Source organism: Halomonas saccharevitans (genome assembly GCF_900116405.1).
Classification (GTDB): domain Bacteria; phylum Pseudomonadota; class Gammaproteobacteria; order Pseudomonadales; family Halomonadaceae; genus Halomonas; species Halomonas saccharevitans.
The window spans coordinates 1-86040 of record NZ_FPAQ01000013.1; the positions used below are offsets into that span (position 1 = coordinate 1).

The 86040-nt window shown below is 67.0% G+C and carries 81 protein-coding genes and 1 tRNA gene; 32 read left to right on the forward strand and 50 right to left on the reverse strand.

Annotation, left to right across the window (positions count from 1 at the left end; translation table 11 throughout):
- Positions 1-454: 454 nt before the first annotated feature.
- Both aspS and BM388_RS07490 read right to left on the reverse strand, forming a co-directional pair.
- On the reverse strand, positions 455-2236 hold the full coding sequence (gene aspS, locus BM388_RS07485) for an aspartate--tRNA ligase (protein ID WP_089848733.1): 1782 nt from the start codon (positions 2234-2236) through the stop codon (positions 455-457).
- A gap of 50 nt (positions 2237-2286) precedes the next feature.
- A complete protein-coding gene (locus BM388_RS07490) occupies positions 2287-2547 on the reverse strand; it encodes an FmdB family zinc ribbon protein (protein WP_089848735.1) in 261 nt (86 codons plus the stop codon).
- A 210-nt stretch (positions 2548-2757) separates the two neighbouring features.
- Between BM388_RS07490 and BM388_RS07495 the strand changes: the two genes are divergently transcribed.
- Genes BM388_RS07495 through BM388_RS07505 form a run of 3 tightly spaced genes read left to right on the forward strand, consistent with a single transcriptional unit; the run spans position 2758 to position 5617 of the window.
- Positions 2758-3693: a D-2-hydroxyacid dehydrogenase gene (locus BM388_RS07495; RefSeq protein ID WP_089848737.1), complete on the forward strand. Its 936-nt coding sequence runs from the start codon at positions 2758-2760 to the stop codon at positions 3691-3693.
- Between the two features lie 19 nt (positions 3694-3712).
- On the forward strand, positions 3713-4621 hold the full coding sequence (locus BM388_RS07500; protein ID WP_089848739.1) for a ribokinase: 909 nt from the start codon (positions 3713-3715) through the stop codon (positions 4619-4621).
- Positions 4622-4675: 54 nt separating this feature from the next.
- On the forward strand, positions 4676-5617 hold the full coding sequence (locus tag BM388_RS07505; protein ID WP_089848741.1) for a nucleoside hydrolase: 942 nt from the start codon (positions 4676-4678) through the stop codon (positions 5615-5617).
- An 85-nt stretch (positions 5618-5702) separates the two neighbouring features.
- On the opposite strand, the gene BM388_RS07510 is transcribed toward BM388_RS07505, so the two are convergent.
- The gene (locus tag BM388_RS07510; protein ID WP_089848743.1) at positions 5703-5975 is read right to left on the reverse strand and encodes an acylphosphatase; all 273 of its coding nucleotides are present in this window, start codon (positions 5973-5975) and stop codon (positions 5703-5705) included.
- Between the two features lie 286 nt (positions 5976-6261).
- On the opposite strand from BM388_RS07510, the gene BM388_RS07515 reads away from it, so the two are divergent.
- Entirely contained in the window at positions 6262-7308 is a 1047-nt protein-coding gene (locus BM388_RS07515) for a Glu/Leu/Phe/Val family dehydrogenase (RefSeq protein ID WP_089848745.1), read from the forward strand.
- A 121-nt stretch (positions 7309-7429) separates the two neighbouring features.
- On the opposite strand, the gene BM388_RS07520 is transcribed toward BM388_RS07515, so the two are convergent.
- Positions 7430-8392, reverse strand: coding sequence for a YihY/virulence factor BrkB family protein (locus BM388_RS07520; protein WP_089848747.1), 963 nt, complete (start codon positions 8390-8392; stop codon positions 7430-7432).
- Between the two features lie 158 nt (positions 8393-8550).
- On the opposite strand from BM388_RS07520, the gene BM388_RS07525 reads away from it, so the two are divergent.
- On the forward strand, positions 8551-9639 hold the full coding sequence (locus tag BM388_RS07525; RefSeq protein ID WP_089848749.1) for a bifunctional nicotinamide-nucleotide adenylyltransferase/Nudix hydroxylase: 1089 nt from the start codon (positions 8551-8553) through the stop codon (positions 9637-9639).
- 134 nt (positions 9640-9773) lie between these two features.
- Here the strand turns inward: BM388_RS07525 and BM388_RS07530 are convergent, their stop codons facing one another.
- The 7 genes from BM388_RS07530 to BM388_RS07560 form a co-directional block, all read right to left on the reverse strand.
- On the reverse strand, positions 9774-10691 hold the full coding sequence (locus BM388_RS07530) for a LysR substrate-binding domain-containing protein (protein WP_089848751.1): 918 nt from the start codon (positions 10689-10691) through the stop codon (positions 9774-9776).
- Positions 10692-10785: 94 nt separating this feature from the next.
- Positions 10786-12228, reverse strand: coding sequence for a cardiolipin synthase (gene cls / locus BM388_RS07535; protein ID WP_089848753.1), 1443 nt, complete (start codon positions 12226-12228; stop codon positions 10786-10788).
- 135 nt (positions 12229-12363) lie between these two features.
- Positions 12364-13869, reverse strand: a complete 1506-nt coding sequence (locus BM388_RS07540) for a fumarate hydratase (RefSeq protein WP_089848755.1) — start codon at positions 13867-13869, stop codon at positions 12364-12366.
- 167 nt (positions 13870-14036) lie between these two features.
- Positions 14037-14867: an endonuclease VIII gene (nei, locus tag BM388_RS07545; RefSeq protein ID WP_089848756.1), complete on the reverse strand. Its 831-nt coding sequence runs from the start codon at positions 14865-14867 to the stop codon at positions 14037-14039.
- Between the two features lie 59 nt (positions 14868-14926).
- Positions 14927-16954 (reverse strand): excinuclease ABC subunit UvrB, encoded by a 2028-nt coding sequence (gene uvrB / locus BM388_RS07550; protein WP_089848758.1) that lies wholly within the window; start codon positions 16952-16954, stop codon positions 14927-14929.
- Positions 16955-17020: 66 nt separating this feature from the next.
- Entirely contained in the window at positions 17021-17458 is a 438-nt protein-coding gene (locus tag BM388_RS07555) for an OsmC family protein (protein WP_089848761.1), read from the reverse strand.
- A gap of 68 nt (positions 17459-17526) precedes the next feature.
- Positions 17527-17724, reverse strand: a complete 198-nt coding sequence (locus tag BM388_RS07560; protein WP_089848763.1) for a hypothetical protein — start codon at positions 17722-17724, stop codon at positions 17527-17529.
- A gap of 151 nt (positions 17725-17875) precedes the next feature.
- On the opposite strand from BM388_RS07560, the gene ygfZ reads away from it, so the two are divergent.
- Positions 17876-18910 (forward strand): CAF17-like 4Fe-4S cluster assembly/insertion protein YgfZ, encoded by a 1035-nt coding sequence (gene ygfZ / locus BM388_RS07565; protein ID WP_089848765.1) that lies wholly within the window; start codon positions 17876-17878, stop codon positions 18908-18910.
- Positions 18911-18947: 37 nt separating this feature from the next.
- Here ygfZ and BM388_RS07570 read toward each other — a convergent pair whose 3' ends face one another.
- Together BM388_RS07570 and BM388_RS07575 are read right to left on the reverse strand one after the other, a co-directional pair.
- Complete coding sequence (locus BM388_RS07570) at positions 18948-19712, reverse strand: TatD family hydrolase (protein WP_089848766.1); 765 nt, start codon at positions 19710-19712, stop codon at positions 18948-18950.
- Positions 19713-19910: 198 nt separating this feature from the next.
- The gene (locus tag BM388_RS07575) at positions 19911-21500 is read right to left on the reverse strand and encodes a peptide chain release factor 3 (protein WP_089848768.1); all 1590 of its coding nucleotides are present in this window, start codon (positions 21498-21500) and stop codon (positions 19911-19913) included.
- A gap of 358 nt (positions 21501-21858) precedes the next feature.
- Between BM388_RS07575 and BM388_RS07580 the strand changes: the two genes are divergently transcribed.
- Entirely contained in the window at positions 21859-23208 is a 1350-nt protein-coding gene (locus BM388_RS07580) for a type II toxin-antitoxin system HipA family toxin (RefSeq protein WP_089848770.1), read from the forward strand.
- Positions 23205-23540: a helix-turn-helix transcriptional regulator gene (locus BM388_RS07585; RefSeq protein ID WP_089848772.1), complete on the forward strand. Its 336-nt coding sequence runs from the start codon at positions 23205-23207 to the stop codon at positions 23538-23540. The genes BM388_RS07580 and BM388_RS07585 overlap by 4 nt, the downstream gene beginning before the upstream one ends.
- Here the strand turns inward: BM388_RS07585 and BM388_RS07590 are convergent.
- On the reverse strand, positions 23518-24078 hold the full coding sequence (locus tag BM388_RS07590; protein WP_139233906.1) for a DUF6647 family protein: 561 nt from the start codon (positions 24076-24078) through the stop codon (positions 23518-23520). The genes BM388_RS07585 and BM388_RS07590 overlap by 23 nt on opposite strands.
- A 230-nt stretch (positions 24079-24308) precedes the next feature.
- On the opposite strand from BM388_RS07590, the gene BM388_RS07595 reads away from it, so the two are divergent.
- Both BM388_RS07595 and BM388_RS07600 read left to right on the forward strand, forming a co-directional pair.
- Entirely contained in the window at positions 24309-24812 is a 504-nt protein-coding gene (locus BM388_RS07595) for a CIA30 family protein (protein WP_089848777.1), read from the forward strand.
- The gene (locus tag BM388_RS07600) at positions 24809-25213 is read left to right on the forward strand and encodes a DCC1-like thiol-disulfide oxidoreductase family protein (RefSeq protein ID WP_089848779.1); all 405 of its coding nucleotides are present in this window, start codon (positions 24809-24811) and stop codon (positions 25211-25213) included. The genes BM388_RS07595 and BM388_RS07600 overlap by 4 nt, the downstream gene beginning before the upstream one ends.
- Before the next feature lie 122 nt (positions 25214-25335).
- On the opposite strand, the gene BM388_RS07605 is transcribed toward BM388_RS07600, so the two are convergent.
- A complete protein-coding gene (locus BM388_RS07605) occupies positions 25336-26001 on the reverse strand; it encodes an SDR family oxidoreductase (RefSeq protein ID WP_089848781.1) in 666 nt (221 codons plus the stop codon).
- Positions 26002-26067: 66 nt separating this feature from the next.
- A complete protein-coding gene (gene dkgB / locus BM388_RS07610) occupies positions 26068-26877 on the reverse strand; it encodes a 2,5-didehydrogluconate reductase DkgB (RefSeq protein ID WP_089848783.1) in 810 nt (269 codons plus the stop codon).
- A gap of 581 nt (positions 26878-27458) precedes the next feature.
- Between dkgB and nhaD the strand changes: the two genes are divergently transcribed.
- Complete coding sequence (gene nhaD / locus BM388_RS07615) at positions 27459-28895, forward strand: sodium:proton antiporter NhaD (protein WP_245781486.1); 1437 nt, start codon at positions 27459-27461, stop codon at positions 28893-28895.
- 164 nt (positions 28896-29059) lie between these two features.
- Here the strand turns inward: nhaD and BM388_RS07620 are convergent, their stop codons facing one another.
- Together BM388_RS07620 and BM388_RS07625 are read right to left on the reverse strand one after the other, a co-directional pair.
- Positions 29060-32194, reverse strand: coding sequence for an efflux RND transporter permease subunit (locus BM388_RS07620; protein ID WP_089848784.1), 3135 nt, complete (start codon positions 32192-32194; stop codon positions 29060-29062).
- Positions 32191-33573: an efflux RND transporter periplasmic adaptor subunit gene (locus tag BM388_RS07625; protein WP_089848786.1), complete on the reverse strand. Its 1383-nt coding sequence runs from the start codon at positions 33571-33573 to the stop codon at positions 32191-32193. Before BM388_RS07625 ends, BM388_RS07620 begins: the two co-directional genes overlap by 4 nt.
- A 173-nt stretch (positions 33574-33746) precedes the next feature.
- Here BM388_RS07625 and BM388_RS07630 point away from each other — a divergent pair, with 173 nt between their 5' ends.
- Both BM388_RS07630 and BM388_RS07635 read left to right on the forward strand, forming a co-directional pair.
- Entirely contained in the window at positions 33747-35027 is a 1281-nt protein-coding gene (locus BM388_RS07630; RefSeq protein ID WP_089848788.1) for an ATP-binding protein, read from the forward strand.
- A gap of 34 nt (positions 35028-35061) precedes the next feature.
- Complete coding sequence (locus BM388_RS07635; RefSeq protein ID WP_089848790.1) at positions 35062-35601, forward strand: response regulator transcription factor; 540 nt, start codon at positions 35062-35064, stop codon at positions 35599-35601.
- A 95-nt stretch (positions 35602-35696) separates the two neighbouring features.
- Here BM388_RS07635 and BM388_RS07640 read toward each other — a convergent pair whose 3' ends face one another.
- Positions 35697-36467: a 3-hydroxybutyrate dehydrogenase gene (locus BM388_RS07640; protein WP_089848792.1), complete on the reverse strand. Its 771-nt coding sequence runs from the start codon at positions 36465-36467 to the stop codon at positions 35697-35699.
- 139 nt (positions 36468-36606) lie between these two features.
- Complete coding sequence (gene hybE, locus BM388_RS07645; RefSeq protein ID WP_089848794.1) at positions 36607-37101, reverse strand: [NiFe]-hydrogenase assembly chaperone HybE; 495 nt, start codon at positions 37099-37101, stop codon at positions 36607-36609.
- A gap of 129 nt (positions 37102-37230) precedes the next feature.
- Here hybE and BM388_RS07650 point away from each other — a divergent pair, with 129 nt between their 5' ends.
- The 3 genes from BM388_RS07650 (at position 37231) to BM388_RS07660 (ending at position 39520) form a co-directional block, all read left to right on the forward strand.
- Entirely contained in the window at positions 37231-38049 is an 819-nt protein-coding gene (locus tag BM388_RS07650) for an inositol monophosphatase family protein (protein WP_089848795.1), read from the forward strand.
- A 238-nt stretch (positions 38050-38287) separates the two neighbouring features.
- Positions 38288-38557 carry a GrxA family glutaredoxin gene (locus BM388_RS07655; protein ID WP_089848798.1) on the forward strand — a complete coding sequence of 90 codons (270 nt, stop codon included), beginning with the start codon at positions 38288-38290 and terminating at the stop codon, positions 38555-38557.
- Between the two features lie 195 nt (positions 38558-38752).
- Entirely contained in the window at positions 38753-39520 is a 768-nt protein-coding gene (locus BM388_RS07660) for a VOC family protein (RefSeq protein WP_089848800.1), read from the forward strand.
- A gap of 194 nt (positions 39521-39714) precedes the next feature.
- Here the strand turns inward: BM388_RS07660 and BM388_RS07665 are convergent, their stop codons facing one another.
- Both BM388_RS07665 and BM388_RS07670 read right to left on the reverse strand, forming a co-directional pair.
- Entirely contained in the window at positions 39715-40377 is a 663-nt protein-coding gene (locus BM388_RS07665) for a CoA transferase subunit B (RefSeq protein WP_089848801.1), read from the reverse strand.
- Positions 40378-40452: 75 nt separating this feature from the next.
- On the reverse strand, positions 40453-41154 hold the full coding sequence (locus BM388_RS07670) for a CoA transferase subunit A (RefSeq protein ID WP_089848804.1): 702 nt from the start codon (positions 41152-41154) through the stop codon (positions 40453-40455).
- A 169-nt stretch (positions 41155-41323) separates the two neighbouring features.
- Between BM388_RS07670 and BM388_RS07675 the strand changes: the two genes are divergently transcribed.
- From BM388_RS07675 to BM388_RS07700, 6 genes are all read left to right on the forward strand, one after another.
- Positions 41324-42229: a LysR family transcriptional regulator gene (locus BM388_RS07675; RefSeq protein ID WP_089848806.1), complete on the forward strand. Its 906-nt coding sequence runs from the start codon at positions 41324-41326 to the stop codon at positions 42227-42229.
- A 72-nt stretch (positions 42230-42301) separates the two neighbouring features.
- Positions 42302-43174, forward strand: a complete 873-nt coding sequence (locus tag BM388_RS07680) for an acetyltransferase (protein ID WP_089848807.1) — start codon at positions 42302-42304, stop codon at positions 43172-43174.
- Complete coding sequence (locus BM388_RS07685; protein WP_089848879.1) at positions 43120-44061, forward strand: M23 family metallopeptidase; 942 nt, start codon at positions 43120-43122, stop codon at positions 44059-44061. Before BM388_RS07680 ends, BM388_RS07685 begins: the two co-directional genes overlap by 55 nt.
- A gap of 128 nt (positions 44062-44189) precedes the next feature.
- Positions 44190-45350: a glycosyltransferase family 4 protein gene (locus BM388_RS07690; RefSeq protein ID WP_089848809.1), complete on the forward strand. Its 1161-nt coding sequence runs from the start codon at positions 44190-44192 to the stop codon at positions 45348-45350.
- Positions 45322-45864, forward strand: a complete 543-nt coding sequence (locus BM388_RS07695) for a phosphatase PAP2 family protein (RefSeq protein WP_089848811.1) — start codon at positions 45322-45324, stop codon at positions 45862-45864. The genes BM388_RS07690 and BM388_RS07695 overlap by 29 nt, the downstream gene beginning before the upstream one ends.
- A 66-nt stretch (positions 45865-45930) precedes the next feature.
- Positions 45931-46560, forward strand: a complete 630-nt coding sequence (locus BM388_RS07700; protein WP_089848812.1) for an alpha-ketoglutarate-dependent dioxygenase AlkB family protein — start codon at positions 45931-45933, stop codon at positions 46558-46560.
- A 133-nt stretch (positions 46561-46693) separates the two neighbouring features.
- Here the strand turns inward: BM388_RS07700 and gcvT are convergent, their stop codons facing one another.
- Positions 46694-47803 carry a glycine cleavage system aminomethyltransferase GcvT gene (gene gcvT, locus BM388_RS07705; RefSeq protein WP_089848814.1) on the reverse strand — a complete coding sequence of 370 codons (1110 nt, stop codon included), beginning with the start codon at positions 47801-47803 and terminating at the stop codon, positions 46694-46696.
- Between the two features lie 76 nt (positions 47804-47879).
- Complete coding sequence (locus BM388_RS07710; RefSeq protein WP_089848816.1) at positions 47880-49286, reverse strand: alanine/glycine:cation symporter family protein; 1407 nt, start codon at positions 49284-49286, stop codon at positions 47880-47882.
- 476 nt (positions 49287-49762) lie between these two features.
- On the opposite strand from BM388_RS07710, the gene gcvH reads away from it, so the two are divergent.
- Positions 49763-50155, forward strand: coding sequence for a glycine cleavage system protein GcvH (gcvH, locus tag BM388_RS07715; protein ID WP_089848818.1), 393 nt, complete (start codon positions 49763-49765; stop codon positions 50153-50155).
- 134 nt (positions 50156-50289) lie between these two features.
- A complete protein-coding gene (gcvP, locus tag BM388_RS07720; protein WP_089848819.1) occupies positions 50290-53184 on the forward strand; it encodes an aminomethyl-transferring glycine dehydrogenase in 2895 nt (964 codons plus the stop codon).
- A 234-nt stretch (positions 53185-53418) separates the two neighbouring features.
- Here the strand turns inward: gcvP and BM388_RS07725 are convergent, their stop codons facing one another.
- The gene (locus tag BM388_RS07725) at positions 53419-54327 is read right to left on the reverse strand and encodes a LysR family transcriptional regulator (RefSeq protein WP_089848821.1); all 909 of its coding nucleotides are present in this window, start codon (positions 54325-54327) and stop codon (positions 53419-53421) included.
- Between the two features lie 141 nt (positions 54328-54468).
- Between BM388_RS07725 and ppnN the strand changes: the two genes are divergently transcribed.
- Positions 54469-55830 carry a nucleotide 5'-monophosphate nucleosidase PpnN gene (gene ppnN / locus BM388_RS07730; protein WP_089848823.1) on the forward strand — a complete coding sequence of 454 codons (1362 nt, stop codon included), beginning with the start codon at positions 54469-54471 and terminating at the stop codon, positions 55828-55830.
- A gap of 148 nt (positions 55831-55978) precedes the next feature.
- On the opposite strand, the gene BM388_RS07735 is transcribed toward ppnN, so the two are convergent.
- A complete protein-coding gene (locus tag BM388_RS07735) occupies positions 55979-56347 on the reverse strand; it encodes a hypothetical protein (protein WP_089848825.1) in 369 nt (122 codons plus the stop codon).
- Position 56348: 1 nt separating this feature from the next.
- Positions 56349-56813, reverse strand: coding sequence for a flavodoxin (locus BM388_RS07740; RefSeq protein WP_089848826.1), 465 nt, complete (start codon positions 56811-56813; stop codon positions 56349-56351).
- Positions 56814-56947: 134 nt separating this feature from the next.
- Between BM388_RS07740 and BM388_RS07745 the strand changes: the two genes are divergently transcribed.
- Complete coding sequence (locus BM388_RS07745) at positions 56948-57157, forward strand: DUF2788 domain-containing protein (RefSeq protein ID WP_089848828.1); 210 nt, start codon at positions 56948-56950, stop codon at positions 57155-57157.
- Between the two features lie 100 nt (positions 57158-57257).
- On the opposite strand, the gene BM388_RS07750 is transcribed toward BM388_RS07745, so the two are convergent.
- The 10 genes from BM388_RS07750 to BM388_RS07795 form a co-directional block, all read right to left on the reverse strand.
- Complete coding sequence (locus tag BM388_RS07750) at positions 57258-58478, reverse strand: RNA-guided endonuclease InsQ/TnpB family protein (protein ID WP_089848831.1); 1221 nt, start codon at positions 58476-58478, stop codon at positions 57258-57260.
- 177 nt (positions 58479-58655) lie between these two features.
- Positions 58656-59042, reverse strand: a complete 387-nt coding sequence (ihfA, locus tag BM388_RS07755) for an integration host factor subunit alpha (RefSeq protein ID WP_483866658.1) — start codon at positions 59040-59042, stop codon at positions 58656-58658.
- Complete coding sequence (gene pheT / locus BM388_RS07760; protein WP_089848832.1) at positions 59039-61417, reverse strand: phenylalanine--tRNA ligase subunit beta; 2379 nt, start codon at positions 61415-61417, stop codon at positions 59039-59041. Before pheT ends, ihfA begins: the two co-directional genes overlap by 4 nt.
- A 34-nt stretch (positions 61418-61451) precedes the next feature.
- On the reverse strand, positions 61452-62471 hold the full coding sequence (pheS, locus tag BM388_RS07765) for a phenylalanine--tRNA ligase subunit alpha (RefSeq protein WP_089848834.1): 1020 nt from the start codon (positions 62469-62471) through the stop codon (positions 61452-61454).
- Between the two features lie 127 nt (positions 62472-62598).
- Complete coding sequence (rplT, locus tag BM388_RS07770) at positions 62599-62952, reverse strand: 50S ribosomal protein L20 (RefSeq protein ID WP_021817421.1); 354 nt, start codon at positions 62950-62952, stop codon at positions 62599-62601.
- A 37-nt stretch (positions 62953-62989) separates the two neighbouring features.
- Complete coding sequence (gene rpmI / locus BM388_RS07775; RefSeq protein WP_089848836.1) at positions 62990-63184, reverse strand: 50S ribosomal protein L35; 195 nt, start codon at positions 63182-63184, stop codon at positions 62990-62992.
- An 87-nt stretch (positions 63185-63271) separates the two neighbouring features.
- Positions 63272-63811, reverse strand: a complete 540-nt coding sequence (gene infC / locus BM388_RS07780; protein ID WP_089848838.1) for a translation initiation factor IF-3 — start codon at positions 63809-63811, stop codon at positions 63272-63274.
- Positions 63812-63844: 33 nt separating this feature from the next.
- Positions 63845-65743 (reverse strand): threonine--tRNA ligase, encoded by a 1899-nt coding sequence (thrS, locus tag BM388_RS07785; RefSeq protein ID WP_089848840.1) that lies wholly within the window; start codon positions 65741-65743, stop codon positions 63845-63847.
- A gap of 228 nt (positions 65744-65971) precedes the next feature.
- Positions 65972-66787, reverse strand: coding sequence for an OmpA family protein (locus BM388_RS07790; RefSeq protein WP_089848842.1), 816 nt, complete (start codon positions 66785-66787; stop codon positions 65972-65974).
- A 283-nt stretch (positions 66788-67070) separates the two neighbouring features.
- Positions 67071-67538: a DUF2489 domain-containing protein gene (locus BM388_RS07795; protein WP_089848844.1), complete on the reverse strand. Its 468-nt coding sequence runs from the start codon at positions 67536-67538 to the stop codon at positions 67071-67073.
- Between the two features lie 185 nt (positions 67539-67723).
- Here BM388_RS07795 and BM388_RS07800 point away from each other — a divergent pair, with 185 nt between their 5' ends.
- On the forward strand, positions 67724-69181 hold the full coding sequence (locus BM388_RS07800; RefSeq protein ID WP_089848846.1) for an SLC13 family permease: 1458 nt from the start codon (positions 67724-67726) through the stop codon (positions 69179-69181).
- 76 nt (positions 69182-69257) lie between these two features.
- On the opposite strand, the gene cyoE is transcribed toward BM388_RS07800, so the two are convergent.
- Genes cyoE through BM388_RS07820 form a run of 4 tightly spaced genes read right to left on the reverse strand, consistent with a single transcriptional unit; the run spans position 69258 to position 72618 of the window.
- Positions 69258-70178 (reverse strand): heme o synthase, encoded by a 921-nt coding sequence (gene cyoE / locus BM388_RS07805; protein WP_245781487.1) that lies wholly within the window; start codon positions 70176-70178, stop codon positions 69258-69260.
- A complete protein-coding gene (locus BM388_RS07810; RefSeq protein WP_089848848.1) occupies positions 70171-71253 on the reverse strand; it encodes a COX15/CtaA family protein in 1083 nt (360 codons plus the stop codon). Before BM388_RS07810 ends, cyoE begins: the two co-directional genes overlap by 8 nt.
- Positions 71240-71869, reverse strand: coding sequence for a hypothetical protein (locus BM388_RS07815; protein WP_245781488.1), 630 nt, complete (start codon positions 71867-71869; stop codon positions 71240-71242). The genes BM388_RS07810 and BM388_RS07815 overlap by 14 nt, the downstream gene beginning before the upstream one ends.
- On the reverse strand, positions 71866-72618 hold the full coding sequence (locus BM388_RS07820; RefSeq protein WP_342714237.1) for an SURF1 family protein: 753 nt from the start codon (positions 72616-72618) through the stop codon (positions 71866-71868). The genes BM388_RS07815 and BM388_RS07820 overlap by 4 nt, the downstream gene beginning before the upstream one ends.
- Here BM388_RS07820 and BM388_RS07825 point away from each other — a divergent pair.
- Positions 72608-72802, forward strand: a complete 195-nt coding sequence (locus BM388_RS07825; RefSeq protein WP_089848852.1) for a DUF2909 family protein — start codon at positions 72608-72610, stop codon at positions 72800-72802. The genes BM388_RS07820 and BM388_RS07825 overlap by 11 nt on opposite strands.
- Positions 72803-72867: 65 nt before the next feature.
- On the opposite strand, the gene BM388_RS07830 is transcribed toward BM388_RS07825, so the two are convergent.
- From BM388_RS07830 to BM388_RS07850, 5 genes are all read right to left on the reverse strand, one after another.
- Positions 72868-73731: a cytochrome c oxidase subunit 3 gene (locus BM388_RS07830; protein WP_089848854.1), complete on the reverse strand. Its 864-nt coding sequence runs from the start codon at positions 73729-73731 to the stop codon at positions 72868-72870.
- A complete protein-coding gene (locus BM388_RS07835; protein WP_089848856.1) occupies positions 73728-74324 on the reverse strand; it encodes a cytochrome c oxidase assembly protein in 597 nt (198 codons plus the stop codon). The genes BM388_RS07830 and BM388_RS07835 overlap by 4 nt, the downstream gene beginning before the upstream one ends.
- A 29-nt stretch (positions 74325-74353) precedes the next feature.
- The gene (ctaD, locus tag BM388_RS07840) at positions 74354-75985 is read right to left on the reverse strand and encodes a cytochrome c oxidase subunit I (protein ID WP_089848858.1); all 1632 of its coding nucleotides are present in this window, start codon (positions 75983-75985) and stop codon (positions 74354-74356) included.
- A gap of 45 nt (positions 75986-76030) precedes the next feature.
- Complete coding sequence (coxB, locus tag BM388_RS07845) at positions 76031-77158, reverse strand: cytochrome c oxidase subunit II (RefSeq protein ID WP_089848860.1); 1128 nt, start codon at positions 77156-77158, stop codon at positions 76031-76033.
- A 117-nt stretch (positions 77159-77275) separates the two neighbouring features.
- Complete coding sequence (locus BM388_RS07850) at positions 77276-77449, reverse strand: DUF2970 domain-containing protein (RefSeq protein WP_089848862.1); 174 nt, start codon at positions 77447-77449, stop codon at positions 77276-77278.
- A 203-nt stretch (positions 77450-77652) separates the two neighbouring features.
- Here BM388_RS07850 and BM388_RS07855 point away from each other — a divergent pair, with 203 nt between their 5' ends.
- Positions 77653-78006, forward strand: coding sequence for a hypothetical protein (locus BM388_RS07855; protein ID WP_089848865.1), 354 nt, complete (start codon positions 77653-77655; stop codon positions 78004-78006).
- Between the two features lie 12 nt (positions 78007-78018).
- Here BM388_RS07855 and BM388_RS07860 read toward each other — a convergent pair whose 3' ends face one another.
- Positions 78019-78750, reverse strand: coding sequence for an LrgB family protein (locus BM388_RS07860; protein ID WP_089848867.1), 732 nt, complete (start codon positions 78748-78750; stop codon positions 78019-78021).
- Positions 78747-79124, reverse strand: a complete 378-nt coding sequence (locus BM388_RS07865; RefSeq protein ID WP_089848869.1) for a CidA/LrgA family protein — start codon at positions 79122-79124, stop codon at positions 78747-78749. Before BM388_RS07865 ends, BM388_RS07860 begins: the two co-directional genes overlap by 4 nt.
- A gap of 207 nt (positions 79125-79331) precedes the next feature.
- Between BM388_RS07865 and BM388_RS07870 the strand changes: the two genes are divergently transcribed.
- A tRNA-Pro gene (locus BM388_RS07870) sits at positions 79332-79408 on the forward strand.
- Positions 79409-80021: 613 nt separating this feature from the next.
- Complete coding sequence (locus BM388_RS07875; RefSeq protein ID WP_089848871.1) at positions 80022-81275, forward strand: methyl-accepting chemotaxis protein; 1254 nt, start codon at positions 80022-80024, stop codon at positions 81273-81275.
- A gap of 13 nt (positions 81276-81288) precedes the next feature.
- On the opposite strand, the gene BM388_RS07880 is transcribed toward BM388_RS07875, so the two are convergent.
- On the reverse strand, positions 81289-83025 hold the full coding sequence (locus BM388_RS07880) for a putative bifunctional diguanylate cyclase/phosphodiesterase (RefSeq protein ID WP_089848873.1): 1737 nt from the start codon (positions 83023-83025) through the stop codon (positions 81289-81291).
- Positions 83015-85639, reverse strand: coding sequence for a GAF domain-containing protein (locus tag BM388_RS07885; RefSeq protein ID WP_089848875.1), 2625 nt, complete (start codon positions 85637-85639; stop codon positions 83015-83017). Before BM388_RS07885 ends, BM388_RS07880 begins: the two co-directional genes overlap by 11 nt.
- 150 nt (positions 85640-85789) lie before the next feature.
- Between BM388_RS07885 and BM388_RS07890 the strand changes: the two genes are divergently transcribed.
- Positions 85790-86040 (forward strand): transposase (locus tag BM388_RS07890; RefSeq protein ID WP_175535057.1); only part of this gene is annotated, 251 nt, incomplete at its 3' end.

Here is an 86040-nt window from a genome sequence, read left to right on the forward strand (position 1 = left end):
CCTGCGAGGCAATGGGCAAGCCACACGGCAGCCGGGCCACGACATGACGGCAGTGTCCCAGTGCCTGCGGGTCAGGGAGCGTCGGGCCGGTAGGAGAACCCCTGGCGGTCCTATGAGGCTCCCGCCCTCCGGGGCAGGGTGACCCTCGAGCGTAGAGCAGGGTAGCTCCGCGACGAAGTGATGACAGGTCGGTACCCAACCCACGAATACCAGAGAGATCCACCGTCGCTGATAGCCCCTCGCTTCCTGACCCGTAGGCATTGAGGACAACCGCATGCACTGAAGAGACAACCGAGCCCTTGACAGGTCAATCCATACCAGGACCTCCTCTTCGCCCTATCCCCGGCGCCTCTCGTATCGGATAAAACCGCGACTCCCTTTTTAAGGTCAGGTATCGATACGCCACCGGCGCCCTGGGGCGCCGGTGGGATGGTGCTGGAGGGGACGACGAGGCTTACTCGCCGGCGCCCTCGGCCTTGGCCTTCTGGCGCAGGCGGATGTTGAGCTCCTTGAGCTGGTCGCCGCTCACCTCGCCCGGCGCCTCGGTCAGCAGACAGGACGCGCTCTGGGTCTTCGGGAAGGCGATCACCTCACGGATGGTCTTGGCGCCGCTCATCAGCATCACCAGGCGATCGAGGCCGAAGGCCAGGCCGCCGTGGGGCGGTGCGCCGTACTGCAGGGCGTCGAGCAGGAAGCCGAACTTCTCGCGGGCCTCCTCCTGATCGATGCCCAGCACCTCGAGCACGGTCTGCTGCATCGCCTGATCGTGGATACGGATCGAGCCGCCGCCGAGCTCGGTGCCGTTGAGCACCATGTCGTAGGCGCGCGAGAGAGCCCCGGCCGGATGGGACTTGAGGGTCTCGACGTCGCAGGACGGCGCGGTGAACGGATGGTGCAGCGCCTGCAGGCGTGCGTTGCCGTCCTCCTCGAACATCGGGAAGTCGACCACCCACAGCGGCGACCACTCGGCGGTGTAGAGGTCCAGGTCCTCGCCGAGGCGAACGCGCAGCGCGCCCAGGGCCTCGTTGACGATGCGCGCCTTGTCCGCGCCGAAGAAGATGATGTCGCCATCCTCGGCGCCGACGCGATCGAGCAGGGTCTCGACCACGCCTTCCATGAACTTGACGATCGGCGACTGCAGGCCCTCGAGGCCCTTGGCACGCTCGTTGACCTTGATCCAGGCCAGGCCGCGGGCGCCGTAGATGCCGACGAACTTGGTGTACTCGTCGATCTCCTTGCGCGACAGCTTGGCGCCACCGCTCACCTTCAGCGCGGCCACGCGGCCGTCATCGGCGTTGGCCGGGCCGGAGAAGACCTTGAAGTCAACGTCCTTCATCAGGTCGTCGACGTCGGTGAGCTCGAGCGGGATGCGCAGGTCCGGCTTGTCGGAGCCGAAGCGACTCATGGCCTCGGCATAGGGCATGCGCGGGAACTCGGGCAGTTCGACCTCGAGCACTTCCTTGAAGAGCTGGCGGACCATCGTCTCGGTGATCCCCATGATGTCCTCCTCTTCGACGAAGGAGGCCTCGATATCGATCTGGGTGAACTCCGGCTGGCGGTCGGCGCGCAGGTCCTCGTCGCGGAAGCACTTGGCGATCTGGTAGTAGCGATCGAACCCGGACACCATCAGCAGCTGCTTGAACAGCTGCGGCGACTGCGGCAGGGCGAAGAAGCTGCCCGGATGGGTACGGCTCGGCACCAGGTAGTCGCGGGCGCCCTCGGGGGTGGCGCGGGTCAGGATCGGGGTCTCGATGTCGAGAAAGCCCTGCCCCTCGAGGAAGGCGCGCACGTTGTGGGAGATGCGCGAGCGCAGGCGCAGCTTGTCGATCATCTCCGGGCGGCGCAGGTCGATGTAGCGATGCTTGAGGCGCACCTCCTCCCCCACCTTGCCATGCTCGTCGAGCTGGAACGGCGGCGTGGCGGCGGTGTTGAGGACCTCGACCTCCTTGGCCAGCACTTCGATCAGCCCGGTGGGCATGTTGGGATTCTGGGTGCCTTCCGGGCGCAGCCGGATCCGGCCCTGGATGCGCAGCACGTACTCGCTGCGGGCGCGGTCGGCATTGGCGAAGGCCTCGGCGGTATCGGGGTCCACCACGACCTGGGCGATGCCGTCGCGATCGCGCATGTCGAGGAAGATGACGCCCCCGTGGTCACGGCGGCGATGAACCCAGCCGCACAGGGTGACCGTCTGGTCCACCAGGGTCTCGTTGAGCTGGCCGCAATAATGGCTGCGCATGTCGTATCCTGTTCCGTTGCGTGAAGTGGTGAAAAGGCAGCGTGGACGGCTCAGGCGAGCGTTCCGTCCTTGCCGGATGTCGCGGCGGTCTTCGCGCCCTCGCTGCCGCCGGCCAGGTTTTTCTTGCTGCCGGTCTTGAAATCGGTCTCATACCAGCCGCCGCCGGCCAGACGGAACCCCGCCGCGGAGATCAGGCGGTTGAGCTCGGCTGCCTCGCAGGACGGGCAGTCCGTCAGCGGCGCGGCGCTGATCTTCTGCAGCTTCTCCAGGCGGTGGCCGCAGGCCTTGCACTCGTATTCGTAGATGGGCATGGTTTGCTCACTCCCGAAATCTGTCATGTCCCATGGGCAAGCGCGTGCCGGGCATTCGCCGGGGCGCGCGGGTGCGGTACGATATAGGGCCGGCCCGCGGATAATCCAAGCCTGCCTCGAAAGCCGGGTATTATAGCCTGCCGCCGCCTGCCAGGCCCAGCCCCGGCATGATTCAACCTCCGATGCGGCCGACTCGACAAGGACCTCCCTATGAAAGCCGTCATTCTCGACGCCGCAAGCCTCGGGCCAGGCATCGACCTGACCCCGATCCGAGCGCATCTCGACGCCCTGGATGTGCATGAATACAGCGCCCGCGAGCAGGTCGTCGAGCGGCTGGCCGGCGCCGAGGTGGCCATCGTCAACAAGGTGGTGCTCGACGGCGACGCCCTGGCGGCGCTGCCCGAGCTAAAGCTGATCTGCGTGCTGGCCACCGGCACCAACAATATCGACATGGCCGCCGCCGAACGCCTGGGCATCGCCGTGCGCAACGTCACCGCCTACGGCACCGCCAGCGTGGCCCAGCACACCCTGATGCTGATGCTCGCCCTGGCCACCCGCCTGCCCCGCTATCAGCGGGACGTGGCCGAGGGCCAGTGGGGCGAGAGCCCCTTCTTCTGCCTGATGGATCACACCACCCTGCAACTGGAGGGCAAGCGGCTGGTGATCGTCGGCCAGGGGGAGCTGGGCTCCAAGGTGGCGCGCCTCGCCCAGGCCTTCGGCATGCACGTCGACTTCGCGGCCCGTCCCGGCAACGAGGCTCACGACAGCCGGCAGAGCCTTGTCGAGCTGGCCCCCGTGGCGGACGCGATCAGCCTGCACTGTCCGCTCACCGAGGCCACCCGTCACCTGGTCGACGCCGACCTGCTGGCGACCCTGAAGCCCGGCGCACTGCTGATCAACTGCGCCCGGGGCGGCATCATCGACGAAGCGGCGGCACTGGCGGCGCTGCGCGACCATCGCCTCGGCGGGCTGGCGGTCGACGTGCTGCCGACGGAGCCGCCCCGCGACGGTCATCCGCTGCTCGACGCCCTGAACGAGCCGCTCAACCTGATCGTCACCCCCCACAATGCCTGGATCACCCCCGAGGCTCGCCAGCGCATCGTGGCCCTGACCGCCGACAACCTGCGCCACTGGCTGGCCGACTGACTGATTGCAAGAGGACGACATGCTGCACAATTTCGGGTCCATCAACCTCGATCACTTCTATCGCGTATCCCATCTGGTGAGACCCGGCGAGACCCTGGCCAGCCGTGACTACCGCGTCGGCCTCGGTGGCAAGGGCGCCAACCAGTCGCTGGCCATGGCCCGCGCCGGCGGCCGAGTCAGCCACTGGGGCCGCCTCAATCACCGCGATGCCTGGGCCCGTTCGCTGCTCGGCGAGGCCGGCGTGGAGGTCGCCGGCATCGCGCTGGTCGACGCGCCCAGCGGCCATGCCGTCATCCAAGTCGACGATCAGGGCGAGAACGCCATCATCCTGTTTCCCGGCGCCAACCACGGCTTCGATGTCGCCGACCTCGAGACGCGCCTCGACGCCACGCGCCCCGGCGACTGGCTGCTGGCCCAGAACGAGACCAACGCCCTGCCCGAGGTGCTGGAACACGCCGCCGAGCGTGGGCTCAAGGTCGCCTTCAACCCCGCGCCCATGGGAGCCGAGGTGCTGTCGCTTCCCCTGTCGGGGTGCACGCTGCTGTTCGTCAACCGCGGCGAGGCCGCCTGGCTCGCCGGCGTCGACGAGGATGCCGCCCCCGAGGCGCTGCTGGAGGGCCTGGCGCGCCGCCTGCCGGACACCGATACCGTGCTGACCCTGGGCGGTGACGGCGCCTGGTTCCAGGGCGGCGGTGAACGCCACTTCCAGCCGGCGCTGCCGGTGGCGCCGCGGGACACCACCGCGGCTGGCGATACCTTCATCGGCTACTACATGACGGCCCTGCAGGAGGGACAGACCGTCACCGACTGCCTGCGGCTTGCCGCCACGGCCGCCGCCCTGGGCGTCCAGGTCGAGGGGGCCACCGAGAGCATTCCCCAGCGCGATGCGGTCGAGCGCGCCCTGAGCGACGGCTGCGTGGCACGCTGATCCGTCCGCCCCGCCGCCAATGCCGCTGATGTCTTAAAGGAAAGGAGCCCCACCGTGACGCATCCGATCATCTTCGATACCGACCCGGGCGTCGACGACGCCCAGGCCATCGCCATCGCCCTGCGCCATCCCGAGATCGAGCTGCTGGGCATGACCACCACCTACGGCAACGTCGATGTGGAGACGGCGACTCACAATGCCCTGCTGCTGGCGGAGCTTGCCGGGCGGGAGATCCCCGTCGCCCAGGGGGCGGCGGGGCCGATGGTCAAGGATCGCCATCCGCCGCCGGCTCACATCCACGGCGCCAACGGCCTGGGCGACATCGCCCTGCCACCGGTCACGGGGCGGGCCGAGGGCGTGAGCGCCGCGCAGTTCATCGTCGACACCGTGATGGCTCGGCCCGGCGAGGTCACGCTGGTCGCCGTCGGTCCGGTGGGCAACCTGGCCGCCGCCCTGCAGCTCGACCCGGACATCATCGACAAGGTGAAGCACGTGGTGATCATGGGGGGCTCGATCCGCGAGGGCGGCAACGTCAGCCCGGTGGCCGAGGCCAACATGTTCAACGACCCGGACGCCGCGGCCCGGGTGCTGACCGCCGGCTGGCCGCTGACGCTGGTCGGCCTGGACGTCACCCACCGCTGCGTGCTGACCGACGCCCACATGAGTCGCATCGAGGCGGGCCAGGGGGAACTCGGCAAGGTGCTGGCGGGAAGCTTCGCCTTCTACCGGGACTTCTACCGCGAGGCGCTGGGCATCGACGGCTGCTGCCCCCACGACAGCTGCGCCCTGGCCTGGCTGCTGCGCCCGGAGCTCTTCACCACGGCGCGTGGCCATCTGACCGTGGCCACCGACGGCGATGCCGAGGGCCAGACCATCTTCGCCCCCGCGGGGCGCGGCTTCATCGAGGCACGCTGGTCGCGCACGCCGCTGGTGGAGGTCTGCCTGGGTGTCGACGGCGCGGCTGTCAGCGACTGGATCGCCGACACCCTGGCCTGAGCGCCGCGCCCCGGCGGCCGCCGGGGCGCCTAGTTCTGCTCCACCGGGCCCGCTCGCCCGTTATGGTCGTGAGGGAATGGCCGGCCTAGCCGGTGCGGAAGTCGTCCGGGACGTGCGTCTCGATCACCTCGAATTCCACGTGGGTGACCCGCGCCCCGTCCGGGCCCTTCCACAGCCACTCGGCGAGGCGCTTGACCGCCTCGCGCTCGCCGCACATCAGCACTTCCACTCGTCCATCCGGCAAGTTGAGCGCATGGCCGGTAATGCCGGCCTTGAGAGCCTGCTCCTGGGTCGCCCGGCGATACCACACCCCCTGCACCTTGCCGGTCACCAGCGCCTTCGCGCAGCACGTGTCCATGGCCGTCTCCTGATGATTGCGATGGGAATTTCCTCCTTTCTACCAGCCCGGCCGTCGTCGCGGCCAGTCCTCTGCGCTCTTCCCCGCATTCCCCCCTCGCCACCCCCCACCGTTACCGTCTCGTAGCCGGCTCGCCCACGCGCCTGACCACTTCCCGTACGAAGGCCGATGCCCTAGGCTTAGCGGTATCCCCGGACGCCTCACGGCCACAAGCCGACCGCGGCCGAGGATCGCCCTACCCGGGCAGACATCACCACAACAATCATCCTCACGAGGGAGACACGTCATGCCGGTCTTCGACCACCCCGAATTCGATCATCACCAGCAGATCGTCTTCGGCAGCGACGAGGCGAGCGGCCTGCGCGCCATCATCGCCATCCACGACACCACCCGCGGCCCCGCCCTGGGCGGACTGCGTATCTTCCCCTACGAAAGCGACGCCGAGGCCCTCACCGATGTGCTGCGACTCTCCCGCGGCATGACCTACAAGTCGGCGCTGGCCGATCTGCCGCTGGGCGGCGGCAAGGCGGTGATCATCGCCGATCCCCGCCGGCACAAGACGCCTGAGCTGCTGCGCGCCATGGGTCGCCTGGTCGACTCCCTGAACGGCGCCTACATCACCGCCGAGGACTCGGGATCCGGCGAGGACGACATGCGCCTGATCGCCGAGGCCACTGAGCATGTGGGTGGCCTGCCCCGCCATGGGCAGGCCTCCGGTGATCCCTCGCCCTTCACGGCCTGGGGCGTGTTCAGTGCGCTGAAAAGCGCCGTGCGTCATCGCCTGGGGCGTGACGACCTGAGCGGCCTGCGCGTCGCCGTGCAGGGCGTCGGTCACGTCGGCGCCCACCTGGCTCGCCACCTGCACGCGGCGGGGGCTCGGCTGGTGCTGACCGACGTCGATACGGCGGCTCTTGCCCATCTCGCCGAGGAGCTCGGCGCCGAGACCGTGGCGCCGGAGGCGATCGCCGATGCCGAGGTCGATGTCTTCGCCCCCTGCGCCCTGGGCGCCGCTCTCTCCGCCGAGGTGGTCGAGCGCTTGCGGGCGACGGTGGTCTGCGGCGCCGCCAACAACCAGCTCGCTACCCCCGAGATGGCAAAGCGCCTGCAGGCCCGCGGGATTCTCTACACCCCGGACTACGTGGCCAACGCCGGCGGAGTGATCGAGATCGCCTGGCAACGGCGCGACGACTATGCGCGCGAGGCCGTCATGGCCCATATCGAGGGCATCGGCACCACCCTCGCCGAGATCTTCGCGCGGGCCGAGCGCGAGGGACAGAGTCCGGCCATCGTCGCCGACGACCTGGCCCGGGAGCGCTTCCGCCCCGCCGACTGAGGCTCGAGGAACGCACCAGGACGGGGCCAGCACGTGGCCTAGCGCAGAAGGCCGGCGATTGCCGGCCTTCTGCTTTTGTCTCCTGTTCGTCCGTCTTGGTGCGCTTTATCGATACTCTTCGTCAGGGCTCTTGACCAGCGCTCGTATCGGCGCCCTCGGGCTCGCCGAGCTCGTGTCGTTCGAGCAGCTCATGGCGCACCAGCACCGCGGAATTGCGCGGCACCACGTTCTGCCCTCGGGCCAGCAGGTGGCACTTGGTGAAGGCGGCTCCGAACAGGAGGATCAGCGAGCTGTAGTAGACCCACAGCAGGATCATTACCACCGAGCCCGCCGCGCCGTAGGTGGAGGCCGTGGCCGTATAGGCCAGGTAGATGGCGATGCCCCAGCGGCCGATGGCGAACAGCGCCGCGGTGACCACGGCGCCGACCAGCACGTCCTGCCAGCGCAGCACCACGTCCGGCAACACCTTGAAGATGGTAGCGAAGAGCGCGGCGATCACCGCCAGCGACACCAGGAACTCGGCGGCGCTGGTCAGCATGCCCACATAGGGCAAGAGGTCGTCCCCCGCCTGGAGCACGGCGCGCACCACTACGCCGAGTACCAGCGAGACCAGCAGAATGAAGCCGATGGCCAGCACCACGGCCAGCGACAGCAGACGATTCTGGATGAACTTGAGCGCGCTGTTGCCGCTGGGGCGAGCGGTGACGCCCCACAGGGTGTTGAGCGAGAACTGCATCTGGGCGAAGACGGTGGTCGCACCGACCAGCAGCGCCCCGACGCCGAGCAGCGTCGGCAGCAGGCCGGATTCCTGAATCCTCGACTGGGCGACCGCCTGCTCGATGGCGGCGGCGGCGTCGTGGCCCATGGTGCTCTGCAGCTGGGCGACGATCTGGCCCTGGGCGGCCTCCTCGCCGAGCACCACGCCGATCACCGTGACCGCGATGATCATCGTGGGGGCCAGGGAAAAGAGCGTGTAGAAGGCCAGCGACCCGGCGTAGCTGAAGGCGTTGCGCTCCAGCCAGAGCCTCACGGCGCCCTGCACCACGTTCCACCAGAACTGCACCGCCTGGCGTATGCTCGTCACGTTTGGCTTTATCACTGCGTTCCTCGTGCCTGTGTCGTTTGTTTCAGCATAACCGAATGGACACCGCCTCGCCGAGGCTCGCGGCGATTGCAGCGATACGCGGGGCTGACCATAATGGCCCCGGCTCACGCCTTCCTCCTCTTCCGCCAGGAGCCTTCATGACCGCACGACCGGACGACAGCGCTACCGAATTCGACTGTCTGGTGTTCATCGGCCGCTTCCAGCCGCCTCACCTGGGACACCTGGCGGTGATTCGAGAGGCGCTGCGCCAGGCGCGTCAGGTCATCGTGCTGGTGGGTTCCGCCTGGCAGGCGCGCTCGCTGCGCAATCCCTGGCGCTACGAGGAGCGGCTGCGCATGCTGCGCAGCGCCTTCGAGGAGGAGGAGAATGCTCGCCTGAAGGTCGTGCCGCTGCTCGACGCCCTCTACAACAACGACGTCTGGGTGCGCGACGTACAGCGCAAGGTGCGCGACATCGCAAGCCCCGAGCACGCGCGACTGCCGCGCATCGGCCTGATCGGCGCCAGTCGCGGCCAGTCCAGCTACTACCTGGCGCTGTTTCCCCAGTGGGAGTCGGTGAGCGTGCCGCTGGTGGAGGGCATCTCGGCGAGCCGCATTCGCGACCGGCTGTTCCGCTCGGCGGCGTCGGCGGAGGACTACCTGAGCACCCACGCGGCCCACGACCTGCCCCCCGGCGTGGTGGCGCGGATCCGCACCTTCCTCGAGGAAGCGACCTACGGCCAGCTGGTCGAGGAGCAGCACCTGCTGGATCAGTATCGCCAGGCCTGGGCCCAGGCCCCCTACCCGCCCATCTTCGTCACCGTCAATGCCGTGGTGGTGCAGTCCGGCCATGTGCTGTTGGTGAGGCGCACCGCCGCCCCGGGCAAGGGGCTCTATGCGCTGCCCGGCGGCTTCATCAGCCCCCATGAGCGGCTGATGGACGCCTGCCTGAGGGAGCTTCGCGAGCGGGTGCGATTGAAGGTGCCGGAGGCGGTACTCAAGGGCTCGCTACGCGGCCAGCGGCTCTTCGACGAGCCCCACCGCAGCTGGCGCGGCCGGACCCTGGCCGAGGCCTTCTACTTCGCGCTGCGCCCCGAGCAGCAGCTGCCCCAACTCAAGCCGGTCAAGGGCGGCGACCATGCCCGCTGGGTGCCGCTGGCCGACCTCGATCCCGAGAGCCTGTTCGAGGATCACTTCTTCATCATCCAGGACTTCCTGGGCCTGCCCGCCGACTTCGGCGGGCCGTGATCACGGCAGTGCAGCAGAACCATGGGGGGCAGACCCCGAAGCCCCGAGCTTCTAAAAAGGCTGGAATTTCCGTGACGAGCGAAGAGTAGGTGGGGACGCCGAGCTATAGAGCGCAGTAGGAAATCCTGCCTTTTTCAGGCCTGCAGGAAATCCCGCGGCAACTTCATCATCTGCCGCCACAGCTTCTCGACGCCTGGCTTGTGCACCAGCGAGCAGCGGTAGAGACGAATCTCCAACGGCACGTCCCACTGTTCGCCACCGGCGCGCACCAGGCGGCCGTCCTTGAGCTCCTGGCGAATGCAGAAGTCGGGAATCCAGGCCATGCCCATGCCCTGCATCACCATGCCCTTCAGGCCCTCGGCCATGGCAGTCTCGTAGACGGTGCGCAGTCGCATGCGCACCGGGTCGTTCTTGAGCAGCATGCGCACGCTGCGCCCGAGAAAGGCGCCCTGGGTATAGGCCAGGTAGGGAATCGATTCCTGGCCTTCGAGGGTGAAGCGCGGCTTGCCCTGCTCGTCGGGCAGGCAGACGGGCAGCATCTTCACCTGGCCGATGGAGAAGGAGGGAAAGACCTCGGCATCCAGCTGCATGCTGGCGTAGGGGTCGTAGTAGGCCAGCATCAGGTCGCAGTTGCCCTCACGCAGCACGTGGATAGCATCGCCCACGTTCATGGCGACCAGCCGTGTCGGCAGCTCACCGAGGCCCTGCTGCAGGCGGGAGATCCACTGCGGATAGAAGCTCAGGGCCAGCGAGTGGGCGGCGACGATGTCCAGCGCCTCATTGGCCATGGCCAGGCCGCGCAGGTGGCCGAGGCTCTCGTTGAGCTGCTCGACGATGTTGCGGGCGGTGACCAGGAACAGCTGCCCTTCCGGGGTGAGGTCCACCGGCGTGGTGGAGCGGTCGACCAGAGTCACGCCCACGGCCTGCTCCAGGGAGCGAATGCGCCGGCTGAAGGCCGGCTGGGTGACGTGGCGCTGACGGGCCGAGCCCGAGAAGCTGCGCGTGCTGGCCAGGGCGACGAAGTCTTCCAGCCATTTGGTCTCGAGGTTCACCAGGACTCCCCAGGATATCGTGATGCCTGCCCCCCGACGGGGAGCGTTTGAAGCCCGCTAATGTACCCCAGCCGGGAGCGCGACCCAAGCCGCATCACTGGATCGGCGAGAGCAGGTAGGCGGCCCGAGAGAGCAGCTTTCGCCACAGCGGGCGACGCGTGAGCTCCTCGAGCGTGACGCGACGGCAGTCGCCGAAGTCGCGCTCGAGCATCTGGCGCACCTCGGCGGCGAAGCGCCGGTCAGGCACCACGGCGGTGATCTCGAAGTTGAGCCGAAACGAGCGGTTGTCGAGATTCACCGTGCCCACGCTGGCGGCGACGTCGTCGATCAGCATGACCTTCTGATGCAGGAAGCCCGGCTGGTAGCGGAAGACCTTGACCCCGGCGCGCAGCATGTCGGGCAGGAAGGAGAAGGCCGAGAGGAAGACCAGCAGGTGGTCGGGCCGCTCGGGCATCATGATCCTCACATCCACCCCGCGCATCGCCGCCAAGCGCAGCGCGTCCTGCACGCCCTGGTCGGGCACGAAGTAGGGGCTCGTCACCCACAGCCGCTCATGGGCGCTGTGGATCGCGTGCTGCACCAGCAGGCTCGCCGTCTCCAGCTGATCCGCCGGCCCCGAGGGCACGATCACCACGCTCTGGCTCTCCGCCAGGCCCTCGTCCTGGCGGTCGCCTGCAAAGGGCACGGGGGTCCAGGTCAGCGAGATCATCTCGCCGGTGGCCCAGTGCCAGTCCTCCCAGAAGGCCTCCTGCAGCCCCAGCACGCTGGGGCCGCTGAGTTTCAGGTGGGTGTCGCGCCAGTGGCCGAGGCGCGGGTTCTCGCCCAGGTACTCCGTACCGACGTTGAAGCCGCCGGTCCAGCCCTCGCGGCCGTCCACCACCAGTACCTTGCGGTGATTGCGGAAGTTGAGCTGGAAGCGATGTTTCAGGCCCCGCGAGGAGCGAAAGGCGCTTACCTCCACGCCGGCCATGCGCAGATCGCGGAGGTAGCGCTCGGGAAGGCTGTGGGAGCCGATCTCGTCAAACAGGAAGCACACCCGCACTCCCCTCTCGGCGGCGCGCTGCAGGCGCTGCTTGAGCTCGAGCCCCAGGGCGTCATCGCGCACGATGAAGAACTGAATGAGGATGTACTCCTCGGCGGCTTCGATGCCGGCAAACAGGCTCTCGAAGGTGGCCTCGCCGTCGACCAGCAGCTCGGCTCGGTTGCCCCGGGTGAGCGGCATCAGGGCGAGCTGCTCCACCGCGCGTATGTCGGCATTGCTGGCAGATGACAGGTAGGGTTCGAAACGATCCCGGTAACGGTGCAGCTGGCGGCGCAGCACGCTGTCGCGCTCGCCCCGGGCCAGCACGTAGCCATAGAATCGCGGGCGGCCGAAGATCCAGTAGGCCGGCACCGCCAGGTAGGGCATGGTTAAAAGCGAGATGATCCAGGCGATGGCGCCCTGAGAAGTGCGCGCCGACATCAGGGCCAGCACCGCCGAGAGTATGCCCAGCACGTATATCAGGAAGATCGCCAGGCCAATCAGCCAGGAGGTCATGGTCGGGTCCCCGTTCCGTGGGACGACGGCGTGGCCGTCCGAAAACACAATGTCCTGTTGCCTACCCGCCCAGCATACCCCTAACGACGACGGCCCCACCAGATGGCGGGGCCGTCGTAAGCGTTCGCGTGAGAATCAGGCGCGCTCGGCGATGATCTCCTTCCACTTCGCCGGGCCGGTCTGGTGCACGGACGTACCGGCGCTGTCGACTGCCACGGTCACCGGCATATCCTCGACCTCGAACTCATAGATCGCTTCCATGCCGAGGTCCTCGAAGCCCACCACACGGGCCTGCTTGATCGCCTGGGCGACCAGGTAGGCGGAGCCGCCCACCGCCATCAGGTAGACCGCCTGGTTGTCGCGGATCGCCTCGATGGCCGCCTCGCCGCGCTCGGCCTTGCCGACCATGCCCAGCAGGCCAGTCTCCTCGAGCATGGTACGGGTGAACTTGTCCATCCGCGTGGAGGTGGTCGGCCCGGCCGGCCCGACCACCTCGTCGCGCACCGGATCCACCGGGCCGACGTAGTAGATGAAGCGGCCCCGCATGTCGACGGGCAGCGGCTCGCCCTTGCCGATCATGTCGACCATGCGCTTGTGGGCGGCGTCGCGGCCGGTGAGCAGCTTGCCGTTGAGCAGCAGTGTGTCGCCAGGCCGCCAGGTCTTGACCTCCTCCGGCGTCACGCTGTCGAGGTCGACGCGTTTGACGTTGTCGCCCGCCTCGCGGGTGATCTCCGGCCAGTCCTCGAGCTTCGGTGTAGGCAGTGCCGCGGGGCCGGAGCCGTCCAGGGTGAAGTGCGCGTGGCGGGTGGCGGCGCAGTTGGGGATGATCGCCACCGGCTTGTTGGCGGCGTGGGTCGGATAGTCCTTGACCTTGATGTCGAGCACCGTGGTCAGCCCGCCCAGCCCCTGGGCGCCGATGCCGCTCCTGTTGACCTTGTCGAACAGCTCCAGGCGCAGCTCCTCGGCGCGGTTTGACGGGCCGCGCGCCTGCAGGTCCTGGATGTCGATGGGATCGAGCAGCGCCTCCTTGGCGATCTCCATGGCCTTCTCGGCGGTGCCGCCGATGCCGATGCCCAGCATGCCGGGCGGACACCAGCCGGCGCCCATCTTGGGCAGCTGCTCCATCACCCAGTCGACCACGCTGTCCGACGGGTTGAGCATGGCGAACTTGGACTTGGCCTCGCTGCCGCCGCCCTTGGCCGCCACGTGTACCTCCACGGTGTCGCCGGGCACCAGCTTGTGGTGGATCACCGCGGGGGTGTTGTCCTTGGTGTTGGCGCGCTTGCCGTCGGGGTCGGCCAGCACCGAGGCGCGCAGCACGTTATCCGGCAGCTGATAGGCGCGACGCACGCCCTCGTTGATCATGTCGTCGAGGCTCATGTCGGCCTCGAAGCGGACGTTCATGCCGACATGCACGAAGACCGTGACGATGCCGGTGTCCTGGCAGATCGGGCGCTTGCCGAAGGCACACATCCGCGAGTTGATCAGGATCTGCGCGATCGCGTCCTTGGCTGCCGGGTTCTCCTCCCGCTCGTAGGCCGCGGCCATGGCGTCGATGAAGTCCTTCGGATGGTAATAGGAGATGTACTGCAGGGCATCGGCGACGCTCTGGATCAGATCGTCCTGGCGAATCACGGTCATGGGCAAGGAGCTCCTTGGCGTTGTCGGCATGCCTACCTGCGCTGTGAGATGGCGCCTCGGTGGGCCTGAACGGCGGGCATTATACCCTACCCTCGAGGCTGTCGACATTCTCGCCAATGGTCGGAGCTGCTGTTTAGTAGCAATGATAGATAACGGTATAAATCTTATTAGCGGGAAGGCTCAGGTTGACAGCTGGGGCAGAAATAGATGCGTCGTGAGCTCACCGAGGTACGTTCGATCGCGGCCCCGCAGGCGTGGCACGCCAACCCCTCGCGCTCGAAGACGGCGAAGCGCCAGCGGCGTCGGGAGGCGCCTCGGGCACGATCGGCAGACGCCCACTCCTCACGATTGGTCACCCCGGCCTCGTCGTAGGCCTGGCGCGTGACCGAGAGGATGCACTGCGCCAGGCGTGCCAGCCTCTCCTCCTCGAGGGCTTGGGGCTTCACGCGATGATGGAGGCCGGCGAAGAACAGGATCTCGGAGCGCAGGTAGTTGCCGATGCCGGCGAACAACCCCTGATCGAGCAGCAGCCCGCCCAGGCCCCGGCGGCGAAAGCGCGGCTCGAGAAGACGCGTCATGGCCTGCTCCACCGTCACCCCGTGGGTCAGGACGTCCGGGCCGAGGCGCGACAGAAACGGGTGCTCGTCGAGCCGCTCGGCATCCCACAGCGAGACGTCCGAGGCGCTGTAGAGGCTGGCCGCCCTGCCCTCGGCGACCAGGCGCACCCGCAGCGAGCGGCCGGTGTCCGGCTCGCGTTCGGCATCATGCAGCTTCCAGACTCCGTAGAGCTGGTTGTGGGAATAGAGCACGCGGCCGTCGTTGAAACGGGTCAGAAGCGCCTTGCCCCAGCTGTCCACGGCGTCTACCTCACGTCCGATCAGTGAGGCGGCCTGCCCCGCCAACTCGGGAAAGGCGAACCAGGCGTCATCGAGACGCCGACCGGCAATCTGGCGATGCACGCGGTCGGCGGCGCGACGGATCTCGGGCCCTTCAGGCATGCGGAAACCTCGATAAGGGTGAGCGAGAGGCGTTGGGGGCCGGGAAAACCTCGAACATATCAGGCGGAACCCAGCATCAGCTGACGCTCCTTGAGCGCGTGCAGGCGATCGCGCAGGCGAGCGGCCTCCTCGAACTCCAGGTTCTGCGCCGCCTCGTGCATGCCGTCCTCGACCCGGGAGACCTCCTTGAGCAGCTCCTGGGGCGACAGCTCGGCGGGATCGTAGACCGCCTCGCGCTCGGCGACCTTGCGTTCGCCGCGGCGCCCCTTGCCTTTCTTGCCGGGAGCCTGGGCGGCCTCCATGATATCGGCGACCGAACGCGTGACGGTGGTCGGGGTGATCCCGTGGGCCTCGTTATGGGCGATCTGCTTGTCGCGACGCCTGTCGGTCTCTTCCATGGCGCGACGCATGGAGTCGGTGACCCGGTCGCCGTAGAGGATCGCCTTGCCGTGGGCGTTACGCGCGGCGCGACCCATGGTCTGAATCAGCGAGCGCTCGTTGCGCAGGAAGCCTTCCTTGTCGGCATCGAGGATCGCCACCAGCGAGACCTCGGGAATATCGAGGCCCTCGCGCAGCAGGTTGATCCCCACCAGCACGTCGAACTTGCCCAGGCGCAGGTCGCGGATGATCTCCACGCGTTCCACGGTGTCGATGTCGGAGTGAAGGTAGCGCACCCGTACGTCGTGCTCGTCCAGGTACTCGGTGAGATCCTCGGCCATGCGCTTGGTCAGCGTGGTCACCAGCACCCGCTCCCCCACCTCGGTACGCGTGCGAATCTCGGAGAGCAGGTCATCGACCTGGGTGGTGGCCGCGCGCACCTCGATCTCCGGGTCGAGCAGTCCGGTCGGCCGCACCACCTGCTCGACCACCTGACCGGCGTGCTCGGCCTCGTAGGGGCCGGGCGTGGCGGAGACGAAGATCGTCTGCGGGCAGATGCGCTCCCACTCCTCGAACTTCATCGGGCGGTTATCGAGCGCCGAGGGCAGGCGGAAGCCGTACTCCACCAGGGTCTCCTTGCGCGAGCGGTCGCCCTTGTACATGCCGCCCACCTGGGGAACGCTGACGTGGGACTCGTCGATGAACAGCAGCGCATCGGCCGGCAGGTAGTCGAAGAAGGTCGGCGGCGGCGCGCCGGGGTCGCGCCCGGAGAGGTAGCGCGAGTAGTTCTCGATGCCGTTGCAGTAACCCAGCTCCAGCATCATCTCGATGTCATAGAGGGTGCGCTGCTCCAGGCGCTGGGCCTCGACCAGCTTGTCCTGCTTGCGCAGCTGGTCGAGGCGCGTGGAAAGCTCGGCCTTGATCTCGTCGATGGCGCCGAGGATGGTCTCCCGCGGCGTCACATAGTGCGACTTGGGATAGATGGTCATGCGCGGCACCTTGCCCCGTACCTCGCCGGTGAGCGGATCGAACAGGCTGATGGTGTCGATCTCGTCGTCGAAGAGCTCGACGCGCACCGCCTCGTCCTCGGCGTCGGCCGGGAAGATGTCGATCACGTCACCGCGCACCCGATAGGTGCCGCGCTTGAAGTCCATGTCGTTGCGGGTGTACTGCAGCTCCGCCAGGCGGCGCAGGAGGGCACGCTGGTCGATCTGCTCGCCACGGGTAACGTGCAGGCGCATCTTCAGGTACTGGTCGGGATCGCCCAGGCCGTAGATCGCCGATACCGAGACCACGATGATCGCATCGCGGCGCTCCAGCAGCGCCTTGGTGGCCGAGAGGCGCATCTGCTCGATGTGGTCGTTGATCGAAGCATCCTTCTCGATGAAGGTGTCCGACGACGGCACGTAGGCCTCGGGCTGGTAATAATCGTAGTAGGAGACGAAGTACTCGACGGCGTTGTCGGGGAAGAACGACTTGAACTCGCCATAGAGCTGCGCGGCCAGGGTCTTGTTGGGCGCCATCACGATGGTCGGGCGCTGCAGACGCTCGACCACGTTGGCCATGCTGAAGGTCTTGCCCGAGCCCGTCACGCCCAACAGCGTCTGGTGGGCCAGCCCCGAGTCGAGCCCACCGATCAGGCCCTCGATGGCCGCGGGTTGGTCGCCGGCCGGCTGGAACTTGGACTGCAGACGAAAGGGCTTGCTCATGGCGGCTCCGATGGCGAGCCGGACGCCCTCACGGCGCCCGGGAAGAAGACGACGCCGGGCGCGGGGTCAGGCGTCGGCGCGGGTAGCGGTGCGCTGGTCGGCGAGGCGGGTCGAGACCTCCACGGTGGAGGTGGTCATCAGCCGGTGGATCGGGCACTTGTCGCTGATCTCCTCGAGCCGCTTCTGTTGCTCGGCGTCCTCGATGCCGTGAAAGGCCATGGCCACGTCCAGGCGATAGGTCCCGTGGCGCTCCTGGCTGTCGTCGCGGTTGACCGTGACGCTCACGCCCGACAGCGGCCACTGCTTGCGGCGCGCGTACATCATGGCCGTGATCGCCTTGCAGGCGCCCAGGGAGAGATCGAAGTAGTCGTGGGGATCCGGGGCGCTGTTCTCGCCGCCGTAGGCCTCGGGCACATCGACGAAGAGGTCCTCGAATCCGTCCAGCTCGACCCGCTGACGATAGATATGGTTACGCTCGCTGACGACTTCAATGGTCTTCTTCATGTCACCTCCAAATCACCTTCCCTGGAACTTCACCTCGAACATAAACGCCTCATCGGGTCGCCGTCCGGTCACTTCACCTCGATGCCGAGCTTGAGGTCCTTGATAACTTTGATCAGCGCCTCGCGGCGGGCCTTGCCCTCGACTTCCGCGCCGTGGCGACCGACCTCGACAGTGTCGACGCCGTCGAGCATCATCAGGGCGGTGGTGATGCGGTTGACCTGGTCGGCGTTCTCGACGCCCTGAAAGCTCAGCGACTGTTGGGCCATGATCGGCTCCTGAGAGGAATGAAAGGGTGCATAAGAGTAGGCATCGAGTCTAGCACGCCACCGAGGTACCGGGCAGCGCTTGCAATGCCGCTCCGTCGCCCGCATCTAGCGCAGCATCAAGCCCGACACCGAATCACGAGGAGCCCCGCAGATGAAGGATTGGATCGCTGCCACCGGCGGCCGGCAGGAGGCCGGTCATCGCGTGACGTTCGAGACGCCCGCGGCACCCCGGGTCGCCCTGGATACGACGGTGATGACGCCGCTCGCCCACCTCGGGGTGCTCGACGTCGAGGGTGCCGATGCCGAGCGTTTCCTGCAGGGCCAGACCAGCGCCCAGTTGTCACTGGCCGACGGCGGCTTCGCGCCGCTGACCTGCTTCTGCACCCCCAAGGGACGCGTGCTGGCCAACGCCCAACTGATGCGCATCGCCCCGGCACATTTCCGCCTGATCATGCATGCGAGCCTGGTACCATCTCTCGCCGAGCACCTGGCGAAGTTCGCCGCCTTCTACAAGGCCGAACTGCGAGTTCGCGACGACCTGGCGCTGCTCGGCCTGATCGGCCGCGAGGCCCCGGCGCTTGCCGAGGTGCGCTTCGATGCCGCAGCACCCCGGCCCTGGCATCAGGCCGGCGACGAGGCAGTCCAGCTGCTGGCCCACCCCGGGCCGCGGCCTCGTCTGCTGGTCTGCCTGCCGGCCGAACGCGTCGAGGAAGACTGGCAGCGGCTCAAGGAGCACGCCACGCCTGTCGACAACGCCGTCTGGCGGCTGCAAGACATCCAGGCCGGGCTCGCCTGGCTCAACGCCGAGCAGCGCGACACCTACCTGCCGCAGATGATCAACTGGGAGGCGCTGGGCGGCATCAGCTTCAAGAAGGGCTGCTATACCGGTCAGGAGGTGGTCGCCCGCGCCCACTTCCGCGGCCAGGTCAAGAAGCGTCTGGTGCGGGCCCAGCTCGACGGCGGCCTGCTGCCGGAGCCCGGCAGCGCCATCGAGGACGCCAACGACAAGCGCCTCGGCGAAGTGCTGGGGGCCGAGCTCGACGCCTACGGCGAGGCCGAGGTGCTGGCGGTGATGAGCACCAAGGAGCCCGCCCTGCCCCTGCGCTGCGCCGGCCAGAAGCTCAAGCTGCTGAAACTGCCCTATGCGGTGGAACGGCTGGATCCGGAGGCGCTGGCGGCTCGCTAGGCCCTCCACCACCGGCCATCCGCGCTGCGAGAGCCGACTAGGACGGCAGGTCGAAGAGCCGTCGGGCGGTGGCGGTACTCGCCGCCGCCACCCGCTCCTCCGACTGGCCGCGAAGCTCGGCCACCGTGCGGCATATCTCGGCGACTCGCGCCGGCTCGTTGCGCTCTCCCTGATAGCCGGCCAGCGGCATATCGGGGCTGTCGGTCTCCAGCACGTAACCGTCGTCCGGCAGCGAGGCCACGGCGCGTTGCACGCGCTTGGCGCGCTCGAAGGTCGTCGCCCCGCCGAGCCCCAGGGTGAAGCCGAGATCGAGGAACTTTTTCGCCTGCTCGGGCGAGCCGGCGAAGGCGTGGATCAGCCCACCCGCCGGCAGGTCGAGCTGACGCAGCCGCTTGGCGACACGGTCGTTGGCCTGCACGCAGTGGATCACCACCGGCAGCGTCCTTTCCTTGGCCAGGCGCAGCTGGGCGTCGAAGAAGCGCCACTGGGCGTCCCAGCTGTCGGCAAAACGCGCATCGATGCCGCACTCCCCGACCGCCACGATCTCCGGATGATCGTCCAACCACTGCGCCAGCGCTTTGAGATCGCCCGGCGCATGCTCGTCCATGAAGTAGGGATGCAGCCCCAGGCAGATGCTGACGTCCTCGCGTTTCCCCAGCGCCAGCACTCGCCCCCAGTGCTCACGGGTCGTCCCTGGCACCACGCAATGCGCGACGCCCACCGCCCTGGCCCGCTCAATCACCAACTCGCGGTCGGCATCGAAATCGGGGAAATCCAGGTGGCAGTGGGCGTCGATCAGCATGAGCAGTCTCTGCGGTTAGGGAAGCCTTGGCAGGCGGCTGATCCGGCGGCAGGCCCCGGGGTGCCGGACCATCGCGGAGGCGCTGTGAACCCGTCCCTGGGCGCTACATTTGCCATCCATGGCAAATGACCTCCGCTTCGTCCTGTCCCCGGCGCCGCCGGCTTGGAAGTATCCTGCTCGGCGCTCGGTGCTTAAAGCTCAGTGCTCCCGCGTCGGCTGGAAGCGAATCTCCGGCCAGCGCTCCTGGGTCATCTGCAGGTTGACCCGAGTCGGGGCGATATAGGTCAGGTAGCCGCCGCCGTCGATGGCCAGGTTGGTGCTGGCCTTGCGCTTGAACTCCTCGAGCTTCTTGGCATCGTCGGAGTAGATCCAGCGCGCGGTGTTGACGTTCACACCCTCGTAGATGCAATCGACCTTGTACTCCTCCTTGAGGCGGTGGGCGACCACGTCGAACTGCAGGGTACCCACGGCGCCGAGGATCAGATCGTTGTTGTCCATCGGCATGAAGACCTGGGTCGCACCCTCCTCGGATAGCTGCTGGAGGCCCTTCTGCAACGCCTTCATCTTCAGCGGATCCTTGAGGCGCACGCGCTTGAACAGCTCTGGCGCAAAGTGCGGGATGCCGGTGAAGCGCATGTCCTCGCCCTGGGTGAAGGTGTCGCCGATCTGGATGGTGCCGTGGTTGTGCAGGCCGATGATGTCACCGGGCCACGCCTCCTCCACCTGAGCGCGATCCGAGGCCATGAAGGTCAGGGCGTCGGCAATCTTGATGTCCTTGCCGATGCGCACGTGGCGCATCTTCATGTTCTTCTCGTACTTGCCCGAGCAGACCCGCAGGAAGGCGATGCGGTCGCGATGGTTGGGGTCCATGTTCGCCTGGATCTTGAAGACGAAGCCGGTGAAGCGCCCGTCGTCGGCCTCCACCACTCGGGTGTCGGTCTCACGCGCCTGGGGCGGCGGCGCATACTCGACGAAGCCGTCGAGCATCTCGCGCACCCCGAAGTTGCCCATGGCAGTACCGAAGTAGACCGGCGTCAGTTCGCCGCGGCGATAGGCCTCGAGATCGAACTCATGCGAGGCCCCGCGTACCAGCTCGACCTCCATGCGCAGCTCCTCGGCCTGCTCCTCGCCGAGCACCTCGTCCACCTCGGGGCTGTCGAGCCCCTCGATGCGCTTGTCCTCGGGGATGCGGTTGCCCTGCCCCTGGGTGTAGAGGTGGATGACGTCGTTGTAGAGGTGGTAGACGCCCCGGAAGTGCCGCCCCATGCCGATCGGCCAGGTCATGGGCGCGCACTGGATGTTGAGCACCTCCTCGACCTCGTCCATCACCTCGACGGGGTCACGGGTGTCGCGGTCCATCTTGTTGACGAAGGTGAGGATCGGCGTGGTGCGCAGGCGACACACCTCCATCAGCTTGATGGTACGCGCCTCGACGCCCTTGGCGCCGTCGATCACCATCAGCGCCGAGTCCACCGCGGTCAGGGTGCGATAGGTGTCCTCGGAGAAGTCCTCGTGGCCCGGCGTGTCGAGCAGGTTGACGATGCGCCCGCCATAGGGGAACTGCATCACCGAGGTGGTCACTGAGATGCCGCGCTCCTGCTCCATCTTCATCCAGTCGGAGGTGGCGTGGCGGTCGTCGCGCTTGCTCTTGACGGAACCGGCCAGCTGGATGGCGTTTCCGAACAGCAGCATCTTCTCGGTGATGGTGGTCTTGCCGGCGTCGGGGTGCGAGATGATCGCGAAGGTGCGGCGCAGCCCGGTTTCATGGGCGAGGGTCGAGTTGGACATTGCGTCTCGTCGCTGATTGATGCACATCCGGCCGGGGGTCGGGTCCGGCCGGCGCGTGTCGGTGTCTATCGGTATCGTGAATGCGACGATTGTACCGTCAGGCTCGGATTCTGTCGCCGGTCGTCGACCAGGCCGCCAGACCACCGGCAACGGAACGGGGTATCAGATCCGGCTCAAGCCGCGGCGACATGAACACAGCAGGCCACCCCGATGGGCGCCCGCACACACAATTCGCACTATATTGCCCAAAATATGACCTGTCGGCCAAAATATGAGTAATTTACTGCGCAAGAAATACCGCCTGCGCTAGACTATGCGCAATACATTGCGCAAACCCATCACCATGCCAGGGCCCACCATGCAGTTGACCCTCCAGATCCATCACCAGGGACAGTGGCACGATGCGGCCGTGCTGGAGCTCCCGCATCCGGAGCGCGGCACGCGTGGCCCGGCCCGGTTGGGCTATCTCCAGGCGCATGCCCTGGCCTGGATGTCCCGCGATGATGAGCACGCCTGCAGCCTGACCCTGCCGGTCGAGCTGATGATGCGCCACCACGGCGAGCGCTGGTTCGGCTTCCTCGAGGACATCATGCCCGCCGGGGCGAGCCGCCGTTACTGGATCGCTCACCTCGGCATCCAGGACCTGACGTCCGGCGAGCAGGACAGCGAGCTGCTGCACCGAGGCACCATCGCGCCGGTCGGCAACCTGCGCATCCGCGAGGCCGTGCCGCCGCGCCCGCCAGGCAGCACGCTGGAGGCACTGCGCTTCCCACTCAGCGATGTCATCGAGCGGCATACCGACTTCCTGGAGTACGCCCAGCAGATGGGCGCCGCCAGCGGCGGGGCCACCGGCGCCGGCGGTGAGGCGCCCAAGCTGCTGGTGCGTCGCACGGCGGGCGACGAGGTCTGGATCGACACCTGGCAGGACGACCCGACGACCCTCGACCCGCACTTCCTGGTCAAGTTTCCCCGCGGCCAGCGCGGGGACGACGACTGCGACATCCTGCGCGCCGAATACCATTACTACCGTGAGCTGGCCGAGCTGGGCATCGATACCGTCTCGCTCCAGGGCCTGCAGCTGAGCGAAGGCGAGCGCTATCCCTCGCTGTGGCTGCCCCGCTTCGATGTCGAGGTACGCGACGGCCGGCTGTGTCGCTTCGGCCTGGAGTCCGTCTATGCGCTGCTCGGCGTGGCCCCGGGCTCCCACCTTCGCCACCCGGCGGTACTGGAGCGGCTGGTCACCCTGCTCGAGCGCCAGCACCGGGTCCGGGAGCTGGGCGAGGCCTTCGACCGAGAAGCGTTCGTGATCGAATGGGTCAAGCGCGACCTGCTCAACGTGGCTTTCGGCAACTCCGACAACCATGGGCGCAATGCGGCCCTGCTCAAGCGCCCGGAAGGCATCTGGCACGCCCCGGTCTACGACTTCGCGCCCATGAAGGCCGACCCGGAGGGCGTGACGCGCACCACCCAGTGGGGCGCTCCGCTGGAACAGGGCGGCGACTTCGACTGGCCCGCCATCGCCCGGGCGCTCGGTGGCCTGGTCGACCCCGATCGCCTGATGGCCGAGCTGGAGGACCTCGGCAGGCGCCTGCAAGGCCTGGCGGAGCGGCTCGCGGCGCGCGGCGTGCCGGAAGGAATCCTGACTCGGCCGGCCGTGGGCCTTGGTCACCTTGATCAACGGCTGAAACGCTGGGGACTGGCACCATGAAAACCGACACCCTGACCCCCGAGGCCCGGGAAGCCGCCCTGCTGGAGCAGCTGCGCCAGTTACTGCGCGGGGAGCTCAGCGAAGGCCAGGTGCTGCGCTACCTGCGCCGCGAGGTGCTGGGCATGTCCCAGGGCGACTACGCACGGCTCGTCGGCATCAGCCGACGCACCCTCTCCGACATCGAACGCGACGCCGGCAACGCTTCCATGGCCAGCATGGACCGCGTCTTTCGCCCCCTGGGCCTGAGGGTCGGCCTGCTGCCTCGTCAGCCCGCCCTGCTGTCACGGCTCGTCGCCGATGACGATGAGGCTAGCGCAGCCCACGCTCGATGATGCGCAGGGTCTTGTCGTCAATGCCCAGCGCCGCCAGGGGGTCCGCCACCCCCGCCTCCTCGAGCCAGCGCAGCTGCAAGCGATAGGCCTCGCCCTCCAGGCGCCCCCGGGGACGTGTAGCGGCATCGTCCCGATCGTGGCGCTGGGCATGATGAACCTGGAAATGATGGACCAGCTCGTGGAGCAGATAGCTCTGGTCGATGAGGTCGTCCAGGTCGAGATCGACGTCCAGGTAGATGATGCCGTCCACGGGGTCGTAGGCTCCCTTGACCAGGATGCCCAGCGGTTCGGGAAAGTCGGGGAAACAGCGTTGCTGCAGGCTCGCCTGGCTCTCGAATTGCACCCCCGGCAGTACCGGTTCGCGGTAGTCCGTGCGCAGCGCCAACCAGGCGCTCTGCTCCCGGACGATCCGTGCCGGCGCCGAAATCGAGGGGGGGCCGGGCGACGTGGACGCCACGGCGGGTGCCGCAGGCAGCGCCAGCAGCAGTATCCGGAGCACGAGCGGTGCGGGCCAGCGGGGCGTGAGCAAAGGCGACATGCCGACCTCGCAATGGTTGGGCAAGCAAGCGCCGGCGACCGGCCGCACGGTATTCCCGAGCCCCGACGGCCGACGCGGCGGCGACACTTCACCAGTCTAGCCGCCGAGCGTGCACACCACCCGGGGTGTCGCGGCGACGGACATGGGCAGCTGGCCAGTGCCCCCCGATAGACGTCATCCTGTCGAGTGATGAAGGATACTCAGGTTCACCGCTACCGCGAGGAGGCTCCATGCCATCAGGGATCGATTTCCGCATCGATTTTCAGGACCCCGACGAGGCAGATCGCTGGCATGCCATCAACGACGGCGTGATGGGCGGGGTCTCTCAGGGTGGAATGCAGACCGCCGCGGGCACCGGCGTCTTCACCGGCCGTCTGTCGCTCGAACACGGCGGCGGCTTCGCCTCGGTGCGCCGGGAACCCGGCGACCCGGCCTTGGGCGACGCTCGCGGGATGCGTCTCCACGTGCGCGGCGACGGCCGCACCTACCAGCTGCGGCTGCGCACCGACCGCCTCTTCGAGGGGGCGGCCTATCGCGCCCGGTTCACCACCACGGGCGAGTGGCAGAGCCTCGATCTTGACTGGGGCGACTTCGAGGCGGTCTTCCGCGGCCGGCGGCTGGAGGATGCCCCGCCACTCGCGCCGCAGGATATTCGCCAGCTCGGCTTCCTGATCGCCGACCGTCGCGAGGGGGAGTTCCGGCTGGAGATCGCCTCCCTCGAGGCGCTGGCATGACGCGACGGGAAACGTCTCGACCCGACATGACGCTGGTCTATGACGGCGAGTGTCCGATGTGTCGCCGGTTCGTGCGCCTGCAGCGGCTGCGTCGCGACGTCGGCGAGCTGGAACTGGTCGATGCACGAGAGCAGAGTGCCGCGCGCCGCGAACTGAGCGCGCTCGGCATCGACCTGGACGAGGGATTCGCGCTGCGCATCGGCGAACAGTGGATCCACGGCAGCGAGGCCCTACATCGCTTGGCGCTGATGAGCACACGCAGCGGCCTCTTCAACCGGCTGATGGCGAGGCTCTTCGCCTCCCCGAGCCGCACCGCTCGGCTCTATCCCTGGCTGCGCGCCTGCCGGGCCGCCCTGCTGCGTCTGCTGAGGCGCGGACCCATCGGCAATCTCCGGCGCTGAGCCTCGATGATCGCCCACGTCATTAGCGCCTCATCGGGGTCGGTCATCAGACGGCTCACCTCAAAAAGCGGCTAACTCGACGTGGACGGACCTCATCGGCACAGGCTTTGCCAGGACAGGCCTTACCAAGGCAGCGTTTCGCCATTGCTGTGCCAGAAGCCGCCGCTGGTCGCGAGCGTCAGCGCCTCGATGCGCGCGGCGATGCCGTCGGCGGCCTCCTCCGGGCTGATCAGGCCACCGAAGTTGACCATGCGGGTCTGCACGTAGCCCGGGTGAAGCTGGGCCACGGCGATGCCGCGGGGCGCCAGGTCCACCGCCAGCGACTTGCCGAAGGCGTTCAGCGCCGCCTTGGAGGCGCGGTAGCCGTAGCGCCCGCCGGAGTCGTTGTTGGCGATCGAGCCCATGCGGCTGGTGATGTTGGCGATCTTGGCGCCCTCGCCAAGCCGCGGCAGCAGGGCCTCGGTGACCCGCAGCGGGGCATAGGCGTTGATCTCCATCTGCGCGCGCATGGCGTCGAAATCGAGCTCGCCCAGCGACTCGTCGTGGAGCAACCCGGCGTTGTTGATCAGAAGATCCAGCGGCTGGTCCGCGAGCGACTCGGCCAGGCGCGCCACCTCCGCCTCGCGGGTCACGTCGATGCCGTCGATGACCCGATGAGCCACCTCGGCGAGCTCGTCGGAGCCCGCGCGACAGGCACCGATCACCTGCCAGCCTGCCCGGTGATAGTGGCGCGCCAGCGCCAGGCCGACGCCGCGATTGGCGCCCGTGATCAGGACGGTGGAAGCCATGTGTTCTCCTCGATGTGCCGTTGGTGCGGTTCATGTCTGTCGTTCGCCCACCGGAGCCGGCCGGGATCAATCCCAGTCGGGGGCGAAGTCGGGATCGGCGATCCGTTCGCCGCGATCCAGGCCGGCAATGGCCGCGAGCTCCTCCTCGCTCAGCGTGAGGTCGAGGGCGGCGAGGTTGCTCGCCAGATGCTCACGCTTTGTGGAGGACGGAATGGTCACCACGCCGTGGGCGCGGGTCCAGGCCAGGGCCACCTGAGCCGGCGTGGCATCGTGAGCCTCGGCGATGCGCGCCAGGGTGGCGTCTTCCATCACCTTGCCCACGGCCAGTGGCATGTAGCCGGTCACCGTCAGGCCGCGGGATTGGCAGTGCGCCACCACATCGCGGTTCTGCAGGAAGGGATGCACCTCGACCTGGTTGGTCAGCAGGGACTCCGGCCCGAGGATCTCCAGCGCCTTGTCGACCTGGGCGATGGTGAAGTTGGAGACGCCGATATGGCGCGCCTGGCCGGCCTCGCGTACCTCGCACAGGGCATTGAGGTAGTCGGCCATGGGCACTTCGTCATCGGGTGACGGCCAGTGGATCAGCAGCAGGTCGACGTAGTCGGTGCCAAGCTTATCCAGGCTCTCGCGCACGCTTTCCTTGAGCGCGCCGGGCTCGAGCCGGTCGTGCCACACCTTGGTCGTCAGGAACAGCGACTCGCGCGGCACCTCGCTCTCGGCGAGGGCGGCGCCCACGTCCTGCTCGTTCTCGTACATCTGGGCGGTATCGATATGCCGATAGCCCAGCGCCAGGGCGTCGTGGATCACCTGCTTGAGGGTGTCGCCCTTCAGGCGAAAGGTGCCGAGGCCGGGATTGGGCAGCGGGGTCGTGCTCATGGGCTCTGCTCCTCGTGTCGAGCGCTGCGTTTCGCGCTGAACCGGTGGCGCAGTGCATGTCGGGCATGCCGCGCCGATCCTGTCTAGGTGCGGGGAGACGCGTCGATTTCAAGGGTCGATCTCAAGGGGCGCTGTCTGACCTACGCCCTGGCCGAGCCAGTGCCGACCAAGCGCGAGACGCTTAGCGCCGCGGCGTGACCGTCGATGGCACCGCCCGTTCTGCCGCTCGCGATGCCCGTAGTGAAGGACGCTCGAGGATCGCTTGAGGTGCCCTCGAGGTGCTCTTGAGATGCTCTTTGGATGCTCTTGAGAATGCCTTAAGAAACTCTTAAGGAAACGCCGCGATACTCCGCCTGCGCGCGTCAGGCCCTTGCCTGCTGTCTGCCGGCATCGCGACTGCCGATGTCCGGGCCCCGAAGGGCCGCCGACGGCGCTGGCGAAGGCCCGTTTCCAGTTGCGAGCAAACGGTTCGCCCCCTATCATTCTCGCTCCAGCCTCCCCGCTCACCCTCCTCCCCGGGAAATTTCACTCCGATGTCGATGCTACCCCGACCGCACCACAGGCCCAGGCACAGCGCCCGGATGCCTGGTCTTCTCGTGCTTGGCCTGATGGCCCTGCTGGCCGCCCCGCTGGCTCAGGCCGCCGCCGGGCCCCTCGCGCTCACGAGCTCTCTCTACGGCTTCAGCGCCGTGACGCTGTTCATCCTCGCCTACGCGCTGGTCATGGCCGAGGAACAGCTGCACATGCGCAAGTCCAAGCCGGTGCTGATCGCCGCCGGCCTGATCTGGACGCTGATTGGCTGGGTCTACGTGCAGGCGGGCCTGCCCGACGCGGCCGAGGAAGCCTTTCGGGAGACCCTGCTGGAATACAGCGAACTGCTGCTCTTCCTGCTGGTGGCGATGACCTACATCAACGCCATGGAGGAGCGCCGCGTGTTCGATGCGCTGCGCTCCTGGATGGTGCGCAAGGGCTTCAGCTACCGTTCGCTGTTCTGGATCACCGGTATCCTGGCCTTCGGCATCTCGGCCATCGCCAATAACCTGACCACGGCGATGCTGATGTGCGCCGTGGTGCTCAAGGTCGCCGAAGGTGACAAACGCTTCATCGGCCTGTGCTGCGTCAATATCGTCATCGCCTCCAACGCCGGCGGCACCTTCAGTCCCTTCGGCGACATCACCACCCTGATGGTCTGGCAGGCCGGGATGGTCGAGTTCAACCAGTTCTTCGCCCTGCTGGTGCCCGCGCTGGTCAACTACCTGCTGCCGGCGCTGATCATGAGCGTCTTCATCAAGAACCGGAAGCCCGACTCCCTGGAAGAGAACGTCTGGCTCAAGCGCGGCGCGCGACGCATCATCGCCCTGTTCCTGTTCACCGTGGCCAACGCCGTGGCCTGCCATACCCTGCTGAACCTGCCACCGGTGCTGGGCATGATGACGGGCCTTGGCCTGCTGCAGTTCTTCGGCTATTACCTGCGACGCAGCCTGCCGATGTCGCTGGAACGCAAGCGCACCCGCTACACCCAGCGCGGCGACTGGAAGAAGCTCGAGCAGCTCGGCAGCGTGGTGCCCTTCGACGTCTTCACGCGGATCGCCCGCTCCGAGTGGGACACCCTGCTGTTCTTCTACGGGGTGGTAATGAGCGTCGGCGGCCTGGGTTTCATGGGCTATCTGGCGCTGCTCTCCGAGACCCTCTACACCGGCTGGGACCCGATCTGGGCCAACATCGTGCTGGGCGTGATCTCGGCGGTGGTCGACAACATCCCGGTGATGTTCGCCGTGCTCTCGATGGAGCCTGACATGTCGCTGGGCAACTGGCTGCTGATCACCCTGACCGCCGGCGTCGGCGGCAGCCTGCTCTCGGTCGGCTCCGCCGCCGGGGTGGCGCTGATGGGCCAGGCGCGTGGCAACTATACCTTCGCCACCCACCTGCGCTGGGCCCCGGTCATCGGGCTGGGCTACGCGGCCAGCATCGCCGTGCATCTCTGGATGAACGCCGAGGGCTTCCAGCTCCTCGGCTAAGCGCACCCGCAAGAGGCGCACCGAGCGCTCACGACAGCGGCCGGTCACCACGGCAGCGAAAAGTCACGACAACTACGCGTAAAAAAGGAGGAGCTGCCCAAGTCAGCTCCTCCTTTTTTTGTTGAACGGAGAAGATCATCGGCCGCCGGCGGCAGGGCCGAGCGTCAAGCCCCGCCGACGGGATCTGGGGCCTCCTCCCTCATGCGCCCGAAGCGCTCGCGCAGCCGCTCGAGATAGCTCAGCAGCACCGGGATCACGGCCAGCACCAGCAGGGTCGAGAAGGCCAGGCCGAAGGCGATGGAGACGGCCATGGGAATCAGGAACTGCGCCTGCAGCGAGGTCTCGAAGAGCAGCGGCAAAAGCCCGCCGATGGTGGTCAGCGAGGTGAGCAGCACGGCCCGCACCCGCTGCACCACCGCCTCGTTGAGCGCGGCGTCGATGGCCAGTCCCTTCTGGCGCTGGTGACGGTAGAAGGCCACCAGGATGATGGCGTTGTTGACCACGATGCCGGAGAGCCCGAAGAGCCCGAAGAGCGAGAGCATGGTCAGGTTGAGGCCCAGTGCCCAGTGGCCCAGCAGGGCCCCAACCAGCGCCAGCGGGATGATCGTCATGACGATCAGCGGCAGGCTCCAGGAGGCGAAGACCCAGGCCAGCACCACGTACATCAGTCCCAGGCCGATGATCAGCCCGGTGCGCATGTCGGCGAAGGTCTCGCGCTGGTCGGCGGCGCGCCCCTCGAAGCTATAGCGCAGCCGGTAGGTGCTGACAAGGGTCGGCAATACCTCCTCGGAGACGGCGTCGAGCACCCGCTCGGCGTTGGTGATCTCGCTGTCGAGCTCGGCGGTCACCTCCACCGCCAGGCGCCCGTCGGCATGGCGCAGCGCCTCGAAGCCCTGGCGATGATCGAGCGCCATGACCTGATCCAGCGGCACGAAGCGCCCCGCCGGCGTGCGCACCGTCAGCCGCGACAGGGTCGAGAGCCGCTCTCGCTGCTCTCGGGGCAGCAGCACCCGCACCTCGATCTCGTCGTCGCCGTTCTGGTAGATCTGCACCAGGCGGCCGTCGAAGGCCGCCCTGAGCTGTCGACCCAGGTCGAGGGTGGTCAGCCCCAGGGCCTCGCCGTGGGCACTCACCCGGTAGATGAGCTGCTCGCGCCCCCAGGGCATGTCGTCCTCGGTATCCAGCACCCCGGGCAACTCGCGCAGCGAGCGGGACAGCGATTCCGCGGCGGCCTTGAGGTCGTCGGCCGACTCGCCGGTCAGGCGGATGTTGACGTCCTTGCCGGGCGGTCCCGCTGCGCGCTCGCTGATGGTCAGGTTCTCCAGGCCCGCGGGCTCGGCCATCCGGCCGCGCCAGGCGCGAATGAACTCGGCGTTGCGCACGTCGCGGTCGTCCGAGGCGGTGAGCTCGATCATCATCGAGCCGACGTTGTCGCCGTTTCGCCCCGGCTGTCCGCCGGACATCGTGGCCCCGTGGCGGACCACGGCATGCTGGACGAGCCCGCCGCCGAGCGCCTCCTCGGTCTCGTCCAGGGCGGCCTGCATCTGGGTCAGCAGCTCGTCGACGGTGCCTCGATCGGTACCGGCCACGAAGCTGGCGTTGGCATAGAGGATGTTGGGTTCCGGCGTGGGGAAGAAATTGAATTCCAGGCGCCCGCCGACCAGCAGGCCCGCGGTAAAGAGCACCACGGCGAGCGCCGACGCGAGCGTCGCGGCACGGTGGCGCAGGGTCAACGCCGAGAAGCGCCGAAAGGGGCCCTCGCGGAAGCGCTCGAAGGCCGTCTCGAAGCGCTCGCGGGGCCGCGACAGCGGGTGGCGTCGTGTCTTGCGCCCCGGCACGAAGGCGTTGCGCAGGTGAGCCGGCAGCACCACGAAGCATTCCAGCAGCGAGGCGATGAGCACGCAGATCATCACCACCGGGATATCGCCGAGGATGTTGCCGATCACCCCGCCCACCAGCAGCAGCGGCATGAAGGCGGCCACCGTGGTCAGCGACGAGGCAATGACTGGCCACAGCATGCGCCTGGCAGCCCCCTCGGAGGCGTGACGGGCGGGCTCGCCGCCGCGGAAGTGGGCATCGGCGTCCTCTCCGACCACGATGGCGTCGTCGACGATCACCCCCAGCGCCATGATCAGCGCGAACAGCGAGATCATGTTGATCGAACCGCCGATGACCCAGAACACCGCCATGGCCGCCAGGAAGGCGGTAGGAATGCCGATGGCGACCCACAGCGCCACGCGGGCGGGCAGGAAGAAGTAGAGCAGTAGCAGCACCAGCGCCAGGCCACCCAGGCCGTTGCTGATCAGCAGCCAGATGCGCTCGGCGATCAGCTGCCAGGTCTCATCGTGCACCTCGAGCTCCACCGAGGGCGGCAGCTGGGGGCGGGTCTCGTCGAGCCAGCGATTGAGCACCTCGGCGGCGGCCAGCGAGTTGCCGTTCTCGCTTCGCTGCAGCATCAGCTCCACCGCCGGGTGGCCGTTGCGGCTCAGGGTCACCGAGGGCTCGCGGGCCTCCTGGCGGATAATGGCGATGTCGCCCAGGCGCAGCTGGACTCGCTCACCGCTGAGCACCGGCAGGTCGGCGAAGGCCAGGGCGTCGCGACGCTGCTCCACGGCGCGCAACTCGCGGGTGCTGTCCTGCTGGCCGAGCAGCCCCGCCGGCAGGTCGCGGGACATCGCCTCGATGCGCTCGGCGATCTCGCCGAGGCCGAGCTGCAGACCCTGCAGGCGCTCGGCCGGGATCTCGATGCTGATCTGCTGATCGGGCAGGCCGCTGATTTCCACCCGGTCGATGCCCGCCTGCAGCAGCTGATCCTCGAAGCGATTGGCCAGGTGGCGCAGCTCCTGAGGGGTGACCTCGCCATGCACCAGCAGCCGGGCCACCGGTTCATAGCGGGCCGCCCGGGCGACCTGGGGCTCCTCGGCCTCCGACGGCAGGTTAGTGAACTCATCGACCTGCTGGCGAACGTCGTCCAGGGCCAGGATGGGGTCGCTGCCCTCGTTGAACTCCAGGGTGATGTTCGAGATGCCCTGAGCCGAGGTGGAGGTCATCCGCTTGAGGCCATCGATACTGCGCAGGCGCTGCTCGAAGGGGATGGTGATGCCCTGCTCGATGTCCTCCGCCGAGGCGCCACTCCACACCGTGCGCACGCTGACCACGTCCAGGGCGAAGGAGGGAAAGAACTGGATGTTCATCCGCGAGATACCCAGCGCCCCGCCGAGCAGCATCACCAGCATCACCAGGTTGGCGGCGACCTTGTGGTGGACGAAGAAGCCGATCACCCCGCGCCGGCGACTCACGAGGCCGTCTCCTCGTAGCCAGCGCCTCCATCGACGCCGCCGTCGATGTCGCCGTCGATGTCGCCGGCACGCTCGACGCGCTCGGCGTTGGCGCTGCTGTCGTCTTCCCCGTCGCTTGCGGCTTGATCGTCACTGGCGGCTTGATCGTCACTGGCGGCTTGGTCGTCGCCAACGCTCTGGACCAGCAGCCCCTGCATGGCGTTGGGCAGGTGGGTGAGGATCACTCGGTCGCCATCGGCCAGCGCCTCGCCGCTGACCAGCGCCCATCGCTCGCCGTCGCGCACCACGTCGCCATGGCGAGTCACCGTCAATCGCTGCATGCGGCTCGCCTCGTCCATCAGGTAGAGGGCCTCGTTGCCATAGAGCGCGCTGTAGGGCACCGCCAGGCTGTCCGGCACCCGCGGGCGCCGAAGCGACACGGCCGCCAGGCTGCCGGGGCGCAACCCCTCGCCGCCTTCCTCCAGGCGGAAGATCGCCTCGGTGCCGGCCGGGTCGCCCTCGCCGGCGAGCCCGGTCAGCACGAGACGCGCGCCCTGCTCATCGGTGGCCACCAGGCGTTCCCCGCGGGAGAGGGCTTCGAGCAGTTCGCCCTGATGGCGCTGGGGGATGCGCGCGCGAAGCTCCAGCCCGCGTTCGGGATAGATGCTGAGCAGCTCGCTGCGGGCCGCGACCTGATCCCCCGGGGCCACCCGGATGCGCGTGACGATACCATCGAAGGGCGCATCGACCCGGCTGCGCTCGGCATCGCGGCGCGCCGCGGCCAGGGCGGCCCGAGCCCGGGTCAGGTTGGCCTCCAACGCACGCAGGCGCGCCGGATGCTCGGCGACCGCCCGCTCACGGGCCGCCACCGTCACCCGGGCGCGGGCCAGCTCATTGCGCGCGGCGTCCAGGTCGGACTGAGAGGCCAGGTTGCGCGCCCTGAGCGAACGGGTGCGCTCAAGCTGGCGACGGGCGTTGTCGACCAGCTCGCGCTCGCGGGCCAGGGCCTCGCGGTCGCTCTCGTGGCGCACCCGCTCGTTCTCGACCTGGGCCTCGCGATCCGCCACCTCGGCCTCGGCCTGCTGAAGGGGCGGCGTCACATCGGCATCGTCCAGGGCCACCAGACGCTCGCCGCGGGCCACCCGCTGCCCCTCGCGGACCGGCCGTTCGGCGATCCGCCCGGCCAGGGGCGCGGTGACGGTGAGCATGTCGGGGGCGGTGATCTCGCCATACAGTGGCAGGACAGGCGCCTGGGGCGCCAGCGTCGCCGCGAGGGTCTCGACGCGCCAGCGGCGCTCTTCGGGCGTCACGCTGGGGCTCTCGGGCCGGGTCGCGCGCAGCCACAGAAAGGCCGCCACGCCGACGGCCAGGATCAACAGGGGGAGCAGGCGTCTGAGCATCGGGCTGGGTTCCAACGGGCATATCAACAGCCCACAATATACAGTCATCAAGCGGTGATTGTCGGCGCCACGTCGCCACGGCGACACTCTACCGCAGCCCGTTGCGTCGGCGGCTCGCCCCGCCCTGTTCCGGATCGGGTATCATCGGCCCCCACTCGCCTCGCGGAGTCACCATGCAAGCCGCCCTTCCCCTGCCGCTCTCCACCCCCAACCGCAACCTGGTGCGGCTGACCATCGTGCGCGGCATCACCTGGACCGGCTTTCTGGCCGCCATCATCATCGGCATCGAGCTGCTGGGCTTCTCGCTGCAGGTGCCCGCGGTGATCGCGGTGATCGCGGTGATCGTCTCCATGGGCGTGATCAACATCGCCACCTGGTGGCGGCTGGGGCGTCCCCGGGCGGTCACGCACCAGGAGTACCTCGGTCACCTGATGATCGACGTGACAGGGCTGACGCTACTCTTCTACTTCACCGGCGGCGCCCACAATCCCTTCATCAACTACTACCTGGTGCCGGTGACCATCGCCGCGGCGACCCTCCCCTGGCGCCATGCCTGGCTGGTCGCCGCCGCCTCCATGGCCGCCTACACCTTCCTGATGGTGGTCTACCAGCCGCTGCCGCCGCTTGCCCAGGGGGATGGCGAGACCACCCTTGGCCTGCACACCCTGGGCATGTGGTTGAACTTCGGCCTCTCGGCGGGGCTCGTGACCTTCTTCATCTTCAAGATGGCCCATGCCCTGCGCCGCCGGGACCAGGCGCTGTCGCGCACCCGAGAGGCGGCGCTGCGCAACGAGCAGGTGCTGGCGGTGGCCACCCAGGCCGCGGGCACCGCCCATGAGCTCGGCACGCCGCTCTCCACCATGGCGGTGCTGCTCGCCGAGATGCGCGAGGATGCCAAGGACGACCCCGAGCTGACTCGGGATCTTGAGCTGCTGCGCCAGCAGGTCGATACCTGCAAGTCGCGGCTGCGCCACCTGGTGCAGAGCGCCGATCGCCGGCGCATGGCCGAACCCGAGGTCTGCGATGCCCAGGCGTGGCTGGCCGGCGTGGTGCAGCGCTGGTTGGTGCTGCGCCCCGACGTCAGCCATCGCCTCGAGGTCGCCGAGCGGCGCGACCCGCCCCGGCTGGCCGTGGATGCCACCCTCGACCAGGCGCTGACCAACCTGCTCAACAACGCCGCCGATGCCAACCCTGACGACATCATCATCCGCCTGGAGTGGAACGGCGACGAGGTGATCATCGACATTCGCGACCACGGCCCGGGCGTGGCGATGTCGATCGCCGACCAGCTGGGCGAGACCTTCGTTTCCACCAAGAGCAAGGGGCTGGGCATCGGCCTGTTCCTGACCCACGCCACCATCAACCGCTTCGGCGGCGGCGTGAGCCTGTACAATCACCCCGACGGCGGCACCCTCACCGAGGTGACCCTGCCGCGCAGCCAGACGACGACCTGACGGCTCCGGGATTCCCCGACCCTGCGAGGACGACATGCAAGAGACCGCCGAACGCCTGCTGATCATCGACGACGACGAGATGTTCTGCCACGTGCTCGACCGGGCGCTGACGCGCCGCGGCTTCGAGGTGATGGTCGCTCACGACGCCGCCCAGGCGCTCTCCCTGGCGCGCCGTCACCAGCCCCAGCTGGCCACCCTGGACCTCAAGCTGGAGAACGAGTCGGGCCTCAAGCTGCTGCCCGAGCTGCTCGAGCTGGTGCCGGCATGCCGGGTGATCGTGCTGACGGGTTATTCGAGCATCGCCACCGCAGTGGAGGCGATCAAGCTCGGCGCGGTGAACTACCTGTGCAAGCCGGCCGATGCCGACGAGGTGCTCGCCGCCCTGTCACGGGAGGAAGGCGATCCGGAGATGGAGGTGGCGGACAACCCGCCGTCGATCAACCGCATCACCTGGGAGCACATCCAGAAGGTGCTCCAGGAGCACGACGGCAATATCTCCGCCACGGCGCGGGCGCTGGGCATGCATCGCCGCACCCTGCAGCGCAAGCTGCAAAAGCGACCGGTCAGGCGCTGACGCTACGGGCTACGGGCTACGGGCTACGGGCTACGGGCTACGGGCTACGGCAACAGCATAGCTCGTTGCTCGCCGCCCGCGGCCCGAACGCGGCGTTATTGCGCGGTCCACCCCAGGTCGATGTTCCAGTTCGCCCCGGTGACGGCGCCGGCCTGATCCGAGGTCAGGTAAGCGACCAGCGACGCCACCTCGCTCGGCTCGATCAGCCGCTTCACGGCGGCATTCTTGAGCATGATGTTCTCGATCACCTCCTGCTCCTCCATGCCGTGCATCCTCGCCTGATCGGCGATCTGGTTGTCGACCAGCGGGGTCTTCACGTAGGCCGGGCAGATGGCGTTGGCGGTGATGCCCTGCTGGCCACCCTCCAGCGCCGCGGTCTTGGTCAGGCCGATCATGCCGTGTTTGGCGCTGATGTAGGCGGCCTTGCCCGGCGAAGCCACCTGGGCGTGCACCGAGGCGATGTTGACGACCCGACCCCAGCCGCTCTCGCGCATGCTCGGCCACACCGCCTGAGTGAGCAGGAAGGGCGCGGTCAGCATCAGGTCGATGATCTGGCGCCACTTCTCCTCGGGAAAGGTCTCGATGGGCGAGACGTGCTGAATCCCGGCGTTGTTGACCAGGATGTCCACGCGACCGAAGCGCTTGATCGCCTCCGCCACAGCCGCCTTGCAGGCCTCGCCATCGGTCAGGTCGGCCTGGAAAAAGGCCGCGCCGGCCTGTTCGGCGACCTCCTTGCCGGCCGGATTGAAGTCCACGGCCAGCACCTGATGACCCTGCTCGCAGAAGTGGCGGACCACGGCCTCGCCGATGCCGCTGCTGGTGCCGGTGACCAGGGCGACGCGGGGGGTGGAAGCGTTGGCGGTCATGCGTGACTCCTCTTGATCGGATCGTCCCAGGGCGACGGGGCGCGCCCCGCTGAAGCCCGGTGATGTTGTGGTTGTCGTCGTGCTCATGGGGGTGGCACTGCGCCACCAGCATAAGGCGAATGACGCAGTGCGTCATCCATCAGGCATCGGGCGCGGCAGGCGTCATGACCCGCTCCATCAGCTGCTGAGCGAGGCGGCTGGCCGCCTGGCGGGAGTCGAGATCGGAGATATCTTCGAGCAGCTCACAGCGCCAGCAGCCCTCAAGCGCGCCTTTACCCTCAGCGTCGCCGTCGACACGACGCTCATCGTGACTGTCGGCGCTACTGTCAGAAAGGGGCTCCCAGGCGAAGGGATAGCGCCCCGAGGGCAGCGCCAGGGTCAGGCGCGGCTCGGCCAACGGCGGCGCGGCCTCGTCGTCGACCACCAGCGCAAGCGACAGAGAGACGGGGGTGACCAGGGCCCCCAGCAGCCCGCGGCGCCCGTCGGGCAGCAGGTGGGGCTGAAAGCACAGGGCATCCACGCCAAGGCGGGGATTGAAGTGCGCCTCGCCCTTGGCGTCCTTCAGGTAGCGGCGGGTCCAGGCCTCGGCCAGGCGCCCCAGCCGCGCATACTGATCGGCACTCAATGCCTGCATGATGTCCTCCGGTTCGGCGAGGCCGCCAGTATAGTCGCCGCGCTCGGGTCGTCACACCGGGCGTTCGGCAGCGACACGGCGAGCTGCTAGCATGAAAGCCGTTTGATAATGACCCGCCAAGGAGCCGCCATGACCCCCGCCCAGCGCCTGGAGATCGCCGTCGACATCGCCCGAGAGGCCGGCCAGATGATCATCGAGGCCCGCCAGGGTCAGGCCTTCGGCCATCGCTACAAGCACGGACATGAACTGGTCACCGACACCGACGTCGAGGTGGATACGCGAATCAGCGAGCGCCTCCAGGAGCACTTCGCCGACGAGGCGCGCCTCAGCGAGGAGCTGGCCCCCGACCGCGAGGCGCTCGCGACGCCCCAGGCACTGTGGGTGGTGGATCCCATCGACGGCACGGTCAACTTCGCCCACGGCCTGCATCACGTGGCGGTCTCCATCGGCTGGGCCAGCGAGGGCAAGACGCGCCTGGGGGTCGTGCATGCGCCCTTCCTCGGCGAGACCTTCACCGCGCTGGACGGCCGGGGCGCCTGGCGCAACGGCGAGCCGATCCGCGCCAGCCGCACGGGCAGCCTGGCCCACTGCCTGGTGGGCACCGGCTTTCCCTACCGCCGCGACAGCCGCCCGCCGCTGATGCGCCGTCTCACCGCGGTGCTCGGCCACTGCCAGGACGTCCGGCGCAACGGCTCGGCCGCCCTGGACCTGTGCGACGTGGCATGCGGTCGGCTCGACGCCTACTACGAGAGCGTCTCACCCTGGGACTGCGCCGCAGGCTGGCTGATCGCCCGCGAAGCCGGCGCCCGCACCGGGCACCTCTATCCCGTCCCGGCAGCGATTCCGGAGGATCTCTACGGCGAGAACCTGCTGGTGACCGCCCCCGAGGTCCATGTCGCGCTCGGAGACCTGCTGCGCCGGGCCGACGCCGGCGAGATCGATCTCTAGGGCGATCGCCAGGGCCGTCGCAAGAGCGCCTTCGCAAGTCCGTTCGCCGGACCGTACCCATCTAGTGCGACCGGTCAGGGCACAGCGATAAGAACGCTATAACGCGGTTGCCGATAGCCCGCCCCCATCGCCGCCCAAGGTGGCGGCTATTGGCGAAAGGGCGCGCGCTCCTTCACAATGCCCATCCTTCTTTCCCATCATCCACTGCCGTGCACCTCGTCGTGCCAGGAGCCTTTTCATGTTCGTCGTCATCTTCGGCCGCCCCGCCTGCCCCTTCTGCGTCCGCGCCAAGTCGCTGGCCGAGCGGCTCGAGAGCGCCGGCGCCATCGAGGGCCACCGCTATGTCGACATCCAGGCCGAGGGCATCACCAAGGCCGACCTGGAGAAGACCATCGGCCAGCCGGTGCACACCGTGCCGCAGATCTTCGTCGATCAGACCCACGTCGGCGGCTTCACCGAGTTCGATCAGTACGTGCGCGACAACGCCCTGATGGCCGCCAGCGTCTGACACGCGCCGCACGCCATCCTCGACGCCGTCACCCCAGGGTGGCGGCGTTTTCGTTGTGTGTGCATGCCCGCGAGAGCCTGCGTCTTTCCCGCGTTGAATGAGCTCCCGACCTCGCTGCCTATACTGGCGCTGCGAGCGCACGAGAGATGAAAACGGGCCACACGAACGGGGCATCACGACGGGGGAAACGGCACGATGCAACGGGAAGAGTTCGTCCAGCAGCTGTGGCTGGACTTCGTCCATCACCATCCTGACGTCGGCGGCCTGCGGTTGTGGCCGGTCGAGGCCCCGGCGGAATATTTAGCGATCCTTACCCTCAATCACGGCCCCTGGGCCATGGAATCGCTGATCCCGACGCTGGTGCGCTTCGGCTATCGACCCCAGCAGCGCTACGGCATGGCCGACCGCGGCCTGCTCGCGACCCTGCTCAGCGCGCCGGATCATGGCGGCTGGGTGCTGCTCGCCGAGCTGCAGCTGGGCGCCCTGTCGCGACAGCCCCGGGAGAGCCTGAAGGCACTGGTTGCCGACGCCGACCCCCGGGAGGCGCGCAGCCAGGCGCTGCTCTGCCACGGCCGCGCCTGGCCGATGCCCGACTGGGATACCTACCAGCTCCTGGAGCGCGCCCACCCCCTGGCCGGTTGGCTCGCAGTGATGGGACCAAGGGTCCACCACGTCGGCTTCGACTGCCAACGGCTGGGCCACGACTTCCAGACCCTCGACGGTCAGTTACAGCAGGTTGGGCTCAAAGGCAGCGACGATCGCCACCATGGGCTCTTCCCCGTCTCGCCGCTGCTCGACTACCGCTTCTATGCCACCCGCTCGCAGCGCCTGGCCTTCGCCGAGGGCGACGAGCATCGCATCGGCCTGGGCGGCCTGGCGCTGGTGCAGAAGCAGGTTAGCGCCAACCAGGAGCGCGCCGCCGAACTGCTGTTGCCCCACCACACACGCTGCGAACTCACCTGATCCGGATCATCCACAGAATCTGTGGATAACGCTGTGTATCATCCCGGGGAAAGCCGCGGAGACCCGGATGGCGGGGGCCGCGCAACGTCGTGATCAGTTTTTCGGCAGTCCGGACCTCCCCTAACGACAACGGCCCGGACACAGGGTCCGGGCCGTCGATTGGCATGCGCCTCACTCGAGGGCGCCGTGCTGGATCAAACCTCGAAGGTCATTTCCGGCACGTGCTCGGGCACCACCAGCTTGCCTGCGGTCAGCTCCTTGATCTCCTCGACGGAGACGCCCGGCGCTCGCTCCTTCAAGTGGAAGGCACCGTCCTTGATCTCGAGATACGCCAGGTCGGTCAGCACGCGGTTGATGCAGCCGGCGCCGGTCAGCGGCAGGTTGCAGCTCTCAAGCAGCTTGGACTCGCCGTGCTTGGAGGCGTGGGTCATGGTGCAGATGATGTTCTCGGCGCCGGCGACCAGGTCCATGGCGCCACCCATGCCCTTGATCAGCTTGCCCGGGATCATCCAGGAGGCGATGTTGCCGTTCTGGTCGACCTCGAAGGCGCCGAGCACGGTCAGGTCGACGTGACCGCCGCGGATCATCGCGAAGGACTCGGCGGAGGAGAAGATCGCCGCGCCCGGCCGGGCGGTGACGGTCTGCTTGCCGGCGTTGATCATGTCCGGGTCGACCTCCTCCTCGGTGGGGAAGCGTCCCATGCCGAGCAGGCCGTTCTCGGATTGCAGCATCACGTCGATGCCGTCGGGGATGTAGTTGGCCACCAGGGTCGGGATGCCGATGCCCAGGTTGACGTAGAAGCCGTCTTCGAGTTCGCGCGCCACGCGCTGTGCCATCTGTTCGCGGGTGAGTGCCATCGTGTTGCCTCTTGTGATCGGTGGAGAAGCGGGAGAAAAGCGCCGGCCGTGCCGGTCGTCACGTGCGGGGAGCGCTCAGCCCTCGCGCACGGTGCGCTTCTCGATGCGCTTCTCGAAGGAGCCCTGGATGATGCGGTCGACGTAGATGCCCGGGGTGTGGATCTGGTCGGGGGTAAGCTCGCCCGGCTCGACGATCTCCTCGACCTCGACCACGGTGATCTTGCCCGCGGTGGCAGCCATCGGGTTGAAGTTCTGGGCGGTGTCGCGATAGACGACGTTGCCGTAGCGGTCGGCCTTCCAGCCCTTGATGATAGCGAAGTCGCCGACCACCGATTCCTCGAGGATGTAGTGGCGACCGTTGAACTCGCGCACCTCCTTGCCCTCTCCGATCGGCGTGCCGTAGCCGGTGGCGGTATAGAAGGCGGGGATACCGGCGCCGCCGGCGCGCATCTTCTCGGCCAGAGTCCCCTGAGGCGTCAGCACCACCTCGATCTCCTCGTTGAGCATCTGCTGCTCGAACAGGGCGTTCTCGCCGACATAGGAGGCGTGGATCTTGCGGATCTGCTTGTCTTCCAGCAGCAGGCCCAGGCCGAAGCCATCGACGCCGCAGTTGTTGGACCACACCGTCAGGTCCTTCACACCGCGACGCTTGATCTCGCCGATCAGGTTCTCGGGGATGCCGCAGAGACCGAAGCCGCCGGCGATCACGGTCATGCCGCTCTCGATGCCGTCCATTGCCTCTTCGTAGGAAGTCACACGCTTGTCGAATCCGGCCATCGTGGCGCCTCGCGTTGTTGTAGAGAGTGGGGGATGGAGGAAGAAGTGAACGCCAGGCGTTCATTCGCAGAGTGTCAGGCCAGTGTTGCCCCTGACAATATATTTGTTAAGTTTGTTTTATTTATCGATTGATATGATCGACTCATAAATTTGACCTTGGTAGCACGCCATGACCGTCAAGCAACTGCGCGCCTTCCTCGCCGTGGCGCGAACCCTGAGCTTCACCCAGGCCTGCGAGCATCTGCACCTCTCCCAGCCGGCGCTGAGCCTCGCGATCAAGGGGCTCGAGGAGAGCCTGGGCGGGCGCCTGCTGATCCGCAGCACCCGCAGCGTGCGCCTCACCCCGGAGGGCGAGTCGCTGGTGCCGCTGGCCAAGCGCCTGATCGCCGAGTGGGACAACACTGAGGAGCTGCTGCGCCAACGCTTCACCCTGCAGCTCGGGCGCCTGGCGGTGGCCACCATGCCCTCGTTTGCCAGCAACCTGCTGCCGCCGGCGCTGCGGGTCTTTCGCCAGCGCCATCCCAAGGTCAACGTCACGGTCCACGACGTGATCAACGAGCAGGTGATCGAGATGGTGCGCGCCCGCCAGGTCGAGCTGGGGCTGGTGTTCGAGCCCGAGGCCACCGGCAGCCTCTCCTTCGCGCCGCTGTTTCGCGACCGCTTCGTTGCCGTGGTGCCGGCCGAGTCGCGCCTGGCCGAGCGGCCGAGCCTCGACTGGGCGACCCTGATGACCCGGGACTTCATCGCACTGCAGCGCCCCTCCATGGTACGCCGCCTGCTCGAGCAGGCACTGGAGGGGCGAGGGCTGGTGCTGCCGGCGACTTTCGAATGCCATCAGCTGGCCACCGTAGGGCGCATGGTTTCAAGCGGCCTGGGGGTCAGCGCCGTGCCGTCGCTGTGCATCGACCAGATGCAGGAGCTCGGCGCGGTCTGCGTGCCGCTGGAGGACCCGGTCGTCGAACGCGACGTCGGCGTGCTGACCTGGAATCGTCACGAGCTCTCGGTCGCCGCCGTCGCGCTGCATCGCGTGCTGGCCGAGACCATTCAGACACCGGGGCTATCGCCGCGTTGTTGAGCCCTACAGCTGGGCAGCTCGCGGCCGATCCATTAGCATGAACGCCTCATAAAACCCGTCAAGGAGACAGGCATGTCGACCCTAAGAGGGTTCGTGAGCATCCTGCTGCTGAGCCTGACCACCCTGACCTGGGGAATCCCGCTGATCCTGCTGACCCTGGTCAAGCTAGTGACGCCCGGGCGCCGCTGGCGCCGCCGGGTGCTGACGGCCCTCAATTGGGTCGCGCTCAACTGGATGGGCAGCAACCTGTGGTGGATGAGCCGCTGGCTGCGCCCGCCCCTGGAGCTGCAGCTACCCGATGGCATGTCTCGGGACCGCTGGTGGCTGGTGCTCTCCAACCACCGCAGCTGGACGGACATCTTTCTGCTGTTCTTCGCCTTCCACCGGCGCATCCCCATGCCGCACTTCTTCGTCAAGCGGCAGCTGATCTGGATTCCCATCGTCGGGCTGGCCTTCTGGGCCATGGAGTTTCCCATGCTGCGTCGCCTGACCCGCGAGCAGCGCGAGCGCCAACCCCACCTGGCGCGTCGCGACCGCGAGGCCACCGAGCGCATGTGTCGCCATGCCCGTGAGCGGCCAATCGCGATCTATAACTTCGTCGAGGGCACCCGCTTCACCCCTACCAAGCACGCCGCCCAGGGCGCTCCCTATCGACACCTGCTCAGGCCGCGCGCCGGCGGCATCGCCCAGGTGGTGAGCCTGCTCGGCGACCGGCTCGGCGGCATCCTCGACGTCACCCTGCACTACGACAATCCCGCGCCGAGCTTCTGGGGCTTTCTCTGCGGCCGCGAGGGCCGTGTCGTGCTGGAGGCGCGGCGTCTGGAGGTCCCCTCCTGGATGCTCGAAGGGGACTATCACGACAACACGGACTACAAGGAACGCTTCCAGTCATGGCTCAACGCCCTGTGGCAGGACAAGGATCGCCGTCTAGACGACCACCGCTGAGCTGGCTGCTAATCGCCCTGACGGTGCTGCTGGCCGGCTGTGCAGGCACCGGCCGCGACATGGGACGAGGATATGACAGCGGTCGCGCACGTGACATCGCCGGCGAGTGGGTCACCATCCAGCGTGGCGACACCCTGGGGAAGATCGCACGCCGCGCCGATGTGCCTCTGGTGCGCCTGGAGCGCTTCAATCCCGGCGTCGACACCCGGCAACTGGCCGTGGGCCAGCGAGTGATGGTGCCCACTCGAAATGAGCGGGCGCCCTCCGGCGGCCCCTATCGGTACCAGATTCGACCGGGCGACACCTTCAGCGCCATCGCCCGGCGCTTCGGCACGACGCCAGGGCGAATCCGCTCGGGCAACCCCGGTATCGTGCCCACCGCGCTCAGGGTCGGCCAGCAGATCAAGGTGCCTCTGCGCGGGGGCCAGCCGAGCGCGTCCGCCTCGAGTACCGCCAGCAAGCGCAAGGCCGCTCGGCCGTCCCGCAAGCAGCTGCCGGACCCGGGCGACCTGCCCGCCTCGGCGCGGCGCTGGCCCTGGCCGCTGGACGACTATCGGGTGGCTCGACCGTTCGGCACCGATAAACGCGGCGCCCTTCAGCCGATGCTGCTGGCCACCGCGCCTGGCAGTCGCGCCAAGGCGGTGGCCGATGGCGAGGTGCGGTTCGCCGACAGCATGCGCCAGCTCGGCCAGGTGGTGATCGTGCACCACGCCGACAACTTGCAGAGCGTCTATGCGCTGTGCAAGAGGCCGCTCGTGGGCAGCGGAGAGCGCGTCACGCAGGGCACCCCGGTCTGCGAGGTGGGTCGCCAGGACGGCGGACCACGCCTGCTCTTCGACATGCGCCATGGCGGAAAGCCCATGGACCCCGCCCAGGTCCTTCGCTAGACGCGGCGTTGACGTGGTTGACGCAAGAATCACGTCATCGTCATCGCGGTGTCGCGCGCCTGTCATGAGCGACGCCCATCCTGGGCGGTGTCAGGCCCGGTCGGGCCCGCCAACGCACGAGGAGCGCCATGCGCATCTGCCTGGTCAGCGACACCTGGTCCCCCGATATCAACGGCGTCGCCCACACCCTTGGCCGGCTGAGTTCCGAACTGGAGCGACGCGGGGTGGCGCTGCAGCTGGTACGACCCCGTCCGACCGCGCGAACCGTGCCGCGGGCCGAGGGCATCGAGGCAGAGCTTCGCGTTCGTGGCCTGGCCCTGCCGGGCTATCGCGAGGTGCGCATCGGCCTGCCGGCCGGGCGAGCCATCCAGCGCCTGTGGCGTCAACAGCGCCCCCAGGCGATCTACCTCGCCACCCAGGGCCCTCTGGGCTGGTCGGCGCTGCGCATCGCCCGCCGGCTGGGCATCCCGGTAATCAGCGGCTGGCACACCAACTTCGATCAATACTGCCGCGACTACGGCCTGCCCTGGCTGGCGCCGCTGGTGCTGCGCCGCCTGAGGCAATTCCATAACCGCACCGCGGCGACCCTGGTGCCGACCCATGCCCAGGCCCGCGAGCTCTTCGAGCAGGGCTTTGCCAACGTGCGCGTGATGGCGCGCGGCATCGACGGCGAGCGTTTCTCCCCGGCGCATCGCGACTCGCCGCTGCGCGCGGCCTGGGGCAGCGATGCCCATCGTCCGGTGGCCCTCTATGTAGGGCGCCTGGCGCCGGAGAAGAACCTGGCCCTGTTGCGCGACACCTTTTCCGCGATGCTTGCCGCGCGCCCCGATCTCACCCTGGTGGTGGTCGGCGACGGCCCGGGGCGCACCTCCCTCGAGCGCGCGCTGCCCCAGGCCCACTTCACCGGCTTCATCGATCGCGAGAGCCTGATTCGCCACTACGCCAGCGCCGATCTCTTCGTCTTCCCCTCGCTCTCCGAGACCTGGGGCAACGTGGTGCTCGAGGCCATGGCCAGCGGCCTGGCCGTGGTCGCCTTTCGCCACGCCGCCGGTGCCGAGCTGATCGACCACGACCATAACGGCCTGAGCCTGGCGCCGGACGATGCGGCCGGCTTCCAGGCGGCGGCGGTCGCCCTGTGTCAGCAGCCGGCCCGCTATGCCCGGCTGGGACGTGCGGCACGCGAGCGCGCCCTGGCCTATCGATGGCCGGCAATCGCCGACACCTTCCTCTCCACCCTCACCCAGCCGCTGGAGATCGACGATGAAGCCGCTCCCCCCTGCCGTGTTTGATCGTCTGGATCTCATCGAGTGGCAGCTCTGCCGCCGACTGGTCGGCTGCAACGTCCACCGCCCCTGGCTGATGCTGCTGCGCCTGGCCAGCCGGCTGGGGGACTGGCCGCTGTGGGTCGGGCTGATCCTGGCCCAGCCGCTGCTCGACCCGGTGAACGGCGGACGGCGGCTGGTCGAATACGTCGCCACCGCCCTGGTGGCCATCGCCTGCTATCGCGTGCTCAAGACGCGGCTGTGCCGCGAGCGCCCCTTCATCACCTTCACCGGGATCATCCGCTGCGGCGAACCCGCTCGAGACCGCTACAGCTTCCCCAGCGGACACACCATGCACGCGGTGCTCTTCTGCCTGCTGACCGCCGTGCACGCCGCCTGGCTGCTGCCGTGGCTCCTTCCGTTCGCGGCGATGATCGCCATCTCTCGCGTCGGCCTCGGGCTGCACTACCTCAGCGACGTGCTGGCCGGCGCCCTGCTTGGAACGGCCTTCGCGATGCTCAGTCTGGCGGTCTTCGGCTGAGACCGTCGTGGGACCAGTGGCCGAGTCCCGCTGGCCTCCCACCCGGCGGGATGGCATCCTGAGGCAATGACCCAGTTGTCGCTATCTTCTCGCGAGACCCTGCTCGGGGATCCGCCCCTGGCGCGGTTCTCCAGGCTGCTCGGCGAGCCCGCCGCCACCCAGGCACTGACCCGGCTCGATCGCGAGCTTGACTGGCAGCGCCCAAGCCTGCGCCTCTACGGTCGCGAGCATCCGATCCCGCGCCACCAGGTCTGGATGGGCAGTCCCGACGCCCGCTATCGCTACTCGGGGCGCAACTTCTGCCCCGAGGCCTGGCACCCCGAGGTCGCGGCCATCCGCGATGCCGTGGTCGAGTGCCTGGCCGCCGCCGGCCAATCGGCGCGCTTCAACAGCGTGCTGCTCAACCGCTACGCCGACGGCGAGGAGCGCATGGGCTGGCACAGCGACGACGAGCCCGAGCTCGGCGCCGCCCCGCTGATCACGGCGGTCAGCCTCGGCGCCGAGCGGCCGCTGCGCTTTCGCTGGAAGCAGCGCGAAGCCGAGGCCTTCAACGCCTGGCTGCCCCATGACAGCCTGCTGGTGATGGGGCCCGGGGTGCAGCGCCGCCTGCAGCACGCGCTGCTGCCGCGGCGACACCGAGGCCTGCGCATCAGCCTGACCTTTCGCTGGGTGCATCCGTCGCGCATCCACGACTGAGCCGCGGTCGCCCGCTTACCCGGGCCCTCAATCGCCGCCTTTAGCTTCTGCCCATGCAAAACGGCCACCCCGTTTGGAATGGCCGCTGCATGTTGCTTAAAACAGATAACGGTATAAATCCGCAAGTAAGCTATTAGCCTCGGTAGTAGCCGGGGGTGACGAAGGGCATCTTGCTGACCGTCATCGGCAGGCGCTTGCCGCGCACCTCGGCGTAGACGGTGGTGCCGACCTCGGCGGCCTCGATGGCCACGTAGCCCATGGCCACCGGCCGGCCGACGCTGGGGCCGAAGCCGCCGGAGGTCACTCGACCCAGGTGGCCACCCTCGGCATCGTAAAGCTCGGTGCCCTCGCGCACCGGCGCGCGGCCATCGCCGAGCAGGCCCACGCGCTTGCGGCGATGATCCTTCTCGGCCACCTGGTGCAGGATCAGGTCGGCGCCGGGGAAGCCGCCGGCCCGCTCGCCGCAGCGACGCCGCGGCTTGCCGATGGCCCAGATCAGGCCGCCCTCGACCGGCGTGGTCTCGGTGTCGAGGTCGTGACCGTAGAGGCAGAGCCCGGCCTCGAGACGCAGCGAGTCACGCGCGCCCAGGCCGATCGCCTCGACCTCCTCCTCGGCCAGCAGGCGACGCGCCAGGGCCTCGGTATCCTCGGCCGCGACCGAGATCTCGAAGCCATCCTCGCCGGTATAGCCACTGCGGCTGGCCCAGACGTCGATGCCGTCGATAGTGAAGTGGCCATGCTGCATGAAGACCATCTCGCAGGCCTCGGGGCACAGGCGCTGCATCACCTTGGCCGCCGCCGGTCCCTGCAGGGCCAGCAGGCCGCGGTCGACCACCTCGATCTCGTGATCCGGCAGGCCGCGGCGCAGGTGGGCAATATCCTGTTCGCGACAGGCGGCGTTCACCACCAGGTAGAGGTGCTCGCCGGCATTGACCACCATCAGGTCGTCGAGGATGCCCCCCTCCTCCGAGGTAAACAGCGCGTAGCGCTGCATGCCCTCGGCGAGGCCGACGATATCGGCCGGCACCAGGGTCTCCAGGGCCTCGGCCGGGTCCGGGCCACGCAGCAGCACCTGGCCCATGTGGGAGACATCGAAGAGCCCGGCGCCCTGGCGGGTATGCTCGTGCTCGCGTTTCACCCCCAGCGGGTACTGCACCGGCATGTCGTAGCCGGCGAAGGGCACCATCTTGGCGCCCAGTTCCACGTGCAGGGCATGCAGGGGGGTATGCTTGAGTTCACTCATGTCGTCGTCTCTCGTGTCGAGGGGGCCAATGCAAGAGAGGTGCCCCGCGGGGCACCTCTCTTGCCGGACTCACCCCTCAGGATTTGTCGTGGTCCAGCTCCTCGCCCGGCAGAACCTCCTTGCCGTCGAAGTAGTCACGGGCCAGCTTGAAGACCACCGGCGACAGCAGCGCCAGGGCGATCAGGTTGGGGATGGCCATCATGGCGTTGAAGGTATCGGCCATCAGCCAGATGAAGCCCAGCTGCGCCATGGCACCCAGCGGAATCGCCAGCACGAACAGCACCCGATAGAGCATGATCGAGCGGGTGCCGAACAGGAACTGGAAGCACTTCTCGCCGTAGAAGGACCAGCCGAGGATGGTGGTGAAGGCGAACACCGCCAGCGCCAGCGACACGATCTGGTTACCCATGCCCGGCAGGGCCGCATCGAAGGAGAGCGCGGTCAGCGATGCCCCGGCCTCACCGGTCTCCCAGACACCGGCGGTCAGGATGACCAGGGCGGTGATGGAGCAGACGATGATGGTATCGATGAAGGTACCCAGCATGGCGATCAGGCCCTGACGCACCGGGTTCTTGGTCTGCGCCGCGGCGTGGGCGATGGGCGCACTGCCCAGGCCCGCTTCGTTGGAGAAGATGCCGCGCGCCACGCCGAAGCGGATGGCTGCCATCACCGCCGCACCGGCGAAACCGCCCACGGCCGCATGGGGGTTGAAGGCGTAGGTAAAGATCATGCCGAAGGCGCTACCGAGCTGGTCGGCGTTGACGACCAGCACTGTCAGGCCGGCAATCACGTAGAGGATACCCATCACCGGCACCAGCTTGCCCGCCACCTTGGCGATGCGCTTGATGCCGCCAAGGATCACCGCCCCGGCCAACACCATGATCACCACGCCGGTGATCCAGTGCGGCAGGCCGAAGGTGGAATCCAGGGCGTCGGCCACTGAGTTGGACTGCACGGTGTTGCCGATGCCGAAGGCCGCCACGGCGCCGAAGAAGGCGAAGGCGCCACCGAGCCACAGCCACTTCTGGCCGAGGCCGTTCTTGATGTAGTACATCGGACCGCCGATGTGATAGCCGGTGCTGTCGGTCTCGCGATAGCGCACGGCAAGCACCGCCTCGGCGAACTTGGTGGCCATGCCCACGAGCGCCGTGATCCACATCCAGAAGACCGCCCCCGGGCCACCCAGGGCGATGGCCGTGGCCACGCCGGCGATGTTGCCGGTGCCGATGGTCGCTGACAGCGCAGTCATCAGGGCGTTGAAGGGCGAGATCTCGCCATCCTCATGCTTCTCGGCCGCCTTGCCGGGTGCCGGTTTCTTGTCGCGGCCGGCCCACATCAGCTTGAAGCCGGTGCCGAGCTTGCGGATCGGCATCAGCTTGAGGCCCAACTGCAGATAGAGGCCCACCCCCAGCAGCAGGATGAGCATCAAGGGCCCCCACACCACGCCATTGATGGCGCCAAAGATACTGTTCAAGGTTTCCACGAGAATCTCCCTATTGTCTTCTTCACACTTGTTGTTGTGATCTGCCGCTTGTGGTGACCTGCCAGGCATTCCCCCGGACTCGCCTTCCCCCTCTTGGCAGGCGAGCGATCCGATAAGACGAAAAGGCTTGGTCAGGTCGCTCTTCGACGAAAGATCGACAGGACGAACGCCCTCACGATAGCGGATCAAGCCGCCGCTGCACCAGCCCGGCGAAAGGCTGCCCCCGCGGTTACTCTGGATTGGCAAATGCCCGGAGCGTACACCAGGTTTCCGATCGGAAACGCCAAAAGCCTACTGTCGGCGCCGCCCTGAGGCAAGGACGCGTCGCGCACTGGACGAACTCGACGCCGCCGACCACTCTGTGAACGGGTCGAGGCGCGGTTATCCGCCCTCCTGCCCCCCGCAGGACTCGCCAAATGCCGCCAATGGCGTTAGCATTCGCGGATCCGAAAACCTTTTTCGTATAGGAAATAATGATGAGCTCTATCCCCGCCAACCTGCGCTATGCCGAAAGCCATGAATGGGTCCTGGACAACGGCGATGGCAGCGTGACCATCGGCATCACCGACCATGCTCAGGAGGCACTGGGCGACGTGGTCTTCGTCGAACTGCCCGAGGTCGGCAAGACCCTCGCCGTCGGCGACGAGTTCGGCGTCATCGAGTCGGTCAAGGCCGCCTCCGATCTGTACGCGCCGATCGCCGGCGAGATCCTCGCGGTCAACGAGGCCCTCGAGGACGCCCCGGAGACCGTCAACGAGGCGCCCTACGCCGACGGCTGGATCATGAAGGTCCGCCTCGACGACGCCGCCGCACTCGACGCGCTGATGGATGCCGACGCCTATCAGGCCGTGGCCGCCGCCGAAGACTGAGCCTCGCTCCGGCACCCTCTGCCCGCCGGCAGCAACGACCGGTAAAGGAGCGTGCCAACCCCGGCCCCGTTCAGGCGGGGCCGGCCTTTCACTGATTCCCGGGGCATCGCCCCACCACGCAAACAGGGTGTTCCATGGCTTTCGACAACCGCCGTCTGGCCGATCTGGCCGCTCACGATGCCTTCATTCAGCGCCATAACGGGCCTACCGCCGACGATGTGTCGGGCATGCTCGACGCACTGGAGATGGAGAGCCTTCCCGCGCTGATGGAGGCCACCGTGCCCGCCGGCATTCGCCTGGGCCGTGAGCTGGACCTGGACCCGCCGAAAAGCGAGGCCGAGGCCCTGGACTACCTGCAACGTCTGGCGCGCCAGAACCGCGTGGCCAAGAGCTATATCGGCCAGGGCTACTACGACACCCACCTGCCGACGGTGATCCAGCGCAACGTGCTGGAGAACCCGGGCTGGTACACCGCCTATACGCCGTATCAGCCGGAAATCTCCCAGGGGCGCCTCGAGGGCCTGCTCAACTTCCAGCAGATGGTGATGGACCTCACCGGCATGGAACTCGCCAACGCCTCGCTGCTCGACGAGGCGACCGCCGCCGCCGAGGCGATGGCGCTGTGCAAGCGCGCCAACAAGAAGGCCAAGAGCGATACCTTCTTCGTCGCCGATGACGTCTTCCCCCAGACCCTGGACGTAGTGCGCACCCGCGCGGCCTGGTTCGGCTTCGAGCTGGTAGTGGCACCGGCCGAGGAACTCGCCGAGCACCACGTCTTCGGCGCCCTGCTGCAGTACCCCGGAGACAGCGGCCAGGTCCGCGACCTGGCCCCACTGATCGAAACCGCCCGCGAGCACGGCGTGATGACCTGCGTCGTCGCCGATATCATGGGCCTGGTGCTGCTCAAGGAACCCGGCGCCCTGGGCGCCGACATGGTGGTGGGCTCCTCGCAGCGCTTCGGCGTGCCGATGGGCTTCGGCGGCCCCCACGCCGCCTTCTTCGCCACCACCGACAAGCTCAAGCGCTCGATCCCGGGGCGCATCATCGGCGTCTCCAAGGACAGCCGCGGCGCGACCGCACTGCGCATGGCGATGCAGACCCGTGAGCAGCACATCCGCCGCGAGAAGGCGACCTCCAACATCTGCACCGCCCAGGCACTGCTGGCCAACATCGCCGGCTTTTATGCTGTCTATCACGGTGCCGAGGGCCTCAAGACCATCGCCTCGCGCATCCACCGCCTGACCACCATTCTGGCGACGGGCCTGGCGGAAAAGGGTGTGACCCTGGCCCACGACAGCTGGTTTGACACCCTGCGCCTGACCGGCGTGGATGCCGGCCGCATCCACGGCCGCGCCATGGCCCACGACGTCAACCTGCGCTACTTCGAGGGCGGCGATGTAGGCCTAAGCCTGGACGAGACCACCACCGCCCACGATCTGGACACGCTGTTCGACGTGCTGCTCGACGAGGAGCATGGGCTGGGCGTGCGTGAGCTCGATGACCGCGTGGTGGCCCAGGGGCTCAGCGGCATTCCGGCCGGCTGCGCGCGGGAGTCCGACTTCCTGACCCACCCGACCTTCAAGCGCTACCGCAGCGAGACCGAGATGCTGCGCTACCTCAAGCGCCTGGAGAACAAGGACCTGTCGCTGGCCCATGCGATGATTCCGCTGGGCTCCTGCACCATGAAGCTCAACGCCACCAGCGAGATGATCCCCATCACCTGGCCGGAATTCGCCCGCATCCACCCCTTCGCGCCCCGCGATCAGGTGGCCGGCTACCGGCAGATGATCGATGAGCTGGCCGCCTTCCTGGTGGAGGTGACCGGCTACGACCACATCTCCATGCAGCCCAACTCCGGCGCCCAGGGCGAGTACGCCGGCCTGATCGCCATCCGTCGCTACCAGGCGGCCCAGGGCGAGGGGCACCGCGACGTCTGCCTGATCCCGAGCTCCGCCCACGGCACCAACCCCGCCTCCGCCGCCATGGCGAGCATGAAGGTGGTAGTCGTGGAGTGCGACACGGACGGCAACATCGACATCGACGACCTCGGCGCCAAGGCCGAGCAGCACCGCGACGCCCTCTCGGCGATCATGATCACCTACCCCTCGACCCACGGGGTGTTCGAGACCAACGTCCGTGAAGTGTGCGAGATCGTGCACGCCCACGGCGGCCAGGTGTACATCGACGGCGCCAACATGAACGCCCAGGTAGGCCTGACCCGCCCCGGCGACTTCGGCGGCGACGTCAGCCATCTCAACCTGCACAAGACGTTCTGCATCCCCCACGGCGGCGGCGGCCCGGGCATGGGCCCGATCGGCGTCAAGGCGCACCTGGCGCCCTACGTCTCCAACCATGCGGTGACGCCGATTGCGGGCGTCGAGGCGGGCTGCGGCGCGGTCTCGGCGGCGCCCTTCGGTTCGGCCTCGATCCTGCCGATCTCCTGGGCCTACATCAAGATGATGGGTGCGCGCGGGCTGCGCGAGGCCACCGAGCTCGCCATCCTCAACGCCAACTACATCGCCGCCCGCCTCGGCGAGCACTATCCGGTGCTCTACAAGGGTGAGAACGGCAGCGTGGCGCACGAGTGCATCATCGACATCCGCCCGCTCAAGGCCGAGTCCGGCATCAGCGAGGAGGACATCGCCAAGCGCCTGATGGACTACGGCTTCCACGCGCCGACCATGTCCTTCCCGGTGCCCGGCACGCTGATGATCGAGCCCACCGAGTCGGAGTCGCGCTACGAGATCGACCGCTTCTGTGACGCCATGATCGCGATCCGCGAGGAGATCAGCGCGGTGCAGCGCGGCGACTGGCCGGCGGAGAACAACCCGCTGGTCAACGCGCCGCACACCATGGCCGACCTGATGGACGCCCATTGGGAGCGCCCCTACTCGCGGGAACTCGGCGCCTTCCCCTCGGAGGCGACTCGGGCCGCCAAGTACTGGCCGGCGGTCAATCGCGTCGACAACGTCTTCGGCGACCGGCAGCTGATCTGCTCCTGCCCGAGCATCGACGAGTACCGTGATTGAAGGACGCGATTGAACGATGCGGCTAAACCATCGAGACGGCGCCTCACCGGCGCCGTCTGATCGTCAACGACCGATCACCAACGCCTGACCGTCAGCGACGGGCCTTCAACGACTGACCTTCAATGACTGACTTTCAATGAAAAGGGCCCCGCTTCGGCGGGGCCCTTCGCGTTCAGGCCGTGGTCCGTGCATGCCTCGTCAGTGCACTTTCGAGCATCCCGGCCCTCGACCGCCTCAGCTCTCGATCACTTCGCCATAGCCGAGGCGCTCGTGGCGGCGCTGCTCGCGATAGCCCTCGAGCAGGCGCACGTAGCGCCGCGGCATGTGTGCCCCGGTGCGGGTCACCAGATAGAGGAATTCGTGGCACGCCTGGGCCAGGGAGAGCGCCTTGACCTGGCGCTGCCAGGGTGAGGTCTCCAGCACTACCCGCGAGACCACGGCGAAACCCAGTCCCCGGGCCACCCCATCTAGCACCATGCCCACCTCGTTGGTGAAGCCCTGGCGCGGGAAGTGACTCATTGAGCGAAAGTCGGGGAAGTTGGCGCGCAAGAGTACCCCGGCATGATCATTGCCGCCCGGATAGCCGATCATTCCGAGCGCCATCAGATCGCCCAGTCCGCTGCCGGCGAAGTCCGCCGGCACCACCAGGCAGAGCGGCTCCTGGTGCCAGGGCTCGCAGTCGAGCTCGGGATGACGAACCGGTTCGGTGACGATGCCGAGATCGTGGCGACCGGCGAGCACGTCCGCGACGATCTCGGCGTTGAAGGCGAAGCTGTAGCTGACAGTGAGGCCCGGCTGCATCTGCTGCTGGCCGAGGATGAACGGATAGAGCATCAGTCCGATGCTGCCCGGCGAGGCGAGACGGCACTCGCCGGTGTCCAGGCTGTCGTTGTCGAGGGAGTGGCAGAACTGCTCGTGTTCGGCGAACAGCTTGAGCGCGTAGTCATAGGCGCGACGGCCGGCCTCGGTGAGCACGAAGCGCCGACCCTGGCGATCGAGCAGCGACTTGCCGAGGTACTGCTCGAGCTTGCGGACGTGCTGACTGACGCCGGGCTGGGTCATCTCGAGACGCCGGGCGGTGCGCGTGAAGCTGCCGGTCTCGACCAGCGTGATGAAGGTGCGGAAATAGCGGGCGTTGAACATGGGATGTCACGTCGAGGGCGGTGGCCTGGCATCGGTGATTCTATCAGCTCGCCGCCGGAGCCGCAGCGATGCCCGCCCGACGGCCGGCGTGGTAGCATCATGGAACGACCAATCCGGCCATGACGACAGGGAACGCCACGGATGCCCGACACCATTTCCACCACCATCTCACCGGAAGGCAGCCTCGAGATCCTCTCCCAGCAGGAGGTCGAGCGCCTGCATGACACCTCCCGCAGCGGGCTGCACGACCTGCTGCGCAACTGCTCGCTGGCGGTGCTCAACTGCGGCAACCTCACCGATGACGGCCTGGCCCTGCTCGAGACCTACCCGGACTTCGATATCGAGGTGCTGCAGCAGGACCGCGGCGTGCGTCTCAAGATCACCAACGCTCCCGCCGAGGCCTTCGTCGATGGCAAGATGATCCGCGGCATCCGCGAGCACCTCTCCGCGGTGCTGCGCGACATCGTCTACGTCTACAACGAGATCCAGACTCGCCATCGCTTCGATCTGCAGACCGCGGAAGGCACCACCAATGCGGTGTTCCATATCCTGCGAAAGGCCGGCACCCTAAAACCGGGCCGTGATCCGAGCCTGGTGGTCTGCTGGGGGGGCCACTCGATCTCCCGCGAGGAGTACGACTACACCAAATCGGTGGGCTATCACCTGGGGCTTCGCGAGCTGGATATCTGCACCGGCTGCGGACCGGGCGCCATGAAGGGGCCCATGAAGGGCGCCAACGTGGCCCACGCCAAGCAGCGGCGCAGCCAGGGGCGCTACCTGGGGGTCTCGGAGCCCGGCATCATCGCCGCCGAGGCGCCCAATCCCATCGTCAACGAGCTGGTGGTGATGCCCGACATCGAGAAGCGCCTGGAGGCCTTCGTGCGCCTGGGCCACGGCATCCTGGTCTTCCCCGGAGGCGTGGGCACTGCCGAGGAAATCCTCTACCTGCTGGGGATCCTGCTGCACCCGGACAACAGCGACATGGAGCTGCCGGTCATCTTCACCGGCCCCGCGAGCGCCGCCGACTACTTCAAGCGCATCGACGAGTTCCTGGTTTACACCCTGGGCGAGGAGGTGCGCCGCCACTACCGCATCATCGTCGACGACCCCGTCGAGGTGGCCCGTGCCATGCGCGTCAACATCGATCGGGTGGCCGAGTATCGCCGCAGTCGCCAGGACGCCTTCTACTACAACTGGCGCCTGACCGTGGCGCGCAATTTCCAGGAAACCTTCGAACCCACCCACGAGGCCATGGCGAGCCTGGCGCTACACCGCGAGCAGCCGGTACACGAGCTCGCCGCCAACCTGCGCCGCGCGTTTTCGGGCATCGTCGCCGGCAACGTCAAGGAGCAGGGCCTGCGCGCCATCGAGGCCCACGGCCCCTTCCGCCTGCACGCCGAGCCGGAGCTGATGGCTCGTCTGGATCAACTGCTCTCCTCCTTCGTCGATCAGGGACGCATGAAGCTCGCAGGCGACTACGTGCCCTGCTACACCCTGGGCTAGCCAGAGAGACCCGACCGAGACGCAAGAAGCCCCACCGGATCACTGATCCGGCGGGGCCTCTAGGAGGTTGCGGTTGCTTGATCTTAACGGCGATCTTGGTCGTGACGGACTCAGCCGGGCATTCTCGCCGTTTCGATCGCCGCCGCGGCTAGGCGCGCACGGGTCTCCACCACAGCCAGAGCGCATGCAGCAACAGTCCGAGAGTCGCACCGTGGGAGACGACGAGCTCCCAGCCGAAGAAGTCGCTGGTCAGAGCGTGCCAGGCCGTCATGCCGGCAGCCCCCGCCCCCAGGCAGAGCACTAGCCGGCGCAGCAGCCCCGGCAGGCGGGCACGCGCCTCGTGCTCGAGCATCCGCCACTGCAGCAGAGTCGCTATCGCGACCACGGCCAGCGCCATCAGCATCAGCGACTGGCGAGTCTCGAGGCCGGCGGCCAGATAGCGCGGCAGGGTCGCCAGCATCAGCACGCTGAGCCCCACCAGCAGGCTGACGCGCTCCGCGGTCGGTGTGGCCCCCATCTCAGGCCACCTTCAGCTGCTGGGCGTCGATCCACTCCTCGACCCAGGGAAGGGCTTCGTCATCGGCCATGAAGGTCTCCATGGCATCGACCTCGAGGCGCTCGCCGAGCCGCTGGGCGCCCTGCCCTTCGAGCAGCTCGTCGAGATGGCGCCCGGCACCGCAGTAGGTCTCGCCGTAGGAGCTGTCGCCCAGGGCGATCAGCCCGTAGCGCAGGCTGCCAAGGCCGGGGCTCTGCTCCTCGAGCGCCCGAGCGAACGGCACGATATTACCGGGCAGGTCGCCGCTACCGGTGGTGGAGACGCAGAACAGCGCCAGGTCGGTGGGTGAGCCGGTGAGGTCGTCGAGGGTCGGCTGATCGAAAATCGCCACCTCGTAACCGGCCTCCTCGAAGAGCGGCTTGACCTGTTCGGCGACGTCCAGGGCACCGCCATACATGGTGCCTACGAAGATCTTGAGCATGGGCATGTCATGGATTTACCTGAGAATTTCACTCGGATATTAACACGGGGGTGCGGCATGGGGCCACGCCATGATGACTGCCGAGCGCGGGAAGTCCGAGTATAATGGTCAGGCATTCAACATTCCTGCAGGGAGACACCATGCGGCACGCTTTCGAGACCTGGATCACGCCGATCATGATCGGCGGTCTGATCCTCTTCATGTGCTTCATCATCTGGGATCTGGCCAAGAAGTCCCAGGCGGGACGCTTCGGCACCCTCATGCTGTTCGTGGTCCTCGGCGCCGGGATGCTGGGCTACGTGCTGAAGGTGGTGATCACCTGGACGCTGGAGAGCGGCGTCGGCGTGTAGGCCCCGCCCTTCGAAGCGCCAAGTGGTTGACATCCTCCTCTCCCTCAACGTCTCAGGACGTTGCCGCCTGCGGCGGAAAGGAAGAGGATTCCTACGGCGCTCAGGCGCAGCCTACGGCTGGCGCTGAGTCGCTTCGGTGGGTTCCTGCTGCTGGCGGCTTTGCTGCACCGCTCACTTCACAGGCTAACCGGGCGTGCCCCGCCCTTAACACATTGATGGCGCCGACATGATCGGCGTTGGCCGCAAAGCCGCATTCGACACAGGCAAACCGGGCCTGGCTGCGCCGGTTCTCCGCGGAGATATGCCCGCACTCGGGGCAGGTGCGGCTGGTGTTATGCGGTGGCACAACAACCAGATGCGCACCGCGCCAGGCCAGCTTGTAGTCGAGCTGGCGCCGGAACTCGTACCACCCCTGGTCGAGGATCGAGCGGTTGAGGCCTGACTTCTGCCGGATATGGCGGCCTGGCTTCTCGATACTGCCCTTGGCCGACCGCGACATGTTGCGGACCTGCAGGTCTTCCAGCACCACGAGCGCGTGGTGTTGGCTGATCGTGGCGGAAGCCTTGTGCAGGAAATCACGCCGGGCATTGGCGATGCGAGCCTGGAGTTTCTGGACGCGGGCCTTGGCCTTCTTCCAGTTGTTGCTGAACTTGCTCTTGCGGCTCAGGGACTGCTGGGCCTTGCGTAGCGCTTCTTGGTGACGCTTGAAGCTGTCAAGGGGCTCGAGGTAGCGACCATCCGACAAGGTGGCGAAACGGGTAACGCCCAGGTCGATGCCGACCGCGCCACCTTGCGGCACCGGCACCTCGACCTCGCGCGCGGTCTGGATACTGATGAACCAACGACCGCCCAACTGGCTGACGGTGACGTTCTTGACCGTCCCCAGCACCTCACGGCTCTTGCGGAAGCGCAGCCAGCCCAGCTTGGGCAGGTAGATCCGGCGGTTGCTCTGATCGAGCCGGATCTGCTTCGGATCGGGATAGCGAAAGCTGTCGCGCCGGCCCTTCTTCTTGAAGCGCGGAACATCGGCCCGTTTGGCGAAGAAGTTGGCGTAGGCGCGCTCCAGGTCTTTCAGCGACTGCTGGAGCGGGTGGACCGGTGCCTCCTTGAGCCACGGGGTGTCGTCGCTGTTGCGCCAGCCAGTGAGCTGCTTGCACAAGGCGGCATAGCTGAGCTTCTTTTCGCCGGCTTCGTACCGTTCCTTTTGCAACGCCAGGCTCCGGTTGAACACGAACCTAGCCATGCCGGCAAACTGGCGCATCTTGCGCACCTGTTCGCCGTTCGGCATCAGCTCGAATTTGAAGGCTTGGAGGCGTTGCATGGCTCACCCTGTGCTGTGCATACATACAGCATTATAGGGCGCCTTCGACACCCGCGCTATTCTTCCCCGCACTGAAAGTACGGGGCATGCCGCGCAATCTGGTCAAACGCAAAGACGCCACTCCGAGGAGTGGCGTCTTGCCTGGCGACCGGCCATTATCGCGGCAACCGAGGACGCTCAGTGCACCTCGCCGTCGTACCCTTCGACCTGGCTCTTGAGCTTCTGGCCGGGTCGGAAGGTGACCACGCGCCGCGCGGAGATGGGGATCTCCTCGCCGGTCTTCGGGTTACGACCGGGGCGTTCGCGCTTGTCGCGCAGGTCGAAGTTGCCGAACCCCGACAGCTTGACCTGCTCGTTCTCGCGCAGGCAACCACGTATCTCCTCGAAGAAGGCCTCCACCATGGACTTGGCCTCGCGCTTGGACAGGCCAAGCTCGGCGTGCAGATGTTCGGCCAGTTCCGCCTTGGTCAACGCACCCATGTTGTCGTCCTCGTGGCGCTGGTCCTGCCGATCGCCGGGCTGCGCCTCGCTTGAGGACGCAGCCTTGTCACGCGACGCTGTCATGAACGCAGCTCTGCGCCCAGATGCTGGTGCGATTCCGCGACGATAGCATCAACCAACTGATTGATTTCCTCGTCATTAAGCGTGCGCGAAGGATGCTGCCAGGTCAAGCCCAGGGCCACGCTCTTGCGCCCCTCCGGTACGCCCTTGCCCTGATAGACATCGAACAGGTGCGAGTCCACCAGCCACTCGCCGGCCTGGCCGCGGATGGTATCGAGCAGCGACTGCACCGGCAGCTCGGCGTCGACCAGGAAGGCCAGGTCACGACGCACCTCGGGATGGCGCGACAGCGGAGTAAAGGCCGGCACCCGCCCCTGGGTAAGCGCGTCGAGACGCACCTCGAAGAGCAGCGCATCGACCTTGAGACCCAGCTTGGCACGCACTGCCGGGTGCAGGGTGCCGATCCAGCCGGCCTCCTCGCCGCGGTGCAGGATGCGCGCGCACTGCCCCGGATGCAGGGCCGGATGCTCGCCCGGCTCGAAGCGCCAGGCTTCGGGCTCGCCAAGCGCGAACAGGCTCTCCAGGTCGCCCTTCAGGTCGAAGAAATCGACCGCGGCCTTGTCTCCGGACCAGCCCTCGGGCTCGCGGGGCCCGCAGACCAGCGCGCCAAGCATCGGCAGCTGGTGCAGGTGGTCGAGCTCGCCGCGGAACACCAGGCCGGTCTCGAACAGCCGCACTCGGCTCTGCTGACGATTCAGGTTATGCGTGAGGGCACGCACCAGGCCCGGGAAGAGGCTAGCCCGCATCACCGACAGATCGCTGGAGATGGGATTGGCGAGCGCCGGCGAGACGGCCTCGGGATGCAGCGCCTGCTGCAGCTCCGGGGCGACGAAGCTGTAGGTCACCGCCTCCTGGTAGCCACGGGCGACCATCTGGCGACGCAGCAGGCCCAGCGGCGTGTGAGCCTCATCGGCGGGGCGCAGCGCCAGGCGCAGCTGAGGACGACGCACCGGCAGGCGGTTGTAGCCGTGGATGCGCGCCACCTCCTCGATGAGGTCCTCCTCGATGGCGATGTCGAAGCGCCAGGTCGGCACCTGCACCGTCCAGCCCTCGCCGGTGGCCGTGACGCCGAGCCCCAGGCGCTCGAGGATCTCGGCGACCTCGTCGTCGGGCAGCGCCTTGCCGAGCGCCTGCTCGAGGCGAGCGGCGCGCAGGATCGCCTGGCGGGCGCCGGGCAGATGCGCGTCGCTTGCCACCTCGGTCAGCGGGCCCGGCTCACCGCCGGTGATCTGCAGCAGCAGCGCGGTGGCCCGCTCGGCAGCCTCGCGGGCGAGTGCCGGGTCGACGCCGCGCTCGAAGCGGTGGGAGGCATCGGTGTGCAGGCCGTAACGACGCCCCTGACCGGCCACGGCCAGCGGCGAGAAGAACGCCGACTCGAGGAAGATGTCGCGGGTCTCGGCATTCACGCCGGAGTGCTCGCCGCCCATGACGCCGGCGATGGCCAGCGGGCCGCGCTCGTCGGCGATCACCAGTGTCTCGGCCTCCAGGGTGATCTCCTGGCCGTCGAGCAGCACCAGGCGCTCGCCCTCCCGTGCCAGCCGTACGATCACGCTGCCGTGCAGGTTGGCGCGATCGAAGGCGTGCAGCGGCTGACCAAGCTCGAGCATCACGTAGTTGGTGACGTCGACCACCGGGTCGATGGCGCGGATGCCGCTGCGGCGCAGCCGCTCGACCATCCACAGCGGCGTCTCGGCGGTGACATCGACGCCCTTGATCAGGCGGCCGAGGTAGCGCGGGCAGCGCTCACCGTCCTCGACGCGAACCGGGAAACTTTCGTCATGGACCGGCGCCACCGCGGTAAGCGCGGGACCCTCGACCGCCAGACGATTGAGCACCCCGACCTCGCGGGCCAGGCCCTTCAGGCTCAGGCAGTCACCGCGGTTGGGAGTGAGGTCGACCTCGATGGTGTGGTCATCGAGCCCCATGAAGTCGCGGAAGCCCTCGCCCACCGGCGCGTCCGTCGGCAGCTCGAGGATGCCCTCGGAGGTCTCCTCCTCGAGGCCCAGCTCCGAGGCGGAGCAGATCATGCCGCGAGACTCTACGCCGCGCAGCTTGGCTTTCTTGATCTTGAAGTCGCCGGGCAGCACGGCGCCGACCCGAGCGAAGGCCACCCGCTGGCCCTCGGCCACGTTGGGGGCACCGCAGACGACCTGAACCCGCTCACCACTGCCGTCGTCGACCTGGCAGACGTTGAGTTTGTCGGCATCCGGGTGCGGGGCCTTGGCCACCACCTGGGCGACCACCACGCCGCTGAAGCTCGCGGCCACGGGATCCACGGCATCGACCTCGAGGCCGGCCATGGTGATCTGGTCGGCGAGCGCCTGGGTAGAAAGGGCCGGCGAGACCCAGTCGCGCAGCCACTGTTCGGAAAATTTCATGACAACTCCTGTGTTCTGCTTATCCGGTGATCAATCAGGCGAACTGGCGCAGGAAGCGCAGGTCGTTGTCGAAGAACAGCCGCAGGTCGTTGACGCCATAGCGCAGCATCGCCAGGCGCTCGGCGCCCATACCGAAGGCGAAGCCGGTGTAGCGCTCGGTATCGATGCCGGAGTGGCGGAACACCTCGGGGTGCACCATGCCGCAACCCATCACCTCGAGCCAGCCGCTGTGCGAGCAGACCCGGCAGCCCTCGCCTGCGCACATCACGCACTCGATATCGACCTCGGCCGAGGGCTCCGTGAAGGGGAAATAGGAGGGACGAAAGCGCACCGAGAGATCGTCACGCTCGAAGAAGGCGTGCAGGAAGTCCTGGATGGTGCCCTTGAGGTCGGCGAAGCTGACGTCCTCGTCGACCAGCAGGCCTTCGACCTGATGGAACATCGGCGTGTGGGTCAGATCGGAGTCGCTGCGATAGACGCGGCCCGGGCAGACGATGCGGATCGGCGGCTCGGCCTCCTTCATGGTCCGCACCTGCACCGGCGAGGTGTGGGTGCGCAGCAGCCGGGTGGCATCGAAGTAGAAGGTATCGGCCATGCCCCGCGCCGGGTGATGGGCGGGAATGTTGAGGGCCTCGAAGTTGTGGTAGTCGTCCTCGATCTCCGGACCCACCGCCACGTCGTAGCCGATGCGCGTGAACAGCGCTTCGATGCGCTCCAGGGTCAGGGTCACCGGATGCAGGCCCCCGCTGGGCTGGCCGCGCCCCGGCAGAGTCACGTCCAGGCGCTCGGCGGCCAGTCGCGCCTCCAGCGCCGCCTTCTCCAGCGCCTGGCGGCGCTCGTCGAGTTCCTGGCTCAGCGCCTGCTTGGCCTGGTTGATCCGCTCACCGGCGGCCGGGCGCTCCTCCGCGGGCAGCTTGCCGAGCCCCTTGAGCAGGGCGGTGATCTCGCCCTTCTTGCCGAGATAGCGCACGCGCAGCTCGTCCAGTGCGGCCAGGCTGTCCGCGGCGTGGATGGCGTCGCGGGCCTCGGCAACCAGAGTGGGAAGGTGGTCCATCCGTTGAGCTCCGAAGTCTTTCAAAGAAGTCTTTCAAAAAAACAGGGGAAGAGCGGCTGCTCTTCCCCTGCGACGATCACGGACCGGCGGCGCGACACGAGCCACTCACCGGCCAGGGTCGACTCCCTTACTGGGCAGCCTTGGCCTTCTCGACGATGGCGGCAAAGGCAGCCTTCTCGTGAACGGCCAGATCGGCCAGCACTTTGCGGTCGATCTCGATACCGGCCTTCTTCAGGCCGCCGACGAAGCGGCTGTAGGACAGGCCATGCTGGCGGGCACCGGCGTTGATACGCTGGATCCACAGGGCACGGAACTGACGCTTACGCTGGCGACGGTCGCGGTACGCATACTGGCCGGCCTTGATGACGGCCTGCTTGGCAACGCGAAAGACGCGCGAACGGGCACCGTAGTAACCCTTGGCCTGCTTAAGAATCTTCTTGTGACGACGACGTGCGACGACACCACGCTTGACGCGAGTCATAGCTTTCTCCTGACGTTAGAGGGGTGCACCCGGGAAGTTACAGAGTCGGCAGCATCCGCTGGATGAGCGGCTTGTCGGCGGCGTGGATCTGCTTCATCCCACGCAGCTGACGCTTCCGCTTGGTGGACTTCTTGGTCAGGATGTGGCTTCGGAACGACTGCTTGTGCTTGAAGCCGTTGGCCGTCTTCTTGAAGCGCTTGGCAGCGCCGCTGTTGCTCTTGATTTTCGGCATGAGAAACACTCCGCTCGAGGTTTTTTCAGAAAATTCGGGGCCACCGGAAGGCTGGCATGCCTTCCGGCCGTTAAACGGGCCGTCGAATCACTTCTTCTTGGGGGCAATGATCATGATCATCTGGCGCCCTTCCATCTTCGGAAAGGACTCCACGGTACCCAGGTCCTCGAGGTCGGCGGCGATCCGCTCCATCAGCTTGCGGCCGATGTCTTGGTGCGCCATTTCACGACCGCGAAAACGCAGGGTGACCTTGCCCTTGTCGCCACCTTCGAGGAATCGAATCAGGTTCTTCATCTTGACCTGATAGTCACCCTCGTCGGTGCCAGGCCGGAATTTCACTTCCTTGACCTGGATCTGCTTCGTCTTCTTCTTCTGAGCAGACTTCTGCTTCTTCTGCTCGAAGACGAACTTACCGTAATCCATGATCTTGCAGACAATGGGATCGGCGTTGGAAATCTGTACGAGGTCCATTCCGGCCGCTTCGGCTCGCTCCAGCGCTTCGCTGGTGGGCACAACGCCCAGCTGTTCGCCGTCGCTATCGATCAGGCGGACCTGATCCTCGGTAATGCGCTCGTTCATCGGGGGGCGTTTATCCTGAACGCGCCCTCTTGGGTTGCTTCTCTTGATGGTTCCGTCTCCACTATCGCTTGGAAGATGTCGCTATTGCCGTTCGGTCTGAATCCGCTCGATGAAGGCGTCTACCGTCATCGTCCCGAGATTCTCGCCGCTGCGGGTGCGCAGGGCCACCGAGTCGGACTCGACTTCCTTATCTCCCACCACCAGGAGATAGGGGACCTTCTGCAACGTATGCTCTCGGATTTTAAAGCCGATCTTCTCGTTCCTCAAGTCCGACTTGACGCGCAGACCGACTTTCTGGAGCCGTTCGACCAGCGAGACGGCGTAATCACGCTGAGCATCGGTGATGGTCATGACCACCGCCTGCTGCGGCGCCAGCCACAGCGGCATGGCGCCGGCATAGTGCTCGATCAGGATACCCAGGAACCGCTCGAAGGAACCGAGAATCGCGCGATGCAGCATCACCGGCGTCTTGCGCACGCCATCCTCGTCGACGAACTGCGCCCCCAGGCGACCCGGCAGGTTGAAGTCGAGCTGTAGCGTACCACACTGCCAGACGCGGTTGAGGCAATCGCGCAGCGAGAACTCGATCTTGGGCCCGTAGAAGGCGCCCTCGCCCGGCTGCAGGTCCCACTCGAGGCCGGTGGCGTTCAGCGCCGCCTCGAGACCGGCCTCGGCACGATCCCAAAGCGCCGGCTCGCCCATGTAGCCTTCGGGGCGGGTGGAGAGCTTGAGCTCCACGTCGTCGAAGCCGAGTTCCTTGTAGACCTGGAGGGTCAGGGCGATGAAGGCCTCGGCCTCGGCCTGGATCTGCCCCTCGGTGCAGAAGATGTGCGCGTCGTCCTGGGTGAAGCCGCGCACCCGCATCAGGCCGTGCAGCGAGCCGGAGGGCTCGTTACGGTGGCAGCTGCCGAATTCGGCGAGGCGCAGAGGGAGGTCGCGGTAGCTCTTCAGCCCCTGGTTGAACACCTGCACGTGGCAGGGGCAGTTCATCGGCTTGACCGCGTACTCGCGCTTCTCCGACTCGGTGGTGAACATCAGTTCGCTGTAGTGCCCCCAGTGCCCCGAGGCCTTCCACAGCGAGAGATCGACCACCTGGGGCGTCTTGATCTCCTGATAGCCGTGCTCGATCTGCACGCGACGCATGTACTGCTCGAGCGCCTGGTAGATCGTCCAGCCGTTGGGATGCCAGAAGACCATGCCAGGGGCCTCTTCCTGGAGATGGAAGAGATCCATCTTCTTGGCCAGCTTGCGATGATCGCGCTTTTCGGCCTCCTCGAGGCGCTTGAGATAGGCCTTGAGCTGTTTCTTGTCGCCCCAGGCGGTGCCGTAAATACGGGTCAGCATGGGGTTCTCGGCGTTGCCTCGCCAGTAGGCCCCAGAGAGCTTGGTCAGCTTGAACGCCTTGAGGTGCCGCGTATTGGGCACGTGAGGACCCCGGCACATGTCGAGGTATTCCTCGTGATGGTAGAGACGAATGGTCTCTCCCTCGGGAATGCCGCGCACGATCTCCTGCTTGTAGGGCTCGTCGCGGTGCAAGAACTGCAGCATGGCGTGATCGCGATCGACATACTCGCGCACCACATCGTACTCGTGATCGATCAGCGCCTTCATGCGCGCCTCGATGGCCTCGAGATCCTCGGGGGTCACCGAGCGTCCGAAGTCGACGTCATAGTAGAAGCCGTCTTCGATCACCGGGCCGATGGCCATCTTGGCGTCGGGATAGAGCTGCTTGACGGCATGACCGATCAGGTGGGCGCAGGAGTGGCGAATGACCTCGAGGCCCTCCGCGTCGCGGGCGGTGAGAATCGCCACCTCGGCATCATGGTCGATGATATCGGCGGCATCCACCTGCACGCCGTCGATCTTGCCGGCCACGCAGGCCTTGGCGAGACCGGGACCGATGCTCTCGGCCAGCTGCATCACGCTGAGGGGGTCGTCGAAGGTTCTCTGACTGCCGTCGGGCAGGGTCACGATGGGCATGAAGGCTTCCTTGTGCGCAGTGGTGATCCATACCAGGGATCACGTGTCGCCAGACGAATGGTCGTGGTCTGAAAGCCACATAGCCTAGCAGAAGCGCCCCCTGTGGCGCCACGGTGGATGGCCAAGGGCAGGAACCCCGACACGAGACAAGGCGCCCGTAGGCGCCTTGTCTCGTGCTTGCGTCACGTCCCGGGCGATGCCGGGACGGTGGCTCGGGTCAGGGCAGGATCACTCCCACTCGCCAAGTTCGACGCGACGGTTCTCGGCACGGCCAGCGTCAGTCTCGTTGCTGGCCACCGGCTGGGACTCGCCGTAGCCGATGGTGCGCATGCGATCCATCGAGACGCCCTGGCTCGCCAGGTAATCGGCGACGGAGTCGGCACGGCGCTGAGAGAGGTCCTGATTATAGGAATCGCTGCCCACGGCGTCGGTGTGACCCTCGATGCGCACGCGAACATTCTCGTTGGCGCGCAGCTTCTCGGCGACATCGGCGAGGATGTCCTCGGCGCCCATGGTCAGGACGGCAGAGTCAAACTCGAAATTGACGTCGCGCAGCACCAGGTCCTGCTCGCAGCCCAGGGCGTTGACCTCGGCACCGGCCGGGGTACCCGGACACTGGTCCTGATAGTCCGGCACGCCATCGCCGTCGGAGTCGAGCGGGCAACCCACGGCATCCACGGCCACGCCTGCCGGTGTGCCCGGACACTGGTCGTTGGCATCGGTGACGCCGTCACCGTCGGTGTCGCGCGGCGCCGGTGCCGGGCTGCGGTTGGGCTCGGCACACAGCATCGCACCGATGGCCGCACCCGCGGTGGAGCCGATGGCCGCACCGGTATCCTCATCGGATTCGCCGCTGGTGGCATAGCCCAGACCGCCACCGATCACGCCGCCGGCGAGCCCGCAGACGAAGGGAGATTGGTACCAGGCACGGTCAGAGGAAACGCCGCTGTCCATGCCGGAGGATTGAGACCCTGAGCTGGCACAGCCGGAGAGCCCGACCACCAGCGCAGAACCGAGCAACAAACCAGTCGTTGATTTTTTCATGCAAGACTCCTTCTTCTTAACTACATCCCGGCACGACGGGTAAGGAGCGCCATTGCCAGGGGGTTCCGAGGAATGAACCGAGGGAAACGGCCCCCGAACCGCTTCCTGCACCTTCCAAGAAAGCACGTTACGCCTTTCTCGGCCAGTTCCAGGCACGGCGGCTAGGGCATCCAATGCATATTAGCCGTCAACGTGAGGGTGTCAGCTTGCCGCAGAGCCTGGACGGTTGCAATCAACGCAGGTGGCCAACGCACACCTTCCTGCAGACACCGGCAACAGGAAGTCAGTGCAGACTACCCGGCCAGCCGCGACGAAATTCGATTACTGCCGTCGCGGCCTTGAGTACCGGTTCGCGCATCTCATCCTCGACCATCAGACGCTCGCGGTCCTCCTGGAACCGCGCCTTCGGACTCAAGGCCTTGCGCGCGGCATGGGTGTGCAGGTGCTGGGTACGGCGATGGACCTCGTCGAATGCCTGGAAGTCGGGCCGCTGCGTCAGGTCCTGATCGAGGATCTCCAGCAGCACCTTGCAGCGCCAGGACCCCTCGGTGATATCGACCTGCTCCTGGGCCAGCGCCGAGGCCACCATCTCGAGGTTCTCCAGGCAGTTCTCATGGGCACGCCGCAACTCTTCTTCACGAAAGTTCCGGCGCCGCCGTACCTCCTTCCAGAGCGTGAAAGCATAGGCCCCGAGACCGGCGATGATCGCCAGCCCCAGGCCAAGGAGAATGAGTGCCAGAGTAGGGTTCATGGGCATGTCCCGTGTCGGTTCGTGTCAGGGACTTCATCATACATGCCGCCCGCCAGACCCCGAAATCACGCTCGAGTGACCCGGCAAGGCGACCAGGTCGATTTACCGATCAAGGCTCTGCAGACGGCCTGGGCCTTGCGTAAAATCCTCTCTCCACCCACCGCGCATGGAACGACGGAACGACGATGCCCACATCCGACGACTCTTACGCCTCGCCCTCGGCACCCGCCCTGTCCACACGTATCGGCCTGTGGCTGGGCCCACTCTGGGTACTGCTGACCCTGCTGGCACCGGCGCCCACCGGCATGTCCGATCCGGCCTGGGCCTGCGCCGGCCTGGGGCTCCTGATGGCCACCTGGTGGTCCACCGAGGCTATCCCGATCCCCGCCACCTCGCTGCTGCCGCTGGCCCTGGTGCCGGCACTGGGCATCGGCGACATGAACGAGACCGCCGCCAGCTATGCCAACCCGATCATCTATCTCTTCCTCGGCGGCTTCCTGCTCGGCATTGCCATGCAGCGCTGGGCCCTGCACCGGCGCATCGCGCTGCACGTCCTGCGCGTGGTCGGCCACCAGCCGCGTCGCCAGATCGGCGGCTTCATGCTGGCCACCGGATTTCTCAGCATGTGGGTCTCCAATACCGCTACCGCCATCATGATGCTGCCCATCGGCATGTCGGTGGTCAGCCTGCTGGACGACGCCGACCCGGTCGAGCTGAACCGCTACGCCACGGCGCTTCTACTGGCCATCGCCTACTCCGCCAGCATCGGGGGCGTGGCGACCCTGATCGGCACCCCGCCCAATGCCCTGCTCGCCGGCTACCTGGCCGAGGACCGCGGCATCGATCTGGGTTTCGCCCAATGGATGATGATCGGCCTGCCGATCAGCGCGGTCATGATGGTCAGTGCCTGGTGGTGGCTGACTCGCCGCGATTTCAACCTGAAGGTCGGCGACGACAGCGCCGGCATGGTGCGCGACGAACTGGCGAAGCTCGGCCGAATCGGCGCGCCCGAGCGCCGCGTGGGTCTGATCTTCCTGCTGGCGGCGGTGACCTGGATGCTGCGGCCGCTGCTCAACGATGCCGGGCTCGACTGGCTCTCAGACACGGGTATCGCCATCATCGCCGGCATTGCCTTGTTCCTGGTGCCCACCGGCCGCGGCGATGGCAGGCGCCTGATGGACTGGGACGCCGCCAAGGAGCTCCCCTGGGGGATTCTGCTGCTGTTCGGCGGCGGCCTGGCGCTGGCCGGCGCCATCAGCCGCTCGGGGCTGGCGGAGTGGATCGCCCAGCAGCTCGGCATCTTCGGCGCCTTACCGCTACTGGCGATGGTCGGCGTGGTAGTGCTGGTGATCATCTTCCTCACCGAGGTGACCTCCAACACCGCCACCGCGGCCGCCTTCCTGCCGCTGCTCGGCGCCCTGGCGCTGTCGCTGGACATCTCGCCCCTGCTGATCACGGTGCCCGCGGCCATCGCCGCCAGCTGCGCCTTCATGATGCCGGTGGCTACGCCACCCAATGCCATCGTCTTCGCTACCGGTCGCATGAAGATCCAGTCGATGATCCACGCCGGCTTCATGCTCAACCTGATCAGCACGGTGGTCGTGACGTTGATGGCCTACTTCCTGATCCTCGCCCTCTGGTAGGGACGCCGCCCGACCCGAACGACGGAGCCCGGCCGTATGGCCGGGCTCCTCTTTTTCGGATGACGCTGGCGTCGACTCAGCTCGCGAGCATCCAGGCCGCGGCATAGTGATCCAGCAGCAGCACGCCGAACACGCCGAGGATGTAGCGAATGGAGAACCAGAAGGCCGCCAGCGGTGCCTTCGGGTCGCGGCCGCGCCAGACCCGCCAGTTCCAGACCATGAAGCGCGCATTGAGGGCCGTCACCCCGACGAGATAGAGCACCCCGCTCATGCCGATGACGAACGGCAGCAGCGTGACCGCCACCGTCAACCAGCCATAGAGCCAGACCTGCAAGCGTGTAAAGGCCTTGCCGTGGGTGACCGGCAGCATCGGCACGCCGGCCCGGGCATATTCGTCGCGCTTGTGGATCGCCAACGCCCAGAAATGCGGCGGCGTCCAGGCGAAGATGATCAGCATCAGCAGCAGCGGCTCGGGGCCCAGCTGCCCGGTGACCGCCGTCCAGCCGAGCAGCGGCGGCGCCGCTCCCGCCACCCCGCCGATGACGATGTTCTGCGGCGTGGCATGCTTGAGAAAGGCGGTGTAGATCAGCGCATAGCCGATCAGCGAGCCAAGGGTAAGCCAGGCCGTGAGCGGATTGACCTGCCAGGCCAGCAGCCCGATACCGCAGACCGAGAGCAGAGTCGCCCACCCAAGCGCCAACCCGGTGGGCAGGCGCTGGGTCGCCAGGGGGCGGCCCGCGGTGCGCAGCATCAAGGCGTCCAGGCGGCGATCGACCACGTGATTGAAGGCCGCCGCTCCCCCGGCGGCCAGGCCGATCCCCGCCAGGCCGAAGACTACCGCCGCCGTCCCCGGCAGCGGCGCCGCCAGCAGCATGCCGACCAGGGTGCAGACCAGCATCACCGCCACCACCCGGGGCTTGCACAGCGTGTAGAGATCTCGCCAGCCCCAGCCGGTGAGATGGCCGACCGCTGCACGTTCCATCACGACCTCAGACATGAGCCCACTCCTCCTTCGTTACCGAATTCCCCGCCTGCGGCGCGGCCGTGCCCTGCGTCACGCTCGACCAGCGCCAGTGCCACAGGGCAAGGGTCATCGCTGCCACCAGCGCCACCGCGACGGCGGTATGCAGCAGGGCCAGCCATAGCGGCAGCCACGCCAGCACGTTGGCGATGCCCAGCGCTAGCTGCGCCCCAAAGGTACCGCCCAGCAGCGCCAGCCAGGGGCGCATGCCGGTCGCGTCGCGGTAGCGCACGGCGAGCAGCAGCAGGCCGAGGCCGAGCGCCAGGGCCCCCAGCCGATGTCCTAACTGAATGGCACTGCGCGCCTCGGCGTGCAGCTGCCCGTGCAGATAGTTGGGCCCCACCGTCTGGGTCAGATGAAAGCCCTCACTCCAGTCCATGCTCGGCCACCACTGGCCGTTGCAAGTGGGAAAGCCCTGACAGGCGATCCCGGCATAGTTGCTCGACGTCCAGCCGCCGAGCGCCAGCTGGGCGACGAGAAGCGCCAGCGCCAGTCGCCACAGCGGGGTCAGCGGCCGGGGGCTGACCCGCCGGGGGTCGCCGGGCCGGAAGCGGCGCAGGCGCAGGTGCAACCAGAGGAAGAGCACCATCACGCTGAGCCCGCCAAGCAGGTGAAGGGTGACCACCTGGGGCCACAGCTTCAGCGTCACGGTGAAGGCGCCGAAGGCCCCCTGCATCAGGATCACGACGAGCAGCCCCAGGCTGATGCGCCACGGATACGCGACCTCGCGGCGCCACCGAGCGCCCACCACGATCAGGACGATCACCAGCAGCCCGAGCAGGGAGGCCAGGTAGCGATGTACCATCTCCACCCAGGCCTTGGCGGACTCCAGCGGCACCGTCGGGGAGTGGGCCAGGGCACGGTCGGCGTTCGGCACCACCAGGGCGCCGTAGCAACCAGGCCAATCGGGACAGCCGAGACCCGCATCCACCAGCCGTGTCCAGGCCCCCACCAGCACCACCACGGCAGTGAAGACGACTCCCGCCAGGCTCAAGCGCACCAGCCAGCGGCGGCGGGCCTCCAGGCGCTGGACGCTCTCATCCGCGGCCATCGGCTTGCTCCCCTGATGCTGTGTCGCTCGCTGCGGCGTCACCCGTAGCTATATCGTCCGGGCCTGTCTCTGCCTGAAGTGTCTCAGCTTGGACGGTAGCGTACTGCGCCAGGGGCGACTCGGGATTCAGCCGCAGCAGACGACGCAGGTCGGTCAGCACATCGGACGCCGCGACCTCGGGCCCGTAGCCGAGCACCGCGCGCCCCTCGGGATCGAGGATCCACAGGCGATGGGAGCCTCGCCACTCGGCCGCGTCCGTCCACTGTGCCACGGCGGCCCCGGGCAGCGCCTTGCCCTCTCCGCCGATGCGCAGGCGGCTGACTCGATCGGCATCGCGCCCCAGGGCGCGATGCAGCCGCCACCAGCGATCGGCGCGCTCGGCACAGGCCTCGGAACAGTCGAAGACCAGCAGCCAGTCACTCGCCCTATCCTTTTTCACCGCCGTCAGCGGCCACTGATCCAGGCTGGGCAGCGTGGGCGCAAGCTCGCCGTGAGCGGTGCGCCCCTCGGGAATGCCGAGGCGCCACTGCACCATGCCCCAGGCCAGCACGAGAGGCAGTGCGAAGATCGCCAAAAGGGCCAGCAGCTTCAGGCGCTGGCGTTCGGTGTGGGTCATCGGGGAGGCTCCTTGCTCGGGGAGGAGATCGATTCGGAACGCGCGAAGCGACGGGCGCCCACCAGCATGATGACGAGTGCCGCCAGGGCCAGCCCCCACCACTGCAGGGCGTAGCCCAGATGGCGTTCCGGCGGCACCACGCTTGGCTGCCACCAGGAAGCGAGATGGCCAGGCCCCTGCTCGAGGTGCAGCCAGCCGGCGTGGGCGACGCCCTCGTCGAGTCGCCAGGCCGCGAGGTCGATGCGCTGCAGGCGATTGCCCTCGCGATTGGGGCCAAACAGTGGAGCCGCATCGCCCGACGCCTGCCAGCGCCCTTCCAGACGCACCACGCCATCGGGCGTGTCGACCGAGGGGTCGTCTCGCGTCGGGCCGGTCGCCAGGAAGCCACGCTGGATCAACCAGAGCTGGCCGTTGAGATCGCGAAAGGGCGTGAGGGGCGCCACGCCCAGACGCCCCTCATGAATCCGGTTGTCGAGAAACAGCGTCTCCCCGGCCAGGTACTCCCCGCGCAACACCACACGGGCCCCGGGAGGCGGGGTTTCGGTTGGCGATTCCAGCCGCGGCGCCGCCTCCAGGCGCGCCAGGTACTCGCGCTTGTCGGCGGCCCGCTCCCACTGCCATAGTCCTAGGGCGAGACCCGCCATCACCAGGCAGGACCAGAACCCCCACCAGCCGAGCCGACGCGCCGGGAATCGGCGATGATGCCGCTTCGATGCCGACGCTTTCATGGAGCCGTGAATGTTACTCAAGATAATGATTGCTCTCGTCTTTCTCGCCATGGTGATCAGTCTCGCCGCCGGCGCCGGCTTCCTGATCCGAGACGGGGGGCGCTCTCGCCGCGTCCTGGTCTCGCTCAAGCTGCGCGTGGGCCTGGCGGCGCTGCTGCTGGCCCTGCTGTTCTTCGGCTTCTATCTCGGCGATCTCGGCGCCTGAGCCGCTGAGAAGGCCCGGACTCAGAAGACCCGAGCTCAGAAGACCCGCCCTTAGAAGACCCACCTTTAGAAGACATAGACGAAGGTGAACAGGCCGATCCACACCACGTCGACGAAGTGCCAGTACCAGGCCCCTGCCTCGAAGGCGAAATGATCATCGGCGGTAAAGTGCCCCTGACGTACGCGCCACAGCATCACCGCCAGGATGATGGTGCCGATGATCACGTGCAGCCCGTGAAAGCCGGTGAGCAGGAAGAAGGTCGCACCGTAGATCCCGGCCTGCAGAGTGATCCCGTAGTGGGCATAGGCCTCGTAGTACTCGACCCCCTGGACGGTGATGAACGTGAGGCCCAACAGCACCGTGACGGTGAGCCAGAAGCGGGCGCTGTCACGAAAGCCCTCCTTGATGCCCTCGTGGGCGATGGTCAGGGTGATGCTGGAAGTCACCAGGATCAGGGTGTTGACCAGCGGCAGGTGCCAGGGGCTGAAGGTCTCGCGGGGCCCCTCGATGCTCGCGTCCGGCGGGTTGAGCAGCGGCCAGGACGCGGTGAAATCGGGCCACAGCAGCGAGGCCACGCCCTTGGCGCCCTCCCCGTCCAGCCACGGCAGCGCGAAGGTGCGCACGTAGAAGAGCGCGCCGAAGAAGGCCGCGAAGAACATCACCTCCGAGAAGATGAACCAGCCCATTCCCCAGCGGAAGGAGCGATCCATCTGGGCATCATAGAGCCCGCCCCGCGACTCGCGGATGACGTCGCGAAACCACAGTGTCATCACCGCGAGGATGGCGAGCAGGCCGATCACCATGACCGGCATCCCCGCCAGTCCATGCACCAGCAGGGTACCAGTGCCAATCATCATGGCCCCCAGCGAAAGCGACCCCAGGATCGGCCACTTGCTGGACTCGGGTACGTAGTAGCTGCCACCACTCATGCGCTGTCTCCTTCTGTGATCGACTCACGGCGCGCGACCTCGGCCTGGGCCGACTGAACGGGATAGAGGGTGTAGACCAGGGTCACCGTCTTGATGTCAGCAGGCAGGTCGCGGGTCAGCTGGAAGACCAGCGGTGCCTTCAACGTCTCGCCGGCCGCCAGCTGCTGCTCCTGAAAGCAGAAGCAGGTCAGCTTGCGCAGGTGCAGCGATGCCGCCGACGGTGAGACGCTGGGCACCGCGCGGGCGAGCGTGGTCGCATCGCCGTTGTTGCGGAAGGTGAAGAACACCTCCTCGCGCTGGCCGGGGTGCAGACGAATCTGGCGGGTATTCACCTCCAGGTGCCAGGGCAGGCCCTGACTGCCCCGGGTGATGAACTGCACCGTGACCATCCGCGAGGCATCGACCTCCTGTTCGACCAGCGGCTGGGCCCGCGCGCTGGTCTTGCCGTTGAGGCCGGTCAGGTCGCAGAAGACGTCATAGAGCGGCACCAGGGCGAAGGCGAAGGCGAACATGCCGGCGAGCACCACCAGGGTACGGGTCACGGTGCGACGGACCCCTGCACGACCCGTGGCCTGATCGTCACGTCTGCTCATGCCTGCCTCCTGAGCCCTGGCGGGCTCGCTCAGTGCTCGCGGGGTTGAAACGTCGGGGGCGTCTCGAAGGTATGCAGCGGCGCCGGGCTGGGCACGCTCCACTCGAGATCCTCGGCGCCTTCCCAGGCCTTAGCCGGTGCCTTCTCGCCGCCGCGTACGCACTTGATGATCACCAGCACGAAGAGCAGCTGTGAGGCGCCGAACAGGAAGCCGCCGAGACTCGAGACCAGGTTGAAATCGGCAAATTGCAGCGCGTAGTCGGGGATACGACGGGGCATGCCGGCCAGGCCCGAGAAGTGCATCGGGAAGAAGGTCAGGTTCACGCCGATCACCGACAGCCAGAAGTGCCACTGCGACAGGCGCACCGATGGGTAGTGGCCGGTCCACTTGGGCAGCCAGTAGTAGGCGCCGGCAAGGATCGCGAAGAGCGCCCCGGGCACCAGCACGTAGTGGAAGTGCGCCACCACGAAGTAGGTGTCGTGATACTGAAAATCGGCGGGTGCGATGGCGAGCATCAGCCCCGAAAACCCGCCGACCGTGAACTGCACCACGAAGGCCAGGGCGAACAGCATGGGCGGTTCGAAGCTGATCGAGCCGCGGAACATGGTCGCCACCCAGTTGAACACCTTCACGCCGGTCGGCACCGCGATCAGCATGGTGGTGTACATGAAGAACAGTTCGGCCACCAGCGGCAAGCCGACGATGAACATGTGGTGGGCCCAGACCATGAAGGAGAGGATCGCGATGGCCGCCGTGGCGTAGACCATGGAGGCGTAGCCGAAGAGGCGCTTGCGCGAGAATGTCGGGATGATCGCCGAGACAATGCCGAAGGCCGGCAGGATCATGATGTAAACCTCGGGGTGCCCGAAGAACCAGAACAGGTGCTGGAAGAGCACCGGGTCACCGCCGCCGGCGGCATTGAAGAAGCTGGTGCCGAAGTTGATGTCCATCAGCATCATGGTGATCACCCCGGCGAGCACCGGCATCACGGCGATCAGCAGGAAGGCGGTGATCAGCCAGGTCCACACGAACAGCGGCATGTCCATCATGCGCATCCCCGGGGCACGCAGATTGAGGATGGTCGCGATGATGTTGATCGCACCGAGGATGGAGCTGATCCCGGCGAGGTGCAGCGAGAGAATGAAGAAGCTGGTGGAGGGCGGCGCGTAGGTCGTCGAGAGCGGCGCATAGAAGGTCCAGCCGAAGTTGGGCCCGCCTCCCGGCATCAGCAGGGTCGAGAGCAGCAGCAGGAAGGCCACCGGCAGCAGCCAGAAGCTGAAGTTGTTGAGGCGCGGCAGGGCCATGTCGGGGGCGCCGATCTGCAGCGGCACCATCCAGTTGGCCAGGCCGACGAAGGCCGGCATGATCGCACCGAACACCATGATCAGGCCGTGCATGGTGGTCATCTGGTTGAAGAACTCGGGCTGCACCAGCTGCAGGCCGGGCTGGAACAGCTCGGCACGGACCACCAGGGCGAAGATCCCGCCGATGAAGAACATGGTCAGGGAGAAGAGCAGGTAGAGCGTGCCGATCTCCTTGTGGTTGGTGGTCAAGAGCCAGCGCATCAGCCCGCGAGGGCGAGCATGCCCGGACTCGGCCATGCCACCGGCGGTGGTTGTGCTGTGCTGCGGAGTCGGCTTGGGTGGCAGGTGGGAAGCCATCGGAATCTCCTGTGGACCATCACGAAAGAGGAGCGGAAGGACCGTTCATTCGCCCTGGGCGGCGAGGCGCTCGGCGATCTCCGACGGTTGCACGGTATCGCCGGCGTCGTTGCCCCAGGCGTTGCGCTCGTAGGTGACCACCGCGGCGATCTCCACCGGGCTAAGCGTGTTGCGGAACGCCGGCATGGCCGATCCCGCCACCCCGTCAATCACGACATTGATATGGCGCTCCGGCTCCTCCAGCAGCGCCTGATTGCCCGCCAGGGCGGGGAAGGCCGGCGGACTGCCGCCGCCATCCGGCTGGTGGCAGGCGGCGCAAACGGCGCCGTAGGTCTGCTCACCTCGGGCCATCAGCTCCTCGAGACTCCACTCGCGATCAGCGCTCATCGCCTCCTGCTGGGCCGCCTCCTTGCGCTTGGCCATCCACTCCTCGAAGCGCTCCGGTTCGACGGCCTCGACCACCACCGGCATGAAGCCGTGATTGCGGCCGCAGAGTTCTGCGCACTGGCCGCGATAGATGCCGGGCTCGTCGATGCGCACCCAGTTCTCATTGACGAAGCCGGGCACGGCATCCTGCTTGACGGCGAGATCGGGCACCCACCAGGAATGGATGACGTCGTCCGAGGTCAGCAACAAACGCACCTTTTGACCCACCGGGAGCACAAGTGGCTCGTCCACCTCGAGCAGGTAGTTCTCACCCTTCTCGCTGGTGCCGCTGATCTGCTCTCGCGACGTGCTCAGATTAGAGGTGAAGGCCACGTCCTCGCCCAGGTAGTCGTAGCGCCAGCGCCACTGCTGACCGGTGACCATGACGTCGAGGTCGGCTTCCGAAGCGTCGTACATGGTCTTGAGCGTTGCGGTGGCGGGCACCGCCATGGCCACCAGGATCAGCAGCGGTATCGCCGTCCAGATGACTTCGACGCTGGTGTGCTCGTGAAAGGTGGCGGCCTTGGCGCCGCGCGAATGGCGATAGCGGAACAGGGAATAGAACATCGCCCCGAAGACGATTACCCCGATGACCACGCAGATCCAAAAGATGATCATGTGCAGAGAGTAGATATCGCGACTCAACGCCGTGACGCCCACCGGCATGTTCCAGCCGTTGGCGAGCGCTATCGGGGTCAGGGCTGATAGCATCACCCCTACCGCCATCCACACAAGCAGCCTGCGCATCGGCGCCTCCTCGAATCATTGTTGTATTAGTCAGCGCTTGAAGGAGTATAGAAGAGCGCGGCCGTTCTTCTACGCGCACCTCACCGGCGTGATAAACGCGGTCGTCAACGTTCACGCTCAGCGAGCAGCCATCATCGCCACGAAGGCCACCAGCAACACGAATGCCGCCCCGACGATCACTCCCGCAACGATGAAGGTTCCGGGGCGCTCAGAGCGAAAATCCTCCCGGCGGCGCTCATCCTTCTGCACGCCCAGAAAGGCCGCCAGCACTGACTTGATCGCTTGCCACATCACCGCCCTCCTATGCCTTGACGATTCCTCCTTCTGACCCTAGCCCAGATGCGGGCGGACTCCCGTGAAGGCATTTCACGCAAGCGCGGAAAAATGCTGGATACGGCTTCGCTGCAACGCACCATCGGCGAATCGTCTTCTATACTCAGAAAGCCCGAAGGAGACTAGATGCCTATCATCCGAAAGCCCGGAGGAGACCGACGATGACCCAGCACGACGACACCGCGACCAATCCGGCCCTGGCCGCCGAGCCCATGATGGAGTGGTGGCAGCAGCAGTGGAGTCAGGGAGTGACGCCCATGGCGCGAATGCAGATGGCCTGGATGCAGAGCATGGCCGAGGCCATGCAGTTCGAGGCGCAGTTTCTCAAGACGCTCGCCGAGAGCGGCCAGAAGATTGCCCAGTCCTTCGACGGCGATACTCCGCAGACTCCGGCCGAGATGCAGAAGCGCTACCAGGCGTTGATCTCGGAGCTCACCGATGCGCAGATGGATCGCATGAAGAAGGCCGCCGAGCTGTCACACGACTTCCGGCGCCGAGTCTGGGAGGAACTCTGACGAGGGCAAGGTTCAGCTCAGGCCCAGAAGGCTGGTGATCAGCGGCAGCAGGAAGGCCGTGAGAAGGCCCGAAAGCCCCATGGCCAGGCCCGAAAAGGCGCCGGCAACGGCGCCCATGCGCGCGAAGGCGTGGGCCGTGCCGAAACCGTGAGCCGAAAGGCCCATGGTGAAGCCCTGAACGGCCGGATCCGTGATGCGCAACAGCCGCAGGATCCAGGGCCCCAGGGCGCAGCCGATGGAGCCGGTCAGCAGGACCAGGCCGGCCGCCAGCGACGGAATGCCACCGATCTGCTCGGCGATACCCATGGCGATCGGCGACGTCACCGAGCGGGGAGCCAGCGAGAGCAGCGTCTTGGGATCGGCGCCGAGCAGCATGGCGAGTCCCAGAGTGGTCGACACCGCCGTGAGCACCCCTGCCCCACAGGCCAGCAGTAGCGGCCACAGCAGGCGATAGACGCGCTGGCGATGGTCGTACAGGGGGATCGCAAGGGCCACCGTGGCCGGCCCCAGCAGGAAGTGAATGAACTGGGCGCCCTCGAAGTAAGTGGCATAGTCCATGTCCACCAGCAGCAGCAGCGTGATCAGCATCGCGATGGCGAGCGTGACGGGATGCAGCAGCGGCGTGCCGCCCACGGCGCGGTTGATCTTGACGGCCAGGGCAAACACCAGCAGCGTCGCCAGCAGGGAGAGCAGCGGGTTTCCGGAGAGATAGACCCACAGCTGATCGAAGGAGGCGAGGTTCATCCGTTATCTCCCGCCCGACCGCCGCGTGAGGCATTGCGACGCTGCAACCGTTCGAGCACCCAGGCCGTCACGGTGAGCGTCGCCGCCGTGGACACCAGCAGGGTCGCCGCGATCGGCCAGAGATCCGCACCGATCAGCTCGAAGTGCACCATCAGCCCTACCCCGGCCGGCACGAACAGCAGCGTCAGATAGCGCAGGAGCCCCTCCCCCGCCATACGCAGGCAAGAAGGCACCTTGCCTCGCACCAATAGCGCCACCAGCAGGATCACCATGCCGATCACCGGCCCCGGTATCGGCAACAGCAAGCCCTTCGCCAACAGCTCCCCTGCAAACTGGCACGCCAGCAGCATGCTCATCCCCATGATCAACGGCATCGTGTCTTCCTTTTTGCGGCTCCCGTGGAGCCTGTCCTGATTGCCGATATTGTGACAGAACCAGCTTGATCCGGGGGCCCCAGGTTCTGGCTGGCCAAGCAATTGAAAAGAAAGCGCAAAAAGGACTTTTCATTTGCCTCGGGTCGCGCTAGTATACGCCTCGTTCTCGGGGGCCAGGACCAACGGCCAAACATCCCGAAACACCGTCGGAGCGTGGCGCAGCTTGGTAGCGCGTTGCAATGGGGTTGCAAAGGTCGCAGGTTCGAATCCTGTCGCTCCGACCACAAACATCAGATAAACCGCCACTTACGGATCATGCCGGGTGGCGGTTTTTCGTTGTGGCTCAGAAAAAATCGGCTGGGTTCCGTATGGGTTCCAGGGGCTCGCTAGCGCCCCACGGTGATAGTGCAAAGATGCCTAGGCCATAGGCTACGGCAGTAGCAGTCAGCACTAGACGGTGCTCACGCTGTCGCCACTCCCCCCACATTTTCCGGGCTCAGGTGCCACCGACTGACCGACCATTAACTGTTCAGTCCTGCGGTGAACGATACGGTATCTGTTTGCCGCTCTGTTGCCATTCCCGCCGTCACAGCCTAGCACTTTCATCTTCAGCGATGCCGTCCGAGACCCGGCATCGCGACCTCAGAAACCGGGTGCCTCTCTTCGCGCTCCTGCAGGAAATATCGCCCGCCACCTCTCCCGTACTGTGATAGATTTAGAATTTACTAATTGTTTGTGCCTCGCCAGCATGGCGCCTCTCGCAGATACCGAGTCGCCGCCTCGCTCGTCGATACACATCACCGCCGGCTCAACCGCCGGATGACTCAAGCATGTCCCCACACCGGCCGATAACCTCCGGTGAGGTGCTTCCCGACGAAACTACCAGACTGGCCCTGAATGCTGACGACAACGCGCAAAACCCCGCTGTACCGAGCCCTGACCGCCCACACGCCCTGCATCGTCTTCTCACCCGACGGCGTGATCCTGAAGGCGAGCGCCCCCTTCCTCGACGCGGTCGGCTATCAGCTGGATCAGGTAAAGGGAAAGCACCATCGTCTCTTCTGCCCCCAGGAGATACATAACGACCCGGCCTATCGGCTATTCTGGGAAAAGCTTGCCGGTGGCGAAAGTCAGGAAGGCACCTTCCAGCGCCTCGACGCTCGCGGCGTTCCGCTCTGGCTCGAGGCGACCTACGTGCCGGTGAAGGGCGCCCGCGGGCGCGTCGCCTACATCATCAAGATCGCCAGCGACGTGACCCGGCAGCGCCAGGCCACCGACGATCAGCAGGCAGTGCTCGGCGCCCTGAATGCCTCCATGGCCGTGATTGAATTCACGCCGGACGGCGAGATCCTGCGCGCCAACGACAACTTCCTCGACACCATGGGCTATCGCCAAGAAGACATCGCGGGTCGGCATCATCGAATGTTCTGCAGCGAGGCCTTCTACGCCAATAACCCCGGTTTCTGGGCGGAGCTTGCCGACAACGTCTTCAAGCAGGGCCGCTACGAGCGCTTTACCGCCGACGGCAGGTCAGTGTGGCTCGAGGCGACCTACAACCCGGTGACAGACGCCAACGGCCGGGTCACGCGCATCGTCAAGTTCGCCACGGACATCACCCCCGCCATCGAGTCGGAGGCGGCGGCGCGCCACACCGTGGAGTCCGCTCGGGTAAGCGCCCAGCAGACCGAGACCATCGCAGCCGACGGCCTGACCCAGCTCGAGGAGGCGGTCGATTCGACGCAGCGGGCCGGCGAGGAGATCCAGGCGGCACAGGAGATCATCTCGGCGCTGCAGGAGCAGGTCCGCACCATCAATGGCATCACCGACGCGATCTCGCGAATCGCTCAGCAGACCAACCTGCTATCGCTGAACGCGGCCGTCGAGGCCGCCAGGGCGGGGGATCACGGCCGCGGGTTTGCCGTGGTGGCCAAGGAGGTGCGCGAGCTGTCCCAGGGATCGACCCAGGCCGCCGAACAGATCACCCGCGTGCTGAACGACAACAACGAGCGCATCGGCATGGCCAACCAGAAGATCCTCGACGTCGTCGAGCACAGTCAGGTCAACCAGCAGCGGATCCACGCCACCCAGGACGTCATTCGGGAGATACTCACCGGGGCACAGAGCGTCTCCGAGGCCATCCGGGAGCTCTGACGGCGATCCCTTCTCAGCGATACTCCTCGAGCAAGGGCAGGAACGACTCAACGGGCTGGGGGCGCGCGAACCAGAAGCCCTGACCCATTTCGCAGCCCATGGCCGCCAGGCTGGCGGCCTGAGCCGGTGCCTCGATCCCCTCGGCAACCACCCGGCAGTCCAGCCCATGGGCCATGGCGACGACCGACTCGACCAGCCGATGACTCTGGGCGTCGTCCAGCAGATGCGTCAGGAAGCTGCGATCGATCTTGATGGTATCGACCGGCATCCGCCGCAGGTACGCAAGCGACGAGTGGCCGGTGCCGAAATCGTCGATCGCGATGCTGACCCCGAGATCGGCCAGCTGCTGGAGCTGCAGGGTCGCGACCTCCAGGTCGGTCATCACGGCGGACTCGGTGACCTCCACCTCCAGCGCCGAGGGGGGCACGTCGTATCGCGCCAGAGCCTCGTGCACCTCGGCGACGAAGCCCGGCCGGCACAGCTGGTGGGCGGAGACGTTCACGGCGAGGCTGAACGCCTCATCGACTAGCCCCTCACGCCGCCAGCGACTAAGTGTGGCAAGGGCGGCCTCCAGTACCCAGGCGCCCAGCGCCAGGATATCACCGCTCGCCTCGGCCATCGGGATGAACTCGGCGGGCGAGACCCTGCCCAGCGCCGGGTGCGTCCAGCGCACCAGCACCTCGGCGCCGCAGGTTCGCCCCGAAGCGAGCGCCACCTTGGCCTGGTAGTGAAGCGAGGTCTCGCCGCGCTGCACGGCTTGCGGCAACGCCTGGCGCAGCTGCATGCGCCGCTGTTCACTGGCTTCCAGCGCCGGGCTATGCACCTGAATGGCGACCCCTTCTCGAGCATGGGGCACCGCCAGTGCCGCCATGTGCACCAGCCGCTCCGGCTCCAGGCTTACGCCGCCGGCGACGCCGATTCGGCCATCGATCTGCAGCCGCACGCCACTCGTGGCCAGGGGGCGTTTGAGCTCCCCGCGCACACGCGTTGCCAGGTGCTCGAGTTCGGCCATCGAGGCCCGGGGCTGAATCAGCAGCAGCTCATGGCTGCCCCAGATCCCGACCACGCCCTGATCGGGCAGCGCGGCCTTCAGGCGGCGAGCCATCTCGCTGAGCAAGACCTCGGTCATCCGATGGCCGTGGTACCGCATGATGGCATCGATCCCTTGCAGCACGATGAACAGCGCGCCCACCACGACGCCGTCCCGCTGCCACTCACCGAGGGTCGCCGTGAGCCCACGACGGTTCGGCAGATTCGTCACCGGATCGGTACAGGAGAGACGCTCCAGTTCACGGGTGCGCTGGGCCACCAGCCGTTCCAGCATCGCGGCCTGATCGCGGCGCCACTGATAGTGGCTCTGATCGCGCAGGGCGTTATGAATGCGCGCCAGCACCTCTTCATGGTCGAACGGCTTGGTCAGGAAGTCGCGCACGCCCATGGCCAGCGCTTGCCGGCGAGTATCGTCATCGACCTGAGCGGTCAGCACGATGGTCGGCGGCGCCTCCATGGCAAAGGCCTGCTGCAGGGCCTCGAGCACCGCATAGCCGTCCATGTGGGGCATGCGGATATCCAGCAGCAGCAGATCCGGCACCTGCGCCTGGCAGTGCGCGAGGACCTCGCGCGGATCGGTGAGGCCGGCGACCTGCCGATAGCCATGATCCTCCAACAGATCCTGGAGCAGCTCGACGTTGACGGGATGGTCATCCACCACCAGCAGCCGCTTGTGGTAGAGGGTGGAATCAGAAGGCATCCGGGTTTCCTTCGAACGACGAGAGATGGCGCGAGAGGGTGGCAAAGAACGACGCCAGCTCCAAGGGCTTGGTCAGGTAGTCGTCGAACCCCGCCGCCAGGCCACGCTTGATATCGGCTGGCATGGCATTGGCGGAGAGCGCGATCACCGGCAGCGCCCGCATGAGCGGGAGCTGGCGCAGTCGTTCCAGCGCATGATAGCCGTTCATGCCCGACAGATTAAGATCCATCAGCACCAGATCCGGCGGCTCGGCCTCGATATGCGGCAGGGCGAGCTCAGCGCTAGGATAGATTTGCAGCTGGCAGGCCTGCCACTCTTCGAAGATATCCTCCATCAGGCGCTGGTTGGCGGGATTGTCCTCGATGTAGACGATACGCGCCGCCACCTCCTCCGGGGCGCCTGCGCCCTTCTTCTCGGCCCGGTTCACGACACGCTGATCGACGTCGGCCAGCATCAGACGGCAGTGGAAGGCACTGCCCTGCCCCTCGACGCTTTCGACCTCGATCGTGGCATGCATGGCCTCGAGCAGCTGGCGCGTGATGGCAAGGCCGATGCCGGTACCCTCGATTCCGCTACGCTCGGCCCCAAGTCGCTGGAAGGGCTGGAAGAGCAGCGCCAGACCCTCGTCGCGAATTCCCTGGCCGTTGTCGCGCACGGTGAAGCGAAGACACTCCTCCTCCGCGGCGGCCTCCAGGCAAACCCGGCCGCCCGGACGGTTGTACTTGATGGCGTTGCTGAGCAGGTTCAGCAACACCTGCTTGAGTCGCGTGTAGTCGGCATAAACCGCCGGCAGTGGACCGTGAATCTGCTGGTGGAGCGCGATGTCGTGGGCCTTGGCCGTCGCCTCCAGGGCGTGTGTGGCATCGTCTGCCACCTCAACCAGCGAGAGCGCCTCCATGGAGAGGCTCAGCTGACCGGCCTCCACCCGCGCCAGATCCAGAGTCTGGTTAATCAGCTCCAGAAGATGCTGCCCGCTGCGCGCGATCTGGGCGACCTGGCGCTGCTGGCGCGCCTCCAGCGGGTGGCGCTTGCCACCTTCCAGCAGCTGGGCAAAGCCGAGGATCGCGTTCAAGGGGGTGCGCAGTTCATGGCTCATCGACGAGAGAAACTCGCTCTTGGCGCGATTGGCCCGGTCGGCGCTGTCTCTCGCCGTGGAGAGGGCCTCGATGTAGCCTTCACGCTCCGCCATCTGCCGATAGAGGTTGATCAGCAGCGCGCAGGTCGCCGTAAAGGGCTCCAGCCATTCCAGCAGGGCCTGATCGTAACGGCGACGCCCGTTGGCGATGGCGAACATCCCGATCGGGCGCTGGCCATCGAAGATCGGCACGCCCAGATAGTTGTGAAGCGGCGGATGTCCCGGAGGAAAACCGCCGCGATGCGGGTGCTCGGCGAGGTTGTCGGTCATCACCACCTCGCCATGGGCAAACACCCGTCCGAGCAGCGACCGAGGATTGGAGAGCGTCATGTCACCGTTGCGCAGCCGCTCCATCAGCAGGCGCGACTCCTCGTTCCAGGAGAGATCGGTGATGGAATGGATCTTCAACGCAGGCTGCCCCGCATCCTCGTTCACTTCACCGATCAACGCGTATTCGCTGTCGGTGAGCTCGCGCAGCGCCTCCATCAGGAAGTCCCACAGCTGGTGACCCGACATCAGCGCCTGATAGTCGGTGATCCCACGATGCAGCACGCGAATCAGGCTCGCCTGGCGCAACGCCTCGGTGGTGTCGCGCGCCACGCCCACCACGCCGCCGATCTCGCCCTCCTCATCTCTTAGCGGCCCGAGCTGCAGTTCATGATGGCGGCCCCGGAGGGGCGGCAGCGATATCTGCTGCGCCACGCCGCTGGCGATCACCTCGGCCTCCGCCGCATCAAGGCGCGCCTGAACCTCGGCGGGCAGCTGCGGCGTCCCCTCCTCCATCGCCCTACCGGAGCTGCCCTCCAGCAGCGACAGGCATGCGGTATTGGCCGCCAGGTAGCGCCCGCTGCGACTGCGCGCGTAGATGGGATCGCGACTGCCATCCAGAACGGAGCGCAGCAGCTGCCGCTCCTTGGCCAGCCGATCGCCGGCCTCGGAGAGGCGCAGGTTCAGCGTCACCAGCTCGCGCTGCTGGGCCTCCTGCTGCATCCGCAGCTGATGCTTTCTCAGCAGCGCCTCGACCTGGCCGGCCAGCCGTCCCAGCAGCCGCCGGTCGCGGGCGGAAAACTCGCGTGGGTGAGTGTCGATCAGGCAGAGGGTCCCCACGGCATGTTCCCCATCGGGAAACAGTGGATGTCCCGCGTAGAAACGGATGCCGGGCTCGCCAGTGACCAGGGGATTGTCCTTGAAGCGAACATCCTCGCGGGCGTCCGGCACCACCAGCGGCTGCAGGGCGGCGACCGCATGAGCACAGAAGGAGACCTCCCGCGACGTTTCGCGGACCTCCAGACCGACACAGGCCTTGAACCACTGCCGATCCTCGGCCACCAGTGAGACCAGCGCGATGGGGACCTCGAAGAACTCCTGCGCCAGCTCGACCAGCTGATCGAAGCCCGCATCGCGCGCTGAGTCCATCACGCCAAGCGCCTCGAGGGCGGCCAGGCGGGCGGTGTCATTCTCGGGGACGGGTGGTTTCATGCAGGGGCTCACGGTATGGCGTTATCGGCATATTGATAGGCCGAACGTACCATGAATGCCTAACCCGGAAATTGCACCAGACATGAAAAAGGCGGCTGAAAATCGGTTATAATTCAAGAGCCTAACCAAGAATCAACCGCATCAGCCGCCATGACAAAATGTACCACGCCGACTGCCTCCTTTCCACGCTGTAAAGGCCGCCAGGTCACCGCCGGTTTCGACGGGGGCGAGATCACCTCCGATGGCGGTGTCCTGCTGCTTCGCCAGCTGGATCGCGAGATGGGGCTGACCCGTACCATCGCGCGCCGCCTCGATGATGCTCGGGCCACTCGCCGTTGCCAGCACCGCGCCGAGACCATGCTCCGGCAGCGCGTCTTTGGTCTGGCGCTGGGCTACGAGGA

Coding starts and splice junctions, on each gene's coding strand:
- BM388_RS07580 (WP_089848770.1), top strand. CDS start 21,859: ATGCAGTTGACCCTCCAGATCCATCACCAGGGACAGTGGCACGATGCG.
- BM388_RS07880 (WP_089848873.1), bottom strand. CDS start 83,025: ATGCCTTCTGATTCCACCCTCTACCACAAGCGGCTGCTGGTGGTGGAT.
- BM388_RS07860 (WP_089848867.1), bottom strand. CDS start 78,750: ATGAACCTCGCCTCCTTCGATCAGCTGTGGGTCTATCTCTCCGGAAAC.
- nhaD (WP_245781486.1), top strand. CDS start 27,459: ATGCCTGGTCTTCTCGTGCTTGGCCTGATGGCCCTGCTGGCCGCCCCG.
- BM388_RS07825 (WP_089848852.1), top strand. CDS start 72,608: ATGTTACTCAAGATAATGATTGCTCTCGTCTTTCTCGCCATGGTGATC.
- BM388_RS07540 (WP_089848755.1), bottom strand. CDS start 13,869: ATGACCGTGATTCGCCAGGACGATCTGATCCAGAGCGTCGCCGATGCC.
- BM388_RS07875 (WP_089848871.1), top strand. CDS start 80,022: ATGCTGACGACAACGCGCAAAACCCCGCTGTACCGAGCCCTGACCGCC.
- BM388_RS07750 (WP_089848831.1), bottom strand. CDS start 58,478: ATGCAACGCCTCCAAGCCTTCAAATTCGAGCTGATGCCGAACGGCGAA.
- BM388_RS07670 (WP_089848804.1), bottom strand. CDS start 41,154: ATGGCCGGATTCGACAAGCGTGTGACTTCCTACGAAGAGGCAATGGAC.
- gcvH (WP_089848818.1), top strand. CDS start 49,763: ATGAGCTCTATCCCCGCCAACCTGCGCTATGCCGAAAGCCATGAATGG.
- BM388_RS07585 (WP_089848772.1), top strand. CDS start 23,205: ATGAAAACCGACACCCTGACCCCCGAGGCCCGGGAAGCCGCCCTGCTG.
- BM388_RS07700 (WP_089848812.1), top strand. CDS start 45,931: ATGACCCAGTTGTCGCTATCTTCTCGCGAGACCCTGCTCGGGGATCCG.
- BM388_RS07695 (WP_089848811.1), top strand. CDS start 45,322: ATGAAGCCGCTCCCCCCTGCCGTGTTTGATCGTCTGGATCTCATCGAG.
- pheS (WP_089848834.1), bottom strand. CDS start 62,471: ATGGACCACCTTCCCACTCTGGTTGCCGAGGCCCGCGACGCCATCCAC.
- dkgB (WP_089848783.1), bottom strand. CDS start 26,877: ATGAGCACGACCCCGCTGCCCAATCCCGGCCTCGGCACCTTTCGCCTG.
- BM388_RS07590 (WP_139233906.1), bottom strand. CDS start 24,078: ATGTCGCCTTTGCTCACGCCCCGCTGGCCCGCACCGCTCGTGCTCCGG.
- BM388_RS07495 (WP_089848737.1), top strand. CDS start 2,758: ATGAAAGCCGTCATTCTCGACGCCGCAAGCCTCGGGCCAGGCATCGAC.
- uvrB (WP_089848758.1), bottom strand. CDS start 16,954: ATGAGCAAGCCCTTTCGTCTGCAGTCCAAGTTCCAGCCGGCCGGCGAC.
- aspS (WP_089848733.1), bottom strand. CDS start 2,236: ATGCGCAGCCATTATTGCGGCCAGCTCAACGAGACCCTGGTGGACCAG.
- BM388_RS07515 (WP_089848745.1), top strand. CDS start 6,262: ATGCCGGTCTTCGACCACCCCGAATTCGATCATCACCAGCAGATCGTC.
- hybE (WP_089848794.1), bottom strand. CDS start 37,101: ATGCAGGCATTGAGTGCCGATCAGTATGCGCGGCTGGGGCGCCTGGCC.
- BM388_RS07675 (WP_089848806.1), top strand. CDS start 41,324: ATGACCGTCAAGCAACTGCGCGCCTTCCTCGCCGTGGCGCGAACCCTG.
- BM388_RS07600 (WP_089848779.1), top strand. CDS start 24,809: ATGACGCGACGGGAAACGTCTCGACCCGACATGACGCTGGTCTATGAC.
- BM388_RS07790 (WP_089848842.1), bottom strand. CDS start 66,787: ATGAAAAAATCAACGACTGGTTTGTTGCTCGGTTCTGCGCTGGTGGTC.
- BM388_RS07745 (WP_089848828.1), top strand. CDS start 56,948: ATGCGGCACGCTTTCGAGACCTGGATCACGCCGATCATGATCGGCGGT.
- BM388_RS07735 (WP_089848825.1), bottom strand. CDS start 56,347: ATGGGGGCCACACCGACCGCGGAGCGCGTCAGCCTGCTGGTGGGGCTC.
- rplT (WP_021817421.1), bottom strand. CDS start 62,952: ATGACTCGCGTCAAGCGTGGTGTCGTCGCACGTCGTCGTCACAAGAAG.
- BM388_RS07885 (WP_089848875.1), bottom strand. CDS start 85,639: ATGAAACCACCCGTCCCCGAGAATGACACCGCCCGCCTGGCCGCCCTC.
- BM388_RS07490 (WP_089848735.1), bottom strand. CDS start 2,547: ATGCCCATCTACGAATACGAGTGCAAGGCCTGCGGCCACCGCCTGGAG.
- BM388_RS07560 (WP_089848763.1), bottom strand. CDS start 17,724: ATGGCCCAACAGTCGCTGAGCTTTCAGGGCGTCGAGAACGCCGACCAG.
- BM388_RS07800 (WP_089848846.1), top strand. CDS start 67,724: ATGCCCACATCCGACGACTCTTACGCCTCGCCCTCGGCACCCGCCCTG.
- ppnN (WP_089848823.1), top strand. CDS start 54,469: ATGCCCGACACCATTTCCACCACCATCTCACCGGAAGGCAGCCTCGAG.
- BM388_RS07650 (WP_089848795.1), top strand. CDS start 37,231: ATGACCCCCGCCCAGCGCCTGGAGATCGCCGTCGACATCGCCCGAGAG.
- rpmI (WP_089848836.1), bottom strand. CDS start 63,184: ATGCCGAAAATCAAGAGCAACAGCGGCGCTGCCAAGCGCTTCAAGAAG.
- BM388_RS07740 (WP_089848826.1), bottom strand. CDS start 56,813: ATGCCCATGCTCAAGATCTTCGTAGGCACCATGTATGGCGGTGCCCTG.
- BM388_RS07685 (WP_089848879.1), top strand. CDS start 43,120: ATGGCTCAACGCCCTGTGGCAGGACAAGGATCGCCGTCTAGACGACCA.
- BM388_RS07830 (WP_089848854.1), bottom strand. CDS start 73,731: ATGAGTGGTGGCAGCTACTACGTACCCGAGTCCAGCAAGTGGCCGATC.
- BM388_RS07690 (WP_089848809.1), top strand. CDS start 44,190: ATGCGCATCTGCCTGGTCAGCGACACCTGGTCCCCCGATATCAACGGC.
- BM388_RS07810 (WP_089848848.1), bottom strand. CDS start 71,253: ATGGCCGCGGATGAGAGCGTCCAGCGCCTGGAGGCCCGCCGCCGCTGG.
- BM388_RS07500 (WP_089848739.1), top strand. CDS start 3,713: ATGCTGCACAATTTCGGGTCCATCAACCTCGATCACTTCTATCGCGTA.
- BM388_RS07625 (WP_089848786.1), bottom strand. CDS start 33,573: ATGCTCAGACGCCTGCTCCCCCTGTTGATCCTGGCCGTCGGCGTGGCG.
- BM388_RS07795 (WP_089848844.1), bottom strand. CDS start 67,538: ATGAACCCTACTCTGGCACTCATTCTCCTTGGCCTGGGGCTGGCGATC.
- pheT (WP_089848832.1), bottom strand. CDS start 61,417: ATGAAATTTTCCGAACAGTGGCTGCGCGACTGGGTCTCGCCGGCCCTT.
- BM388_RS07630 (WP_089848788.1), top strand. CDS start 33,747: ATGCAAGCCGCCCTTCCCCTGCCGCTCTCCACCCCCAACCGCAACCTG.
- cyoE (WP_245781487.1), bottom strand. CDS start 70,178: ATGTCTGAGGTCGTGATGGAACGTGCAGCGGTCGGCCATCTCACCGGC.
- cls (WP_089848753.1), bottom strand. CDS start 12,228: ATGACCTCCTGGCTGATTGGCCTGGCGATCTTCCTGATATACGTGCTG.
- coxB (WP_089848860.1), bottom strand. CDS start 77,158: ATGCGCAGGCTGCTTGTGTGGATGGCGGTAGGGGTGATGCTATCAGCC.
- ygfZ (WP_089848765.1), top strand. CDS start 17,876: ATGAAGGATTGGATCGCTGCCACCGGCGGCCGGCAGGAGGCCGGTCAT.
- BM388_RS07855 (WP_089848865.1), top strand. CDS start 77,653: ATGACCCAGCACGACGACACCGCGACCAATCCGGCCCTGGCCGCCGAG.
- gcvT (WP_089848814.1), bottom strand. CDS start 47,803: ATGAGTGAACTCAAGCATACCCCCCTGCATGCCCTGCACGTGGAACTG.
- nei (WP_089848756.1), bottom strand. CDS start 14,867: ATGCCTGAAGGGCCCGAGATCCGTCGCGCCGCCGACCGCGTGCATCGC.
- BM388_RS07570 (WP_089848766.1), bottom strand. CDS start 19,712: ATGCTGATCGACGCCCACTGCCACCTGGATTTCCCCGATTTCGATGCC.
- BM388_RS07640 (WP_089848792.1), bottom strand. CDS start 36,467: ATGACCGCCAACGCTTCCACCCCCCGCGTCGCCCTGGTCACCGGCACC.
- BM388_RS07595 (WP_089848777.1), top strand. CDS start 24,309: ATGCCATCAGGGATCGATTTCCGCATCGATTTTCAGGACCCCGACGAG.
- BM388_RS07835 (WP_089848856.1), bottom strand. CDS start 74,324: ATGAGCAGACGTGACGATCAGGCCACGGGTCGTGCAGGGGTCCGTCGC.
- BM388_RS07815 (WP_245781488.1), bottom strand. CDS start 71,869: ATGACCCACACCGAACGCCAGCGCCTGAAGCTGCTGGCCCTTTTGGCG.
- BM388_RS07510 (WP_089848743.1), bottom strand. CDS start 5,975: ATGGACACGTGCTGCGCGAAGGCGCTGGTGACCGGCAAGGTGCAGGGG.
- thrS (WP_089848840.1), bottom strand. CDS start 65,743: ATGCCCATCGTGACCCTGCCCGACGGCAGTCAGAGAACCTTCGACGAC.
- BM388_RS07850 (WP_089848862.1), bottom strand. CDS start 77,449: ATGTGGCAAGCGATCAAGTCAGTGCTGGCGGCCTTTCTGGGCGTGCAG.
- BM388_RS07555 (WP_089848761.1), bottom strand. CDS start 17,458: ATGAAGAAGACCATTGAAGTCGTCAGCGAGCGTAACCATATCTATCGT.
- BM388_RS07660 (WP_089848800.1), top strand. CDS start 38,753: ATGCAACGGGAAGAGTTCGTCCAGCAGCTGTGGCTGGACTTCGTCCAT.
- BM388_RS07525 (WP_089848749.1), top strand. CDS start 8,551: ATGACCGCACGACCGGACGACAGCGCTACCGAATTCGACTGTCTGGTG.
- BM388_RS07635 (WP_089848790.1), top strand. CDS start 35,062: ATGCAAGAGACCGCCGAACGCCTGCTGATCATCGACGACGACGAGATG.
- BM388_RS07725 (WP_089848821.1), bottom strand. CDS start 54,327: ATGTTCAACGCCCGCTATTTCCGCACCTTCATCACGCTGGTCGAGACC.
- BM388_RS07575 (WP_089848768.1), bottom strand. CDS start 21,500: ATGTCCAACTCGACCCTCGCCCATGAAACCGGGCTGCGCCGCACCTTC.
- BM388_RS07655 (WP_089848798.1), top strand. CDS start 38,288: ATGTTCGTCGTCATCTTCGGCCGCCCCGCCTGCCCCTTCTGCGTCCGC.
- BM388_RS07665 (WP_089848801.1), bottom strand. CDS start 40,377: ATGGCACTCACCCGCGAACAGATGGCACAGCGCGTGGCGCGCGAACTC.
- ihfA (WP_483866658.1), bottom strand. CDS start 59,042: ATGACAGCGTCGCGTGACAAGGCTGCGTCCTCAAGCGAGGCGCAGCCC.
- gcvP (WP_089848819.1), top strand. CDS start 50,290: ATGGCTTTCGACAACCGCCGTCTGGCCGATCTGGCCGCTCACGATGCC.
- BM388_RS07605 (WP_089848781.1), bottom strand. CDS start 26,001: ATGGCTTCCACCGTCCTGATCACGGGCGCCAATCGCGGCGTCGGCCTG.
- BM388_RS07680 (WP_089848807.1), top strand. CDS start 42,302: ATGTCGACCCTAAGAGGGTTCGTGAGCATCCTGCTGCTGAGCCTGACC.
- ctaD (WP_089848858.1), bottom strand. CDS start 75,985: ATGGCTTCCCACCTGCCACCCAAGCCGACTCCGCAGCACAGCACAACC.
- BM388_RS07865 (WP_089848869.1), bottom strand. CDS start 79,124: ATGCCGTTGATCATGGGGATGAGCATGCTGCTGGCGTGCCAGTTTGCA.